Here is a 114,219-nt window from a genome sequence, read left to right as displayed (position 1 = left end):
GTGTAGGCGTTGGCATGGGCGCCGCTGGCCTGCGCGACGACAGGCAGCATGGCCAGCGCGAGCAGCAGATTGAACAGCCCGCACACGTAGGCGGAAGGTCTGGTGTATGCCGCGCGCATCACGCCGGCCCTGGCACGCGCGAACGTGCCTGACATCGCATCCATCGATTTCCCCGAGGTTCCCGAAAACCCGTTCGTTGCCGCCATCGCCCGGACGTCGCCAGACGAATCCCCATGACGCATCTCCGCTGCGGCTCCCCGAAGGGAATTCGCGACTACCCGAAGCGGATGTTTCCCCTGCTGAAGCAGTGCAGCTTCCCCGCTGCACGTCCTCGACCTTCTCCCGTTCCTTATCGGCTGGCCGACCCGAAACTGAAATCTGGATTTCTCAATTTCTGTGAAGCGCGTACCCCCGTGCAACTCCCGTGCCAGAACAGCAACGAAGCGCTGCTGCGACGGTTGCAAGCAACGCCGTGGGTGAGCGGGAACAACGGAGGGCAGGGATTTCCGTACGACAGCACCGCGCGGATCGGGCGGGTCTTCATGCGCTCGGCAGACACAGGACCGGAACGCGGACACGGCCTCCGTTGCGGAAGCCAAAAAAACGACGCGCTCACCGACAGGATGCCGACGGCACGCGAGAGCAGCGCGCGACGGACGCATGCAAGCGCGATCTGCCGCAATGGGGCAACAAGTGACGCAAAGAAAAACGGGCCGAAGCCCGTCTTTCCATCACGTGTTGCAATGTCGTGCGGCTTACTCGGCCGCAAAGAAAAAGCGGGCCGAAGCCCGCTTTTCCATCACGCGTTGCGATGTCGTGCGGCTTACTCGGCCGACACGCCCTCGCCTTCTTCCACGGCCTTGATCGACAGGCGGATACGGCCCTGCTTGTCGACTTCCAGCACCTTGACCTTGACCACGTCGCCTTCCTTCAGCGCGTCGCTGACCTTCTCGACGCGATCGTTGGAGATCTGCGACACGTGCACCAGGCCGTCCTTGCCCGGCAGGATGGTGACGAACGCACCGAAGTCCATGATCTTGGCGACCTTGCCTTCGTAGATGCGGCCCGGCTCGACGTCGGACGTGATCTGCTCGATGCGGGCCTTGGCGGCCTGGCCGGCAGCGCCGTTCACCGAAGCGATGGTGATGGTGCCGTCGTCCTGGATGTCGATCTGCGTGCCGGTTTCCTTGGTGATCGCCTGGATCACCGAACCGCCCTTGCCGATCACTTCGCGGATCTTGTCGGGGTGGATCTTGATGGTGATCAGGCGCGGCGCGAACTCGCTCAGTTCCTGGCGCGGTGCGGTCATCGCATGGGCCATCTCGCCCAGGATGTGCAGTCGGCCGGCCTTCGCCTGCGTCAGCGCCTGCTTCATGATCTCTTCGGTGATGCCTTCGATCTTGATGTCCATCTGCAGCGCGGACACGCCGTTGGCGGTACCGGCCACCTTGAAGTCCATGTCACCCAGGTGGTCTTCGTCACCCAGGATGTCGCTCAGCACGACGAAGTCGTTACCTTCCTTCACCAGGCCCATCGCGATGCCCGCGACCGGTGCGGTGATCGGCACGCCGGCATCCATCAGCGCCAGCGAGCTGCCGCAGACCGAAGCCATCGACGAGGAACCGTTCGACTCGGTGATTTCCGAGACCACGCGGATCGTGTACGGGAAGGATTCCATCGTCGGCATGACGGCGAGCACGCCGCGCTTGGCGAGGCGGCCGTGGCCGATTTCGCGACGCTTCGGACCCATCATGCGGCCGGCTTCGCCCACCGAGAACGGGGGGAAGTTGTAGTGGAACAGGAAGTGGTCCTTCCACTCGCCGCCGACGGCGTCGATCACCTGGCCATCGCGCGCGGTGCCGAGGGTGACGGCGACGATCGCCTGCGTTTCACCGCGGGTGAACAGCGAGGAGCCGTGCACGCGGGGCAGCACGCTGACCTTGGAGGAGATCGGGCGGACGGTGTCCAGCGCACGGCCGTCGATGCGGACCTTGGTGGCCAGCACGGAGCCGCGCATGGTCTGGTATTCCAGCTCGCCGAATTCCTTCGACAGCGCGCCAGCGGCCCAGCCTTCCGATTCCGCACGGCCGGCCAGCTGCGCCAGCACGTCCTTCTTGATCGCCGAGATGGCGTCGCGGCGCTGCAGCTTGTCGCGCACCTGGAAGGCGCCGTCGAGCTGCGTGCCCACGGCTTCCTTCAGCGCGGAGATCAACACTTCGTTCTTGGCCGGGGCGGACCAGTCCCAGTTCTTGGTACCGGCTTCCACCACCAGTTCGTTGATGATGTGGATGACCTTCTGCATTTCGCGGTGGCCGAACATCACGGCGCCCAGCATCACGTCTTCCGACAGCTCGGCGGCTTCGGATTCGACCATCAGCACGGCATTCGAGGTACCGGCGACGACGAGCTCCAGCTTGGAGTCCTTCAGTTCGCTGACGGTCGGGTTGAGCACGTACTCGCCGTTGATGTAGCCGACCTTGGCCGCACCGATCGGGCCGTTGAACGGCGCGCCGGTCAGGGCGACGGCGGCGGAGGCACCGATCAGCGCCGGGATGTCACCGTCGATTTCCGGGTTCAGCGACATCACCGTGGCGATGACCTGCACTTCGTTGCGGAATTCTTCCGGGAACAGCGGACGCAGCGGGCGATCGATCAGGCGGGAGATCAGCGTCTCCTTCTCGGTCGCGCGACCTTCACGCTTGAAGAAGCCACCGGGGATGCGGCCGCCGGCGTAGAACTTCTCCTGGTAGTCGACCGTCAGCGGGAAGAAGTCCTGGCCTTCGCGGGCCGACTTCGCCGCCACGGCGGTGACCAGCAGCACGGTGTCGTCGAACTTGACGATGACGGCGCCGCCGGCCTGACGGGCGATTTCGCCGGTTTCCAGAGTGACCTGGTGCTTGCCGTACTGGAAGGTTTTGGTGATTTTTGCCACGGGGGTTTCCTTGGGATGCCTTGTGCGGGTTGGACCTCACGCGACCCTTGTCGCGTGTGGCTGGCCGGATGCGTCCGGCCGGTTGTGCTGAGGGAGGCGGGCCCGGTGCGGCCAGCGGATGCAGCGCATTCCGTTCCCTGAAATGCAAACCGCGGCGCATCTCTGCGCCGCGGTCGGGGGTATATCAGCGACGCAGACCGAGCTTTTCGATCAGGGTCTTGTAGCGCTCGTTGTCTTTCTTCTTGAGGTAATCAAGCAGGCTGCGGCGGCGGTTGACCAGCTGCAGCAGACCACGACGGCTGTGGTGATCCTTCTTGTGGGTCTTGAAGTGGCCGCTCAGGTGCTCGATGCGGGCGGTCAGCAGGGCGACCTGCACTTCCGGGGAGCCGGTGTCGTTGGCGCCACGGGCGTTATCGGCAATCACTTTCTGGGTATCGACGGACATGGTTTCTCTCTGTTGGATGCGTGGCCTGCAGGAACGCGGGCTGTCCTCCGCGCGCACCGCCTGGCTCGCCGTTGATGAAGCTGGGGAATGTAAACCACCGGTGAAAACCGGCGGCGTAGTGTAGCCCCGGGGGCCTTGTGAAACAAGGTTTTATTGATCGTGCCCGGCCTTGGTGGCGGTGCCCGCGACCGCCCACGCGAACAATCGCTGGGGCAAAAGCGTGCCGTCTGCGTCCACCGTACCGAGCCCCAGGACCCGCGCTTCCGGACCATGGATCGCCACCGGACCCTCGCTGGGCGGGTAGCCGCGCAGCCGCTGGCCCTGGGCGAGCCGACGTCCTCCGGCGGCGTCGACGTCGACCCTCGGGAACCCGCTCAGGCCGGCGTCGACCGGCAACAGGCAGGCTTCCAGCGCGGCTTCTCCACCCTGTTCAGCCAGGGTCTGCAGCGCCTCCAGCGTGTACATGCGTGGCTGCATGAACGGATCGACCCAGAGGCGCCGCAGGGCCCCGACATGAGCGCCGCAGCCGAGCGCCTCGCCGAGGTCGCGGACCAGGCTGCGCACGTAGGTGCCGGAGCCGCATGCCACCCGCAGCGACAGGCGGTCGGGGGCGATCTCGAGAATCTCGATCCCGTGGACCTCGACATCGCGCTCGGGGGCCTCGATGACGTCTCCCCGGCGCGCCTTGGTATAGAGCGGCTCCCCGCCCTGTTTCAGCGCGGAGTAGATCGGGGCGCGCTGGCGGATCCTGCCGGTCAGGGGCGCCAGCGCGGCTTCGATCGTGGCGATGTCCAGCGTCGGCACCGGACGCTCCCGCAGCGGCGCGCCGTCCGCGTCGTCGGTATCGGTAGTGCTGCCCAGCACGGCGATGGTGTCGTAGGCCTTGCGCGAGCCCAGCAACAGCCCGGCGATCTTGGTCGCCTCGCCGAAGCACAGCGGCAGCAGGCCGGTCGCGAGCGGGTCGAGGCTGCCGGTGTGTCCACCCTTCTCCGCGCGGAACAGGCGCCGCGCGACCTGCAGGGCGCCGTTCGAACTCATGCCCTGCGGCTTGTCGAGCAGCAGCAGGCCGTCCAGCGGGCGGAATTGGGTGCGTCCTGCCATACAGTCCAGGTTAGGTGGTTTGGCGGGGAGTCGCCGCATCGTAGCGTCGAGCTTGCGTGACGTCTTCACGCGGCCCGCGTCCGGACTTCAGCGGAGCAAGCTCCGCTCTACAGCCTGACGTATCAGGTCTCGTCGTCGGACTCGGGGACCGGCGGGTTGTAGCGCAGCAGGGTCTCGATGCGCTCGCCACGATCGACGGAGTCGTCGTAGTGGAAATGCAGTTCCGGCACGTGGCGCATCTTCACGCGACGCGCCAGTTCCATGCGGAGACCCCAGGCGAGTTCCTTCAAGCCCTTCACCGCCTCAGCGGAACGTTCCTGCATCAGCGCAGTGACGAACACCTTGGCATGCGCCATGTCGCGGGTGACCTCGACGTCGGACACGCTGACCGACGGCAGGCCGTGCTCACGCACGGCCTCGTGCACCAGCGTGCCCAGCTCGCGACGGAGCTGGGCGGAAACGCGGTCGGTGCGATGGAACGACTTGGTCGGCATGATCAGAGCGTGCGCTGGACTTCGATGCGCTCGAAGCACTCGATCTGGTCGCCCGGCTGCACGTCGTTGTACGCCTTCACGCCGATGCCGCACTCGGTGCCGTTACGCACTTCGTCGACGTTCTCCTTGAAGCGGCGCAGCGATTCCAGTTCGCCCTCGAACACCACGGTGCTGGCACGCAGCACGCGGATCGGCTTGTTCCGCTTGACCGTGCCTTCGACCACCATGCAGCCCGCGACCGCGCCGAACTTGGAGCTGCGGAACACGTCGCGCACTTCGGCGATACCGATGATCTCTTCGCGGATCTCCACGCCCAGCAGGCCGGACGCCACCTGCTTCACCTGGTCGATCACGTCATAGATGATCGAGAAGTAGCGCAGGTCCACGCCGTTGGCTTCGATGATGCGACGCGCGGAGGCGTCGGCACGGACGTTGAAGCCGATGACGGTGGCCTTGGAGGTGACCGCGGAGTTGGCGTCGGACTCGGTGATGCCGCCCACGCCGGAGTTGATGATGTTGATGCGGATCGATTCGTTGGACAGCGCGGTCAGCGAATGACGCAGCGCTTCCACGGAACCCTGCACGTCGGCCTTGACGATCAGGTTGAGGCTGAGCTGGCCTTCGCCCTTGCCCAGCTGCGCCATGATGTCTTCCATGCGGCTGCCGGCGGACTGCACCAGACGCGACTCGCGGCGCTTGGCGTCGCGCTGCTGCGCCACGTCCTTGGCCAGGCGTTCGTCGGCGACCACCACGAAGTCGTCGCCCGCTTCCGGCACGCCGGACAGGCCCAGGACCTGCACCGGGATGGACGGACCGGCCGACGGCGGCTGGCTGCCGGTTTCGTCGAACAGGGCACGCACGCGGCCGTACTGGATGCCGCAGACCAGGTAGTCGCCCTTCTTCAGCGTGCCCTGCTGCACCAGCACCGTCGCGACCGGGCCACGGCCCTTGTCCAGCGAGGATTCGATGACCACGCCGCTGGCGCGACCGTCTTCCACGGCCTTCAGTTCCAGCAGTTCGGCCTGGATGGAGATGGCGTCCAGCAGGTTGTCCACGCCTTGGCCCGTCTTGGCCGAGATTTCGACCATCTGGGTGTCGCCACCGAAATCTTCTGCGACGACTTCCTCGGCCAGCAGTTCGTTCTTCACGCGCAGCGGGTCGGCGTCGGACTTGTCGATCTTGTTGACCGCCACGATCAGCGGCACCTTCGCCGCCTTGGCGTGCTGGATGGCTTCGCGGGTCTGCGGCATCACGCCGTCATCGGCAGCGACGACCAGCACCACGATGTCGGTCAGCTTGGCGCCGCGGGCGCGCATCGCGGTGAACGCGGCGTGGCCCGGGGTGTCGAGGAAGCTGATGACGCCCTTCGGCGTTTCCACGTGGTAGGCGCCGATGTGCTGGGTGATGCCGCCGGCTTCGCCGCTGGCGATCTTGGTGCGACGGATGTAGTCCAGCAGCGAGGTCTTGCCGTGGTCGACGTGACCCATGATGGTGACCACCGGCGGACGCGCGACCTTGTCGCCCTGCTGCTCTTCCGAGTGCGCCAGCAGTTCGTTCTCGACGTCGTTGGCGTCGGCACGCACGGCCTTGTGGCCCAGCTCTTCGGTGATCAGTGCGGCGGTGTCGTGGTCGATGGTCTGGGTGATGGTGGCCATCACGCCCATCTTGAACAGCGCCTTCACCACGTCGCCGCCCTTCAGCGCGAGCTTCTGCGCCAGGTCGGCCACGGTGATCGTCTCGCCGATCGCCACTTCACGCACGATCGGTGCGGTCGGACGCTCGAAGCCATGCGCACCACCGCCACCGCGGCTCTGCTCATGGCGACGCGGCGGCTTGGGCTTGCCGCGCGAAGCGCCGCGACGGGCGCGGTCGGCAGCGGACAAGTGCAGCTGGCCGGCGAAACGGCTGGTGTTGTCGTCGTCTTCGACGCCGGCGACCATCGCGTGCGAACCGCGGGTCTTGTGCTTGGCAGCGGCCGCATTGTTGCGGTCGTCGGTGCGCGGCGGATCCTTGCGCACGACCAGCTTGGGCACGTGGTGGCCCTGCGTGGCCGGCTTGGCCGGGCGCGCGGTCTCGTCACCATCCACGGCGACGGCACCGGCGGCCAGCGCAGCGGCTTCGGCATCGGCCTGCGCACGCGCGGCTTCGGCTTCGGCACGCACCGCGGCCTCTTCCTGGCGACGGCGCTCCAGTTCCTCGGCGCGCTTGGCGTCTTCCTGCGCCAGGCGCTGCTGCTCATCGAGGTTGCGCTGGCGGGATTCCTCCAGCTTGCGCAGGATCTCGGCGCGTTCCGGATCGGCTTCGTTCTGCCAGTTGGTGCTGACGGACTCGGCGTCGGTCGGCTTCGTATAGGTGCGCTTCTGGCGCACTTCCACGTTGACCGTGGTCTTGCTGCGGCCGGCGGCAACGGTAACTTCCTGCACCTTGCGACGGTTCAGCGTGATCTTCTTCGGCGCAGCCTCATCCGTTGCGGCATCGCTCTTGCCGTGCGAGCGCTTGAGGAAGCCGAGCAGCTTCACTTTTTCCATGCTGGTCACGACCTGGTCGGGACCACTGAAGCTCATGCCGGCCTCGGCCAGCTGCTCCAGGAGTTTCTCGACCGGCGTATTGACCAGTTCAGCGAGCTTGCGGATGGTGGTTTGCTGCGACATTCGGATCCTAGGTTGGGTGTTGCGCCCCCCCTGTGGTGGAGGGGCAACCCTGTTGGAAAGGGGGAATTCTAAGCCCTGCGGACACCAGGGCGGTGTTCATGGGTGGCTCATGCGCCGCGTTCCAGACGAGCGATCTCTTCGGCACGGGCGGCCAGGATCAGCGCCGCGGCGCGGCCCTCGTCCAGGCCCTCGATGCCGAACTCGACCACTTCGTCGGCGGCCAGGTCGGACAGGTCCTCGCTGGTGCGGACGCCGTGCGAGGCCAGCGCGAACGCGGTCTCCTCGTCCATGCCTTCCAGCGCCAGCAGGTCCTCCGCCGGGTGGTCCTCTTCCAGGCCTTCTTCCTCGGCCAGCGCCTCGTTCAGCAGGGCGTCGCGGGCGCGCGAACGCAGTTCTTCGACGATGTCCTCGTCGAAGCCCTCGACGGCCAGCAGTTCGCCGACCGGCACGTAGGCGATTTCCTCGACCGTGCTGAAACCCTCGGCGACCAGGATGGCGGCGATTTCCTCGTCCACTTCCAGCTTGTCCATGAACAGCTGGCGGGCGACGGCCTGCTCGGCCTCGCTCTTGGCCTGCACCTGGTCGGCGGTCATGACGTTGAGCTGCCAGCCGGTCAGACGGCTGGCCAGACGCACGTTCTGGCCGCCCTTGCCGATCGCCTGCGCCAGGCGGTCTTCCGCCACGGCCAGGTCCATCGAGTGCTTCTCTTCATCGACGATGATCGACTGCACTTCCGCCGGCGCCATCGCGTTGATGACGAAGGTGGCCGGATTGTCGTTCCACAGCACGATGTCCACGCGCTCGCCGTTGAGCTCGTTGCTCACGGCCTGCACGCGCGAACCGCGCATGCCGATGCAGGCGCCGATCGGATCGGTGCGGGTGTCGTGCGCGAGCACGGCGATCTTGGCGCGATCGCCCGGATCGCGTGCGCAGGCCTTGATCTCGACCAGGCCCTGGCCCACTTCCGGCACTTCGAGCTTGAACAGCTCGATCATGAATTCGGGTGCAGCGCGGCTGATGAACAGCTGCGGGCCGCGCGGTTCGTAGCGCACGTCGAACAGGTAACCGCGGACGCGGTCGCCGGCGCGCAGCACGTCGCGCGGAATGCCCTTGTCCTTCGGGATAAAGGCCTCGGCGTTGCCGCCCAGGTCCACGTAGATGTTGCCGCGCTCGGCACGCTTGACCACGCCGGTGACCAGTTCGCCGACACGGTCCTTCCAGGCGTCGACCACCTGCGCGCGCTCCGCTTCGCGGACGCGCTGCACGATGACCTGCTTGGCGGCCTGCGCCGCGATGCGGCCGAAATCCGGGTTCTCGATCTTCTCTTCGATCCAGTCGCCCACTTCGGCGCCTTCGGCTTCGTCCTCGGCGTCCATCAGGCGGATCTGGCGATCGGGTGATTCCATCACCACGTCGTCGGCCACCACTTCCCAGCGACGGAACGTTTCGTAGCTGCCGTCCTTGTGGTCGATGGTGACGCGCACCTGCACGTCCTGGTCCAGGTAGCGCTTCTTGGCGGCGGACGCCAGGGCGGCTTCGATGGCGTCGAAGATGACTTCGCGCGGCACGCCCTTCTCGTTGGCCACCGCATCCACGACCAGCAACAGTTCCTTACTCATTGATCACTCCGCGCGCGGCTTGCGGGCCGCCGGTTGGTTGGGTTTTTTCTTGGCTTGTTTGGCGGGCGCACGCTTGGCATCGCCGGCCTTCTTGGCACCGGCCTTGCGGCCGCCACCGGGTTTCTCGGGCGCCAGGCCCAGCGCAGCCCAGTCCGGGACCAGCCGCGCCTTGTCGATGTTATCGAACGCCACGGTCATGTCCGCGTCGTCCACGGTGAACACGATGCTGTCGCCCTCGATGCGGCTGATCACGCCCTGCAGGCGCCGGCGGCGATCCTGCGGCAGCTTCAATACGACTTTCGCCGACTCGCCGACGAAGCGCGCGTAGTGCTCCAGTCGGAACAGCGGACGATCCACGCCGGGCGAGGAGACCTCCAGCGTGTAGTTGCCGGAGATCGGATCCTCGACGTCGAGCTGCGCGGATACTTCGCGGCTCACCGCTTCGCAGTCTTCGATATTGACGTGGCGCGTGGCGCGTTCGGCTTCCTGCACGTCGATGTACAGGCGCACGGTGGCGCCGCCGGGTGCCGGCAGGTATTCGATGCCCAGCAGTTCAACGCCCAGTGCCTGGACGGTGGGTGCCAGCAGGTTGGCGATGTCGTTGGCCTTGTCGCTCACGGATTCGCTGCCGATGGTTCGTGGTTCTGCATATCGCTGAAACAAACAAGGGGCCCGATGGGCCCCTTGTCCGATACGCTGGATGTCGGTGCAACGACGGGAACATGCGTCGTTGCGTGCCCAGGCTTTTCGTCGGTCGCCGCTGTCGGCGACCTCGGATAAACATGGTAGCGGGGGCAGGATTTGAACCTGCGACCTTCGGGTTATGAGCCCGACGAGCTGCCAGACTGCTCCACCCCGCAGCAGAAGCGAAATTATGATGAATACGCCGGTGCATTGCAAGCCTTGTCATGCACCAACTTGAAACATCGCGTTCATCGCGCGAGCCGGCAGCACCCTGCCGGCAGGAAAAACGGAGGGTTTTACGCCTCAGCCGGCGAAGGCCAGCTTGCACCACGCCATGATCGGGTTCCAGGCGATGCCCAATGCCAGCAGGGCCAGCGCGTTGACGCCGAACACCATCGGCACCACGCGGTCGGTGCGCGGCGGCGGAACCTCGCCTACCGGCTCGTCGAAGTACATCACCTTGATCACGCGCAGGTAGTAGAACGCGCCGATCACGGCGCACAGCACGCCGACGATGGCCAGCCACAGGAAGCCGCCATTGACGGCCGCGCCCAGCACCACGAGCTTGGCCCAGAAGCCCAGGAACGGCGGCACGCCGGCCAGCGAGGCCATCACGCACAGCACCAGTCCTGCCTGCCACGGGTTGCGGGCGTTGAGGCCCTTGAAGTCGTCGATCCTGTCGGCTTCGAACCCCTGGCGCGACAGCACGATGATCGCGCCGAACGCCGCCGCCGACATGATGGAGTAGCTGATCGCATAGAACAGCGCGGCCGAATAGCCGACTTCGCCACCGCCGGCGAAGCCGACCAGCAGGAAGCCAACGTGCGACACCGTGGAATACGCGAGCATGCGCTTGAGGTTGGTCTGCGCGATGGCGATGACGTTGCCGATCACCAGCGACGCGGCCGCCAGGCCGGCGAGCAGCCACTGCCACTGCGCCGCGGCCGGGCCGAGGCCGTCCTGCAGCAGGCGGAACGCCATGCCGAACGCGGCCAGCTTCGGCGCCGCGCTGATGAACAGGGTCACCGGTGTCGGGGCGCCGTGATAGACGTCGGGCAGCCACATGTGGAACGGCGCTGCGCCCAGCTTGAACGCCACGCCCGCCACCATGAACACCACGCCCGTGAGCAGGAGCATGCGCGCATCGCTGCTGCCCCCCAGTGCGGCACCCGTGGCGTCGAAGATGGCCGGCAGGTGCAGCGAGCCGGTCGCACCGTACACGAGCGACATGCCATAGAGCAGCAGGCCCGAGGCCAGCGAACCGAGCACGATGTACTTCATCGCCGCTTCCGTCGACAGACCGTCGTCGCGGTTCAGCGCGACCAGCGCGTAGGAACACAGGGCCAGCAGTTCCAGACCCAGATAGACCATCACCAGGCTACCGGCGGACACCATCATCATCATGCCGGCCGTGGCGAACATCACCAGCACCGGCGCTTCGCCCGGATACAGGTTGCGCTCGCGCAGGTAGGGCCAGCCGTACACCAGCGACAGCGCGCTGACCGCGACGATCACCACCTTGCTCACGTCGGCCAGCGTGTCGCGCACGAACATGCCGCTGAACACGGTGCCCTGCCCGCCCACGCCCGTGGCCAGCATCCACACCACGACGGCCATGACGACGAGCGCAATGGCATGAGTGATGATGCGGCGGGAATTGTCCAGGAACAGGTCCAGCATCAGCAGCGCGAACGCACCGCCGATCAGGGTCAGTTCGGGCAGCAGCGGCTGCAGGTCGGCGGCGGAGATGGGCATCGGCGTCGTCATGATTCTTCCTTACAGCTTGCTGTTGGCGAGCTGCATCGCCAGTTGCGCGATCGACGGCTCCATCAGGTCCGTCAGCGGCTTGGGATAGACGCCCAGCGCGAGGACGCAGACCGCGAAACCACCCAGCACCGCCGCCTCGCGCAGGGAGACGTCCTTCAGTTCGGCCACGTGCGCGTTGGCTACATCGCCGAGGATCACGCGCTTGACCAGCCACAGCGTGTAGGCCGCACCGATCACCAGCGTGGTGGCCGCGAAGAACGCGATCAGCGGGTGCTGCTGGAAGCTGGCCAGGATGACCATGAACTCGCCGACGAAACCGCTGGTGCCCGGCAGGCCGGAGTTGGCCATGCCGAACAGGATGAAGAAGGCACCGAACCACGGCATCGTGTTGATGACGCCACCGTAGTCCTTGATCATGCGGGTGTGCATGCGGTCGTAGAGCACGCCGACGCAGGTGAACATCGCGCCGGAAATGAAACCGTGACTGATCATCTGCACCATCGCGCCCTGCAGGCCGAGGCGTGCACCATCGAGGTTGCCGTAGTCGCGCACCAGGCTGAAGGCGATGAAGATGCCGAGGGTGACGAAGCCCATGTGCGAGACCGACGAATAGGCGATCAGCTTCTTCATGTCGTCCTGCACCAGTGCCACCAGGCCCACGTAGACCACCGCGATCAGCGACAGCACGATGATGAACATCGCCCACTCGTGGCCGGCGTCGGGCACGATCGGCAGGCTGAAGCGCAGCAGGCCGTAGCCGCCGATCTTCAGCGCGATCGCCGCCAGGATCACCGAACCGGCGGTCGGCGCTTCGACGTGCGCGTCCGGCAGCCAGGTGTGCACCGGGAACATCGGGATCTTGACCGCGAACGCGATCAGGAAAGCGAAGAACAGCCAGGTCTGTTCCTTCGCATTGAGCGGCATCGCGTACAGATCAGCCAGCTGGAAGCTGCCACCCTTGATGTACAGGTATACCAGGCCGACCAGCATCAGCACCGAGCCGAGGAAGGTGTACAGGAAGAACTTCAGCGATGCGTAGATGCGGCGCGGACCGCCCCATACACCGATGATCAGGAACATCGGGATCAGCATCGCCTCGAAGAACACGTAGAACAGCACCGCATCGCTGGCCGCGAAGATGCCGTTGGTCAGGCCTTCCAGGATCAGGAACGCAGCCACGTACTGGGCCACGCGCTTGTTCACCGAACCCCACGCACCCGCCAGTGTCAGCACGGTAATCAACGTATTGAGCAGCAGCAACGCGACCGCGATGCCGTCGGCACCCAGGTTGTAGTGGATGTCGAAGCTGGGGATCCAGGCGCGGGTCTCGATGAATTGCAGGCCCGGGTTCGCGTAATCGAATCCGGTCAGCAGTCCGATACTGAAGACGAAGGTCAGCACCGCGACCGCCAGGCCCAGCCAGCGGGCCGCATCGGCGCGGGCGTTGCCTACGGCGAGCACCAGCGCGCCACCCAGGATGGGCAGCCAGATCAGAACACTAAGCAGGGGCCAGTTCGACACGTTGTGTTATCCGTTGAGTTCTTCGCCAGGACGCTCCGCTCGGGGCGGCGCCAGGTCGTTACTGCCAAAACTTGATGACGACGCCCAACAGCAGGATCAGGCCGACGATCATCGCGAACGCGTAGTGGTACAGGTAGCCGGACTGGGTCTTGCGCAGCAGCTGCGAGCCTAGGTCGACCAGCTTCGCCGTGCCGTTCACCGCGGCGCCATCGATCACGTGGCTGTCGAAGGCGCGGGACGCCTTGCCCAGCTTCACGCCACCGCCGGCGAACCCGTTGATCCACAGGTGGTCGGCCCAGTACTTCTTGTCCAGGATGTTGGTCAGGAAGGCGCCGACCTTGCTGTGGCGCATCTTGCCGGGCAGTTCGGGCTTGAACAGGTACAGGAACGTCGCCAGCAGGAAGCCGCCCAGCGCCAGCCAGAACGGCGGCATCTTCATGCCATGGATCGCGTAATCGATCGGGCCGTGCCAGAACTCTTCCTTCAGCGACATCACCGTGTCGCGCGCCGAGATCGCGGTGTTCGGATCCAGGCGCAGGAAGTCGATCGCGCCCAGGAAGAACGGCGTGGCCTCGTGGTGGCCGCTCCAGTCGGTACCGAACAGCATCGGACCGATAGTGAAGAAGCCGACGAAGATCGACGGGATCGCCAGCAGCACCAGCGGCACCGTCACCACCCAGGGGGATTCGTGCGGCTCGTGGGCACCGTGGTGACCATGGTCGTCATGACCGTGATCGTCGTGCGCGGCATCGTGGTGCGCGTCGTGACCGTGCCCATGATCGGCGTGCGCATCACGGAAGCGCTCCTTGCCGTGGAAGGTCAGGTACAGCAGGCGGAAGCTGTAGAAACTGGTGACGAACACGCCCAGCATGACCGCCCAATAGCCATAGGTCGCGATCCACTCGCTCGGCCCCTGGTAGCCCTGTGCGGCCATCACACCCATCTCGGTCATTTCCTTGCCGACCTCGTGCGCCACATGCTGGTGGTGCTTGGCGGCCTCGATGATGGTGTCCTTCGAGTAGAAGCCCGAGAAGAACGGCGTACCGACCAGCGCCAGCGTGCCGATCAGGCTGGTGATCCAGGTGACGGGCATGTACTTGCGCAGGCCACCCATCTTCCGCATGTCCTGCTCGTGGTGCATGCCGATGATCACGCTGCCGGCAGCCAGGAACAGCAGCGCCTTGAAGAACGCGTGCGTCATCAGGTGGAACACGGCGGCCGAATACGCCGACACGCCCAGCGCGACGGTCATGTAGCCGAGCTGCGACAACGTGGAATAGGCCACCACGCGCTTGATGTCGTTCTGCACGATGCCGATGAGGCCCGTGAACAGCGCTGTGGTCGCACCGATGAACAGCACGAAGTCCAGCGCCGTCTGCGACAGTTCGAACAGCGGCGACATGCGCGCCACCATGAAGATGCCCGCGGTCACCATGGTCGCCGCGTGGATCAGCGCAGAGATCGGGGTCGGGCCTTCCATCGAATCCGGCAGCCACACGTGCAGCGGCACCTGCGCCGACTTGCCCATGGCACCGATGAACAGGCAGATGCAGGTCAGCGTGGCCATCGACCAGATCACCGGCTGGTCCAGCAGCTGCGTCGTGTGACCGAAGAAGGTGATCGCGCCCGACCACACCGGCACGGCCTTGCCCACCAGCAGCGACGCGTTGGCGAACACGGTAGCGTAGTCCAGCGTGCCGAACATCAGCAGGACGCAGCCGATACCGAGCAGGAAGCCGAAGTCACCCACGCGGTTGACCAGGAACGCCTTCATGTTGGCGAAGATCGCCGTCGGGCGCTTGAACCAGAAACCGATCAGCAGGTAAGAGACCAGGCCCACGGCTTCCCAGCCGAAGAACAGCTGCAGGAAGTTGTTGCTCATCACCAGCATCAGCATGCTGAAGGTGAAAAGCGAGATGTAGCTGAAGAAGCGCTGGTAGCCCGGATCCTCGGCCATGTAGCCGATCGTGTACAGGTGCACGAGCAGCGATACGAAGGTCACCACGACCATCATCATCGCGGTCAGCTTGTCGATCATGAAGCCGACGTGGCCGCTGATGTTGCCCACCTCAAAGAAGGTGTACAGGTTCTCGTTGAACGGCGACGCGCCCTGCGCGACCAACTGGTAGAGCACCCAGCACGACAGCGCGCAGCTGGTGGCCACGCCGAGGATGGTCGCCGTGTGGGCACCCGCCCGACCGACGATGCGTCCGAACAGGCCGGCGATGATGCTGCCCAGCAGCGGCGCCAGCACGATGGCCAGCAGCACGTTCTTGGAGAGGAGGACTTCCATACCGGTCATCGGTGCATCAGCCTTTGAGCGTATCGACTTCGGCCACGTTGATCGTGCGCCGGGTGCGGAACAGGGTGACCAGGATCGCCAGGCCGATGGCGGCCTCGGCTGCGGCCACGGTCAGGATGAAGAAGACGAAGATCTGGCCGGCCGCGTCACCCAGTTCGCGCGAGAACGCGACGAAGTTGATGTTCACCGACAGCAGCATCAGTTCGATCGACATCAGCAGCACGATGACGTTCTTCCGGTTGAGGAAGATGCCCGCAAGGCTGATGCAGAACAACACGGCGCCGAGCGCCAGCAGATGGCCTACGGAAATCATGCCTTGCCCTCCCCTTCCACCGGCGCGCTGGCCGGCGTTTCGCGCACCGGCTTCTCGGCCGGCATCGACACGATGCGGATGCGGTCGCGCGCCTTGACCCGCGACTGCTCTCCCGGATCCTGCGTCTTGATGCCGGTGCGCTTGCGCAGCGTCAGCATCACGGCGGCCACGACGGCCACGGTCAGGATGACGGCGGCGAACTCGAACGGCAGCAGGAATTCGGTGAACAGCGTCCGCGCCAGCCAGGCCGTGTTGGACACGTCCGCCGCGGCGGACGCGGCATTGTCCTGGAACGGCACCGCCATCTTCGCCTTGATGCCGATCAGCACCAGCATCTGCGCCAGCATGACGATGGCCACCAGCAGGCCGACCGGCAGGAACCTGACCCAGCCTTCGCGCATGGCGGTGACGTCGATGTCGAGCATCATCACCACGAACAGGAACAGCACCATCACCGCGCCCACGTAGACGAGGATCAGGGCCACGCCCAGGAACTCCGCACCGACCAGCAGCCAGATGCAGGCCACCGAGAAGAACGTCAGGATGAGGCACAGCACGGCATGCACCGGGTTGCGCACGCTGATCACCGCGCCGGCGGCGATGACCGCGACGGTGGCGAAAGTGTAGAAGCTGATCAGGACCCAATCCATTCTTCGGACCTCAACGGAAGGCGGCGTCGGCGGCGCGGCGCTCGGCGATCTCGGCTTCCAGCCGGTCTCCGATCGCCAGCAGCTGCGGCTTGGTGACGATGTTCTGCCCGCGCTTGTCGAAGTGGTACTCCAGCACGTGCGTTTCCACGATCGAGTCCACCGGGCAGCTTTCCTCGCAGAAGCCGCAGTAGATGCACTTGAACAGGTCGATGTCGTAGCGCGTGGTGCGGCGGGTGCCGTCCTCTCGCGGGGCCGAATCGATGGTGATCGCCAGCGCCGGGCAGACCGCCTCGCACAGCTTGCAGGCGATGCAGCGCTCTTCGCCGTTCGGATAGCGGCGCAGCGCGTGCAGGCCGCGGAAGCGCGGCGACTGCGGGAACTTCTCCATCGGGTACATCAGCGTGTACTTCGGCTTGAAGGTGTACTTCAGCGTCAGCCACAGGCCTTGCAGCAGTTCCAGCAGCATCAGGCTCTTGAAGTAGTGCACAACCTTGCTCATGTCTTACACACCCTTCTCGAACACGCCGAAGAACACCAGCAGCGCCGTCACCGCGATCCACACGATGGTCAGCGGAATGAACACCTTCCAGCCCAGCCGCATGATCTGGTCGTAGCGGTAGCGCGGGAAGCTGGCACGGAACCAGATGTAGGCGCTGGCGAAGAACAGGACCTTCAGAAGCAGCCACGGCCAGCCGCCGGTCCAGATCCAGTTGATCCAGGGCGACACGTCGGCGGTGATCCAGCCCTGCAGCGGGCTCAGCCAGCCGCCCAGGAAGAACAGCGACACCAGGAAGCTGACCAGGATCATGTTGGCGTATTCGGCCAGGAAGAACAGCGCGAACGCCGCACCCGAATACTCGACCATGTGGCCGGCCACGATTTCCGATTCGCCTTCCACCACGTCGAACGGCGAGCGGTTGGTTTCGGCGACGCCGGACACCCAGTACACGATGAAGAGCGGGAACAGCGGCAGCCAGAACCACTCGAAGAAGCCGGAATCACCCGCCTGCGCCATCACGATGTCGGTCAGGTTGAGGCTGCCAGCCGCGATCAGCACGCCGACCAGCGCAAAGCCCATGGCGATTTCGTAGCTGACGACCTGCGCGGCGGATCGCATCGCACCGAGGAAGGCGTACTTCGAGTTCGACGCCCAGCCGGCAATGATGATGCCGTACACGCCCAGCGAGGTCATCGCCAGCAGGTACAGCAGGCCGGCATTGGCGTTCGACAGCACCAGCTGGTAGTCGAACGGCACCACCGCCCACGCGGCGAAGGCCGGCGCCAGCGTGATCAGCGGCGCCAGGATATACATCGTCTTCTGCGCGCTGCTGGGCTGGATGATTTCCTTGAACAGCAGCTTGAAGACGTCGGCGAAGGCCTGGAAGATGCCCATGCCCACGTACATCGGCCCGTGGCGCACGTGCATCCAGCCGATCAGCTTGCGCTCCCACACCACGTAGAACGCCACCGAGATGATCACCGGCATGGTGATCACCAGGATCTTCAGCACGATCCACAGGATCATGCCGATGTCGCCCAGCCCGAAGAACCACTCGCGCAGGGGGCCGACCGCGTTGATCAACATCTCGTTCATGCGCTCACCACCGTGACGCGTCCGGCACCCAGCGGTGCCGTGGCGCCGTAGCCACTCTCGATCCAGGCGGCGCCTGCGGCGACGCGGGCGTCCACCACCACCGGCAGTGCGGCGGTGCCGATGCCATTGCCCACCTTGGCCACCTGGCCTTCGGCGACACCGGCGGCCTGTGCATCCGCAGGGTTCAGCACGATCCGGTCGCCCACGTTCAGCGGATGCGCCTGCAGCGCCTCGGCGCGGCGGACGGTGCCGTCGGTGCGGTAGATCGCAGCCGTCACGGCCAGCTCGAGACCCTCGCCGGCGACGGCGGGTGCCGCGGACTTGGCGATGGCGACGGTCTTGGCGGTGCCGATGGCGTCACGCATGCCGGCGGCGTCTGCGAATTCGAAGCCGGCCAACTGCAGTTCGCCACCCATTGCGCGCAGCACCTTCCAGCCTTCGCGCGCCTCGCCCGGCAGCTTGCCGGCGGCCTGCGTGCGCTGGTCCTTGCCATCGAGATTGGTCAGCGTCGCATCGATTTCCGGCAGCAGACCGATCGGCAGGATCACGTCCGCCACATCGCGCGTCGACTTGCAGGCGAAGTGGCTGAACGCCACGACCTTGGCCGAGGCGAGTGCACGGCTGGCACCCGGGGTATCAGCGAAATCCAGGCCCGGCTCGATGCCGTAGATGACATAGGCGCTGCGCGGCTCGGCGAACATGCCGGCCACGTCGCGACCGCTCGGCAGCACGCCCTGGCGTGCCAGGCCCACGGCATTCGCGCCTTGCGGGATGCGGCACAGCGAAGCACCCGTCGCGGACGCGTAGTCCGTCGCAGCGGCACGCAGCGAAGCGGCCTGCGGATGGTTCTCGACGATGCCGCCGACGATCACGACTGCACGGTTGGCGGCCTTGCCAGCGTCACGCAGCGCCGCGTCGTTCAGCGCGCTGCCCAGCTTCGACGGCGCCACGATGTGCTTGCCGGCGATGCCGAAGGCGAAATCGAAATCGACCGGATTGACCACGTGCACCTTGGCGCCCTTGCGGACCGCCTTGCGCAGGCGCTGGTGCAGCAGCGGCAATTCGTGGCGCAGGTTGGTGCCGTACAGCACGATGACGTCGGCCTGCTCGATCTCCGCCAGCGGCAGCGCGAACGGTTCGGCCACAGCGCCATCGGAGAAGTCGCGGTTGTTGATGCGGTGGTCCAGGTTGCCGGTACCGAGGCCGTCGGCGAGCTTGGCCAGCAGGCCGCCCTCCTCGTTCGACACCGCCGGATGCACCAGCACGCCCAGGCTGTCGCCACGGTTCGCGCGCAGAATCTCAGCAGCGGCGGCCAGACCTTCGGCCCAAGACACTTCGCGCCACTCGCCATTGACCTTCTGCAGCGGCTTCACCGCACGGTCGTCGGCGTACAGCCCTTGGTGCGAGTAGCGGTCGCGATCCGACAGCCAGCACTCGTTGACCGCTTCGTTCTCGCGCGGGACGGTGCGCAGCACCTGTCCACGGCGCGAGTGGTAGAACACGTTGGAACCCATCGCATCGTGGAAGCCGACGGATTCGCGTGCGATCAATTCCCACGGACGGGCGCGGAACTGGAACACCTTGTTGGTCAGCGCGCCCACCGGGCAGACGTCGATGACGTTGCCGGAAATCTCGGTGGTCAGCGGCTTGCCGTCATAGGTGCCGATCTGCAGGTTCTCGCCGCGGTACATGCCTCCCAGCTCGTAGGTGCCGGCGACGTCCGCGGTGAAGCGGACGCAACGCGTGCACTGGATGCAGCGGGTCATCTCGGTGGCGACCAGCGGACCGATGTCCTCGTCCGGCACCACGCGCTTGCGTTCCTGGAAACGGCTGACCGAACGGCCGTAACCCAGCGACAGATCCTGCAGTTCGCATTCGCCGCCCTGGTCGCAGATCGGGCAGTCCAGCGGATGGTTGATCAGCAGGAATTCCATCACGTTGCGCTGCGACTTCAACGCCTTGTCGCTGCGCGTGGCGATCTTCATGCCGTCCATCACCGGCGTGGCGCAAGCCGGCGCCGGCTTCGGCATCTTCTCGACTTCGACCAGGCACATGCGGCAGTTGGCCGCGATCGGCAGCTTCTCGTGGTAGCAGAAGCGCGGGATCGGAATGCCGGCCTTGTCGGCGGCCTGGATGATCATCGAACCCTTCGGTGCGGCCATCTCCACGCCATCGATGAAGACGGTGACATGGTCCGGCGGCAGGTTCGGATTCACGGGCTGCGCACTCACGCGGCCACCTCCAGGTTGGAACGGACCACCGTGCCGTCGCGCTCGTCATCGACGAGGAAACGCTTGTTGACGATCGCGTATTCGAATTCGTGCCAGAAGTGGCGCAGCATGCCCTGCACCGGCCACGCCGCGGCTTCGCCGAACGCGCAGATGGTGTGGCCTTCGATCTGTCCCGCCGCCGCGCGCAGCGTCTGCAGGTCTTCGATCGTCGCCTTGTGCTCGGCCACGCGGGTCAGCATGCGGTACATCCAGCCGGTGCCTTCGCGGCACGGCGTGCATTGGCCGCAGCTTTCCTTGTAGTAGAAGCGCGCGATGCGCTGGCACGCACGCACCATGCAGGTGGTGTCGTCCATCACCACGACGGCACCGGAACCCAGGCCGGAGCCGGCCTTCTGGATGCTGTCGTAATCCATCGTCAGGCCCATCATCACCTCGCCCGGCAGCACCGGCATCGAGGAGCCGCCCGGGATCACCGCCTTGAGCTTGCGGCCCTCGCGCATGCCGCCGCAGAGTTCCAGCAGGTCGGCGAACGAGGTGCCCAGGCGGATCTCGTGGTTGCCCGGCTTCGCGACGTGGCCGGAGACCGAGAAGATCTTGCAGCCGCCGTTGTTGGGCTTGCCCAGGTTCATGAACCACTCGGCGCCATTGCGCACGATGGCGGGCACCGAGGCGTAGGTCTCGGTGTTGTTGATCGTGGTCGGCTTGCCGTACAGACCGAAGTTGGCCGGGAACGGCGGCTTGAAACGCGGCTGGCCCTTCTTGCCTTCCAGCGACTCCATCAGCGCGGTTTCTTCGCCGCAGATGTAGGCGCCCGCGCCAAGCGCGTTGTACAGGTCGATGTCGACGCCGGAGCCGAGGATGTTCTTGCCCAGCCAGCCGTGCTTGTAGGCCTCGGCGGTGGCTTCTTCCAGGTGCTCGAACGGCTCGTGGTGGAACTCGCCGCGCAGGTAGTTGTAGCCCACGGTGGAACCGGTGGCGTAGCAGGCGATCGCCATGCCCTCGATCACCGCGTGCGGGTTGTAGCGCAGGATGTCGCGATCCTTTGCGGTACCCGGCTCGGATTCGTCCGAGTTGCAGAGGATGTACTTCTGCATGTCGCCCTTGGGCATGAAGCTCCACTTCAGGCCGGTCGGGAAACCCGCGCCGCCGCGGCCACGCAGGCCGGACTGCTTGACCATCTCGACGACGTCGGCCGGCGGGATCTTCTCTTCGATGATCTTGCGCAGCGCGGCGTAACCGCCGGTCTTCAGGTAGTTCTCGTACGACCAGGGCTTGTCGAAGTGCAGCGTGGTGTAGACGGCCTGGTGCTCCTTGGGAGCCGGGCCGACGGGACCGTAGCCTTCAGAATAGTGGGAATGGCCTGCCATGCGCTTACTCCAGCCCGTCCAGCAGCTCGTCGACCTTCGCCGGCGTGAGGTTCTCGTGGTAGTGGCCGTTGATCACGACCACCGGCGCGCCGCAGCACGCGGCCACGCACTCTTCTTCGCGCTTCAGGAACACGCGGCCATCGGCGGTGGATTCGCCCAGCTTGCAGCCCAGCTTTTTCTCCGCGTGCGCGACCAGATCCTGGGCACCGTTGAGCCAGCAGCTGATGTTGGTGCAGAACGCGACGTTGTTGCGGCCGACCTTCTCGGTCTCGAACATCGAGTAGAAGCTGGCGACTTCGTACGCCCAGACTGGAGGCAGGTCCAGGTACTTGGCGACCGCGGCGATCAGCTCGTCAGTCAGCCAGCCCTCGTTCTGTTCCTGCGCGGCATGCAGGCCCTGCAGCACCGCGGAACGCTTGCGGTCCGGCGGGAACTTGGTCAGCCAATGATCGATGTGCGCGCGCGTCTTGTCGCTCAACGCCACCAACGGATCGACGTTCTGCGCCGCCTCGAAATTACCCGTGGCCCTCATCGGTCCACCTCACCAAAGACAAGATCATAGGTACCGATCATCGCGACGACGTCGGGGAGCATGTGGCCGCGCACGATCTCGTCCATCGAGGACAGGTGCGCGAAGCCCGGCGCGCGCAACTTCACGCGGAAAGGCTTGTTGGCGCCGTCGGACACCAGGTAGCAACCGAACTCGCCCTTCGGCGCTTCGACCGCGGCGTAGGTCTCGCCGGCCGGCACGCAGTAGCCTTCGCTGAAGAGCTTGAAGTGGTGGATCAGCGCTTCCATGTCGTCCTTCATCTCCTCGCGGGAGGGCGGCGCGACCTTGAAGTTCTGCACCATGACCGGGCCGGGGTTGGCCTTCAGCCACTTCACGCACTGCTGGATGATGCGGTTGGACTGGCGCATCTCGGCGACGCGGACCAGGTAGCGGTCGTAGCAGTCGCCGTTGACGCCGACCGGGATATCGAAATCAACCACGTCGTACTTGGCGTACGGCTGCTTCTTGCGCAAATCCCACGCAATGCCCGAACCGCGCAGCATCGCGCCGGTCATGCCCCACGCGCGCGCCTGCTCCGGCGCGACCACGCCGATGCCGACGGTGCGCTGCTTCCAGATACGATTGTCGGTCAGCAGCGTCTCGTATTCGTCGACGCGCTTGGGGAATTCGTTGGTGAAGTCTTCCAGGAAGTCGAGCAGCGAACCTTCGCGCGCCTGGTTGAACTGCTTCAGCGCCTTGCCCTTGCGCCAGGGCGATTCCTTGTACTTCGGCATGTGGTCCGGCAGGTCGCGGTACACGCCGCCCGGACGGTAGTACGCCGCGTGCATGCGCGCGCCGCTGACCGCTTCGTAGCAGTCCATCAGCTCTTCGCGCTCGCGGAAGGCATACAGCATGACCGCCATCGCGCCGAGGTCGAGCGCGTTGGAGCCGATCCACATCAGGTGGTTCAGGATGCGGGTGATTTCGTCGTACATCGTGCGGATGTACTGCGCGCGCTCCGGCGCCTCGATCCCCATCAGGGTCTCGATGGCGCGCACGTAGGCGTGCTCGTTGCACATCATCGACACGTAGTCGAGGCGGTCCATGTAACCGATCGACTGGTTGAACGGCTTCGACTCGGCCAGCTTCTCGGTGCCCCGGTGCAGCAGGCCGACGTGCGGATCGGCACGCACGATGGTCTCGCCGTCCATCTCCAGGATCAGGCGCAACACGCCGTGCGCGGCCGGATGCTGGGGACCGAAGTTCAACGTGTAGTTGCGGATTTCCTGCTTGGCTTCGGCAGGACTGCTGGCGAACGCGACGCCGGATTGCGGATTGCTCATGCCTTGCCCTCGCGCGCGGCGGCTTCGCCGGCGGCGGTCTGGTAACGCGCGTCATCGCGGATCACGCGCGGCACACCGACGCGCGGCTCCACCGAGGTGACCGGCTCGTACACCACGCGCTTCTTCTCTTCGTCGTAGCGGACTTCGACGTTGCCGATCAGCGGGAAGTCCTTGCGGAACGGATGGCCGACGAAACCGTAGTCGGTGAGGATGCGGCGCAGGTCCGGATGGCCTTCGAAGATGATGCCGTACAGGTCGAACGCTTCGCGCTCGAACCAGTTCATGCCCGGCCACACGTCGCAAACCGAGGCCACCACCGGCAGGCCATCGTCGGGCGCGAAGCAGCGCACGCGCAGGCGACGGTTGTGCTGGTACGACAGCAGGTGCAGGACCACGGCGAAACGGTTCGGGCGGGCGGCGTCGCGCGGACGCTGCTCCCAGCTGAAACGACCGGGGCCGAAGCCCTCGACGCCACGGCTGAAGCCTTCGGACGACACGTCGGCGGTATCCCACTCGGCGTCGCCGTAGCCCAGGTAGTCGACGCCGCTGACGTCGACCGCCTGTTCGAAACCGAACTCGTCGCGCAGCGCCAGGGCGACCGCATGCCACGAGGCCGACGGCACTTCCAGGGTGATTTCGCCGCGCGGCTCGGCCACGCTGACCGTGCCGTCCGCAAAACGGGCGCGCAGCTGGTCGGTGAAGTTTGCAGCTTGCTCAGCCATGGGGCGTGGCGTGCTCTAGAAAGGATTCGGGGGAGGAAAGAGGATCAGCGCGCGATGGTCTGCGTGCGCCAGATCTTCTTCTGCAACTGCAGGATGCCGTACACCAGCGCCTCGGCCGTCGGCGGGCAACCCGGCACGTACACGTCCACCGGCACCACGCGGTCGCAACCGCGCACCACCGAGTACGAGTAGTGGTAGTAGCCGCCGCCATTGGCGCAGCTGCCCATCGAGATGACCCACTTCGGCTCCGGCATCTGGTCGTAGACCTTGCGCAGCGCGGGGGCCATCTTGTTGACCAGCGTGCCGGCGACGATCATCACGTCCGACTGGCGCGGCGACGGGCGGAACACCACGCCGTAGCGGTCCAGGTCCAGGCGCGACGTGCCGGCGTGCATCATCTCCACGGCGCAGCAGGCCAGGCCGAAGGTCATCGGCCACATCGAGCCGGTGCGTGCCCAGTTCATCAGCGCATCGACGCTGGTGGTGACGTAGCCCTTTTCCAGCAGCGGGTTGTCGCCCTCGGGGCGCAGGATGTCGTCCACCCGCCCTTCCGGGATCGGGTTGTTCATCAGACGGTCGACGGTCTGGATCACTCCCATTCGAGCGCTCCCTTCTTCCAAACGTAAATGAAGCCGAGGAACAGCATGCCCACGAACAGGCCCATCGTGACCAACGCACGCGGACCCAGCTCCTGGAACACCAGCGTCCACGGAACAATGAAGATGATTTCCAGATCGAAGACGATGAACTGGATGGCGATCAGGTAGTAGCGCACGTCGAACTTCATGCGCGCGTCTTCGAAGGCCTCGAAGCCGCATTCGTACGGGGACAGCTTCTGGGCGTCGGGGCGACGCGGGCCGAGGAAGCGACCGGCCACCATCAGCGCGATGCCGATGCCGGTGGCGACGATCAGGAACAACAGGGTGGGCAGGTAATTGGCCAGCACTCGCTTGTCTCTTCTTGTCCTATCCGCCGGCGCGCACGACGCGGCACGGCATGAATGGGGCTTGCATCGCCCGCCCACGGCCTGCGCCGTGAACGACTCGTGGCGCAACCACCGGGCCCATCTTCGGCGGGAGCCCTTCCGCAACACGTACCGGGCACCCGATGAATCGGCGGGATTGTAACGGTTTGTGAACTTGCTAGTAAACGATTACCGGCCTTTATCGCCGCACTTGGCAAAAGAAAAAACCCGCCAGAAGGCGGGTTTTTCCGTTGCGGGATCAACGTTGCCGTCGACCCGCCGTATTGGTGCCCAAGAGGGGACTCGAACCCCTACGACTTTCGCCGCTACCACCTCAAGGTAGTGCGTCTACCAATTCCGCCACCTGGGCTTTGAAACCTGCGCGACGCTTTCAGCGCGCCCCGCCATTGTAGCCGTGATCAGCCGCCCTGCGGCGGCGTCACCGGCGGCGTCTCGGTCGCCGGCGCCGCTTCCTGCGGTGCGGCGGGCACGCTGTCGGCCGGGGCCGCCGGTGCCTGCTGGATTGGCGTGCTCGGAACCGTCGACGGCTTCGGCAGTTCGCCCACCGGCGCGGCGGGAGCCGCCGGCAGTTCGGACATCACGCCAAGGTTCTGCTGCGTGGTCGGACGCGCGCTATGCGTCGCGTACCAGGCCATGAAGAGGCTGATGCCGAAGAACGCGATGGCCAGCCACTTGGTGCTCTTGGACAGGAAGTTCGATGCGCCGCGGGCACCGAACACCGTGCCGGACGCGCCACCACCAAAGCCCGAGCCGGCCTGCGCGCCGGAACCACGCTGCATCAGCACCAACGCGATGATGGCGATGGCCACCAGCACGTACACCACATTCAGGATCAACATCCACATTTGGAATCAGTCTCAACCGGTTGAGTCGCCCGGCCCCGATGGGCCGGTCGTGCCGGGGTCACCCCCGACCGGCCGCCGCCTGCGCGATGGCCAGGAAATCCCGGGCGACCAGGGAAGCGCCGCCCACCAGCCCTCCATCGACATCGGGCTGCGAGAACAGTTCCGCGGCGTTGTCGGGCTTGACGCTGCCACCGTACAGGACGGGCAACGAGCCGGCGATTCTAGCATCGCGCGCGGCGACTTCGCCACGGATGAACGCGTGCACCGCCTGCGCCTGGGCCGGCGTGGCGGTCAGGCCGGTACCGATGGCCCAGACCGGCTCGTAGGCCACCACGGCCCCGTCGAAGGCCTGCGGACCGGCCAGGTCGAACACGGCCTGCAGCTGCTTCTGGATGCGGAACTCGGTCTGCCCGTCCTTGCGCTGCTGTTCGGTCTCGCCCACGCAAAGGACCGGAATGAGGCCGGCATTCTTGGCCGCGACGAACTTTTTCGCGACGAATTCGCTGCTTTCGTTGTGGTACTGGCGACGCTCCGAGTGGCCGACCAAGCCGTAGCGCGCGCCCACGTCCACCAGCATGGCCGCGCACACTTCACCCGTGTAGGCGCCCTTCTCGTTGCTGCTGACATCCTGCGCGCCGAAGGCCACGCCGCGGTCACCGTAGTCCTCGATCAACTCGCCCAGGTAGGGCAGCGGGGGCAGGATCAGCAGATCCACGCCGTCCAGCGGCAGACCCGCGACCAGTTCGTCCATCAGCGCCGTCGCAAAACCGCGAGAGCCATGGAGCTTCCAGTTGCCGGCCACGAGCTTGCGACGCATAAGACCAATTCCTGTCCAGTTCGGGTCGCGCAGTCTAGCCGATGTTGTCCGGCGGACCTACCCGGCGCGCTATCGTGCGCTGCGACACGCCATCCAGCCAGGACCCACCATGCCAGACGACCGCCCCACCTCTCCCGCCGGCTACGCCCTGGTCACCGGCGCTTCCAGCGGCATCGGCGAGCAGATCGCGCGGGAGTACGCGAAGCGCGGGGTTCCGCTGGTGCTGACGGCGCGCCGTGCGGAGCGCCTGCAGGCGCTGGCGACGGAACTGCAGGCACAGGTGCCGGTGGAGATCGTGGCGGCGGACCTCGCCGATCCGGCGGCGCCCGCGGCGTTGGTGGCCGAACTTGAGCGGCGCGGCGTGGCGATCCGCATCCTGGTCAACAACGCCGGCTATGGCGTGCCCGGACGCTACCGCAGCAGCGCGTGGGAGGACCATGCCGCCTTTCTGCAGGTGATGGTGACGGCGGTCTGCGAACTGACCTGGCGATTGCTCCCCTCCATCCGCAAGTCGGGCCAGGGCCGCATCCTCAACGTCGCCTCGTTTGCCGCCCTGATGCCGGCCGCCGATGGACAGACCCTGTATGCCCCAGCCAAGAGCTTCCTGCTGAAGTTCAGCGAAGCGCTGGCCCTGGAGAATGCGGACCGCGGCGTGCACGCCACCGCGCTGTGCCCGGGCTTCACCTATTCCGAGTTCCATGACGTCACCGGCACGCGCGCGCGCATGCGGGTGTCGCCGACGATGTGGCTGCAGGCGACCGACGTGGCGCGCGCCGGCATCGAGGGCAACGAGCGCGGCGACGTGCTGGTGGTCCCCGGCTGGCGCTACCGGCTGATGCACGCCATCGTGAAACTGCTGCCGCACCGCCTGGCGCTGGGCATGATGGCGCGCAACTCGCGCAAGGTGCGGCCACTGGACTGATGTATCCGGAAACGCAAGACGCCGGGAGATCCCGGCGTCGTGGGGCGTCGCGATGGCGAACCTGGACCCGCCCTACTTCAGCTTGATCTCGCGCAGGCGCTCTTCCAGATAGCCCTGTGCCGTGATCGGCTCGGGGTAACGCTTCGGATTGTCGGACGTAATCGTGGACGGCAGCACGTCGATCAGGAAGTCCGGGTTCGGATGCAGGAAGAACGGCACCGAATAGCGCGGCTGGCGCGCCTGTTCGCCCGGCGGGTTGGTCACGCGATGCGTGGTCGACGGATACACGTGGTTGGTCAGGCGTTGCAGCATGTCGCCGATGTTGACCACGATGGTGTCGGCGTCCGACGTGAAAGGCACCCACTCGCCCTGCTTCGAGCGCACTTCCAGGCCGGCGGCACTGGCGCCGACCAGCAACGTGATCAGATTGATGTCTTCATGCGCACCGGCACGCACGTTCGGGATGTCGTCGGCGGTGATTGGCGGGTAGTGGATCGGGCGCAGGATCGAATTGCCGGAATCGGTCTTGTCGGCGAAGTAGGTCTCCGGCAGGCCGATGTGCAGGGCCAGCGCCGACAGCACGCGCGAACCGAGCTGGTCCAGCGCCTGATACAGGCCATAGCCGTGTTCGCGGAAGCCGGGCACTTCATCCGGCCACAGGTTCGGCGGCATCACCTCGCGGTACTTCGAATCGTCCGGGATCTCACGGCCGATATGCCAGAACTCCTTCAGGTCGAAATGCTTGGAGTCCTTCGCGGTTTCCACGCCGAAGGCCGTATAGCCGCGCGCACCGCCACTGCCGGGCACGTGGTAGCGCTTCTTGGCATCGTCGGGCAGCGCGAAGAAACGCTTGAACACGTCGTAGGCCGCGTCGATCTGCGCCTGCGGGATGCCGTGGTTGCGGATGCCGGCGAAACCCCATTCGCGATACGCCGCGCCCAGCTCGGCGACGAAGGCCTCGCGGTCGGTATCGAAACGGGTGATGTCCAGCGTGGGGATTCGGGCACTCATTCAATCTGCTCCAACAGGGGAAAGGCGCGGACGGCCATGCGGAGGTCGTCGCGCCGGGGCATTCTGATCCGGCTCAGGCCGTGGCGGCGGCGCGCACGGCCTCGGCCAGCGTTTCCAGCGTGCTCTTCACCAGCGCGTCGTCGTCGGCTTCCACCGTGACGCGTACCACCGGCTCGGTGCCGGACGGACGCAGGAACGCCCGGCCGCGCCCGGACACCGCGGCCTGCGCCTGGACCAGCGCTGCCTGCACGCTGGCCGCTTCGGTCGGTCTGGCACCGTTCGCCAGCTTCACGTTGATGGTCTTCTGCGGCAGCATCGTCAGGCCGTCCAGCGCGTCGCGCAGCGTCACCTTGCGGCGCTTGAGCGCCTCCAGCACCTGCAGCGCAGCGATGATGGCGTCACCGGTCGTGGTGCGGTCCAGGCACAGCAGGTGTCCGGACGCTTCGCCACCGAGCACCGCGTTGCCTTCGACCAGCGCCTGATGCACGTAACGGTCGCCGACCTTGGTGCGGACGAACGGAATCTCGAGCTTGCCCAACGCGCGTTCCAGGCCGTAGTTGGTCATCAGCGTGCCGACGACCGGGCCGCGCAGGCGCCCGATGGTCTGCCAGTCGCGGGCCAGCAGGTAGATCAGCTGGTCGCCATCCACCGGCGTGCCCTGCCCATCCGCCATCAGCACGCGGTCGCCGTCGCCGTCGAACGCGATGCCAAGCTGCGCACCTGTCTCGCGGACCTTCGCGGCCAGGTTGTCGATGTGCATGGAGCCCACGCCATCGTTGATGTTGATGCCGTCCGGCTCGTCGCCGATGGTGACTACGTCGGCACCCAGCTCTCGGAACAGCAGCGGGGCGATGTGGTAGGTCGCGCCATGCGCGCAATCCAGCACCAGCTTCATGCCCTTCAGGTCGAAGCGGCGCGGCACGCTGGCCTTGCAGAACTCGATGTAGCGGCCGACCGCGTCGCGCGTGCGGATCGCCTTGCCCAGCTTTTCCGATTCGACGGTGACGAACTCACCGTCCAGCGCGGCCTCGATCGCGGCTTCGGTCGCGTCGTCGAGCTTCTCGCCTTCGGCCGAGAAGAACTTGATGCCGTTGTCGTAGTGCGGGTTGTGCGACGCACTGATCACGATGCCGGCATCGGCGCCCAGCGTACGGGTGAGGAAGGCGACGGCCGGCGTCGGCATCGGGCCCATCAGCTGCACGTCGGCGCCGGCGGCGACCAGGCCCGCTTCCAGGGCGGCCTCGAACATGTAGCCGGAGATGCGCGTGTCCTTGCCGATCACCACCACCGGTCGCGCGCCGTTGCTGTTCTGGCACAGCACGCGGCCCAATGCGTTGCCCAGCCGCAGCACGAAGTCTGCCGAAATGGTCGCGCTGCCCACGCGCCCGCGGATGCCATCGGTCCCGAAATACTTGCGTGTCATTCCTTTACCTGTCGAATGTCGTGGGACCGCGCGATCCATTGCTGCGTCGCGCGGCCCGGAGAAGGGCGGATGCTCAGCCGACCACGTCCAGCGCGTCTTCTGGCTTGGGCTGTCGCATCATCAACGCCAGCAGGTCGGCCAGGCGGTCACGCATCTCGCGGCGATCGCAGATCTGGTCGACGGCACCATGCGCCAGCAGGAACTCGGAACGCTGGAAGCCTTCCGGCAACGTCTCGCGCACGGTCTGCTCGATCACGCGCGGGCCGGCGAAGCCGATCAGCGCTTCCGGCTCGGCCAAGTTGATGTCGCCCAGCATGGCGAAGCTGGCCGACACACCGCCGGTGGTGGGGTGCGTCATCACCGAGATGTACGGCAGTCCCGCCTCGCGCAATTTGCCCAGTGCGGCGGAGGTCTTGGCCATCTGCATCAGCGAGAACAGGCTCTCCTGCATGCGCGCGCCGCCGCTGGCGGAGAAGCACACGAACGGTGAACCGATCTCCAGCGCCTTCTCCGCGCCCAGCGAGAAACGCTCACCGACGACCGAGCCCATCGAGCCGCCCATGTAAGCGAAGTCGAAGCAGCTGGCGACCAGGTCGCGACCCTTCAGCTGGCCCTGCAGCGTGATCAGCGCATCGCGTTCGCCGGTGCTCTTCTGCGCGGCCTTGATGCGGTCGGCGTACTTCTTCTGATCCTTGAACTTCAGCACGTCGGTCGGGCCGAGGGCCGCACCGATCTCGCGGGTGCTGCCCGGGTCGAACAGCGCCGCCATGCGGGCACGGGCGCGGATCGGCATGTGGAAGCTGCACTTCGGGCAGACCTCCAGGTTCTCTTCCAGTTCCGGCCGGTACAGCACCGCGCCGCAACGGTCGCATTTTTCCCACAGGCCCTCGGGGACGCTGCGTTTGCTCTTGCCTGCGTTGCCTTCGGTGCGGATGCCCGACGGCATCAGTTTGCTGAGCCAGCTCATGCGTGGTCTTGCTGCCTGCCCCGGAGGGGGCCTCATGGATTAGCGCGGCAGTTTAGCTCAGTCGTCCATGCACAGCCGTACGGTGCCTCAGCCGTCCAGCGCCGCCCGCAATGGCGCCAGGAACGCCGAGGCCCGTGCCGCGGCGTCGCCACCGGCTTCGGCAAGTGCTGCCACCAGCGCGCTGCCGACCACCACGCCTTCCGCATCCGTCGCCATCGCGCGGGCGCTGGCGGCGTCCTTGATGCCGAATCCCGCCACCACCGGCGCGCGCGAAGCGGCCCGCAGCAGCTTCAGTCGCTCGCCCGCCGCGGCCGTGTCCAAGCGGTCGGACGCACCGGTCACCCCGGCGAAACTGACGTAATAAAGGTAGCCCTGCGCGGTGTCGCACAGCATCCGCAGGCGTTCGGGCGAGGTCGTCGGCGATGCCAGCGCAATCAGCGCCAACCCCTCCCGGTTGAACACCGCGCGCGTTTCCGCGGCTTCCTCCGGCGGCAGGTCGACCAGCAGCACGCCGTCCACGCCGGCCGCCACGGCTTCACGGGCGAATCGCTCGGCCCCGTGGATCTCCACCGGGTTCAGGTAACCCATCAGCACGATCGGGGTGCCGTCGTCCTGCTGGCGGAACACCTCCACCGCCTCCAGCACGTAGCGAAGGCCGGCGCCGCGGGCCAGCGCGCGCTCGGAGCTGCGCTGGATGACCGGACCGTCGGCCATCGGGTCGGAGAAAGGCACGCCGAGTTCGATGACGTCCGCGCCAGCCGCGACCAGCGCGTGCATCACCGGCACGGTCGATTCCAGCGACGGGTCGCCGGCGGTGATGAACGGCACCAGGGCCTTGCGGCCGGCGGCCTTCAGTTCGGCAAACTTCGATTCGAAACGGCTCACAGGCTGATCCCCTCGCGCGCGGCGATCGTATGGACATCCTTGTCGCCGCGGCCGGACAGGTTGCACAGCACCAGCTGGTCCTTCGGCAACTCACGCGCCAGCTTGATCGCCTGGGCGACGGCGTGGCTGGATTCCAGCGCCGGCAGGATGCCCTCGGTGCGCGTCAGGCGATGGAAGGCGGCCAGCGCCTCCTCGTCGGTGACGCCGACATATTCGGCGCGCCCGCTGTCCTTCAGGAAGGCGTGCTCCGGACCGACGCCCGGATAGTCCAGGCCGGCGGAGATCGAATGCGTTTCGATGATCTGTCCATCGTCGTCGCAGATCACGTAGGTGCGGTTGCCATGCAATACGCCCACGCGGCCTGCCGACAGCGACGAGGCATGGCGTCCGGTCTCGATGCCGTCGCCGGCGGCTTCGGCGCCGACGATCCGCACGCCGGGATCGTTGAGGAAGGCATGGAACAGGCCGATCGCATTGCTGCCGCCGCCGACGCAGGCGGTGATCGCATCGGGCAGGCGCCCGTAGTCGGCCAGCATCTGCGCCCTCGCCTCGCGACCGACGACGGCGTTGAAGTCGCGCACCATGCGCGGATACGGGTCGGGACCGGCGACCGTGCCGATGATGTAGAAGGTGTCGTGCACGTTGGTCACCCAGTCGCGCATCGCTTCGTTCAGCGCGTCCTTCAGCGTGGCCGAACCGCTGGTCACCGGCACCACGGTCGCGCCGAGCAGCTTCATCCTGTAGACGTTGATCTTCTGGCGCTCAATGTCGGTGGCGCCCATGTAGACCACGCATTCCAGGCCCAGCCGGGTGGCGACGGTGGCGCTGGCGACGCCGTGCTGGCCGGCACCGGTCTCGGCGATGATCCGCTTCTTGCCCATCCGGCTGGCCAGCAGAGCCTGCCCGATGGTGTTGTTGATCTTGTGCGCGCCGGTGTGGTTCAGGTCCTCGCGCTTGAGCAGGATCTGCGCGCCGCCAACTTCGCGGCTCAGGCGCTCGGCGTGGTAGATCGGGCTGGGCCGGCCAACGTAGTGCTTCAGGTCCTTGTCGAAGGCCGCGATGAAGGCCGGGTCCACGCGCGCGGTGTCATAGGCGGCCGACAGCTCCTGCAGCGGTCCGATCAGGGTTTCGGCGACGAAACGGCCGCCATGGCGGCCGAAGTGGCCGGCGGCATCGGGATAGGCGTGGTAGTCGGCGGGTGCGGCCATGGCGGGTCGGGTTTCAACGGGTGAGCCGTCACTCTAGCGCACAGGTTCAAGCCAGAACATCGATGAAATATCACCAACTTGTGACTTAAACTCACGCCATGTCGCGCCCGCTGCCTCCGCTCAATGCCCTGCGTGCCTTCGAGGCGGCCGCCCGTCTGGGCAGTGTCAGCCGGGCCGCCGCCGAACTGCACGTCACCCACGGCGCCATCAGCCGACATATCCGCACGCTGGAAGATGCGCTGGGCAGGGCGCTGTTCGTCCGGGAGGGCCGCGGCCTGGCCCTGACCGCCGACGGCATGCGCCTGCGGGACCTGGCCGGCGATGCGTTTTCCACGCTGCAGGCCGGCTGGGCCGCGATGCAGCGTGACAGGCGACCGGCAGCCTTCGTGCTGGGTTGCCCCGGCAGTCTGCTGGCGCGCTGGGTGATCCCACGGCTGGAACGGCTGGCCCACGACCTGCCCGAGCTGACCCTGCACCTGTCCGCGCAGGAGAGCGGCTTCGACGACGCGCTCACCGGACTCGATGCCGCCCTGCTGGTCGGCGAGGCGCCCTGGCCGCCTGGCTGGGAGGTACACGCACTGGCACCGGAACGGATCGGACCCGTCGTCAGCCCGCGCCATACCGGCTTCGCGCGACTGGAGCAGGCGCCGGCCGAAGCCTTGGCCGGCGAAGCCGTGCTGCATACCGTCTCCCGTCCGCAAGCCTGGCCTCGCTGGTTCCAGACCCAGGGCGTCGACGCGGCCAGTCTGCGCCTGGGCGCCGGCTTCGATCACCTGACCTATCTGCTGGAAGCCGCCGTCGCCGGCCTGGGCGTGGCCATTGCCCCGCAGGAACTGGTGCAGGCCGACCTGGACAGCGGTCGCCTGGTTGCGCCCTGGGGCTTCGTGGACACCGGCGGCGAATGGGCGCTGTGCGCCCGCCGAGGCAACGCGGATCTGCGGATCCCGGCGCTGGCTGCGTGGCTGCGCGCCGCACTCGCCTGACTCAGGCGCGGGCGTCGGCCTCGCGCACGGCCTCGACGAAGCGGCGCATCTTCTCCGCATCCTTCACGCCCGGCGCGGTCTCGATACCGCTGGACACGTCCACGCCGGTCGGCCGCGCCGTCCGCACCGCCAGTGCCACGTTCTCCGGCGTCAGGCCGCCTGCCAGCAGAAAGGGTTTGTCGGTCGCGCGCGGCATCTGCCGCCAGTCGAAGCGCTGGCCGCTGCCGCCCTGCTCGCCCGCCGCATGGCCGTCGAACAGGAAGCCGCTGGCGCTCGGATAGTCCGCCAGGCTGGTGAAGGCGCTGTCCTGCTGGCCCCCCATCGCGATCGCCTTCCAGAACGGCTTGCCGAACGAGCCGGCGACGGCATCGTCCTCCGCGCCATGGAACTGCAACAGGTCCGGCTGCAGCGATTCGACGATGTGCTCGATGTCGCTGCGCGTGTTGTCCATCACCAGCGCCACCACTGCGATCTCTTCCGGCACCAGTTCGCGCAGCATGCGCGCCTGGCCCAGCAGCAGCCGGCGCGGACTGCGCGGCGCGAACACCAGGCCCACGTAATCGACGCCCAGCTCCACCGCCAGGCGGACGTCCTCGCCACGGGTCAGCCCGCAGAACTTGATGCGCGTATGCATGCCCGAAGGGTAACCCGCCCGCTCAGCCGATGGCGGCAGGCAGAGTGACTTCCGACGGCAGGCCCCATTCCGCCGGGTACAGCGGACTGACGAAGACCAGGCCGTCCGGCGGCGCGGTCGGTCCCGCCACGGTGCGGTCGCGCCCGGCCAGCAGGTCGGCGATCCACGCTTCCGGCTGCTCGCCGCGCCCGACCACCAGCAGCGAACCGACGATGTTGCGCACCATGTGGTGGAGGAAGGCATTGGCCTGCACCTCGACGATCACCTTCTCGCCCTGCCGCGTGACCGAAATCGCGTGCAGGTTGCGCATGGCATGCGGCGACTGGCAGTGCACCGTGCGGAACGCGCTGAAGTCGTTCTCACCCAGCAGCACCTGCGCCGCGCGATGCATGGCATCCGCATCCAGCGGCATCCGCTCCCAACTCAGGTACTGCCGCTCCAGCGCGGGTCGCGCGAGCCGGTTGACCAGGGAATAACGGTAGCGGCGCGCCCGCGCGGAGAAACGCGCGTGGAAATCGTCGGCCACCGGCTGGCACCAGCGCACGCAGACCGCAGGTGGCAGCCGCGCCGTGGCGCCCAGCAACCAGCCGCGCGGCGTGCGCGCGGCGTGGCTGTCGAAGTGCACCACCTGGCACTGCGCATGCACGCCGGCGTCGGTGCGACCGGCACAGATCGTATCGACCCGGGCATTGGCGACCGACGACAGCGCACCTTCCAGCGCCGCCTGCACGGTGGTGTCGTCCGGCGTGCCGGACTTGCTCAGCCGCTGCCACCCCAGGAATTCACTGCCGTCGTACTCGACGCCCAGCACGTAGCGCGTCACGACATCACTCCGCGTCCGTCATCCGATATCGCGCAGCAACTGCAGGGCCTCGTCGCGCGCCGTCGCGTCGTTGCCGGCGGCGACCTCGTTCAACAGGTCGCGTGCGGTGGCGACATCGCCCAGGTCGAGATAGGCCACGGCCAGTTCCAGGCGATCGCGACCCGCCGGGGCTGGCGACGGCGCGGCCGGCGCTGCGCTGCCACCCGCATGCCAGGTGGGGCCCGGCGCCGGTGCCGGTGCAGCCTTCGGCGCGGGCTTGGGCACCACGACGGCCGGCTCCAGCACGGGGCTGGGCGCGGGTGCAGGCTCGGGCTCCGGCGTCGTTTGCGGCATGGCGGCGGCGAGTTCCGCGGCGCGACTGTCGGCCGGTGCCTTGCCGAATACCGGGTTGCGCGGCACCGGCGTGGGCGCCACGCGCTGCCGACGCTGAGCGAAGCCCCACGCCAAGGCCCCGACAAACAGCAGGCCGAAGCCCGCCCATGCCCAGACCGGCACGCCACCGTCGCTGCCATTGCTCTGCGCCAGACGCTGCTGCGCGGCGGCCAGGTCGCTGTCCTTCATGGCCAGCAACTTCTCCTGTTGCGCCTTGAGCTTTTCCAGTTCGGTGACCTGCGAGCGCAGTTCCTGCACTTCGGCTTCGCGCGCGGCCAGGTCTTCTTTCGACTGCTGCAATTGTTCGTTCGCCAACATCTCGCCCTCACCGCCGGCACTGACGCCGGACTGCGTTCCAGAACCCGACGTGCCCGTGGCCGCAGGTGCGATTTCCAAGCGCGCATCCGCCACGGCCGGCGTGGGCGCCGGCGTGATGGACGCCGTGCGCGGCGCCGGCTCGACGACCGCGGCCGGCTGCGGAATCGGCGCGCGCGCGCGACGCCATTCGGCGATCTGGCTGCGCACCAGCGCCGCGGCCTCGCTCTCGAGAAGCGTCTGCGCCTCTGCAGCCTCCGGCACGCGCAGCACCGCGCCCTGCTTGAGCAGGTTCAGGTTGCCGTTGATGAAGGCCTCTGGATTGGCGCGCAACAGCGCGACCATCGCCTGGTCCAGCGTGTAACCCTGCTCGCGCGCCAATGGCGCGGCGATCTGCGACAGCGACTGCCCACGGCGCACCGGCGCGAGCGTGCCGCCGGGCGCGATCTGGGGAGCCGGAGCCGCCGCGACTGTCGGCGCGGGCGCGGGTTGCGCAGGCGCCTGTGGCGTTGTCTGCGGCGCGGGTTCCGGTTCTGCGGGTGCGGTAACGATCGGCTCCGCCGGCCGCGTGATGATGTCCGTCGGCGCGGCGGCCGGCGCATCGATCACCGGCTGCTCGGCGGCCGCCAGTGTGCCCGGGGCGCTGACCAGCGCCGAGTACTCGCGCACCAGCCGACCCTGGCCCCAGTCCACTTCAATGAGGAAGTTCACCGCCGGCACGTCCACCGGCGTGCGGCTGGTGACGCGCACGACCGGGCGTCCGGCATCGTCCAGCGCGACCGCGAAATCCAGTTCGTTGACCAGGCCCTGCGGGCGCGGCAGGCCGACGCGCTCGAACGTCACCGGCGAGGCGAGGCGCGCGCGCAGCTGCTCCAGTTCGCCCGGCTCGCTGGAAATGATCGGAATCTCGGCCAGCAGCGGCTGGCCGGGTTGCGATCTGACCCTGATCTCCCCCAGGCCAAGCGCCAGGGCGACGTTGCTCAGCAACGCCAGCCCCAGCCCGATCATGCTGGCCAGGCGGAGTCTCGCCGTCCGAGGTCTGTGCTTCGGTTTCACGGCCCTTCCCCAAGTTTTCCCGGCCACGACTATAGCGGCTCAGCCGTTTTTCGCCACCAGCTCGGCCACCTGCACGGCGTTCAGGGCGGCGCCCTTGCGGATGTTGTCGGAGACGATCCACAGGTTGAGGCCGCGCGGATGCGAGATGTCCTCGCGGATGCGGCCGACGTAGACCGGGTCGGTGCCGGACGCATGCGTCACCGGCGTCGGATAGCCGCCGGGTGCACGGTCGTCGACGACTTCGACGCCCGGTGCGGCTTCCAGTAGCGCGCGCGCCTCGGCCGCGGTGACCTTTTCGCGCGTCTCGATGGCGACCGCTTCGGAGTGGCCGTAGAACACCGGCACGCGCACCGCGGTGGGATTCACCTGGATGCTGTCGTCGCCCAGGATCTTTCGGGTCTCCCACACCAGCTTCATTTCTTCCTTGGTGAAACCGTTGTCGAGGAAGTCATCGATCTGCGGGATCAGGTTGAAGGCGATCTGCACCGGGAAGCGCTGCGGATCCGGATCCTGGAAGTTCAGCAGCGCGCCGGTCTGGCGGCCGAGTTCCTCCAGCGCGGAGCGACCGGCGCCCGAGACGGATTGGTAGGTCGCGACGTTGATGCGCTCGATGCCGTACTTGCGATGCAGCGGCGCCAGCGCGACCAGCATCTGCATGGTCGAGCAGTTCGGGTTGGCGATGATGCCGCGCGGGCGGTTCTGCACCTGCTCCGGATTGACTTCGCTGACCACCAACGGGATGTCGGCGTCGTAACGGAAGGCCGAGGAGTTGTCGATGACCACGGCGCCGGCCGCGGCGAACTTCGGCGCGAACTCCTTGGAAATGCTGCCGCCGGCGGAGAACAGGGCGATGTCGATGCCGGACGGATCGAACGTGGCGAGATCCTGCACGGTGATCTTCTCGCCCTTGAACTCGACGCTGGTGCCGGCGGAACGCTCGGATGCCAGTGCGACGAGCTTTCCGATCGGGAAGTCGCGCTCAGCGAGGATGGACAGCATGGTTTCGCCGACGGCGCCGGTGGCGCCCACGACAGCGACGTTGAAGCTACGGTTCTGGTTGCTCATGGATGGGTTTCGCGAATAAATGAGTGAAGACAGCAGACAGGAGAAGGCTGTGTTCGGGGAACCTGCGGACGCGCCTCAGGCTCCCTGTCGTTTGGCGGTGATGGTTTTGATGGTGGTGGCCGTGGCCAGCACGTCCGGATTCACCGGCGTCGGCGGATTGCCCGCATCCGGGCCTTCGCCCAGCACGGCGATCAGGTTGTCCACCGCCAGCGACACCATCGCGCGGCGCGTGGCCAGGCTGGCGCTGGCGATATGCGGCGTCAGCACCACGTTGCGCAGCGCCAGCAGCTCCGGCCGTACGGCGGGTTCGCCTTCGTAGACGTCCAGACCGGCCGCGGCCAGGCGGCCGTTCGCCAGCGCATCGGCCAGCGCGATCTCGTCGACAATGCCGCCGCGCGCGATGTTCACCAGCGTGGCGGTCGGCTTCATCTTCGCCAGCGCAGCGGCGTCGACCAGGTGATGTACCTGCGGCGAGTACGGCAGCACCAGCACCACGTGGTCGGCCAGCGCGAACACGTCGTCAAAGCTGGCGTAGTGCGCGCCACACTCCAGTTCCACGGCCTCCGGCAACCGGCTGCGGTTGTGGTACAGCACGCGCATGTCGAAGCCGTGCGCGCGGCGCGCGATGCCCTGCCCGATCCGGCCCATGCCGACGATGCCCAACGTACTGCCATGCAGGTCGGCGCCCAGCAACGTGCTGAACGACCACTGCTGCCACTGGCCCTCGCGCAGCCAGCGCTCGGCCTCGGTCACGCGGCGGGCCGTGGCCATCAGCAGCGCGAAACCGAAGTCCGCGGTCGTTTCGGTCAGTACGTCCGGCGTGTTGGTGGCGACGATGCCGGCCTGCGTCAGCGCGGCGACATCGAGATTGTTGTAACCCACGCCGACGTTGGCGATGGCACGCAGCGAAGCAGCTTCGGCAATCTGCTGCGCACCGATGCGCTCGTTGAGCGTAATGAGCGCGCCCGCACTGTCGCGCAACGCATCGGCAATCGCCTGCGGCGCGTGTTCGGTGACCTCGTCGGTCGCGCGCACGTCGAAATGCGCCGCCAGCCGTCCGACGATGTCGTCGAACAGCGGCTGCGACACCCACACGCGCGGCCGCGACTCAGCCATCGACACTGCCGGGAACATGGGGCGGCACCTGGCCGACATCGCCGCACTGCGCGCGGTGGCGCAGCGCCTGGTCCATCAGCACCAGCGCCATCATCGCCTCGGCGATCGGCGTGGCACGGATGCCGACGCAGGGGTCGTGGCGGCCGGTGGTGATGACGTCGACCGTATTGCCGTCCACATCCACCGTCGCGCCGGGCAGGCGCAGGCTGGAGGTCGGCTTCAGCACGATGGACGCGGTGACCTGCTGCCCGGTGGAAATGCCGCCGAGGATGCCGCCGGCATGGTTGGACAGGAAGCCGTCCGGCGTCATCAGGTCGCGGTGCTCGGTGCCCTTCTGGGTGACCGCCGCGAAACCGTCGCCGATCTCCACGCCCTTCACCGCATTGATGCTCATCAGCGCGGCGGCGAGATCACCGTCGAGCTTGCCGTAGATCGGTTCGCCCCAGCCCGCGGGCACACCGTCGGCGACGACATTGACGCGTGCGCCGATGGAATCGCCCGACTTGCGCAGCGCGTCCATGTAGGTTTCCAGCGCCGGCACCTGTTCGGCGTGCGGCCAGAAGAACGGGTTATCTTCCACCGCGCTCCAGTCGAAGCCGTCCGGCGTGATCGGCCCGAGCTGCGACAGGTAGCCGCGCACACTCACGCCATACCGCTGCTGCAGCCACTTCTTCGCGATCACGCCAGCGGCGACGCGCATCGTGGTCTCGCGCGCGGACGAACGTCCGCCGCCACGCGGATCGCGGATGCCGTACTTCTGCCAGTAGGTGTAATCGGCATGGCCGGGGCGGAACTGCCGCGCGATGTCGGCGTAGTCCTTGCTGCGCTGGTCGGTGTTGCGGATCAGCAGCGCGATCGGCGTGCCGGTGGTGCGGCCTTCGTATACGCCGCTGAGGATCTCGACCTCGTCTGCCTCGCGGCGCGCGGATGTGTGCCGCGACTTGCCTGTGGCGCGGCGCTCCAGGTCGTGGCGGAACTCCTCGGGCGCGATCTCCAGGCCCGGTGGGCAGCCGTCGATCACGCAGCCGATGGCCGGCCCGTGCGATTCGCCGAACGTGGTGACCGTGAGGAGTTTTCCGAAACTGTTGCTGCTCAAGCGCCGCTCCGCGGATGGAACTACCGGTGCCGGGCCTCGAAGGATCGCATACCGGCCGCCCTATTGTGCAGCGCGCCATCGCTGTTCGCGACGGTTGCAGGCGCAACCGCTGCCGACAGCGCACGACGCGTGGTGCCTTATTTTCGGGCGGCAGCGAGTTCGGTGATGTGCGCGTTGTGGCGGATCAGTTCGGCGCACTCGACCGCGAAGATGCCCATCTGCCCGACCTTGAACTCGATCCAGGCGAATTCGACGTCCGGCAGCAACTTCACCAGCGCGCGCTCGGACTCGCCCACCTCGCAGATCAGCAGGCCGTCCTGGCTCAGGTGCAGCGGCGCATCGCGCAGGATCTTCAGCACCAGGTCCAGGCCGTCGTCGCCGGCACGCAGGCCGAGTTCGGGTTCGAAGGAGTACTCCTTCGGCAGCGCATCGGTCTCGTCGTTGGTGACGTACGGCGGGTTGGTGACGATCAGGTCGTAATGGCGACCGGTCAGGCCGGCGAACAGGTCCGACTTGATGAACTGCACGTTGTCGGCCAGCAGGCGCGCCTTGTTCTCGGCCGACAGCGCCAGCGCGTCGTCGCTGATGTCGACGCCGTCGACCTGCCAGTCCGGGTTGTAGTGGCCCATCGCGATGGCGATGCAGCCGGAGCCGGTGCACAGGTCCAGCGCATGGTTGACGTCGCGGCCGCCCAGCCACGGCTCGAAGCCGGCTTCGATCAGCTCGGCGATGGGCGAGCGCGGCACCAGTGCACGCGAGTCGCTCTTGAAGCTCAGGCCGGCGAACCAGGCTTCACCGGTCAGGTAGGCGACCGGGACGCGTTCGTTGACACGGCGCTCGAACAGCGCCAGCACCTGCGCCTTCTCCGCACCCGTGACGCGCGCCTGGCCGTAGGCCGGGCCCAGGTCCGGCGGCAGGTGCAGCGTGTGCAGCACCAGGTGCGAGGCCTCGTCCAGCGCGTTGTCGTAGCTGTGGCCGAAGGTCAGGCCCGCCCCGTTGAAGCGGCTGGCGCCGTAGCGGATCAGGTCGATGATGGTGTGCAGCTCGGCGGCGACGTCGGCGGTCATGGCAAGGCTTGTGAAGACGCCGGAACGGCGAGGGCCGCCGATTATAGGGGCTGCCCCGGTATCATGGCGGCCTTCCCGCCGCGCCCATGCGGCCCCGGCCCGCTCGCCGTGCCCTCCTTTTCGTGGGAATTCCAGCGCATGTTCAACAAGAAGATCGGCCTCATCCTCGTCCTGGCGCTGGCCGCCGGGCTGGGTCTGCTGGCCGCGCAGAAGTTCTTCGGTCCGGTCACGCCCGCCACGCAATGGCCGGCCACCCAGACCGTCACCCTGTTCCCGCAGGCGCGTCCGCTGCCGCCGTTCTCGCTGCGCCAGTCCGACGGCACCCAGTTGGCCGACGGTGAACTGAAAGGCCACTGGACGCTGGTGTTCCTCGGCTTCACCTTCTGCCCCGACGTCTGCCCGACCACGCTGGCCGAACTGGCGCAGGCGCAGAACCAGTGGAAGGACCTGCCCGACTCCACCCGCCCGCGCGTGCTGTTCGTCTCGGTGGATCCGGAACGCGACACGCCCACCCGCATCGGCGAGTACGCCCACGCATTCCACCCCGACACGATGGCGGCCACGGCCGACGTCCCGACGCTGGAGAATTTCGCCAAGTCGCTGGGCTTCGTCTTCATGAAGGTGCCGGGCGACGGTTTCGAGCAGAACCCGAACGACTACAGCATGGACCACTCCTCCGCGATCGGCGTGCTGGACCCGCAGGGCCGGCTGGCCGGCCTGATCCGTCCGCCCTTCCAGCCGAAGGCGATCGCCGCCGACATGCGCGCGCTGACCGAGGCGTCGACGAAATGAGCCTGCTGACCTCGCTGACCTACGTCCTGCCGCACCGCTTCCTGTCGTCGCTGGCGCGCCGGCTGGCGTATTCCACCTCGCCCGGCACCAAGCAGTGGCTGATCGATACGGTGACGAAGAAGTTCAACGTCGACCTGGGCGAAGCCGCCGAGCCCGATCCGAAGGCCTATCCCAGCTTCAATGCCTTCTTCACCCGCGCGCTGAAGCCCGGCGCGCGCGTCGCCGACGCCGATCCGCGCGCGCTGCTGATGCCGGCCGACGGCCACATCAGCCAGTGCGGTCCCATCGAGGACGGCCGCATCTTCCAGGCCAAGGGGCAGTCGTTCACCGCCGCCGAACTGCTGGGCGATGCCGAGGCCGCGAAGCCGTTCCACAACGGCCTGTTCGCGACGGTGTATCTGTCGCCGCGCGACTACCACCGCGTGCACATGCCGTGGACCGGTACGCTGCGCGAGACCGTGCACGTACCCGGCCGCCTCTTCAGCGTGGGCACCGATGCGGTGGCGAACGTGCCGCGCCTGTTCGCGCGCAACGAGCGGCTGGTCTGCCACTTCGACACCGACTTCGGCCCGATGGTTTCGGTGATGGTCGGCGCGCTGCTGGTCTCCGGCGTGGAGACGGTGTGGAGCGGCGAAGAGATTCCCGCCTACGGCACCGCGATCACCCGCAAGGACTACCGCGGCAAGGGCATCACGCTCGAACGCTTCGCGGAGATGGCGCGCTTCAACTACGGCTCGACCGTGATCGTGCTGCTGCCGCCGGGCGTCGCGGCGTTGTCGCCGGAGCTGCAGTCGGAATCGCCGGTGCGGCTGGGTCAGCGGCTGGCGACGCTGGGCTGATTTGCCGACCCGGTGAAATCCGGAGTCAGCGAGCGACGGCGTACTCGACGTCGTACAGGCGCACCGTGGCGAGCGCCTTTCCAGTGCACTGGAAACCGAACTCCACCTTGAGCTTGGCCTTGGCCGGTACCGTGAACTCGTCGACAGCCTGCACAGTGCTGCAGGCATAGCCTTCGCTATCCAGTCCGGTGACGTGGTTGCCCTGCGACAGCTCGGTAACGCGCACCGGCGCATCGCCGTCGTTGGCGAAGCCCAGCGTCACCCGCGCAGATTCATCCTTGTCCGCCGACAGCACCGTGCCGGTGAGCGCGGCCTTCAGTTCGTCGCCACTGCTGACGATCACCGCGCCGTCGATGCTGGTGCTGGCCTTGCGACCTTCCTCGACACCTTTGCTGGCGCCGGTGGCAGCCCCCTTGGCGAGCTCCACCGCTTTGGACACGGCGCCAGACGCTGCCTTCTCCGCGTTGTCGCCGGAGCACGCAACCAACAGGTACGCGATGGAGAAAAGAGCAAGGGAGCGGATCGACTGCATGGCATGACCTTCGTTCGAGGAAATGCCGCGCAGTCTAGGTCACGCCATGGCGCCCAGGATCACTGGCATGCTTAATGTTAGTTTTGTAACAAAGACGTACGAAGACCGGCTTGTGCGATTCGCATGCCTTCGCTGACTGCATCCTGCAGTTATGCAGCTCGAGCTCCCGCCCCTGCACCGCTTCGGACGATGCCTCCTCAAGGTCGTCGTTCGCCGCTCCGCACCGAGCATGCAATGCACCACTGCGCGACCCAGTAAGTCGTCAGCACCCAAACACTCGCCATCGGGATCGACGCACTGAAGCGATCCAGCGCGAGCAGCGCATCGGATGCGACGAAGAACGCGCCACCGATGGCCGCGACGCGTGTCGCACGACCCGGATGTTCCCGCCACACGCTGGCCGCCTGCGCCGCCATGCCGGCCAGCGCGATGACGTAGACGATCACCGGCAGCTTCAAGTCGCCCGGCAGCCCGGGCCACAGCTGCGTCAACACGAGTGACGCGACCACCGCATAGGCGAACAACGGCCAACGTACGCGCCACCATCCACCCCGCTTCCGCAATGCGACCAGGTAGGCGATGTGCGCCAGCAGGAAACTGCCCAGCCCGAAGACGAAGCCATCGAACGGCAGCATCAGGAAGACGTCGCCCAGTGTGGACAACAGCAGGCCGACCACGATCAGACGCCGGTAGCCTGCCGACCCGGCGGGCGACAATCGAAACGCCATCGCCAGGATCAGCAGCGTCGTCAGCGGCTTGAAGGCGTAATGCAGCCCGCGCAGGGCGGCGATCTCCGCGCCGACGATCGCCAGCACGGCGCTGGCGACGATCGCGGAGGTCCAGAGGTATCGGCTGCCGTCCCTGGCCATCGTTCGCCCTACTTCCTGCAGCTTTCCAGCTTGAGCTCCTGGCCCGGACGCACCGCGTACGCCGGCGCCTTCAGCCGGTTGGCCTGTGCCAGCTTCTTCAGGTCGCACTGGAAGCGCTGCGAGATACGGCCCAGCGTATCGCCCTTGGCGACGCGGTATTCGCGCGCCTGCTTGGCCTTCGGTTCGGCAAGCTGCGGTTCGCCGGAGGCGACCGTGGTCGGCACGCCCGCGACCGGGGTCACGTCGCCCACGGCCACGCTGCCCGACCGCGACGCGCGGCGGATCGCGGCGGCGGGATCCGCGCTCACCAGCGTGCGTGCCAGTTCCGCACGCGGCCCGTTCACGCAGTAGCGCGTGTAGAGGCCTGCGATGCGCGCATTGGCCTTGAGCGTGGTGCCGGCGGGAATCCAGGCTTCCGGCTGGTAGCGCGGATTGAGGTTGCGCAGCGTGCGCATGTAGCCCTCGCGCGTGCCGCCGTTGCCCAGGCAGATCGTCAGTTCGTAGATCGATGCATCGCGCGCCAGCTTCAGCGACGCCGGCTGCGCGGTGACCTTCGGGAACTCCAGCCCGTACTGGCGCGGGTGCAGGAACAGCCACGCGGCCGCAATCACCATCGGCACGTAGTCGCGCGTCTCGCCGGGGAACTGGCTGTAGACCACGTCGTCCCAGAAGCCCAGGCCGCTGTTCTCGCGATACACGCGGGCCGCACGCCCTTCGCCACCGTTGTAGGCCGCCAGCGCCAGTTCGATGTTGTTGTTGAGGCCGCGCATGCGCTCGTTCATGTATTCGGCGCTGGCCTGGCCGGAGGCGTACGGGTCGTAGCGCGTGTCGAAGCCGCTCGCGTCGCGGCCCAGACCGAAGCGCGCACCGGTGTGGAACATGAACTGCATCGGCCCCGCCGCGCCCGCGCGCGAAGTGGAATGCACGCGCCCGTTCGACTCCTTTGCCATGATGCCGAACAGCAGCGCTTCCGGCAGGCCGCTGCGCTCCCACGCCGGATACAGCTCGGCGCGCATGTTCTGGTAGTTCTCGTAGCTGTCGATCAGCGCCGGGCGCATGTCGGTCAGCCAGCGGCGGATGCCGGCCTGGATCGCCGGGTTGTACTCCACCATGCGGTCGAAGGCGTGGCGCTGGTCGTTCAGCAGTGCCGCCGTACGGGCCGTTTCGGGAATCGCAGCGGCGCCGGGGACCGAGTGGTCGGAGCCATCATCGAGCGCGTCGATGGTCTCGCCCTCGGCCGCATCGTCTTCGCCCTGTGCGTCGGCATTGCCCTTCAGCAGGCGCTTGTAGGTCGCCAGCAAGGTGGGCACCTGGCAGCCGCGCTGCTGCACGCACGCTGCCAGCACGTCCTCCATGTCCTCGAGCGCGGCGTCACTCTCGGTCGCACCGCGCGGATCGCTGTTCGTCACCAGCACCAGGCCATCGCGGTAGCGCTTCTCGGCGGCGGCCATGCGCTGTTCCAGTGCTTCGGCAGCGGCGCGGTCTTTCGCGGAAACACGCTGGGCCAGCGATACCGGCGACACCAGCAACAGGGACAGAGCGACCGCAACGGGCCAGAGACGCAGACAGGCAGGAACCGCAAACGACATCAGGTGGGCATCCAGAGTGTGAGCCGGGAGGGTAGCCCTGCCCGCGCGGCCGGGGCAAGGTCGCACGTCGCGGTCCTTTATCCCGGAGGCGGTTTCCAGCCGCTAGAATCCCGGCATCACCACGCGAGGTTGCACATGGATCCGATCCTGCTGGGCAAGGGCGTCACGGACGATGTTCCGGTCACGCTGCAGCCGAAGTTCGGCAACCGCCATGGCCTGGTGGCCGGGGCCACCGGCACCGGCAAAACCGTGACGCTGATGACGCTGGCCGAGGGCTTCTCGCGCATGGGCGTCCCCGTGTTCATGGCCGACGTGAAGGGCGACGTCGCCGGCCTGGCCGCTGCCGGAGACGGCAGCGAGAAGGTGCTGCAGCGGGCGAAGGACATCGGCATCGCCGACTACGCCCCCATCGCCAGTCCGGTGATCTTCTGGGACCTGTACGGCAAGCTCGGCCATCCGGTCCGCACCACCGTCAGCGAGATGGGCCCCACCCTGCTGGCGCGCATCCTCGAATTGAACGACACCCAGAGCGGCGTGCTGGACATCGTGTTCAAGCTCGCCGACGACCGCGGCCTGCTGCTGCTCGATCTGGAAGACCTGCGCGCGCTGCTGGGCCTGGTCGCAGCCGAGCGCAAGGACATCTCCACCAGCTACGGCCTGGTCAGCACGCAGTCGGTGGGCGCCATCCAGCGCGCGCTGCTGCGGCTGGAACAGGAAGGCGGCGAGATGTTCTTCGGCGAGCCCGCGCTGGAACTGGCCGACCTGATGCGCACGAACACGGATGGCCGCGGCGTCATCGGCATCCTTGCCGCCGACCAGTTGATTCTGAAACCGCGCCTCTACTCCAGCTTCCTGCTGTGGCTGCTGTCGGAACTGTTCGAGACGCTGCCGGAAGTCGGCGATCTGGACAAACCCAAGCTGGTGTTCGTGTTCGACGAAGCGCACCTGCTGTTCGACGACGCACCGCCGGCGCTCCAGCAGCGCATCGAGCAGGTCGTGCGCCTGATCCGTTCCAAGGGCGTGGGCGTGTACTTCTGCTCGCAGTTCCCCGACGACGTGCCGGACAACATCCTGGGTCAGCTCGGCAACCGCGTGCAGCACGCGCTGCGTGCCTTCACCCCGCGCGACCAGAAGGCGGTCAAGACCGCGGCGCAGACCTTCGTACCGAATCCGAAGCTGGACGTGGCCCAGGCCATCTCCACGCTCGGCACCGGCGAGGCGCTGGTGTCCACGCTGCAGGACAAGGGCATTCCGTCGCCGGTGCAGCAGACCTTGGTCTCGCCGCCGCGCTGCCGGATGGGCGCGATCAACGAGGCCGAACGCCAGCAGGTGCGCAACGGCAGTCCGGTTGGCGGCAAGTACGACACGGCCGTGAACCGTGAATCGGCGGCGGAAATGCTGGCCAAGCGCGCTGAGACCGCGACGCAGGCTGCCAACGCACCGGCGGCGAAGACGGAGAAGGACGATCCGGATGCCGGCGGTTTCGGCCAGACGGTGAAGGATGCGGTGTTCGGCACCAAGCGCCGCCAGGGCATGATCGAAACGATGGCCAAGCAGACCACGCGCACCATCGGCACCAAGCTGGGCAACCAGATCGTGCGCGGCATCCTGGGCAGCATCTTCGGCGGCAAGCGTTGAGCTTGCGCAACAATGCCGTTCGATCAGCGCTGCTGCTTGCAGCAGTGCTGATCGCACCAAACGCATCTGCCGACGTCGCCTCGGACGCAGGGGCGACCAGCAAGGCGTTGGCGGGTCGCTACTTCGGCACCCTGCCCTCCGATACTCCCGGAACCTGCTCCTCGCTGGATGCGCTGCTCACCCTGAATGTCGATGGGAGTTACGTCCTGCAGTTCTACTGCCAGGATGAACTGGTGTCCTGGACGGTCCGCCGCACCTGGACGGTGACCTGGAACGGCACCTGCGTCGACCTCGATCCGCAGGACCACGCACAGCCGCGACGCGAGTTCGCCATCCACGATGACGGCCTGCTCGTGCTGACCACCGGCAGTTGCATGGAACCGGTCGAGGACCCACGCGGCCGCACCCTGCGCCGTGACGCGGAAGACGGAAGGAAAGACTGAGATGTCCCGCTGGCGCCCGCCGGGCGAGAAGAGCACGGCGCTGATCACGCGCGAAGGCCACGACCGTCTGAAGGCGGAGCTGGACGATCTGTGGCGCGTGCGCCGTCCCGAGGTGGTGAAGGCGCTGGCGGCCGCTGCGGCCGAAGGGGACCGCTCGGAAAATGCCGAGTACACCTATCGCAAGAAGCAGCTCGGCGAGATCGACCGGCGCGTGCGCTACCTGAGCAAGCGCCTGGAGGCACTGCGCGTGGTCGACACCGCGCCCAGCGATCCGGAGGCGGTGTTCTTCGGCGCAACGGTCGAACTGGAGAACATCGCCAGCGGCGAGATGTCGCGCTACCGCATCGTCGGCCCGGATGAAACGGATGCCCAGCGCGGCTGGATCAGCATCGATTCGCCGCTGGCGCGTGCGCTGCTGAAGAAGCGCATCGATGACGAGTTCAGCGTGGAGCTCCCCGGCGGCATCACCCAGTTCGCACTGGTGGACGTCAGCTACGCGAGCTGATGCTCACTGCGGTCGCGGGTACACGCGCCCCTCGCGCAGCGGCCGGAAGTAGTCCGCCTGCCTGTAGAAGGCCGCATCCTGCCCTGCATGCCACCCCGGGATGCCCGCCAGTGGCAGCGGGCGCAACTCGGCCGACGCGGCAAGGCACATACCCGCGGAAATCGATTCGGTCACCGTCGCGATAGCGTCACTGGCATCGCCGAGTACCACCAGGCACTTGCCGACCAGCAGGCGACCCGGCACAAGCGCCTGCTCCATCAACGCATGGCCGACCACCGCTGCAACCGCGATGTCACCGTTCCGCCAGCGATCTGCGCTCGCAAGAAACAGTGCCGTCCAGTCGTGCCGATCCCACACCTCCAGCAGCGTGGCGTCGCGCACCTGCACGATGACCCCGCTTTCATCGAACTGGGTCAGCGCTTGCTGTGCCGGATTGCGTTCGCGAGCGCCGATCCGGTCGATATGCCGGCACTGCTGCCGGTTGAGGGCGTGCTTGAGCGCCGGGTGACGCAGCCACACCATGGCGTTGAACAGGTCATGCCAGTTCTCGGTCCGCGTGGCGATGTGTCCCTGCGCGATGCGGGCTTCAAAGTGCAATCCGTCGGCCAGCAGGTCCGCGTCCTGCCTGACGAAGCGAGGCGCCGACGCCGGCATGCGCGCGTTGAGCGTTTCGATGTCCGGCCAGCGTGCCGCCGTCGCCAGATCCAGATGCTCGGCGTAGCCGTCGAACAGCGGATGCCGGAAACACATGGCATCCACCTGTCCGCGCAAGGGCGCGATGAAACGACGCCGTCCAGGGCCGACATGGGTTTCCGTCGCGGGTGCGGTCACAGCACCTTGACGTCGAGCGGCCTGGCTGCCGGCACGATGGCATCGCCGAACAGGTCGTGCTCGTCGCTCTCGGTGATCTCGACATCGACGAACTGGCCGACGCGCAGACCCAGCTCACCGCCGTTCTGGATGTGCACCAGACCATCGATCTCCGGCGCGTCCGACTTGGAACGCGCGACGGCGATGTCGTCCTCGATCAGGTCGACCAGGCACTGCTGCACCGTACCGATCTTCGCCTCGAGTCGTGCGGCGGAAATCTCGGCCTGCTTCTGCATGAAGCGCGCCAGACGCTCCTGCTTGACCTCTTCCGGCACCGGATCCGGCAGCAGGTTGGCGGCGGCACCTTCGACCGGCGAGTAGGCGAACGCGCCCACGCGATCCAGCTGCGCTTCGTCCAGGAACTGCAGCAGGTCCTCGAACTCCTGGTCCGTCTCGCCGGGGAAGCCGACGATGAAGGTCGAACGCAGGGTGATGTCGGGGCAGATCGAACGCCAGCGCTTCACGCGCTCCAGCGTCTTGTCGACGGCGCCGGGACGCTTCATCAGCTTGAGGATGCGCGGGCTGGCGTGCTGGAACGGGATGTCGAGGTACGGCAGCACCTTGCCCTCGGCCATCAGCGGCACGACGTCGTCGACGTGCGGATACGGATACACGTAGTGCAGGCGCACCCAGGCATCCAGTTCGCCCAGGCCTTCGCACAACGCCTTCATCCGCGTCTGATAGGCCTTGCCGCGCCACTCGCGCTCGGCGTACTTCACGTCCACGCCGTAGGCGGAGGTGTCCTGCGAGACGACCAGCAATTCCTTCACGCCGCCGCGTACCAGACGCTCGGCTTCACGCAGCACGTCGTCGACCGGGCGCGACACCAGGTCGCCACGCATCGACGGGATGATGCAGAAGCTGCAACGGTGGTTGCAGCCCTCGGAAATCTTCAGGTAGGCGAAGTGCCGCGGCGTCAGTTTGACGCCGTAGTCCGGCACCAGGTCGATGAAGGGATCGTGCTTCGGCGGCAGCGCCGCATGCAGCGCTTCCATCACGCTCTGGTAGTCCTGCGGACCGCTGATCGACAGCACGTCGGGATACTGCTCGCGGATCTGCTCCGGACGCTTGCCCAGGCAGCCGGTGACGATGACCTTGCCGTTCTCGTTCATCGCTTCGCCGATGGCGTCCAGCGACTCGGCCACAGCGGAATCGATGAAGCCGCAGGTGTTCACCACCACCACGTCCGCCGCGTCGTAGGTCGGCACGATGTCGTATCCCTCCACGCGGAGCTGGGTGAGGATGCGCTCGGAATCGACCAGGGCCTTCGGGCAGCCGAGGCTGACGAAGCCGACTTTGGGGTTCTGCAGGGACATGGGGCTGTACGGCGGCGGCGTGTACGGGGCGCGGATTATAGCCTCCCGGCCGTCCGGACCCGGCCCGGCCATTCGGCCCGCGGGGCCACCTGCGCATACACTGGACGCCGTTTCGCCGGAATCCCGCCGATGGGCCACTGGATACAGATCGACACGCCACGGGGCCGCATCGGTGCCTGGCGCGCGGACCCCGCCGACACGCCGCGCGGCGCACTGGTGGTCGTGCAGGAGATCTTCGGCGTGAACGCGCACATCCGCAGCGTGGCCGAGGGCTTCGCCATCGACGGCTATGTCGCCCTCGCACCGGCCTACTTCGATGTCATCGAGCCGCGCGTGGAACTGGACTACAACGACACCGGCTTCGCACGCGGGCGCGAGCTGATCACGCGACTTGGGCTCGATGCAGCCGTGGACATCACCGCCAGCGCGGCCGATGCCATCGCCGGGGCCGGCAAGGTCGGTTGCGTGGGCTACTGCTGGGGCGGCACCGTGGCGCTGCTGGCGGCAACGCGGCTGGGCCTGCCGTCGGTCAGCTACTACGGCGCGCGCAATGCGCCGTTCCTGACCGAGACGCCGCTCGCGCCGGTGATGTTCCACTTCGGCGACCGCGATGCATCCATTCCGCCGAAGATGGTGCAGCAGCATCGCGACCTGCTGCCGCAGATGGACGTCTTCACCTATCCGGCTGAGCACGGCTTCAACAACGATCTGCGCGCGGACTACGAACCTTCCAGCGCACGGCTGGCACGCGACCGCACGCTCGACTTCTTCACCCGGAATCTCGCATGACCGACTTCCTGCTCGACCCACGCCTGGCCGCCGACAGCGCCTTCATCGCCGACGGCCCGCTGTCGCAGGTCCGGCTGATGGATGACACGCGGTACCCGTGGCTGGTGCTGGTGCCGCGCGTCAACGACGTCAGCGAATGGCTGGAGCTGGACGGCGGACAGCAGCGCCTGTTGCTGGCCGAAATCAACCAGGCCGGGCAGCTGATCCGTTCGGCGCCCGGCGTCGAAAAGCTCAACATCGGCGCCCTGGGCAACATCGTGCGCCAGTTGCACGTCCATCTGGTGGGACGTCACGAGGGCGATGCCGCGTGGCCCGGACCCGTCTGGGGTCACGGCCACGCCGTGCGCCATTCGCCCGACCAGTTGGGTATGGAAATCGAACGCTGGCGTCAGCGTCTGGCATGAGCGCGCCGCGTTTCGAGCCACTCGGCGACGATGCCGTGCTCGTGCATCTTGGCGAAGGCGTTGATCCGGCAATCAACGCGCGCGTCCATGCCCTGACGGCCGCCCTGCGAAACCTTGACCTGCCCTGGCTGCGCGACCTGGTGCCGGCATACGCCAGCCTCGCGGTGTTCTTCGATGCGGCACAGCTGGACGATCCGGCGCGGACCGTCAGCGACCTGGTCCATCGTCTGCTCGCCGGCATGACGACCACGAAGGAGAGCCCGGGTGCGCTGCTTGAGGTTCCCGTCTGCTACGGCGGTACACATGGCGAGGATCTCGCGGATGCGGCCAGCACACTGGGCGTGGACGAGGCGACGTTGATCGCGCGCCACAGCGCGGCGATCTACACCGTGGCGATGATCGGTTTCGCTCCGGGGTTTCCGTATCTGCTGGGACTGGATCCAGGATTGACCCTGCCCCGCCTGGCCACGCCGCGGACGCGCGTGCCGGCCGGTTCCGTCGCCATCGCCGGTGCGCAGGCTGGCATCTATCCCCGCGAGAGTCCGGGCGGCTGGCGGCTGCTGGGGCGCACGCCGCTCATGCTGTTCGATCCGGCTCGCGCCCGGCCCTCGCTGCTGCAACCGGGTGATCGCGTGCGGTTCGTCCCCATCGGTGCAGATGACTTCACGCGCCTGGAGCGCACGCCATGACGGCGTGGCAGGTCCTCGCCGCCGGTGCCCAGACCACCGTGCAAGACCAGGGGCGCCATGGCTGGCGTCATCTCGGCGTCGGTCGCGCAGGCGCACTGGATACCTCCGCACTGGCAGTGGCGAACCTGCTGGTCGGCAACGATGAAACGGCGGCAGGACTGGAAATGGCCCTGCAGGGTCCGCGCCTGCGGCTGCCACGCGCGTGTCGCATCGCGCTCACCGGCGCCGCGGTGCCGGCATGGTGGAACGATGTACCGCTCCCTGCCGGACGCCCGCTCGACCTGCCTGCCGGCGAACTCCGCTTCGGCACGCTGCGCGACGGGCTGCGTGCATGGCTGGCGATCGCAGGCGGTATCGCCGCGCCGTCAGTGTTGGGCAGCCGCAGTACCGATCTGCGCGGCGGCTTCGGCGGTCTTGAAGGACGGGCGTTGGTGACCGGCGATCGTCTGCCGCTGGGCGACGGCACCACGACGCCGTCCGTGCGCCGCCCGACGTTTCCGTCATGGTGGGTCGACATGGACGACGCCTGGACATTCGATCGCCACGTGCTGCGCTATCTCCCCTCCTCCCATGCCGCGGCGGAAAGCCTTGCGGCGCATGCGTGGCACGCGCATGCGAACAGCAACCGGCAGGGCCTGCGGCTGACGGGCGCTTCCCTGCCCGCAGGCGAGGCCAACGGCGTGTCCGAGCCGGTCGCCATCGGCACCCTGCAACTGCCGCCGGACGGACAACCGATCCTGCTGCTGGCCGACGCCCAGACCGTGGGCGGCTATCCGCGGCTCGGCCACGTGCTCGCCTGCGATCTCGGACGCGCCGCGCAACTTCGTCCAGGCGAGCCGGTGCACTTCGAGCCCGTCACCGCGCAGAAGGCCCAAACGCTGGTGCGCGACCACGCCCATCGTTACGCGCGCGTGCGCCTGGCCATCGCGCAGCGGCGGTGAGGCGCGGTAGGCTCACCACCATGCGCACCATCGACTTCAACTGCGACCTGGGCGAAGACTGTGGCGACGATGCCGCGATCCTCCCCTATATCAGCTCGGCCAGCATCGCCTGCGGATTCCATGCCGGTTCGCCGGACACCATGCGGCGCACGGTGGCCCTGTGCCTGGCGCATGGCGTCGCGATCGGCGCGCACCCGTCGCATGCGGATCGCGAGAACTTCGGCCGCGTCGCGCACGCGCTCACGCCCGACGAGGCGTACGCGCTGACGCTGTACCAGGTGGCGGCGCTGGACGGCTTCGTGCGTGCCGCCGGCGGACGCCTGCACCATGTGAAGCCGCATGGTGCCCTGTACAACCAGGCGGCACGCGATGCCGTGCTGGCCGACGCGCTGGCACGCGCGGTCCGTGACCACGACGCGGGGCTGGTGCTGTACGGCCTGTCCGGCAGTGCACTGACGGCGGCAGGCGAGCGGCTCGGCCTGAGCGTCGCGCACGAAGCCTTCGCCGAGCGTCGCTACGAGATCGACGGCGCGCTTACACCGCGTACGCATGCGGATGCCAGCATCGATGACCTGCCGACCGCCGCGCGGCAGGTGACCCGCCTGCTGGATGAAGGCCTCGTCGTGGCACGCACGGGAGAACGGATTCCCCTGCAGGCGGACAGCATCTGCCTGCACGGCGATCGTCCCGACGCCGTCGCGTTCGCCCGCGGACTCCGCGAGACGATCGAAGCCTCGGGATTCGCCATTCGCCCCCTGGAGCGTTGCGCATGAGTTACTGGCCCCTGCTGGGCATCGCCGTGGTGGTGGCGGGCTTCGTCCTGCGTTTCAATCCGGTCATCGTGGTCGTCTGCGCCGGCCTGGTCAGCGGACTGGCGGCCGGCAAATCGATCCCGGACCTGCTCGCCCTGCTGGGCGAAAGCTTCGTCTCCAACCGTGCGCTGCTGATGTTCGCGCTGACGCTGCCGACGATCGGCCTGCTGGAACGCGCCGGCCTGCGCGAGCACGCCCTGCGCTGGATCGAGCGGCTGCGTGGATTGACACTCTCCCGCCTGCTCGCCGGTTACCTGCTGGTGCGACAGGGATTGAGCATGGTGGGCCTGATCGACATCGCCGGTCATGCGCAGACCGTCCGCCCACTGCTGGCGCCGATGGCCGAGTCCGCCGCGGGGAAAACACGTGCGCCGCTGGCGCGGGACGAAGCGCAGCGCGTGCATGCGATGGCGGCAGCCACCGACAACATCGGGCGCTTCTTCGGCGAGGACGTGTTCCTCGCGTTCGGCGCCGTGCTGCTGATCCAGGGCTTCTACGCGCAGCACGGCATCCATCTGGAACCGTTGCAGATCGCGCTGTGGGCGCTGCCGACGGCGATCGCCGCCTTCATCATCCACGCGGTGCGCATCGTGCTGCTCCAGCGCCGGCTGGATCGCGCAGCGCCGGCCTCGGAGGCGCGTCCCGATGCTGTCGATTGAGCACTTCTACTGGGTACTGGCTGCGTTCCTCGCCTATGCCGGCTGGCGCAACCTGCGCCAGCGGCGCTACGCGAACGCGGCGTTCTGGGGCCTGATCGCAGCCTTGTTCGCCGGTGGCGACGCCGTATTGCGCGCCAGCAAGGCCGGCGACCCGCTGCCGGCACAGCTCGCCGGTGGCGCGGTGCTTGTGCTCGCGCTGCTGGCCACGCGCATGCGTCGTGAGCCGCTGGAGGAAGCGCCCGAAGCGGAGCGGCTGGCGTCCGCGCTGCGGCTGGGTCACCGACTTTTCCTGCCGGCCCTGCTGATTCCGGCGCTGACCATCACGGTCGTGCTCGCAGGTCCCCATCTGGCATTCGGCGACACGCCCGTATTCGGCCAGAGCGGACTGACGCTGACCGGGCTGGCGCTGGCCTGCGTGATCTCGGCGATGGCGGCGATCGTGGTGACGCGCCAGCCTCCGCTGCGGGCAGCCGATGAAGGCAGGCGTCTACTCGATACGATGGGCTGGGCCGCGTTGCTGCCGCTGGTGCTCGCCACGCTGGGTGGCGTGTTTGCGGCCAGCGGCGTGGGCGAATCGATCGCCTCGCTGGTATCGATGGTGATCCCCGCCGACAACCGCATGGCCTGCCTGCTCGCCTTTGCGGCAGGCATGGTGGTGTTCACCATCATCATGGGCAATGCGTTCGCCGCGTTCCCGGTGATGATGGCCGGCATCGGCCTGCCGCTGCTGGTGCAGCGCCATGGCGCGGATCCGGCCAGCCTCGGCGCCATCGGCATGCTGACCGGCTACTGCGGCACCCTGCTCACGCCGATGGCGGCCAACTTCAACATCGTGCCGGCGGTGCTGCTGGAATTGGACGACCAGTACGGCGTGATCCGCGCGCAGGCCGCGACCGGCCTGTGGCTGATGGGCACCAACGTGCTGCTGATGGCGTGGCTGTGCTTCCGTTGACGCTGCTCCGGGATATCCGATGACCGCAAGACGCACCGTGCTTCTCACCGGCTTCCAGCCCTTCGGGGGCGAGCAGGTCAATCCCAGTTGGCAGGCGGTTTCGGCCCTGCAGGGCGCTCGCATCGCGGGACATCGTGTAGTGGCACGCGAACTGCCAGTCGCCTTCGGCACGTCGTTGAAGGCGCTGCGTGCTGCATTGAAGGAGATGCAGCCCGCGCTCGTGATCTGCGTCGGACAGGCGGGCGGTCGCGCGCAGCTTTCGCTGGAACGCGTGGCGATCAATGTCGATGACGCCCGCATTCCCGACAACCGTGATCAGCAACCGGTCGACATGCCCGTGATCGGGGATGGACCCGCGGCCTACTTCACCACCCTGCCCATCAAGGCCATGCGCGAAGCGCTGCACACGGCGGGCTTCCCCGCCGAGATATCACAGACGGCGGGTACCTATGTCTGCAATCACGTGTTCTACGGCCTGATGCATGCATTACGGCGTCAGCGTGCCGTGCGGGCGGGCTTCATCCATATCCCTTACTCGCCCGCGCAGGCCAGCGCGCATCCGGGGGCGCCCAGCCTGGCGGTGGAAACGGTGACCCAGGCCCTGCGTGAAGTGGTGCGCGTGGCGCTCGCCACCCGCGATGACGCCCGCATCGCCGCAGGCGCGGAACACTGACGGTTCGCGACGAGCTAGTCCGCCCTGACCACTCGCGTGCCTGCGATCAGGTCATGCACGCACCGCTGGTCCTGGCGGAAGATCATCAGCGAATCGACGAGCACGTACAGCAGACCCACGCACGGAAGATTGGCGATGGCATGCGTCGGCAGGTAGCGCTTGACCAGCAGATCCACCAGCGAGGGCTTGTTGCCCTGCAGGTCGACAATCCTGATGGACAACAGCTTCTTGCCCCAGGTCTGGCCCGTCGCGTTCAACGGATAAGCCTGGACAAGCGCGAACACGACAAAACCGATCACGGCCCATAGCAGGGTCGTGCCAAGTGGCATCAACCCCAGGCCACCGGACCGTCCCGCTTCGAACGCTGCCTGCCAGTAGCCCCCGACAAACATCAGCGGCACGATCAACACCATCGCGATGCAGCCATCGATCAGCGCCGCCGCAAGACGGAGCCAGCGGAGATCGGGGGCCGGCGCCACCGGACCCTGCGTGCCGGCCAGGTCCGCATCGGGACTGCGATAGGGATCCTGCGGCATCGGCGGCGGTGTCTGCATCGTGATTCCCTTCAATGCGGCGGGTGGAGACTCAGGTACGCGGCAGCGTCACGCCCGTCTGGCCCTGGTACTTGCCACCGCGATCCTTGTAGCTGGTCTCGCAGACGTCGTCGGCATCAGACTGGAAGAACAGCATCTGCGCCACGCCCTCGTTGGCATAGATGCGCGCCGGCAGCGGTGTGGTGTTGCTGAATTCCAGCGTCACGTGGCCTTCCCATTCCGGTTCCAGCGGCGTGACGTTGACGATGATGCCGCAGCGCGCATACGTGCTCTTGCCCAGGCAGACCACCAGCGTGTCGCGCGGGATACGGAAGAACTCCACGGTGCGTGCCAGCGCGAAGCTGTTCGGCGGGATGATGCATTCGTCGGCTTCGATGTCCACGAAGCTCTTCGGGTCGAAGTGCTTCGGATCGACGATCGTGGAGTTGATGTTGGTGAACACCTTGAACTCGCGCGAGCAGCGCACGTCGTAGCCGTAGCTGGAGGTGCCGTAGCTGACGATGCGCTGGCCATTGGCCTGCTTGACCTGTCCCGGCTCGAACGGCTCGATCATGCCCTGCTGCTCGGCCATGCGGCGGATCCAACGGTCGCTCTTGATGCTCATGCAAATCCTGGTCTGGTGGGGCGAAGGCCGCGCGGGCTGGCGCGCGGCGGACGGGGAATTGTAGGGCGGGCCCCGGCCCGCCGTCTGCGCCGGCCGGTCAGACCAGCGACGAGAGAATGGACATGGAAGCCCGCGGCCGTTGCGCCAGCGTGGCCGCCAGCACACGGGCGGTCTGCCGGTAAGCCTGCGCCACCGGCGAATCCGGCGCCGCGACCACGACAGGCTGGCCAGCGTCACCCTGCTCGCGGATGGTGATGTCCAGCGGCAGCGAGCCAAGCAGCGGCACGCCGTACTGGGCCGCCATCCGCTCGCCGCCGCCCTGGCCGAACAGATGCTCGACGTGGCCGCAGTTGGAGCAGGTGTGGACGGCCATGTTCTCCACGATGCCCAGCACCGGCACCTCGACCTTCTCGAACATCTTCAACGCCTTCTTGGCATCCAGCGTGGCGATGTCCTGCGGCGTGGTGACGATGACCGCCCCGGCCACCGGGATCTTCTGCGCCAGGGTCAGCTGGATGTCGCCGGTTCCCGGCGGCAGATCGATCAGCAGGTAATCCAGGTCACCCCACAGGGTGTCGGTGAACAGTTGCATCAGCGCCGAGGTGGCCATCGGGCCACGCCAGATCATCGGCGTGTCCTGGTCCACCAGCAACCCGATCGACATCGCCTCCACCCCGAACGCCCGCATCGGCTCGATGGACTTGTTGTCCGGGCTGTCCGGCCGCCCCGACAGGCCCAGCATGGCGGGCACGCTGGGACCATAGACGTCGGCGTCGAGCACGCCGACTCGGGCGCCCTCGGCCGCCAGCGCCAGCGCCAGATTCACCGAGGTGGTCGACTTCCCCACCCCGCCCTTGCCGGAACCGACGGCAATGACGTTGCGGACGCGGGGGTGCGGGCGGAGGTTGCCCTGCACAGCATGGGAAATGATAGCTGCCATCAAAAACTCATCTTCTTCGGGCGATCGCAAGCACGCTTTCGAAGGCTATCAAGCCTCGATCAGGCCTGCTTCCTTCAGCCGCCTGACCAACGGAGCCAATCCGTCGGCGTGTTTGCGTGAACTGTTGACCGAACGGGTATGGACGGGCTCGCGCACCTGTGCCGCACTTGCGGTGGCGAATACTGCCTTGCTGTCCGGCACGCTGAGCGCATCCGGTGTCCATTCCAGCCCGCACCAGTCATAGATGCGCTTGGCCTGGGCTTCCGTATCGGTCACCAGATCCTCGTAGCGCACATCCAGGATCACTCCCGGCATGACGTCGTGCCAGTGCTGCATCATGCGGCGATAGGCGATGTAGTAATCCGCCAGTTCGTCCAGATCGTAGGAAAAATCGTAGGCGTTGAAGAACAGCGTCTTGAAGATCGCATAACAGCTATCCAGTGGATCGCGTACCAGATGGATGATCTTCGCGTTGGGCAGCGCCTTGTGGATCATGCCGCAGTACAGATAGTTGGCGGGCAGCTTGTCGATGAAGAGCTTGCTTCCCGACGCCATCTGCCGGGCGCCCCGCATGTAGTTGCTGCCAATCGCAGCGAAATCGACCTTCATGGTCGCGTCAATGGGGGAAACGTCGGGCATGACCTTACGGACACGTTGTGTCGCGCCGGAAAGATGGAAACCGAAGTCCATCAGTTCGCCGGCGTCCTTCACCTTTCCAGACTGCAGCAGGATTCGTTCCGCCAACGTGGTGCCCGTGCGGGGCAGTCCAAGGATGAAGATCGCCCCCTCTTCATCGTGACCGGTGACAGGTGCTGCCATCGCGGAAGCGCTCTGGGCAGCACGGATCTCTTCCGTCATCTTGCTGAAGGCAGCGGCGTCGTACTGGATGGCGCTGCGCTTTTTCTTTGCACCGGCCAACAGCGAGGCAAAGGCCCGCTCATGCTCGCCGAGGTCCTCCAGCTCCTTGGCCAAGGCATACAGGGCGCCAGCCTCGTCTTCCGCCGTGCGGAAGGGCGATTTCAGCCGCGACTCGATGTCCGCCACATGGTTTCGGTCCTGACGCTGGCGGCGCAGGGTGGAACGCAGGTAGATGACCGCTCCCGCCTGGGGAGACGCCTGCAGCACGCTATTGAGGTCCTTTTCCGCATCGTCGGCATCACCGGCATAGAAGCGTGCGATGGCCAAATCGTACCGCCAGCTGGGGTTGTCGGGTCCGGTGGCGAGCGCTTTTTCGTACTGGCCGATCGCTTCCCTGAGGAAGTTATGGTGGTAGTAAAGCTTGCCCAGTTGCCAGCGCAGCATCCGGTCGTCGCCTGCCTGCGCGGCAATCTGCTCGGCCAGCGACTGAATTTCGTCACGTCGGAGCTGTCGCGACAGGAGCCACGCCTTCTTGATCTTAAGCTGCGGGTCAGGGCTGGCCTGGACCGCACGCTCAATCCAGCCGATAGCGCTGTCAAGGTCTCCCTTGACACGGTTGGCCTCTGCCAGAAAGGCGAGGACGCGGGCTTCGTCGGGGTAGGTCTGGGCGAGCGATTCTCCCAGTGCGATTGCCCCATCTGCCTTGCCCTGCCTCAGCAGAGCGTTTCCCTCGGTGATGTGCTGCATGACGGCCGTCGCGGCCGCGGAACTGCTGGATCGATTACTCATGTGAACGAGTCTATACGGCGCGCACCGCCCCCTCCAGCCCGGCATGCCCGCGCCGCACGAGACGTCTGTCACATTTGAGAGCGTTCACAGGTAGGCAAAATATTGTTAACAGATCATGGTGTTCAGCGTGAATTTAGTGTTACAGTCGGTCACCAGCGCTCGAGCGATGAGCCTGAAAGTCCATTAACTCGCTGATTTCAATGGAGATTCCGATGTCCACGAGCAGCCGCCTCAAGAACCGGCCCCATAAGAACCCTCTCTCTTTGGCACTTGCCACCGCGCTGCTGCTGCCCGTAGGCGCCGCATACGCGCAAAACGCTACGGACAGCGCCGACCAGACTGAAGAAAAGAAGGAAGAGACCTCTTCCAAGACCACCACGCTGCAGAACGTGACGGTCACTGGTTCGCGCATCGCCAAGGACACGTTCAACTCCGTGTCGCCGGTGCAGTTCATCAGCCGTGAAGAGACCACCCTGGCCGGCTTCAACTCCACGGCTGCGGTCCTGCAGAGCAACACCGTCACCGGTGGCTCCGAGCAGATCAACAACGCATTCGGCGGCTACGTCACCGATGGCGGCCCCGGCGCCAACACGCTTTCGCTGCGCGGCCTGGGCCCGACCCGCACACTGCTGCTGCTGAACGGACGCCGCGTGGCGCCGGCCGGTTCGCGCGGTTCGGTCGGCTCGGCCGATTTGAACGTGCTGCCGAACATCATGATTGACCGCATCGAGATCCTGAAGGACGGCGCTTCGTCCATCTACGGTTCCGACGCCGTGGCCGGCGTGGTCAACGTCATCACCAAGACGAAGGTCGATGGCGCCAGCGTCGAGTTCCAGCACAACGCGACCCAGAACGGCGGCGGTGACGAAACCCGCTGGTCGATCATGATGGGCAAGACCGGTGACAACTGGCGCGTGTCCGGTTCGTTCGAAATCTACGATCGGAGCGAACTGATCGTCGGTGACCGCGGCTGGGCCAGCAACTGCCCCCTTCCGCTCGTCGGGCGCGGCGCGGATGGTCGGTACGGTGCGGACGATTACATCGACCCGGTGACGGGCGAACCGAAGTGCTGGGGTCTGGATGCCGGCGGCGTCACCATTAACACGCTGGGCACTGCCTATTTGCTGGGGCGCCCCGGCCTGGGCAACTTGGGCTACTACGGTACCTACGCCCCCGAGATGCTTGAGTTCCTGCCTCCTGGCTTCGACTACTTCAATCGCTGGCGCCCGAATGCGTCCATTACCGACGGCGACCTGCCCGGCTTCGAAGGCGTCGACTACTTTGGTCGCGACAGCTACGACCCACGCATGAAGAAGGAGTCGCTGATCTCGCCGACGACCAATTACACCGGCTTCCTGCAAGGTGGCGTCGATCTGAATGCGATGGGCGATGCGGAGCTTTATTTCGAGTTGCTGGCCACCCGTCGCGAATCGCGTCAGACCGGCTACCTGCAGCACACCATCGACTATGCCGCCAACAGTCCGCTGCTCGGCGCATACTCCTTCCTTCCCGCGTACATGGCCGCTCCGGCAGATGGCTCTACTAATGGCCAGAACGTCGCAGCCCGTGCGTTCGTCGGATGGGGGCTGTACAACAACTGGCAGGAGGTCGATTTCTACCGTGCGACCGCCGGTCTGCGTGGCAATCTGAGCTCTGAATGGAGCTATGACACCTACTTCAGCCATGCGCGTTCCGAAGCGGATTACTTCACCGAGAATCGCCTGACCGACCGCTACGCCAAGTCGCTCGATGTGGTGTCTGATGGCGCAGGTGGCTTCCGCTGCCGTGACACTTCCGATGGCTGCGTCGCAGCGCCCATGCTGACCGCCGATGTGCTTGCGGGCAACCTGCCGCAGGCATACAAGGACTACATCATGCAGGTGACGCACGGCAACACCGTGTACACCGAATCGACGTTCAATTTCGGCGTCAATGGCCCGCTGTTCGACCTGCCGTACGGCACCGTGAGTTCGGCACTGGGTGTTGAGTATCGCCGTGCGGAGATCGACGACACTCCGGATCCGAATTCGGCTGCCAACAACCTGTATGGTTTCACAGCGTCGGCGCCGACCCGCGGCAAGGACTCGGTGTCCGAGGCTTTCGCGGAAGTCGAGATTCCGGTGCTGTCCGGCTTGCCGGGTGCGGAAGAGCTGACCTTCAACGTCTCCGCCCGCTATACCGACTACGATTCCTACGGTGACGACACCACGTGGAAGCTCGGCATGCTGTATACGCCGGTCAGCTGGCTGTCGTTGCGCGCATCGCGTGGCACCTCCTTCCGTGCACCTGCGCTGTTCGAGCAGTTCTTGGGCGCCACCTCCGGCTTCATTCAGAGCAGCAACGATCCGTGCATCAACTGGGCATCCAAGACCGGCAACGTACGCACCAACTGCGGCACGCTGGGATTGCCGAACAACTTCAACCAGACGCAGAGCGTCACGGTTATCACCAAGGGTGGCGCCGACGCGAATCTGGCTGCAGAAACGTCCAACGCTTTGACTGCCGGCATCATCCTGCAGCCCGAGTTCCCGGAATGGTTCGGTGATCTGTCCTTCGCGGCAGACTATTACGACGTCGAAGTGAAGAATGGCGTTTCCCGACTGACCGGCGGCCAAGTGCTGAACCTGTGCTATGGCAGTGAACCGGCCGACTTCAATGCCGGCACGGGCTATTGCAACTTCGTCACGCGCAATGCGAACAACTCGCTCAGCGTCATCACGCAGTACGTCAACGTATCGACGGACAAGGTTCGCGGCTGGGACTTCACCGCTCGCTACGTCCGTGATATCGGTCAGGGCGAGTTCCGTGCCACGGCGCAGGTGTCGCATTACCTCGAGCAGTCGGGCCGTGTGTTCCCGAACGATCCGGTGCGCGACTACGCAGGCACGCTCAACGCTCCGGAATTTACCGGCGTGCTCGACCTGTCCTACAAGCTGCGCAACTGGCGCATGCGCTATGGCCTGGACTGGGTGGACGGGATCAACGGCTATGAGTACTACGAAAAGTACTTCAACACCGACTATCGCGACACCTACCAGATGAAGACGGACGATTACTTCCTGCACAGCGCATCGCTGCAGTACACCGGGGACGATTGGGCCATCACCGGTGGCGTCCGCAATATCGCCGACAAGGAACCGCCGCGGATCTCCGTCAGCGGCGCGGTCAATATGATCGGCAATGCGCCTCTGTACAGCGGCGTTGATTACCTGGGCCGTACGTTCTTCGTGAACTTCACCAAGGACTTCTGATCCAGCGCTAGGCAAGCAGTGGAACCGCCGCTCTCAGGAGCGGCGGTTTTTTTTGTCCGTCGTTCACGCATGCACGTTTCCAACCGACGTCATCCTGCAGAAGGTCCGTGGAAGCCGGCGCTCTCACATCAAGAATGTCCGCCGTGAACAGCGCACACCCTTCAATTTCCGTTTAATCTAGCCAGCACCATCCATGGGGATACATTCGCTATGAGAGCAGTCGTTATTGCCCTTGCAGCAGGCGCAGCCGCCCTGTTCGCGAGCCCGGCGCACGCGGCACCACCTGCTGTGCCCACCATCGATCAACTGGCCGCCTTTCCTGCGCTCACCAGTCTCACGGTTTCTCCCGACGGTTCGCGCATCGCAGGCCTCGAAGCCAATGGCGAGAACCGCGTGATCGTCGTCTATCGGACTGACGCGCTCGACAAGCCGCCGACCCGGATCGGCAGCGATCGGATGAAGTTCTCCTCGGTGTCATTCATCAAGGACGGACTGCTGGCGGTCTCGCTGTGGCAGCCGTACGACCTCCGCGTGGATCGCGTCACGAAGACCTTCGTCAACAAGTTCTTCATCACCGATATCGAGGGCAAGCAATGGAAGGAGCCACTCCCGCAGGAGCGCGCTACTAGCCGCTCCGAAGAACTCTGGCAGGCGCTCTCGAACGCCAGCGTCCTCGATACCCTGCCCAATGATCCGGACCATATCCTGGTGATCAGCGGCTCGGGCAACAACTCGGGCGACGTGTACAAGGTCAATGTGCGCAACTTCACGTCGCGCCGCATCCAGAAAACCGAAGAGCGCGTGGCCGGCTACATCACCGATCTCAACGGCGAGCTGCGCGCCCGCCTGCGCAACGACATCGATGGCACAGGCGCCTACATTTCCACCGAATTCCGCAATCTCGCGACGAATGCCTGGGAAGAGCACTTCCGTTCCCACGTCAAGGACCGCGACATCAACCAGGTCATCGGCTTTGCCGACGACGCGAACGTCGCGTTCCTGTTGAGTAACACGGGCCGTGACAAGGCCGTGGTCTACGAGTACGACATCGCGGCGCGGAAGCGGAAGGAGATCCTGTTCGAAAACAAGATGTTCGACGCCAGCAACGTATTGATCAATCGTCACCGCGGCGTCGAAGGCCTGGGCTACGGCGAGATCATGGGTCTCAGCTATGCAGGTCCGCGCGGCGACGACATCATCTGGACGTCGGGTTACATGAAGGCGCTGGACCAGGGGTTGCGCCAGGCGCTCAAGATCACGCCGGCTCCACTGCGCGTGGTCGACACGGCAACCGGTGAATCCGCCAACATCGCCTACGACAGCGAAGCCAACTATCGCCTGGTCAGCCGCAGCCGCGACATGAAGACGTTGCTGATCGCCGTGACGGGCCCTGCCCGCCCGCCGGAATACTACCTGGCACGGAACGGCCAGCTCTCGCTGCTGGCCAAGGCCTATCCCCAGCTGGACCCTCGCGCGCTCGGCACCGGCAAGATGGTGTATTACAAGGCACGTGACGGTTTGGACATTCCCGGCATCCTGACCACGCCGAACACCGAGCTGTGCGGCGCGGGCCCCTGGAAGACGGTCATCCACCCGCATGGCGGTCCGTGGGGACGCGACAACCTGGATTTCGACGGTTCCATGTGGGTGCCGTTGATGGTGTCGCGCTGCATGGCGGTGCTGCAACCGCAGTTCCGCGGCTCCGCTGACTGGGGTCGCAAGCTCTGGATGGCTGGCGACGCTGAGTGGGGCCAGAAGATGCAGGACGACAAGGACGACGGCGCGAAGTGGCTGATCGAGCAGAAGATCGCGCAGCCGGGGCACATTGCCATGTTCGGTTTTTCCTACGGTGGCTACTCGAGCTTCGCGGCGGCCGTGCGCCCCAACGGCATCTACAAGTGCTCCATCGCAGGTGCGGGCGTATCCGACATCAAGCGCATCTGGGCCCGTTACTACACCAACCCGTTCTTCCGTCAGGCTCAGGCACCCACCGTCGAAGGCCTCAGCCCGCTGGACAAGGCCGACCAGATCCAGATCCCACTGATGGTCTACCACGGCGATCGCGACCAGATCGTCCCGATCGAACAATCGGAGTGGTTTGTGCGGAAGGCAAAGGCCGCGGGCAAGCCGGTGGTCTACCACGAGATCAAGGACTACGCGCACGGCCCGGCATGGACGCGCGCGATCATGGGTGACCAGTTGCGGGTCATTGACGATTACCTGACCAAGGACTGTGGCGGCGGCGGACTCTGATCCGGTTTCGACCTGCTGTGTGAACGAAACCCGGCCATGCGCCGGGTTTCTTTTTGGGCATCTTCCATACGCCAGCGGATGCGGTATAACAGGCGTCATCCCGCCGGTCGTTGCCGGCGGGCCTGACCTACATCCCTGGGAGGGGAACATGCGCAAGACCCTGATGGCCGTGATGCTGGCCGCTCCGCTGATGGCCCTGTCGCTGGTGGCGTCGGCCGCCGACCCGGTGGTGGGCCGCTGGAAGACCATCGACAGCGAGACCGGCAAGCCGAAGTCCTTTGTCGAGATCACCCAGGCCGCCAATGGCACGATCACCGGCCGGATCGTCGAGCTGATCAACCCGAGCAAGCCGAACCCGGCCTGCGACAAGTGCAAGGACGACCGCAAGAACAAGCCGATCACCGGCATGGAGATCATCCGCGGCATGAAGGCCGAGGGCGGCGGACAATACGCCGGCGGCACCATCCTCAAGCCCGACGAGGGCAAGATCTACAAGTCGAAGATGGAACTGATCGAAGGCGGCAAGAAGCTGGAGGTTTCCGGCTGCATCGCGTTCATCTGCAAATCGCAGACTTGGATCCGTCAGTAATTTCCAGCGGCTTCGGTTGTCAGACAGGCCCGGCATTGCCGGGCCTGTTGCATTTCAAGGACGGGGAAAGGCCCTCCGGCGGTCCATGCGATACTTGCATTCCCCTGTCGCGAAGCCCGTCATGAGCCGTACTGCCCTCGTCACCAACGCCCTGCCCTACGCCAACGGCCCGCTGCACCTGGGTCACCTGGTGGGCTACATCCAAGGCGACATCTGGGTGCGGGCGCGGCGCATGCGCGGCGACACGGTGCACTTCGTCTGCGCCGACGACACCCACGGCACGCCGATCATGCTGGCGGCGGAAAAGGCCGGCGTCACGCCTGAAGCCTTCATCGCCGGCATCCAGGCCAGCCACGAGCGCGACTTCGCCGCCTTTGGCGTGGCGTTCGACCGTTACGACTCGACCAACTCCGCCGCGAACCGCGAACTGACCGAGCAGTTCTACCAGCGCCTGGAGGCGGGTGGCCACATCAGCCGCCGCACCGTGGCGCAGTTTTACGATCCGGCCAAGGGCATGTTCCTGCCCGACCGCTATATCAAGGGCATCTGCCCCAACTGCGGTTCGGCCGACCAGTACGGCGACAACTGCGAGGTCTGTGGCGCCACCTACGCACCGACGGACCTCAAGGAACCGAAGTCCATCCTGTCCGGCAGCACGCCGGAAATCCGCGATTCGGAGCACTACTTCTTCGAAGTCGGCCGCTTCGATTCCTTCCTGCGTGAGTGGTTGGCGGGCGATGTCGCCATTTCGGGCGTCAAGGCCAAGCTGCGTGAGTGGCTGGACGCCGAGGGCGGCCTGCGCGCTTGGGACATCTCGCGTGACGCGCCCTACTTCGGCTTCGAGATCCCCGGCGCCCCGGGCAAGTACTTTTATGTCTGGCTGGATGCGCCGATCGGCTACCTGAGCAGCTTCCAGAATCTGTGCGCCGAACGTGGGATCGCCTTCGAACCGCACCTCGAGGCCGGTACCGACGTCGAGCTGCACCACTTCATCGGCAAGGACATCGTCAATTTCCATGGCTTGTTCTGGCCGGCCGTGCTGCATGGCACCGGCCATCGCGCGCCGACGCGCCTGCACGTCAACGGCTACCTGACCGTGGACGGCGCGAAGATGTCGAAGTCGCGCGGCACCTTCATCATGGCGCGCACCTATCTGGATGTCGGCCTGGAGCCCGAGGCGCTGCGCTATTACTACGCGGCCAAGTCGTCCGGCGGTGTCGACGACCTGGATCTCAACCTTGGCGACTTCGTCGCGCGCGTCAATGCGGACCTGGTTGGCAAGTTCGTCAACCTGGCCAGCCGCTGCGCGGGCTTCATCGACAAGCGCTTCGGCGGCAGGCTCGCCGACACATTGCCGGATGCGGCGATGTACCAGCGCTTCGTCGATGCACTCGGTCCGATTACCGACGCCTACGAACGCAACGAGCCCGCCACCGCACTGCGCCTGACGATGGCACTGGCCGACGAGGCCAACAAGTACATCGACGAGACCAAGCCCTGGGTGATCGCCAAGCAGGAAGGCGCCGACGCCGAGCTGCAGTCGGTCTGCACGCAGGGGCTGAACCTGTTCCGCATCCTCGCCACCGCGCTGAAGCCGGTACTGCCGCGCACGGCGGCGGAGGCGGAGGCCTTCCTCGGCGCGCCGGTCGAAACCTGGGCCGATGTCGCCGCGCCGCTGCAGGCGCACACCATCCAGCCGTACGCACCCCTCTTCACCCGTATCGACCCGAAACTGATCGACGCCATGACCGACGCTTCCAAGGACACCCTCGCCGCAACGGCGCCCACCGCCGCTCCCGTGAAAAAGGTCGAAGCGAAGTCCGCGACGCCCGCGGAAACCAAGGACACCGACGGCACCATCGGCATCGAGGATTTCGCCAAGCTCGACCTGCGCATCGGCAAGGTGCTGGAGTGCGGGTTCGTGGACGGTTCGGACAAGCTGCTGCGCTTCCTGCTGGACGCCGGCGACTTGGGCCAGCGGCAGATCTTCTCCGGCATCCGCGCCAGCTACGGCGAGCCGGAAAAGCTGGTGGGTCGCAGCGTGGTGTTCATCGCCAACCTGGCGCCGCGCAAGATGCGCTTCGGCCTGAGCGAGGGCATGATCTTGTCGGCCGGGTTCGACGGCGGCGCGCTGGCGCTGCTGGACGCCGATGCCGGCGCCCAGCCCGGCATGCCGGTCCGCTGACACGGCCACCCGCGCCGCGGCGATGAACGCCGATCTCGTCGAACGCCTCGACCGCCTGCTGCCGCAGACCCAATGCGGTCAGTGTGGCTTTGCCGGCTGCCTGCCTTACGCGCAGGCGATGGCACGCGGTGACGCCGGCGTGGACCATTGCCCGCCGGGCGGTGATGAAGGTGCACGTTCCCTCGCCCGCGTGCTGCAGGTACCGCCGCTGCCCTACGACCGCACGCGCGGGACGTACAAACCGGCGATCGTCGCGGTGGTGGTGGAAGCCGACTGCATCGGCTGTACGAAATGCATCCAGGCGTGCCCGGTGGACGCCATCATCGGCGGCGCCAAGCACATGCATGTGGTGATCGATCCGCTCTGCACGGGCTGCGAACTGTGCGTGCCCGCCTGCCCGGTGGATTGCATCGTGATGGAGCCGGCCTGACGCCGCTATCGGCGAGCAGCCCGCGAGAAGACGTCAGCGACTGCCCGCCGCGCAAGCCGAACACACGCGTTCGACGGTGTAACCGTGCGCGCGCAGCTTCTCCACCACGCCATCCTTGCCGAGCAGATGCAGCGCGCCGACGACGACCAGTGTATCGTCGTCGCCAGACTGGTCGAGTAGCTGCCGGATCTTTGGCACCCATGCATCGTTACGATCCACGTTGATGCGCTGGTACAGGCGGGGGTACTGCTTGCGCATGTCCGACGCCATGCTCTTCCACAGGCCCTGCGCATCACCGCGACGCCAGGCATCATGCAGGCGCTGGGTTTCCGCCGCGCCTTTCTCCGCTTCTTCCAGTGCCTCGACGATGAATTGGCGCTGCTCGACCTGATCCATGCCGTCCAGCACCGCGATCTGCTCCTGCGCGCGCTCCAGTCCGTCGGTCGGCTTGCCGGCCGCCAGCGCCTTGTCCATGAAGTGATTGTCGAGGCCGAGTTTGGGATCCAATCCCTGCTTGGTCATCTCGACGATGCTGATCGTAAGGCCGACGAACCACGGCTCGAAACTGCTGAACGATGTCAGCGGAACGCCGTTCTTGCCTGCCCACGCGTTCAGCCGCGTCCAGGTGGCGGCGTCCAGGTCCTGCTGCAGCGACTTGCCATCGGTGCGCATGGCCGCCTGCATCATCAACTGCGGCATGGCGGGTGAGCGCATCTCATCGGGCGACAGTTCGAACATCACGCGCTCGGCATCCGCAAAGGCGGCATCGACGTCGCCCGACAGCGGGTAGTCGCTCGGCCGCAGCAGATGGAACGAGCCGAGCAGGTAGACAGCGTTGTCCTTGTCGGACACCTTCCACAGCAACGGCACCGGGGCATCCGTCGCCTTCGGCGCATCGGCCGCGAGGACGGTGGCGCTCCCCAGCAGCGCGGCGACGACCAGGACTTTCAGCGAGCGGCGCAACGGCATGGTGTCCCTTCCTTCAGAGCACTTTGATGGGTTTCGCGTAGGCCTTCTCGCCCGCGTCGACCAGCAGGTCCAGGCGGTTTTCCGCTGGCGGCAACGGACAGGTCGCGTAAGGCGTGAAGGCGCACGGCGGGTTGTAGGCGCGATTGAAGTCCAGCACCACCTTCCCCGCCTGGGGTGCGTCGGCATCCAGGAAACGACCGGCCGGATAGCTGCCATGGCCGCTGGTGCGGTCGGCCAGCACGAAGAACAACGGTCCGCCCGCCTGGCCCAACGCTTCCAGTTGGAAGGTCTTGCCATCCCGCTGGAATTCGACCACGCCAGGGTTGGGCGATTCGTTCGCCACGCCGATCACGTCGATGATGGTCAGCGTCTTGCCCGGGGGATGTGGAATGAAACGCCCTTCGATGCGCCAGTCCTCCTGCGTGGGCCAATAGTCCAGCCCGATGAACTGCGTACGCGACTCGGCGTCCGCGTGCTTCACCCGCAGCGCGTGCCGACCACCGCGCTCGATCACCGTCAGCAGGCCCTTGCCTTCGTCGAAGCCGATCGTCGAGGGATGGGCATCGCGGTCGCTTTCCAGTTCCACGCGCCCCTTCAACGGTTCCCCGTTGTACGTCAGTTCGGCGCCGCGTTCGGGCGTCAGGAACACGCGCGCATCCTGCTGCGTGATCATGCCCATCTTCGCCGGGCCGACAGCAAGCTTGATGCCACTGCCCGGGCCGCTGCCGATGAAGTGCGACTTCAGTTCGATCCAGTGCAGGCCGACCAGGCTGGTCCAGCCATCGGGTGCGATCAGTTCGTTCTTGCGTTGCTCGCGCCAGGCCGCGTTGTCGGCCAGGAAACGAGCGTCGGCCACCTTGCCAGTGGAGGCGGCCTTGTCGTCACCTCCACACGCTGCCAGCAGCCCCAACAGCATGGCCATCCCCAGCCATCCCCTGTTCTTCCCCATGTCAACGTCCTCGCAGGAACCAGCGGTCGATCTCGTTCAAGGAAAAGCGCGCCCAGGTCGGGCGGCCGTGGTTGCATTGCCCGGAGCGCTCGGTGGCTTCCATCTCGCGCAGCAGGGCGTTCATTTCGGGCAGGGTCAGCCGCCGGTTTGCGCGCACGGCGCCGTGGCAGGCCATCGTCGCCAGCAGTTCGTCGCGTGCCGCGGCGACGCGCCGGCTCTCGCCGTGCTCGCGCAGGTCGGCCAGCACGTCGCGCAGCAGGGCTTCGGGTTCGGCGTTCGACAACAACGCGGGAATGCTGCGCACGTTCAACGACTGCGGGCCACTGCGGGTGATGTCGAAACCGAGCGTCGCCAGCGTCGCGGCTTCGCGTTCGGCCACGTCCGCCTCGCGTTCGGCCACTGCCAGCGCCATCGGAACCAGCAACGGCTGCGCGCGCAGGCCGATACTGTCGTGCGCGCCCTTGAGCTTCTCGTAGCCGATACGTTCGTGGGCCGCATGCATGTCCACCACGATCAGGCCGTCGGCGTTCTCCGCCAGGATGTAGATGCCGTGCAACTGCGCAATCGCGAACCCCAGCGGCGGAATGCCATCGGTATCGGCGGCCGGCATCGCCTGTGCGGAAGACGGCAACGGCATCGCGCTGGTCTGCAGCGTGCCTGAGGGTGCGGTGGCATACAGCGCGGCGTACGCAGCCGGCGCCTCCGCTACGTTGAGTCCCAGCGGGGACTGCTGCGTGGGCATCCAGGCCGACGGCACGGATGTCGCAGGCCGCACGCTGTAGGGCGACGGCGCGATGTCCTGCGGCAACGCGCCGGCGCGGGTTTCCGCAAGGGCTTCGTGCAGAGTGCGGTAGACGAAGTCGTGGATCAGTCGCGTATCGCGGAACCGTACTTCGTGCTTGGCCGGATGGACGTTGACGTCGACGCGGGTCGGATCCAGCTCGAGGAACAGCACATACGCAGGCTGGCGACCATGGAACAGCACATCCTGGTACGCCATCTTCACCGCGTGCGCGATGTTGCGGTCGCGCACCGAGCGCCCATTGACGTAGACATACTGCTGGTCGGCACTCGCGCGCGAGTAACTCGGCTGCGCAATCCAGCCGTGCAGGCGCAGACCGGCCGCCGCGTGGTCCACGCGCAACGCGCTGCGCGCGAAGTCTTCGCCGAGTGTTTCGCTCAGGCGGGCGAGTGACTCCAGTTCGTCCGCCTTGTAGCGGCGCGACGGACGACCGTTGTGCGACACCCGCAGTTCGATGTCCGGCCGTGCCAGCGCCAGCGAGCGCAGCCATTCCTCGATATGGCCCATCTCGGTGCGCTCGGCACGCAGGAACTTGCGGCGCGCCGGCACGTTGTAGAACAGTTCGCGGACTTCCACCGTGGTGCCAACCGCATGCGGCTTGGGCGCGACGTCGCCGACCTTGCCACCTTCGACCTGCAGCGTGGCGCCGTGCTCGTCCTGCGCACGCCGCGAGGTCAGCGCGAATCGGCTGACCGAGGCGATCGACGGCAGCGCTTCGCCACGGAAACCCAGCGTCGCAACCGCTTCCAGGTCGTCCAGCGATGCGATCTTGCTGGTGGCATGGCGCGACACCGCCAACGGCAGTTCCTCGGGCGCAATGCCACCACCGTCATCGCGGATGCGGATCAGGCGGACGCCGCCCTCTTCCAGATCGATGTCGACGCGCCGCGCGCCGGCGTCCAGGGCGTTTTCGACCAGTTCCTTGACGACAGAAGCCGGGCGTTCGACGACTTCGCCGGCAGCGATCTGGTTGATGAGGGTGTCGGGAAGCTGGCGGATCGGCACGTGCTGGCGGCGCCGTGGCACCGTCTCGGAGAATTCAGCCGTGATGATAGCCGAGCAGGTGCGCCATCAGGGCGCGCCAGCGGCTCCGCCGGCCGCAACGGTGCGTGCGTCGGCCTCGGCCTGCGCACGTGCGGCGAAGAGCGTGCCCGGCGGGGGCTGCCGGGTGAAATAGGACTGGATGCCTTCAAGCACCGCGCCCGCCACCTTGCGCTGGTGGGCAGGATCGAACAGGCGCTTTTCTTCGTCCGCATTGGAGATGAAGCCCGTCTCCACCAGCATCGCCGGCATGTCGGAGTTGCGCAGCACTTCGAAATTGGCGAACTCGATCTGCGGCTTGTGGGTCTTGCCCAGCCCCTTCAGTGAGGTCAGCACGTGGCCGGCGGCATCCTGCGACGCCTTCATGTGGCCGCTCTGGGCGAGATCGAGCAATACGTTGGACAGCGTGTCCTTGCTGAGGCGAACGCCACCGACCAGATCGGAGGCGTTTTCCTTGTCGGCCAGCCAACGGGCATGCTGCGACGACGCGCCACGCAGCGACAGCACGTAGACGGATGAACCCCAGGCACTGCGGTTTTCCGCGGCATCGGCGTGGATCGAGACGAACATGTCGGCCTTCGCCGTGCGCGCCTTGCGGGCGCGCTGCGGGCGCTCGACATACACGTCGGTGTCGCGGACCAGATAGGCCTTCATACCGGGCGTGGCGTTGATCTGGCGCGCCAGTTCCTTGGAGATCGCCAGGACCGCGTGCTTCTCGTAACGACCGCTGGGTCCGATGGCGCCCGGATCCTGGCCGCCGTGGCCGGGATCGATGGCGATGACCAGTGGCCGCGTGCCGGCGGCGACAGCGGCTGGCGGCTTCGGTGCTTCCGCGGCGGGCGCCGTATCTGTTGCCGTGGCGGCGGACGCGCCCGGCATCGGCGTCGGCTGGCCAGTGGCGATGGTGTAGGTCGGACGGTCGGCGGCAGCGGTCTGCGCCGGCACCGTAGCGAGTGTCGCCTGGCCATTGAGGATGGCTTGCGGCGAAGGCGACGTCTGGGTGGGAGCGGCGGCGGCAGGGACCGACCCGGCCTGCACCACCTGCGCCGTCAGCAGTGCGGTAGCGCGTGCCGCATCCGCCTGCGGCGAGGTCGAGGGAGTGGCCGCTGCGGCCGGCGGAGGCGAAGCAGTGGTAGCAGCAGCGGATGCCGCGGGGCCGACGGCACCGTCGCCGGGCCACTCGATCACCAGCCGTGAGGCTGCGCCTTCCTGCTCCATGCGCGGCTTGAGCGCGGCGACCGGCGATGCCAGGTCGAAGACGATACGCAACGTGTTCGGATCAGGCTGGCCGGTACGCACGGCGCGCACGATGCCCACAGCCGTCGGCAAGCGCAGTCCGGCCTTCGCCTTCGAGGCGGGCAGATCGACGACCAGCCGGTCCGGACCTTTCAGGGTGAGGGTCTTGTACTGGCCGGCACCCGCGAGCTGGATTTCCGCCCGGGTACCGGTACTGCCCTGGGCGACGGTGACGCTGGTGACCTCACCGGCCATCACCGTACACGGCGCCAGCGCCATCACGCCTGCAAGGGCGAGGCGCAGCGTGGCGATGGTGGGCTTCCCCAGGTTCATGCCGCGGATTCAAGCACCATCCGCCAACGAATGCAAGGCGTTTTCCCTTAATAATCCGCAACCTGGCAGATGTTCCTAACCGAGCTGGAGAGAAGACGCCTGCAACTGACCCTCCATGGCCAGCCGGGCAAGCCACGCCTCGCCGACGGGGGATACCCCCGTAAGGTCGGCGAAGCGACCCCGCCCATCAACCGCCAGCACCACATGCAGGTCTGCCGGTGGCAGCGCGGCGGCGCCCCGCTCAGGCCATTCCACCAGCCAGAGCACCGCAGCGCCCTCGTCCAGTCCGAGGAACTCCAACTCGCCTGCATTGCCGATGCGGTACAGATCCAGGTGCCAGGCCTCTCCTCCTGCCACCGGATAGCGCTCCACCAACGTGTAGGTGGGACTGCGGATAGCGCCCGCCACGCCCAGCGTTCGCAGCAGCGCACGCGCCAGCGTGGATTTGCCGGCCCCCAGATCGCCCTGCAAGTGCACGACGGCGGAGGCAGGACGCGTGCGTGCAAGCGCCTGGCCCAGCGCACCCGTGGCTTCGTCGTCGGGAAGGAACATGTGCATACCGCGATTCTAAGTGCTTGCGCGGGGCATGCCACGCGGTGCCGACACGCTTACGGATTGGCTAACCGTCGCAGGTGTGCGAACAGGTCCGAAGGCAGCAGGCCACGCTGGCCGTCCCAGGCCGCGGCGTCGCCCGCAAGCGAATGCAGCAGCGCACCTGCGCTGGCGGCATCGAAGGCGGAAAGTCCTTGCGCCCGCAACGCGGCAATGACGCCGGTCAGCACGTCGCCCATGCCGCCGACGGCCATGCCGGGATTCCCGGCATCGAGCACACGCGCCACCTCTCCGGGCGCCGCCACGACGGTGCCTGCCCCCTTCAGAACCACCGCGCAGGCGTAGCGTTGCGCGATCGCCCTCGCTGCGGAGAAACGATCCTGCTGCACGTCGGCCGTCGTGCAATCGAGCAGGCGCGCGGCCTCGCCCGGATGCGGCGTGAGGATCGCGTCCTCGAGCGCCTGCGGCGACATTGCCAGCAAATTAAGCGCGTCGGCATCCAGCACCTTCGGTTTTCCGCTGCGCATCGCACAACGAAATAGTGCACTCCCCCACTCGCCCTGCCCCATGCCGGGACCCAGCGCAACCACGCGTGCGCGCTCCAGCAGCGGTGTCAGTTCGTCCGTCGATTCCACCGCCCGCACCATCGCTTCGGGCCTGCGCGCCAGCAACGCCGGGACGTGGGATGGCCGCGTGGCCACGCTCACCAGCCCGGCGCCAGCGCGCAACGCTGCCTCGGCGCACAGCGCGATCGCGCCGCCACCGCCTTCGTCTCCGCCGATGCAGAGCACGTGCCCGGACTCACCCTTGTGCGTGTTGCGGCGGCGTGGGAGCAGCCATCGTGCCAGCGCGTCGTGATCCAGCAACACGCCGCTCGTCACTGCGCCGTCGAAGGCATCGGCCGGAACATCCAGATATTCCATCGCAAGCACGCCGGTGTACTCCAGCGCATCACCGGTATACAGCCCCGCATGACGCGCGATGAACTGCAGCGTCCGCGTCGCCAGTACCGCGACGCCCGGCGCACAACCGCGGTCCGCGTCCACGCCACTGGGCACATCGAGCGAAAACACCGGCGCGGCCTGTGCATTGATCGCGTCGATCAACGCGCGCACGTCCGTCTCCGGCGCCCTCGACAGTCCGATGCCGAACAGCGCATCCACCACGATGTCCGCCCTGGGCAGCACGTCGCCGAACAGCGTGACCTGTCCTCCGCCCGCGACGTACTCGGTGCAGGCGCGCTGCGCGACAGGATTACCCGGCACGTGCACCGGCAGGTGGACCACCTCGACGTGGCGCCCCGCGCGATGCGCGTGCCGTGCCAGTACGTAGCCATCGCCGCCGTTGCTGCCAGGTCCGCACACCACGACGATGCGGTGCGCCTCGGGCCAATGCAGCAGCACCTGCTGCCAGGCCGACAGGCCAGCGCGCTGCATCAGTACGTAGGGGTCGCCGCCGAGGGCCTGCGTGGCGCGCGCATCCAGTGCGCGAGCGGCATGCGTGGAATACAGGGGCCAGGTGCCTGACATGCGCGGATTCTAGGTCCCGCCCAGGTTGCGGGGAAGTGAATCCGGGGCGTCCTCCTATAATCCCCGCATGTCCGTCCTCGTCCCTGCCGCGCCCCTGCCCGACCCCGCCGCGCTTGCCCGGCGCGTGCGGACACTGGCGCGCGAGTTCGGCTTCCAACGCTGCGGCATCGCCGGCGTCGAGCTGGATGATGACGAACGGCACCTGCGCGAGTGGCTGGCTGAAGGCCTTTACGGTTCGATGGCCTGGATGGCGCAACACGGTGACAAGCGCTCGCGCCCGCAGGAGCTGATCCCCGGCACGCTGCGCGTCATTTCGGTAGGACTCGACTACGGGCGCAACGACAGCGATGACGCCTGGGACACGCTGCACGACGGACAACGCGCGTACGTCGCGCGCTACGCATTGGGCCGCGACTACCACAAGCTGATGCGCAACCGCCTGCAGAAGCTGGCCGAGCGCCTGCAGCAGGAAGTCGGCGCGTTCGGCCATCGCGTGTTCGTGGATTCCGCACCGGTCCTGGAGCGCGCATTGGCACGTAATGCGGGACTGGGCTGGATCGGCAAGCACACCTGCCTGATCGACAAGGACGGCGGTTCCTGGTTCTTCCTCGGCGAGATCTACGTGGACCTGCCGCTGCCGATCGATGCGCCGGCCAGCGCGCACTGCGGCACCTGCACCCGCTGCATCGACGTCTGCCCAACGCAGGCGATCACGGCGCCGTACCGGCTGGATGCGCGCCGCTGCATCTCCTACCTGACCATCGAGCACGAAGGTGCGATCCCGGAAGACCTGCGACCCGCGATTGGCAACCGGATTTTCGGCTGCGACGATTGCCAACTGGTCTGCCCCTGGAACAAGTTCGCCAAGCGCACCGATGAGCCGGATTTCCGCGCGCGCAACGAACTTGATGTCGCCACACTGCCCCAGCTGTTCGCGTGGGACGAAGCAGAGTTCCTGCGGCGTACGGAAGGCTCGGCGATCCGCCGCAGCGGGCATGAGCGCTGGCTGCGCAATATCGCGGTCGCGCTGGGCAATGCGCCGTCGACGCCCGACGTGCTCACCGCACTGGCGAGCCGACGCGAGGATCCCTCACCGCTCGTACGCGAGCACGTTGCCTGGGCATTGGACAGGCACATGTCGTTGTAGGAGCGACGTAAGTCGCGACCGGACGAACCGAAACAATGCAGATCCCGCATCATGCGGATGACAGGAAACATCTCGCGCGAACCGCTGGTGCAGCAGCTCGCGCGATGCCTGACCGATGACGCTTGGCTTTTCCGGTCGCGACTTACGTCGCTCCTACAGGAAAAGCAGGTCGACGCGCGGACCTCAGCCGCGCGCCTTCAGCTCTGCCAGCAGCGCGCGCGTCACCGGATCCTGCGCCTCGCCCTGACCCTTCAACGCCGGCAACAGTCCATTGGCGAGCTGTTTGCCGAGCTCGACGCCGAACTGGTCGAACGCGTTGATGCCCCACAGCACCGACTGCGCGTAGACGCTGTGTTCGTACATCGCGATCAGCCCACCGAGCGACTGCGGGGTTAGCGCGTCGAGCAGGATCATCGTGCTCGGACGACCGCCGGCATAGCTGCGGTGTGGATCGTCGCTGGCCTGGCCATTGGCGAGGGCTTCGCTCTGCGCCAGCAGGTTGGACATCAGCGCGAGGTGATTCTCGGCATAGGGATCGTCGTTGCGCACGGTACCGACGAAGTCCAACGGCACGATCTGTGTGCCCTGGTGCAGCGCCTGGAAGAAGCTGTGCTGCACATCGGTGCCCGCGCCGCCCCACCACACCGGCACCGTGTCGACATCGACCGGGCTGCCATCCAGCTTCACCGACTTGCCCAGGCTTTCCATCACCAGCTGCTGCAGATAGGCCGGCAGCAGCGCCAGACGCTGGTCGTAGGTCATCACGCCATGCGCGGCATGGCCGAGGACGTTGCGGTTCCACACTGCCGTCAACGCATGGCGGACGGCGATGTTGTCCGCCAGTGGCGTACCGATGACATGCGCGTCGAACGCGGACGCGCCTTCCAGCAGCTGCTCGAAACGGTCGAAGCCGATCGCCAGCGCGATTGGCAGGCCAACGGCGGACCACAGCGAATAGCGGCCACCCACCCAGTCCCACATCGGCAGCACGCGCTCGGGCGCGATGGCGAACGCCGCGGCGGCACGCTCGGGATTCGCGCTGACCGCGTACAGCCGTTCGCTGCCGCCCAGCCAGTCACGCAGGATGCCGCCATTGAGCAGCGTCTCCTGGGTGCCGAACGTCTTGGAGATCAGCACCGCCGCCGTGCGCGCCGGATCCAACGGCGCCAGCGTGCGCTGCGCGGCTGCGCCATCGACGTTGGACAGGAAGTGCACACGGAACCGACCCGGCAGCGGACCGCGCAGCGCATCGGCCACCAGCCGCGGCCCGAGGTCCGAGCCACCGATGCCAACGCTGACGATGTCGGTGACGTCGCTCGCTTCCAACTGCGCGATCAACGCCGCCATGCGCTGGCGAACGTCGGCCGCGGTGGCGAAGGCCTCACGGGCAACGACGGCATCGGAGTTCTGCCCGCGCAGCGCGGTGTGGAGCGCCGCGCGGCCTTCGGTGACATTGACCTTCTCGCCATTGAACAGGCAACGGAATGCGCCCGCCAGGTCGACAGCTTCACCCTGCGCCAGCAGGGCCAGCCATGCCGGTGCATCGTAAGACTGGCGTGCGAAGTTGAAGTACAGCGGGCCGCTGCGTAACGTCTGGGCGGCGATGCGATCGGGTTCGCGCGCCAGCAGTGCGCTCAGCGAATCCGTGCGCAGGCGCGCGGCGTGGGATTGCAATGCGTCGAAACCCTGGCTCATGTCAGGCCGCCTGCTTGGGGATGCTGCGGTTGGTGTGCGTGATGCGATTCTGGCCATCGACGTAGACGAGCGTGGGCTGGAACGCATCGGCTTCCTGCTCGCTCATCGAGGCGAAGGCGGCGATGATGATCAGGTCGCCGACCTGCACGTGGCGCGCGGCGCCGCCATTGAGCGACACGACGCCGCTGCCTTCATCGGCGCGGATCGCGTACGTGGAGAAGCGGGCACCGTTGGTGACGTCCCAGATGTGCACCTGTTCGAACTCACGGATGCCCGTGGCATCCAGCAGCAAGCCGTCAATGGCGATCGAGCCTTCGTAGTTCAGCTCGGAATGGGTGACGGTCGCGCGGTGGATCTTGGTCTTGAGCAGGCTGAGGTGCATGTCGGCGGGGTCGTGAGCGGGGACGCGAAGTGTAGCCCCTCATGCCCGCCGCGGTGCGCACGGCCGTACGGCGCCGCGATCAGAATTCCAGGTTGTCGATCAGCCGCGTGCGGCCCAGGCGGGCGGCGATCAGCGCCACCTTGGCCACCTGCTCGCCGTCTTCCGGCGTGGACAGGTCCGGTCGGCGCACGACGGTGTAGTCGACGTCATATCCCGCGGCAGTGAGTTGCTGCGCGGCCGCAGCTTCGACCTGTGCGAGCGGATGCCCGGCCAGGACGCCGTCGCGCATGGCGAGCAGCGTCTTGCGGATCTCCGCGGCGCGCGGCCGCTCGTCCGCCGAGAGGTACTGGTTGCGCGAACTCATTGCCAGGCCGTCGCCTTCTCGCACAATGCTGCCTGCGAGGATCTGTACGGGAAACGCCAGGTCCGTGACCAGTTGGCGGATCACCGCGAGCTGCTGGTAGTCCTTCTTGCCGAAGGCGGCGACGTCGGGCTGCACCTGGTTGAACAGGCGGCTGACCACCGTGCAGACACCATCGAAATGCCCGGGACGATGGGCCCCCTCAAGCACGCCGCTGACGCCGGGGACGTGCACGTTTGCGGCCAGTTCGACACCGAACGGGTACATGGACTCCACGGTGGGCAACCACAGGACATCGCAGCCCGCACCTTCGAGACCGCTCATGTCCGCTTCCGGAGTACGCGGGTAACGGGTGAAGTCTTCGTTGGGACCGAACTGGGTCGGATTGACGAACACACTGGACACCACGCGGTCCGCGTACTGCCGCGCCAGCATCACCAGCGAGTAATGACCGGCATGCAGGTTGCCCATCGTAGGCACAAACCCGACACGCAGACCCTGCTGCTTCCACTCCCTGACGCGCGCGCGCAGCGCCTCCAGTTCGGTGATGGTCTCGATCATCGTGGCCCCTGTGGCGTGTCGTTGCGCGCGGCGCGGTCAGTAGGAATGGGCGCTGTCGGGGAATGCCCCGCTGCGCACCGCGTCGGCGTAAGCGCGCACCGCGCCCGCCACGGAGCCGCCGTCGGCAAGGAAATCCTTGACGAACTTCGGCCGCCGGTGGCCCGTATCGAGGCCAAGGAAATCATGCAGCACCAGCACCTGTCCGTCGCAGCCGGGGCCAGCGCCGATGCCGATGGTGGGAATGGCGAGGTCGGCGGTGATCGTGGCCGCCAGCGACGACGGCACGCACTCCAGCACCAGCAGCTGCGCGCCCGCTGCTGCCACGGCGCGCGCATCCTCGCGCAGGCGTGCGGCGGCCGCTTCGTCGCGGCCCTGCACGCGGTAACCGCCGAACTTCAGCACGGACTGCGGCGTCAGGCCGAGGTGCGCGCACACCGGAATGTCGCGTTCGACCAGGAAGCGGATGACATCGAGCTTGTGTCCAGCCCCCTCCAGCTTGACCATCTCGGCACCGGCCTGCAGCAGCGCGATCGCCGCGTCCAGCGCACGCTCGGGCGTGGCATCGGACTGGAACGGCAGGTCGGACACCAGCAGCGCACGGTCAAGGCCGCGGGACACCACGCGCGTGTGGTAGACGATGTCGTCCACCGTCACCGGCAGCGTGGAGTCATGCCCTTGCACCACCATGCCCAACGAGTCGCCGATCAACACCAGATCCACGCCATTGGCGTCCAGCACGCGGGCGAAACTGTTGTCGTACGCCGTCAGCATCACCAGCTTGCGACCGTCGCGCTTGGCGTCGGCGAGGGCGGGAACGGTCCAGGGTTTGCTGTCGGCATGCGTGCTCATAGCGCCGTATTATCCACTCATAACGGATGGATGTTGGACATTTCCAGCGCAGACACAGCGTCCTGCGCAGCGCCGTAACCCGGGATTCGGGCCGCCGGCAGCACGTCGAGCAGCGGAACCAGTGCAAAAGCGCGTTCATGGAGGTGCGGATGCGGCACGCGCAGGCCGGGCTCGTCGATCACCGCGTCCCCGTACAGCAACAGGTCCAGATCCAGCGTGCGCGGCCCCCAGCGCTCGCCCTCCACGCGATGCCGGCCGAACTCGGCTTCCACCGTCAGCAACAGGTCCAGCAGCGCGCGGGGCGCCAGCGACGTGTCCAGCAACGCGACGGCATTGATGAAGTCGGGCTGGTCTTCCCTGCCCCAGGCCGGCGTCCGGTAGAAGCGCGACACGGCACGAACGGCGGTGTGTTCGCGGCGCTCAAGCGCATCGAGCGCTTTACGCAGCGTGTCGGCGGCATCGCCCAGATTGGCTCCCAGGCCAACGCAGGCCTGGACGACCGGCGTCATTCCGACGACGGACCGCCCGTACGGCGGCGACGGCGACGGCGGCGCTTCGAAGGAGGCGCGTCCTCGTCGCTGAAGGCATCCGCCGGTGCGACGCCGAGCGTGGCTGCCAGTTCTTCACCGGACTGGGTCTGCGCCTCGCGCCAGAACGCGACGTCCTCCGCATGCTCGGGCGATGCCGCGAGCCGCAGGACCAGGAAATCGAAGGCAGCACGGAAGCGCGGATGGGTCAGCAGGCGCGTCACCCGCTTGCGCTGGCGGTTGCCGAAGCGCGTCTGCAGCAACCAGATCTCCTGCATCGGCAGCGAGAAACGGCGCGGCAGCGCGACCGTGTTCAACTGGTGCAGCGTGACGCGGTCGGCGGCACGACGCTGCGCTTCTTCGGCATGCACGCCCTGCGCCTGCAAGCCCATCAGTGCACGGCAATACGCCGGCCACAGCAGCAGGGCGAACAGGAACGCCGGCGAGACCGGCTCGTCATTGGCGACGCGCTGATCGGTGCCCGTCAGACCCGCCAGCACCATCCGGCGCAACGCGCCGCTACGGTTGGACGCGAGGGCGGCCGCGCTTTCGGGGAACAGCACCTTCAACAGGCCGAAACGCTCCAGCCCTTCGAAGCTGGCGACGCTATGGCCGGAGAGGAACAGCTTCAGGATCTCTTCGAACAGGCGGGCCGGTGCGGCTTCGGCCAGCAGCGGCGCCAGTGGCGCGATCGGCGCGGCGGTATCCGCTTCGATCTCGAAACCCAGCTTGGCCGCCAGGCGCACGGCGCGCAGCATGCGCACGGGGTCTTCGCGGTAGCGCTGTTCGGGATCGCCGATCAGCTTCAGGCGCCGCGCCATGACGTCCTCGAAGCCGCCGACGTAATCGCGGACCGAGAAATCATCGATCGCGTAATACAGCGCGTTGGCGGTGAAGTCGCGACGTACTGCGTCGTCCTCCACGGTGCCGTAGACGTTGTCGCGGACCAGCCGGCCGTTGTCCATTTCGCGGTCGCCGCTGCCGTCGTCGCTGTTGGCGCGGAACGTGGCGACTTCGATGATCTCGCGGCCGAACACCACATGCGCCAGCCGGAAGCGGCGACCGATCAGCCGGCAATTGCGGAACTGCTGGCGGACCTGTTCCGGGGTGGCGTCGGTGGCGACGTCGAAATCCTTGGGATGGCCACCGACCAGCAGGTCGCGCACCGCGCCACCGACCAGATAGGCCTGGAAGCCGGCATCCCGCAGGCGGTAGAGCACGCGCAGCGCGTTCGGGCTGATGTCCTTGCGCGAAATGGTGTGCTGGTCGCGCGGGATGGTTCGCAGAGCGGTGACGGGCGTAATAGCGGCAGTTCCATGCAGGAGGGTCACGCGGCCGGCGGGGTGGATTGCCCTCTGCCTGACCGCCGCCTATACTAATCCGCTACGCCGGTTTCACCAAAAACGCTCCCTTCGTCTAGTGGTTAGGACGTGGCCCTCTCAAGGCTAAAACAGGGGTTCGAGTCCCCTAGGGAGCGCCATCCGGTCGAGATTGCGGGTTGAGATCCGCAATTCGGTGGAACGACCAAGACCCCGCTCCGGCGGGGTTTTGCGTTTGCTGGCCTGGCCGGAAATGCATTAAAACCGCTTTAATCGCTTCCCCCTAGCATGGTGGTCCCGCCACCCCGAGGGTCGCCCGTGTCGCGCCTGCTCCTGGTTGAAGACGATCGCATGCTCGGTGACGCGCTGGCTGCCGCGCTGGCGCAGGATGGCTGGTCGATCGACCGCGCCGAGGACGTTGCGTCCGCGCGCCTGGCCCTGGTCGACCACGGCTACACCGCCATCCTGCTCGACCTGGGCCTGCCGCGCGGCTCCGGACTGGACGTGTTGGCCGCGCTGCGCCAGCGCTACGACACCACGCCGGTGCTGATCATCACCGCCCGCGACCAGCTGAGCGACCGCGTGCGCGGCCTGGATGCCGGCGCCGACGACTACATCGTCAAACCGTTCGAAGCCGGCGAACTGGGCGCACGCCTGCGCGCTGTGGTCCGCCGCACGCAGGGACGCGTGGCACCCGTACTTCGCCACGGCGACATCGTGCTGGACCCCGCCGATCGCTCGGTACGCCTAGGTGATCGCCCCGTTCGCCTGGGCGTACACGAGTACCGCACCCTGCTCGCCCTGATGGAACGTCCCGGCCGCGTGATCGCACGCGACACCCTGGAATCGCTGGTCTATGGCGGCGACGGCGCGATCGAGAGCAACACCATCGCGGTCTATATCCACCAGTTGCGCAAAAAGCTTGGAGACGGCGTGATCACCACCGTGCACGGTTTCGGCTACCGCTTGGGAGAAGGCGAATGAGCCACTCGCTGAAATCGAAGCTGTTGATCGCGGTGATGACACCACTCGCCCTCGGCTGGACCTGCTGGCTGGGTGGCCAGCACTTCCAGATGACGCGACAGCAGAAAGGCCATGACGACCTGTTCCTGCAGGAGGTCAGCGAACAGATCCTGCTGTCGATGCCCGGCACTCTCGATGCGCTGGACGAAGGCCCGCGCCTGCGCCTGCCGACGCAGCCCAGCCGGGCGGGCAAGAAATTCGAGACCCTGCGCTACCAGGTGTGGATCCTCGGTCGCCGCACGCCCGTGGTGGCGTCGAATGGCGCTCCCATGCAGCCGTTGCGCGCGGACTTCAAACCGGGCTTCGTGGTCAGCGAGGTCGCCGGCGAACCTTGGCGCGTCTACGCGGTCACCGATGCGACCGGCCGCATCCAGGTGCAGGCCGGCATGTCGCAGTCCGCGATGAAGGCCGAACTCGCGCACTGGGTGAAGATCAGTCTGTGGAGCGGCGTCGGCATCCTGCTGGTGCTGGGAGCCTCGGTCGGATTCGCGATCCACTGGAGCCTGCGGCCGATGAATCGCCTGCGCCAGGATATGGCGCTTCGCGATCCCCACGATCTTGCGCCGTTGCCGGCGTCCGGCCTGCCGCGTGAAATCCGGCCGCTGGTGGATTCGTTCAACCTGCTGCTTGGACGTCTGTCCGAGGCGATGCGCGGCGAGCGCCAGTTCCTCGCCGATGCCGCGCACGAGTTGCGCACACCCTTGGCTGCCCTGCTCACCCAGACCCAGGTGGCCATGCGTGCGGGCAGCCAGGCGGATGCGCAGGCCGCGCTGACACAGCTGGCGCAAGGCATCCAGCGTACGTCGCGTCTGGCGCAGCAGTTATTGGATTCCGCGCGGGTCGATGCGTCCCCGCTGCGCGAGGACCGACCGGTCGTCGCGCTGCCGGATGTGGTGACGATGGTGGCGCGCGAATTCGAATCGATGGCGACCCGCCGGCAGCAGGTGCTCGCGATCCATGCCGAGCCGGCGAGCGTCCGCGGCGATCTGGACGACCTCGGGATTCTCGTCCGCAACCTGCTGGACAACGCGGTCCGCTACAGCGGTGAGCAGGCGCGCATCGAGATCGCCTGCGGTGGCGACGAACAGACCGCGTGGCTGGTCGTGCGCGACAGCGGCCCCGGCGTGCCCGTGGAAGAGCGCGAACGTATCTTCGAACGTTTCTTCCGGGGCAGCCAGGGCAATGGCGAGCGTGGCAGCGGTATCGGCCTGTCGCTGGTCGACCGCATCGCCCGCGCACACGACGCACGCATCACGGTGGAAGAAGGCATCGCCGGACGCGGCTTCGGTTGCCGCGTCGAGTTCGTCGCGGCGCCTGACGTTTGATCCCGAACGCGGCGATTATTCGCCGCGCCACCAGGGCTGTGTGCCGTCGGGCCGGGTGATCGCCAGCGGCGTGCCGATCACCGGCGTGGCGATATCGACGCCCGCCTGTTGCGACAACGTGTAAAGCGTTTCCATCGGCTCGCTCCAGCCATGGAATGCCAGGTCGAAGGTGCTGTTGTGGATCGGCACCATCCACTTGCCACCCAGGTCGCGGTGCGCCTGCAGCGTCTGCGACGGCAGCATGTGCACGTCCTGCCAGCGACGGTCGTAGGCACCGCATTCGAGCAGGGTCAGATCGAACGGCCCCAGGCGCTCGCCAATGGTGCGGAAACCATCGAAGTAACCGGTGTCGCCACTGAAGAACACCTTCAGGTCGTCGGTCCGGATCACCCACGACGCCCACAGCGTGGCGTTGCGATCGAACAGACCACGGCCCGAGAAGTGCTGTGACGGTGTCGCGGTGAAATGGACGCCTTGCACCTGTACGTCCTCCCACCAGTCGAGCTGGCGCACCTTGTCGCGCGGCACGCCCCAGCGGATGAGCCGATCGCCCACGCCTAGCGGGGTCAGGAAGATCTCCGTCTTCTCGGCCAGCGCGCGCACCGTGTCGCGATCCAGATGGTCGTAGTGGTCGTGCGACAGCACCACCGCGGACAGCACCGGCAGGTCGTCGATGGCGATGGGCGGCGTATGGAAACGCTTTGGCCCGGCCCACTGCACCGGCGAGGCGCGCTCGGAGAACACCGGATCGGTGAGCCAGTAGCGGCCTTCCAGTTTCAACAGCACGGTGGAGTGGCCGAGGCGGTACAACGTGCCGTCCGGCGCCTCGTCGAGCTGTGCGCGCGTCAATGCCTGCACGGGAATGGCGGTACTCGGGACGGTACCCGCCGGCTTGCCGCCGACCAGGAAGTCCCACCAGAGTTTGCTGGTCTCGCGCCAGCCCAACGGACGCGGCTTGCGTTCGTTCTGGAAGCCGTCTTCGCCGAACTGCGGCGACTGCGGGTACGACAGCGTGCTGCAACCGGAGGTGCCGGCGTAGGCGACGGCGCCCGCCGATACGCATGCGGCGGCCGCAAGACGCTTCAGCCGCTTCCTCCGTGGCGAGGGTGCTTTCGGCATCTCAGTCATCCTGGTCGCTCCGCAGCGTGGGGAACACGTACTGGATCATCGTCGCCGCACCGGTCTGGCCCGGCATCGCCATCAGCGCACCGCTCTGCCCCACCGGCACCTGCCAGCGCAGGTCCACGCAGCCCAGGTCCGACGCCATGCGGCGCGCTTCGGCGAACAGGCGCGCGGCGATGTCGGAAGGCCGCGCACTGGCTGGCACGAACAGCGTCTCGAGATTGAAGTAGTACGCACGCTCGATCATCGAGAACCCCACCGTGGCGAACGCATAACCGGCCGGTTCGCCACGACGCTCGGCGATCCACGCCCAAGCACGCAGCGGAGGCTCGAACAGCGCCTCCATCAACTCCAGCACGCCGGTGCCCGGGCGCGTGCCCGATGTTTCCGGCAGCTCCGCCATCTGCCGATCGCACAACTGCATCAGCGCAGCGGCGTGCGCTCGGGTAACGCGGCGGACATCGACCTCGTCACGGACCAACATCTCCGCCCAGGCCGGATCATCCGCTGCGGGCAGATATGCCCCGGGCAACGGCAGGGTCACCTTCTCGGCGCGCAAGAGTCGTGCAGTCATGGGCAACTCCAGGAAGAGGAAAAGAGGGCAAGCGCGTCAGAAGCCGCGGGAGATACCGACGAACAGGGAGGTGCTGTTGTCCTTGTCGACGTCGACAAGGGGACTGTCCTTCAGTGCATCCGGCAACGCCCGGTACTCGAGGTTGCCCAGCAGCGCCCAACGCTTGGCGAAGGGGTGGATCAGGCTCAGGCCTACGCGCGGCACCGTGGCGGCGCCGGGTCGGTAGGCTGCCACGCCCCGCGCGACTTCTTCGTCGAGGATGCCGTAGTAGTAGTCCGCCATGTCGACGGACAGGCGCACCGCCCCCACGGAGGGCACCAGCGTCGTACGGCCCAGCGTCAGCGGATAGCTGTAGTCCAGTGAAGCGGCGTAGCCCTCGCTGGCGCCACTGACATCGAAACGCACGTCGAGATCGAGTTTGCCGGCACTACCCTTCCAGCTGGCGCCGACGCCAAGATCGACGCTGTCGTCGCGATCGGACAAGAGGCTGCGGTCCACGCCACGCCGTGCCAGGGCCGCCGCGCCGAAGTCATCGGCATCCATGCCATCCAGGCGACCGGCAACGAACGTACGCAGCTCGAAGCGTTCATCCTTGTAGGCGCGGTACCCGAGCGCGGCGCCGCGCAGGTAGAAGCGGTCGCCGTCGTAGGCGATGTTGGGATACAGGCGCGTGCGCGTGCCCTCCCCTGCGTATTCACTGTCGCGATGCACGACCGCGAGACCGGCGCTCCAGCGGCTCGGCAACTGGTCCTGCGCTTTCGCGTCGGTGCGCTCGACGACCTGGGCGGCAACGGAGAACGGCAACAGCAACAACAGGGGCGTACAGGCACGCAGCGCTAGCATGGAGACCTCGGCATGGGGGTGGGGGATGTCCGACCCCGTCATGCTCGCGCCTGCTCTTTAAGAACTCCTTAAGCACGGCGACGGTCGGCGCGGCTCGCGTCGACCGCCCTTTGCCAGCCAGCAGGACTACTGCATCCGCGGCAGGTCGAACACCAGCACTTCCGCGCCGATGCCGCGCTCGATGCTGACCAGCGGCTCGGCGTCGTACAGCAGCGCATCGCCCGCCTTGAGCGGCTTGCCGTTGACGGTGGCTTCGCCACGCGCGACGTGCACGTAGCCGAGCCGGCCTTCGGCCAAGCCCAGCTCCGCCTTCTCGCTGCCGTCGAACAGGCCCACGTACATGCGCGCATCCTGGTGGATGCTGACCGAACCGTCGGCACCGTCCGGGCTTACCACCAGGCGCAGGCGACCCTGCTTCTCCGTCGCGGGGAAGGTCTTTTCTTCATACGACGGCTTCACGCCCTGGCGATCGGGGATGATCCAGATCTGCAGGAAATGCGTGGTGCCGGATTCGCTGTAGTTGAACTCGGAGTGCTGTACGCCGGTGCCGGCGCTCATGCGCTGCACGTCGCCCGGCACGATGCTCGAGCTGTTGCCCATCGAATCCTTGTGCCCCAGCGCACCTTCCAGCACGTAGCTGATGATCTCCATGTCGCGATGGCCGTGCTCGCCGAACCCGCGGCCAGCCGCCACGCGATCCTCATTGATCACGCGCAGGGGACCCCAGTGGACGTGCTTGTCGTCGAAGTAATTGGCGAAGGAGAAGCTGTGCCAGGAGTCGAGCCAGCCATGGTTGGCGTGGCCGCGGGCCTGGGCAGGACGAAGGGTGATCATGGCGAAGCTCCTGGCTGTGGTGAGGCGCGCAGCATGATCCCGTACAAAAATAGAATAAAGCAGGCATCGACTAACTGATTGTTCTATTTACGACAGTAGATCGGGCGCCTCACTCCCTTGCGACATGCGCCTGGAACGATGCGCCGCCCGGCACACGGCCGCCCCACCCTTGAGGACTCGCCGCCCCGTTCCGTCATCGCGCACGCGAGGTGATCACCCGCCACCGCCAACGGACAAGAAAGATTCCCAACTCGACTGACGCGGTGATTTAAACTTGCGCGGTTCTTTCCGCTGCACACAGAGCCTCATGCCCTTCGTCGTTACCGAAAACTGCATCAAGTGCAAGTACACCGACTGCGTGGAAGTCTGTCCCGTGGACTGTTTCCACGAAGGCCCGAACTTCCTGGTGATCGATCCGGACGAATGCATCGACTGCACCCTGTGCGAACCGGAGTGCCCCATCAACGCCATCTACCCCGAGGACGACGTACCCGCCGGACAGGAAGGCTATGTGGCGCTCAACGCGGAACTGTCGCGCGCCTGGCCGGTGATCACCACGCGCAAGGACCCGCTGCCGGACGCTAAGGAATGGGAAGGCAAACCGGACAAGCTGCCGCTGCTGGAGCGTTGACCTCAACGGCCACCGCTGTCCACCCATGAAAAAGGGCGCCGCAAGGCGCCCTTTTTCTTTACCCGGGTGTGGCGGATCAGCCGCCCAGCTTGGCCTTCAGCGCGGCCAGCAACTTCACGGCGGCCGGCGACGTGGCCGGCAGGCCGCGCGGATCGACGGCCGCCACATAGGCGCCCGCCTCGACGGCCGACACGCGCACCAGGAAGCTCGTGCCTTCGTAGCTCACGTCATAGGTGCCCAGCAGCTGCGCACGGCTGGCGACGGTCACGCCGTCGACACCCGCGAGCGCCTCGCCGACGCGCGTGAACGCTTCATCGCGCGAACCCGCGACGTTGAAACCACCCGCCGCCGGCGCGGCCGTCGGACCCACCTGACCGGCCGAGGGAACCTGCATGGCGCCGCTGGTGTTGGGCAGGTTGAGGTCCGGCGGGACTTCCAGCGGGCGCGCTTCCGGCGCCAGCGCGTAGTCGCCCTTCGCGCCCTTCTTGAACCACGAGCAGCCGGCGACGGACACGACCAGCAGCACGAGGGCAAGCGGACGCACGAGGGAAGACGAAAGACGCATGAGGTTCTCCTGGGTTCAGGCCGCGAGGCTGTCGCGGCTGGATTGTGCTTCCAGCGCCTGCGCCACGGTGGCGAGGCGGTCGGCGGTGTCGGTATGGGCGTCGGACAGCGAGAGCAGCGGCAGGCGCAGGCCGTGGCCGAACCCTGCGCGCTGCAGCAGCGCCTTCACCGGAATGGGATTGGATTCCACGCCGAGGAAGCCGTAGATCTCCTGCAGTTGCGCATCCAGCGCAGCAGCAGCGACGGCATCACCGGATCGGGACAGGTCGCACAGGCGGCGGAACGTACGCGGCAACGCATTCGAACCAACCGAAATGAGCCCATCCGCGCCAGCCAGCATCGCGCGCGAGGCGGTCGGATCGTCGCCGCTGAGGATGGCGAAGCTGTCCGTGCGCAGCGCGAGCAGCGCAGCCATTCGCTCGGGCTCGGCACGCGCTTCCTTGATGCCGACGATATTCGGATGGTCGACCAGCTCTGCCACCGTCTCCGGCAGCAGATCGCAGCCGGTGCGGCCGGGCACGTTGTACAGCACGACCGGCAACCCGCCTTGATCCGCGACGGCGCGGTAGTGCGCTACCAGGCCGGCCTGCGTCGGACGCACGTAAGGCGGCGTGACCACCAGCGCGAGCTGCGCACCACCGGCCGCGGCGCGGCGCGTGGCGGCGATGGTCTTGGCGGTGTTCATCTGGCCGGTGCCGGCCAGCACGGGAACGCGTCCGCGTACCTCCTCCACGGCGATCCGCAGCACAGTGTCGTACTCGTCGTCGGACAGCGCCGCCGCTTCACCGGTGGAGCCCGCCACCACCACGCCCTGGGTGCCGCCGTCGAGCTGCTGTTTGAGCAGCGCGCGCCAGGCTTCCAGATCGAGTTCGCCCGACGCCAGGAACGGCGTGGCCAGTGCGGTGATGCTGCCGGAAAGGTGCAAGGTGGAGGCTCTCGGTGGGGATCCGGCGGCCGGGAGCGCCCGTAAGCGCAGTTATCCCGGTCCGCCTGCAATGTCGGCCGCATGTTACTTGCGGGCTCAAAGGGCGGGCAAGTATGCTGCCAACGTCGTCGGGCCGCAGCCCGGCCGCCATTCAGCCAGACCGCAACGCCGGAAGCTCTCTTGACCGATTCCACGCCCCGGCCTTCGCCGACCGAAAACCACCTCCTGATCACCGCCTATACGACGCATCCGGAATCGCCGCTCCTGTCGGTGACGCGCCGGATCGCGGACAGCGGCTGCAATCTGGTGGACGCGCGGCTGTCCACGGTGGGGCGTGACGTATCGGTGACGGCACTCGCGACCGGTTCGTGGGACGCGGTGGCGAAGCTCGAGGCCATGCTGTCGCGGCTGGAACGCGACGACGGCCTGAAGCTGGTGTTCTACCGCACCGGCCCGAAGGTCGTGCAGTCGAACCTGCTGCCCTACATCGTGGAAGTGGTGGCCGCCGACAAGCCGGGCATCCTGTTCCAGCTAGCCGACTTCTTCGACCGCCAGGGCATCACCATCGAGAACCTGCAGAGCACGCGCTACCGCGCGATGCAGACCGGTGCGGAAATGTTCTCCGCCCAAGTGACGATCGGCGTTCCCGCGAACATGCACATCGCCGCGCTGCGCGACGATTTCCTCGAATTCTGCGACCATCTGAACCTGGACGCGATCATGGATCCGATGAAGTTCTGACGATGACGGCGAAAAGCGCGAAAGCCCTGCCCAAGTCGACATTGAAACTGCCGCTGGCGCTGTCCGGCGGCGAACATTCCCCATCTGCCGCAGGCGCTGCCACCCTCGCCGATTACGCCGGCACCTGGCTGGTTCTCTACTTCTATCCGAAAGACAGCACGCCCGGCTGCACCACCGAAGGCCTGGATTTCAACGCCCTGCTGCCGAAGTTCAAGAAATTGAATGCGACGGTGCTGGGCGTTTCGCGCGACTCGGTGAAATCGCACGACAACTTCTGCGCCAAGCAGGGATTCAAGTTCCCGCTGGTCAGCGATGCCGACGAAGCGCTCTGCAAGGCCTTCGACGTGATCCACGAAAAGAACATGTACGGCCGCAAGGTGCTGGGCGTGGTGCGCAGCACCTTCCTGATCTCGCCCGACAGCCGTATCGCGCAGGAATGGCGCGGCGTGAAGGTTCCCGGCCATGCCGATGCCGTGCTGGACGCGCTGAAGGCCCACCAGTCCCAGTGACGGAATCCTCTTCCACTCCACCCACCATCCCGCGCCGCGGCGGGTCATGGTGGTTCGCTGCTGTCCGCGGAAAAGTCGCCCGTGTTCACACATCTTCCTCGATGAGGTTGCCCGAATGACCCGTAGCAAGCGTATCTATGTGTTGGACACCAACGTGCTGATGCACGACCCCACTGCGTTGTTCAAGTTCGAGGAGCACGACGTCTACCTGCCGATGCAGGTGATCGAGGAACTCGACAACGGCAAGAAGGGCACCTCGGAAGCGAGTCGCAATGCGCGGCAGGTCAGCCGCTTCCTCAACGAACTGGTCGAAGCCTCCGGCCTGGACAACCTGGCGGCCGGCATCCCGCTGATCCAGCCCAACAGCCTGCAGTTGCGCGGCTCGCAGAGCGCCGGCCTGCTGCGCTTCCAGACCAGCCATTTCGAAGCCGGCAAGAGCTTCGGCGCGGTCATCCCGGACAACGCGATCCTCGGCGCGATCCTCGCGCTGAAGGAGCAGGAGCCGGAAATCCCGGTGGTGTTCGTCTCCAAGGACATCAACCTGCGCATCAAGGCGGCGATCGCAGGCATCGTGTCGGAGGACTACGAGAACGATCGCGCGCTCGACGACTTCAGCCTGCTGTACACCGGCGCCGATCCGCTGCCGGAGGACTTCTGGCAGCGTCATGGCAAGGACCTGCGCTCCTGGACCGACAAGGGCCGCACCTACTACGAAGTCCTCATGGCCAAGGACGCCGGCTGGTATCCCAACCAGTTCCTCTACCTGCCGGGCGACGATGAATCGGAGTTCCGCGTCAGCAAGGTGGAGGGCGACAAGGCGACGCTGCAGATCGTCGATGATTTCCGTCACAGCCAGCACGCGGTGTGGGGCATCAATGCGCGCAACCGCGAACAGAACTTCGCACTCAATGCGCTGATGGATCCGGACATCGACTTCGTCACCCTGCTCGGCACCGCCGGCACGGGCAAGACGCTGCTTGCACTCGCCGCCGGCCTGGCACAGACGATGGACCAGCAGCGTTACCGCGAGATCATCATGACCCGCGCCACTGTCAGCGTCGGCGAGGACATCGGCTTCCTGCCCGGTACCGAAGAGGAAAAGATGACGCCGTGGATGGGCGCGCTGACCGACAACTTGGAAGTGCTGACGCACAACCAGGAAGGCGGCGCATGGGGACGCGCGGCGACCAACGATCTGCTCGCGTCGCGCATCAAGATCCGGTCGATGAACTTCATGCGTGGCCGCACGTTCCTGTCGCGCTACCTGATTCTCGACGAGGCGCAGAACCTGACGCCGAAGCAGATGAAGACGCTGATCACCCGCGCCGGCCCGGGCACCAAGATCGTCTGCCTCGGCAACGTGGAGCAGATCGATACGCCCTATCTGACGGAAACGACGTCCGGCCTGACCTACGCGGTGGACCGTTTCAAGAACTGGGCGCACAGCGCGCACATCACGCTGCGCCGTGGCGAGCGTTCGCGTCTGGCGGATTACGCGTCGGAAGTGCTGTAGCGGTACGCCATTGCGGGGCAGGCCACTCCGGCCTGCCCTGCGGCGTGAGCACCGAAGGCTGGAATGCACGATCCCTACACCCCGACACGCTACGCTTCCGATGCCGTACGGACGGAGGATGTCGTGTCGGCGGCCGTTGGCATGCAGTGGTGGCGGATCTTCATCGGCGGACTCGTGCTGTTCGTAGTGCTGACGACCTGGCATACCGTTGCCGCCTTTCTGACATCAATGCTGGCGATCGAAGCTGTGCTGGATCGTGGTGAGTTCGGCAGCGCCACCATCGTCAGGATGATCGCCGATTTCTTGTTTGCCACGTTCGCGTATTGGGCGTTCTCGGCGAGCATCCGCCGGTGGCGCCTGCTACATGTGCTACTGGCCTGTGGCTGGGCACAGGCGATGGGTGGCGCCCTTTTGTGGATTCTGGTGGATCGGTCTCTCGATTACCGGGGCTGGAATTACTGGGTGCCCGTAGTGATGCCGGTCCTGGCGGGCTGGGCGCTGACACGCTGGTGGCCCGGGCGCAGTAATCCCCCTCTGCGTTTCCGCCGGTAACCTCATCATGGGCCTCCACCTTCCCCGTTGGGTCTGGATCGGCGCGGTGACGCTGGCCTGCGTGGCGGGCATGGTCAACGTCATCGGCTACCTGGGGTTCGAGCACCAGGCGGTCAGCCACCTCACCGGCACCACCAGTCTGCTGGGAGCGGCGATCGCGCACGGCGATCTGCGCGCCGTGATGCACCTGTGGGGCGTGCTGATCGCGTTCTGCTTCGGCGCCATGCTCAGCGGCCTGATCATCCAGGACCAGACCTTGCAGCTGGGCCGCCGCTACGGCGTGGTGCTGGCGCTGGAAGCCGCCCTGCTGCTGGCGGCGATCCCGCTGTTCAAACAGGAACAGATCTGGGGCGCTTTGTTGGCCGCCGTGGCTTGCGGCCTGCAGAACGCCATGGTCACCACCTACAGCGGCGCCGCCGTGCGCACGACACACCTGAGCGGCATGTTCACCGACCTCGGCATCGGGCTGGGTCACCTGTTGCGCGGCATGCCACTGCAGGTGCGCCGCCTGACGCTGAGCGGCCTCATCATCAGCGGCTTCCTCGGCGGCGGCGTGCTCGGCGCATGGCTGTACCGCCACTTCGCGTACGACGCGTTGCTGGCCCCTGCCCTGCTGACCGGCGGCACCGGCGTCGGCTACGTGCTGTTTCGCCAATGGCAACGTTCGAGGACGCCCGCCCCCTGAGCCGGCGGCGCCACACGCCCGCGTACGGATGGCACAATCCGCGCATGACAGCTCCCTCCGTGGTTTCCGCCCTGACCATCGCCGGTTCCGATTCCGGTGGTGGCGCCGGCATCCAGGCCGACCTCAAGACCTTCGCCGCGCATCGGGTGCACGGCCTCTCGGCCATCGCCGCACTCACCGCGCAGCACACCCGTGGCGTGACCGCGGTGAACGTGCCGTCGATGGACTTCCTGCGGGCACAACTGGATGCCTGTTTCGACGACTTCGATATCCACGCAGTGAAGCTGGGCATGCTGGCCACCGCCGAGGTGATCGGCGTCGTGGCGGACGCGTTGCGCGCCCATGCGCCGATGGCCATCGTGGTCGATCCCGTGATGGTCGCCACCAGCGGCGCCAAGCTGCTTGAAGACAGCGCATTGCACGCGTTGCGAACGCAAGTGTTGCCGCTCGCGGATGTAGTGACACCCAACCTGCCCGAGGCCGAACTGCTGCTGGGCCGCGCCATCACCGATGCGCCGGCGATGCGCACGGCCGCGAACGACCTGCTGGCGCTGGGCGCACGCGCGGTGTTCCTCAAAGGGGGCCACCTACCCGATGACGGTGACGTGGTGGACCTCTACGTCGATGCGGAGGGCCTGACGGAAACAGCGCACCCGCGCCTGTCGCTTGAAGCCCATGGCACGGGGTGCACGCTGGCCTCCGCCATCGCCGCGCGTCGTGCGCAGGGCATGTCGATGAAGGAGGCCTGCCTGGCTGCGTCCGACTATGTGCACGCCGCGCTGCGCGGCGGCTATCGGCCAGGACGCAGCGACATCGTCGTGCTGGACCACATCGGCGCGGCGCCCCTCGCATGAACGCCATCGATCAGCCCGTCCTCCACGAAGAGATTCCCCTGCAGTCGCAGGACGGTCACGCCTACACGCTGATCGCCCGCATTCCGGCCGACGCGTCGTCCGCCCTGCTCTGGGTTCCCGCCTTGGGCGTTGCCGCGCGCCATTACCTGCCGTTCGCGGACGCGCTCGCGTCAAGCGGCGTCGCGGTGTTCGTGCACGAATGGCGCGGTAACGGCAGCAGTTCACTGCGGGCCGGCCGACGCGCCGACTGGGGCTACCGCGACCTGGTGGGCACGGACCTGCCGCTCAGTCACCAGGCGCTGCGCAACCGGCTGCCCGGCGTGCCGCATCGCATCGGTGGACACAGCCTGGGCGGACAATTGGCGGCCTGCCATGCAGGCCAGGTGCCGGACGACTTCGCCGCGATCTGGCTTGTCGGCAGCGGCACGCCGTACTGGCGCACGTTTCCGGCACCGCAGGGTTACGCGTTGCCGTTCTTCTACCAGTTCGCGCCGTGGCTCGCGCGCGCCTGCGGCGCATTGCCCGGCCGGCGGCTGGGTTTCGGCGGCGATGAAGCACGTGGCCTAATCCGCGACTGGGCGCGGGTGGGACTCAGCGGACGTTACCGCGCCGCCGGCTGGCCGGTGGATCTGGAAGCCGGCATGCGTACGGTGCAAGCCCCTGTGCACGGCGTGCTGTTCGACGACGACTGGCTGGCGCCGGAAAGCTCGCTGCGTGCACTGATGGCGAAACTGCCGAACAGCCCCGCGCACGTCACGATGCTGCATCACGCCGCACTGGGAACGCGGGCCGACCATTTCGCGTGGATGAAACAGCCGCAGGCGGTGGTCGACGCCCTGCTCGCCTGAGTAGACGCGTCAGCAGCCCACCACGATGCAGTCACGACCCTGCGCCTTCGCCCGGTACAGGGCACTGTCGGCGCTGTTGATCCAGTCCGACACCGAGCCGATGCCCGCATGCGACTCGGCCAGGCCGATGCTGACCGTGCAGCGCAGGCCCCGCGCGGAGAACGCGCAGGCAGCGACCTGTCGCCGCAGGCGCTCCGCCGCGACGATGGCCTCCTCCCAGCGCGTATCCGGCATCACCACGCCGAACTCGTCGCCGCCGTAGCGCCCGCCGGTATCGACGTCGCGCAGGCAGGCTTTCAGCAGCCGCGCGAACTCCTCCACGACTTCATCGCCGACGGTATGACCATAGCCATCGTTGATGTCCTTGAAGCGGTCGATGTCGATCAGCACCAGCACGGCGGTGCGCCCGACGCGCTGGTAGCGCTTGAGTTCGTTCGTCGCCGCGTGCAACCACTGCTGGCGGTTCATCAGCCCCGTGGCGGCATCGAAGCGCGCCATCTTTTCCAGCAGGTCCTTCTGCTGCCGCGCCTTGCGTGCCAGCGAATGCGTGGCGACGCCGATCGCCATCGGATAGATCGCCAGGAACGGCAGGCAGGCCAGCACTACCGGATAGCTGGTGTAAGGCTCGAACGCGAACCCCCACGCGGCGCTCGCCGCGAGGCAGGTCAGCACCATCGCACCCAGCGTGCGCACGCCGAAGCGGCCACCGCCGATGATCACCTTGTCCATCGTCAGCATCACCGCCAGCAGCACGCTGGGCAGCGCGTCGAAGTGCATGGCCGCGATCCAGAAGCCACCCATGGCCGCGTCGAAGGTCAGGTTCTGGAACTCGGCCCGCAGCGGCTCGCTGCGCTGCGTCTTCACCCGCAGGTAGGCCAGGTGCGGCCACAGGAAGCCGTTGGCGACCAGCAGCGCCCACAAGGCGGGCGACGCCGTGTGTTCGTACAGCACGGCGCCCACGCACAGGAAGCCCAGCCCCAGCCCCAGCGCCCGCATCCGGTACATGCGCAGGCCGTAGCGTGAGCGGTTCTGTTCCGCCATGTCGCGCGCAGCGTCGGAAGGCAAGCGGATCCCGGCGAGGTGGAATCCGCCGATTTTCGGCCAATCGCTTCCGTGTCGCCAGCCTGCGACGCCCCGCCGCGCCGACGCTTATGCCAACCCGGTCACGTTCGCGATCACGCCGCGGGGTAGCCCTGCGGATTCTGCGACTGCCAGCGCCAGGCATCGCGGCACATGGCATCGACGCCCAGTTCGGCACGCCAGCCGAGTACCCGGTTGGCCAACGACGGGTCGGCGTAGACCTCGGCCACGTCGCCCGCGCGACGCGCGACGATCTGGTAGGGAATCTCGCGCTCGGCGGCACCGGCGAACGCCTTCACCAGTTGCAGCACGCTCACGCCCTGGCCGGTGCCCAGGTTCACCGTCAGGTTGCGCTTTTCGCGCACCAGGAAGTCCAGTGCGTCCGCGTGCGCGCGCGCCAGGTCCATCACGTGGATGTAATCGCGCACGCCGGTACCGTCGGCCGTGGGCCAGTCGCCCCCGAACACGCTGAGATGGTCGCGCCGCCCCACGGCCACCTGGCAGATGTACGGCATCAGGTTGTTGGGGATGCCGGTGGGATCCTCGCCGATCAGGCCGGACGCATGGGCGCCGACCGGATTGAAGTAGCGCAGGTTGGCGGCGTGGAATCCGGCATCGCTGCTGCAGAGGTCGCCGATCAGCTCCTCCATCACCAGCTTGGTCCGTCCGTAGGGATTGGTGACCTGCAGGCGTGCGTCCTCGCGCACCGGCACGCTGCTGGGATCGCCATAGACCGTTGCGGAGGAGCTGAACACCAGGCGCTTGACGCCCGCCGACTGCATGCCGTGCAGCAGGTTGAGCGTTCCGCTGATGTTGTTGTGGAAATAGTCCAGCGGACGTTCGCAGGATTCGCCCACCGCCTTCAGCGCCGCGAAATGCACCACGGCATCGAAGTGCTGCCGCGCGAAGAACCCGGTCACGGCCTCGCGATCGCGCAGGTCCAGCGGCTGGAACGGCACCGGGTGGCCGGTGATCTGCTGCAGGCGGGCAAGCACGCCCGGCGCGCTGTTGCTGAAATTGTCGGCCACCACCACATCGTGGCCACGCTCGACGAGCACAACATAGGTATGCGCGCCGATGTAGCCTGCGCCACCGCACAACAGGATCCGCATGTCGACTCCCCGGTCGCTGGTCGCCCGGCCCGCTGGCCGGCCGTCATGGATCTGGTACGCAGGCGGCGACGCAATCAGGCCATCCGCATGGCGTGTCCTCTGCGCGGGGCTTTGCACGTTGATCGACTCGATACCGGGCCGGCAGCGGTAACGCCTCGGCATGCCGCCCTATAGACTCTTCAACCAATAGCTGCACACAGGGGATCCCACATTGATGAACGCTCCTTTGCCCACCCTGGACCAGGCCAGGATCGCCGTGATCGGACTGGGCTACGTCGGGCTGCCGCTGGCCGCGTCTTTCGGCCGCAAGTACCCCACGCTCGGCTTCGACATCAATCGCAAGCGCGTGGCGGAGCTGCGCAACCACGAGGACCACACGCTGGAAGTCAGCGCCGACGAACTGCGCGACACCCCGTTGCTGACCTTCAGCGATGATCCGGCCGACCTTGCCGGCTGCAATGTGTTCATCATCACCGTCCCCACTCCGATCGACGACTACAAGCGTCCCGACCTGCATCCGCTGGAGTCAGCCAGCCGCACGGTCGGCCGTGCCATCGGCAAGGGCGCGGTCGCCATCTACGAATCCACCGTGTACCCGGGTGCGACCGAGGAAACCTGCGTTCCGATCATCGAACGCGAATCCGGCCTGCGCTTCAACCAGGACTTCTACGCCGGCTACAGCCCCGAGCGCATCAATCCCGGCGACAAGCAGCACCGCCTGGAAACCATCATGAAGGTCACCTCGGGCTCCACCCCCGAAGTCGCCGACTTCGTCGACGCGCTGTACGGCAGCATCATCACCGCCGGCACGCACAAGGCCAGCAGCATCCGCGTGGCCGAAGCCGCCAAGGTCATCGAGAACACCCAGCGCGACGTCAACATCGCGCTGATCAACGAACTGGCGCTGATCTTCCACCGACTGGGCATCGACACCCACGAGGTACTGGAAGCCGCAGGCACCAAGTGGAACTTCCTGCCGTTCCGTCCCGGTTTGGTCGGTGGCCACTGCATCGGCGTGGATCCCTACTACCTGACCCACAAGGCGCAGCAGATCGGTTACCACCCGGACGTCATCCTGGCCGGACGCCGCATCAACGACGGCATGGGCAGCCATGTCGCGCGCCGCGTGGCCAAGCTGATGGCCCGGCAGAACCTGCCCACCGCCGGCGCCAAGGTGCTGGTGCTGGGCCTGGCGTTCAAGGAGAACTGCCCGGACGTACGCAACACGCGCGTGGTGGACATCGTGTCCGAACTGCGCAGCTACAACGCGCAGGTTGACGTGCATGACCCATGGGTGAACGCGGACGAGGCACGCCACGAATACGGGCTGGAGTTGGTGGCAGAGCCACAGGCGGGACAGTACGATGCGGTGATCCTGGCGGTCGCGCACCGGGAATTCACCGAGCGCGGTGCCGATGGCGTTCGTGCCCTTGGCAAGCCCGGCGCCGTGGTCTTCGACGTGAAGCGGACCCTGCCCCGCCACGCCGTCGACGACTGCCTGTAATCCTTCCCCCTGCACGAGACTCCTGATGCGCGTTCTGGTCACCGGCGCCGCCGGCTTCATCGGCTCCCATCTCAGCCATCGCCTGCTCGACCGCGGCGATGAAGTGCTGGGCTACGACAACCTCAACGACTACTACGACCCCACGCTGAAGGAAGCGCGCCTGGCACGGCTGCTGCCGAAGGACGGGTTCCGCTTCGTGCGCGACTCGCTGGAGGACCGCGCCGCACTGGAGGCCGCGTTCGACGAGTTCAAGCCCCAGCGCGTGGTGAACCTGGCCGCGCAGGCTGGCGTGCGCTATTCGCTGGAGAATCCACACGCGTACATCGACAGCAACATCGTCGGCTTCACCAACATCCTGGAAGCCTGCCGTCATCGTGGCGTCGAGCACCTGGTCTATGCCTCGTCCAGCTCGGTCTACGGCGCGAACCGCAAACTGCCGTTCGCGGTGGAGGACAGCGTCGACCATCCGGTCAGCCTGTACGCCGCCACCAAGAAGGCCAATGAGCTGATGGCGCATACCTACAGCCATCTGTTCGGGCTGCCGACCACGGGGCTGCGCTTCTTCACCGTGTACGGCCCGTGGGGCCGTCCGGACATGGCGCTGTTCTTGTTCACCAAGAACATCCTCGAAGGCAAGCCCATCGACGTGTTCAACCACGGCCGCCACACGCGCGACTTCACCTTCGTCGACGACATCGTCGAGGGCGTGATCCGCACGCTGGACACCGTGCCCGGCCCCGACCCGACCTACGACCCGCTGCTGCCGAACCCCGGCTCGTCCAGCGCGCCGTGGCGCGTGTACAACATCGGCAACCACCAGCCAGTCGAACTGCTCCGCTACATCGAGGTGCTCGAGGAGTGCCTGGGCCGCAAGGCCGAGAAGCGCCTGCTGCCCATGCAGCCCGGCGACGTCCCGGATACCTGCGCCGACGTCGAGGCGCTCCGCCGCGATACCGGCTACCACCCGTCCACGTCGATCGAAACCGGCGTGCGCCGGTTCGTGGACTGGTACCGGGAGTTCTACCGGGTCTGATCGAAATCCCCTGTGCCCGGGTGGCCGGGCGCGGGCGTTGCCTGCGTTATAGAAGGCAATCCGCAACAACCCAGGGGATGATCGATGAACCGCACTTTCGCCGGCCTTCTGGCCGTCGTCCTGGCGCTCCTGCTCGCCGGCTGCGCCTCCGGCAACGCCGGCAGCAAGACCGCTCCGCCGCAACAGGCGAGCACCGCCGTCGAGAACTACCAGATCGGCGTGGACGACATCGTCCAGGTCTCGGTCTGGCGCAACCCGGAACTGGGCATCACCGTGCCGGTGCGCCCGGACGGCATGATCTCGGTCCCGCTGGTGGGCGACATCGCCGCCGCCGGCCGCAGCCCCGCCGAAGTGGCCCAGGACATCCAGGGCAAGCTGTCCGCCTTCGTGCGCGACCCGCAGGTGGCGGTGATCCTGACCGAACTGCGCAGCCACGAGTACCTGTCCCGCGTGCGCGTCACCGGTGCGGTCCGCCAGCCGGTCTCGATCCCCTACCGCCCGGGCATGACGGTGCTGGATGCCGTGCTCGCCGCCGGTGGCGTCACCGAGTTCGCCGCGCCGGACCGCTCCAACCTGTACCGCAAGACCCCCAACGCCACCCAGAGCTATGCGGTGCGGCTGGACCGCATCCTCAACCGGGGTGACCTGAGCACCAACTTCACGGTCGCCCCCGGCGACGTGATCACCGTACCGGAACGCGTCCTGTGAACCAGTCTGCTGCCTGGGGAGCGCCCGAAGAGGGGCGCTCCATGTTCGATGTCGTGCCCGTGGCCAGCAAGGAGTTCAAGCGCCGCGCCGTGCTGCTGGCGGGCCTGTTCGCCGGCATCGCCCTGCTCGGGCTGGTCCTCGGCATGATGCTGCCCAAGAAGTACACCTCCTCGACGATCATCCTGGTCGAGGACCGCAACATCATCGCGCCGCTGATGGAAGGCCGCGCCGTGGCCACCAGCGTGGTCGACCGCGCCAGCATCCTGCGCGAGGTCGCCTTCAGCCGCCGCGTCATGGAGGAGATCCTCAAGACCGGTGGCTGGATGGTGGACAACCCCACCCCGCTGGAGCAGGACAAGCTGATCGAGAAGATCATCGACCGCACCAGCATCAGCAATCCGCGCGCCAACCTGATCGAGATCGCCTACAGCGATTCCGATGCCGAACGCGCCTACGAGATCACCCGTCGCTTCGCCGAACTGGTCATCCAGGAAAGCCTGGCCACCAAGGAGCGCGAGAGCAGCGAGGCCTATGCGTTCATCGATTCGCAGGTGAACCAGTACCACGCCAAGCTGACCAGCGCGGAAACCGGTCTGGAAGACTTCCGCCAGAACACGCCCGACGCGCGGCCCGGCACCGACGTGGACGTCAACGCCCGCATCGGCGAACTGCGCCGCATCATCGAAGGCGCGCGCATGGAGCTGATCGACCTGCGTTCGCAGGAAGCCGCCCTGCAGTCGCAGCTGTCCGGCGAAAGCGAGATCACGCTGGTGCAGACCCGTGCCGGCCAGTTCCGTGCCCGCCTGGCCGAGCTGCAGTCCGAGCGCGACCGCCTGCTGCTGCAGTACACCGAGCAGCATCCGGACGTGGTCCGCGTGCAGCACCAGATTCGCGACGTGGAAGAGGACTTGCGCCGCGAGGAATCCGCGCCGCGCACCGCCGGTACCGCGCTGGACGGTCCGGCGGCCTTCAATCCGCTGTACGGCGAACTCCGCAGCAAGCTGGCCGAAGCGCGCCGCCGCAGTGGCGCCACCGCCGCACGCATCGCCACGGCCGAGCAGATGCTGGCCAGCGAGATGACGCGGAGCAACCGCATCGCCTCGTCCGAAAGCACGCTGGCCGAGCTGACCCGCGACTACGAGGTCAACCGCGACCTGTACCAGGACCTGCTGAAGCGCCGCGAGAACGCACGCGTGTCGATGAACCTCGACGCCGAGCAGCGCGGCCTGAGCTTCCGCATCCAGGAGCCGGCGCAGATGCCGCTGCGTCCCAGCGGCCTGCGTGTCATGCACGTGGCCGGTGCCGGCCTGGCGCTGGCGCTGCTGGTGCCGCTGGGCGTGCTGTTCGCGCTGATCAAGCTGGACCCGCGCGTGCGCTCGCCGCTGCAGATCGAACGCGAGGCCGGCCTGCCCGTCCTCGGCACGATGCCGGCCTACCTGACCGGCCGCCGCCGCCGCAAGGCGCTGCGCCGCTACAGCCTGGCCGCTTCGCTGTTCCTCGCCGTGCCACTGCTGTACGGCCTGACCTATACGCTGAAGGTGATGGAAGTCCTATGAGCAACTCGATCCGCCCGCTCAGCGACGAGCCCCAGGGCGACCATGACGGTCACGTGGCGAGCCGCTCCATCGCGCCGCGTACGCCCGCCACCGCGCTGAGCCCGCTGCAGCTGGAAGACCGCGCCACCATCTACCGCAGCGATGCCGCCCGTCGCGAGGTGGATGCCTTCCGCGAACTGCGCACGCAGCTGCTCTCGGTGGCCGAAGGCAACTTCATCACCCTGGTCACGCCCGTGAGTCCCGGCAGCGGCGGCAGCTTCGTCGCCCGCAACCTGGCCGTGGCGGTCGCGTTCGACGAGACGAAGAGCGCGCTGCTGATCGACTGCGACCTGCGCCAGCCCACCCAGGACCGCACCATGAAGCTGGCCGCGGAAGGCGGCGGGCTGGTCGACTACCTGGAAGACCAGGAACGCACCACCGAAAGCGTGCTGTACGACACCGGCGTGCCGCGCCTGCGGCTGCTGCCGGCCGGCCGTACGCGCGAAACCGGCGCGGAGTACTTCTCGTCGTTCCGCATGCGCCTGCTGCTGGACTCGCTGCGCAGCCGCTATCCGAACTGCCACCTGTTCCTCGACGCGCCGCCGGTACGCGGCGCGCCGGACGCCCGCATCCTGTCGGAGCTCGCCGACGTGGTGGTGCTGGTCGCCGGCTACGGGCGCGATACGCCGGCGGCCATCGCGCAGGCCGCGGCGAACTTCGATCCCAAGAAGTTCGCCGGCGTCGTGTTCAACGAAGGCGTCTGACACCACTGCGTACGGAGGAAACCATGGCCATGTCCCGCCACAGCACTCGCCGTTCCCTTTCCGCACGCAAGCGCGTCCTGTGCGCGGCGCTCGCGACCGCCCTGCCGGTGGGCGCGCAGGCCGCGCGCCTGGAATACGACATCAGCATGCGCTACATGCACAGCGACAACATCGTGCTGCAGGCGGCCAACGAGATCAGTGAGGACATCCTGTCGCCGCAGGTCCGGTTCGACCTGACCCACGACAGCTCCGTGCTCACCACGCGCCTGCGCGGCAACGTGCAGTACCTGGACTACATGGACGACGTCTACGAGGACGACACCCGTGGCGAGTTCGCCGGCGAACTGGAGTGGACCGTCCTGCCCGAACGCCTGATGTTCTACGCACGCGACTCGCTGAGCGAGCAGTCGGTGGATTCGCTGGCCGCGTTCACCCCGGGCAACCAGCAGAAGATCAACGTCTTCGAAGGTGGCCCCACGCTGATGGCCCGCTTCGGCGAGAACATGCGCGGCCAGATCGACCTGCGCTACACCAACAGCTGGGCGGAAGAGACCGAGACCTTCAACAGCGACCGTTTTTCGGCCGCGGCGCGGCTGGCACGCGCACTCGGCGCGACCGATGCGCTGGTGTTCAACCTGGAAGCCAGCCAGACCGAATACGACACCATCGCCGAGTTCTACAACTACAAGCGCTACGACGCCTACGCCACCTACATGAGCGAGCTGTCCAAGCTCAGCCTGGACATCAGCGCCGGTTACTCGCGCCTGAAACCGGAAGGCGCCGACGGCACCTCCAGCGCGCTCTTCCGCGGTTACGCGGGCTGGCAGGTCGCGCCGCGCAGCCAGCTGAGTGCGCGCGCCAGCTACCAGTTCGGCGACGCCTCGCAGGACTTGATCCAGCGCGTCGGCGCCCCGGGCGAGCCGACCGATCCCGGCGATCCGGGCGGTCCCATCGTCGGCCAGCCCGGCGATCCCAACCTGCAGATCATCCCGGACACCTTCAAGCAGCGCCGCGTGAGCCTGGGCTACGAATTCACCGGCGAACGCCTGTCGGTGCTGGCGGAACCGTACTTCGAACAGTTGCGCTATATCCGCGACGACAGCTTCGATGCCGAGAATTCCGGCATCTCGATCAGCGCGCGCTACGGGCTGACGGCGCGCCTGAGCCTGACCGGCGTGGCGCAGCGCTACAAGCGCGAGTTCACCAACATCGCGCGCGACGACGCCGACACCATCCTCGGGGCGGGACTGGCCATGCGCTTCAGTCGCCACTGGGGTGCGCAGTTCGACTACCGCCACCGCAAGCGCGACAGCTCGATCGGCAGCCAGGACTATGTCGAGAACGTGGTGGTGCTGTCGGTCACGTACTACCGTTGACACGGCCGCGCGATGCCCTCTCCCACGCCTATCGCCGCAGAACCCGGCCCTGTCGTCGCGCTGATGTACCACGCGCTGCACACGGGCGCGACACCCGCCGGGCAGGATCCGCACTACACGCTCGCGGCGGACGACTTCGACCTGCAGATGCAGGAGATCGCCGCGTCCGGTGGCGGCAGCAGCGCCGCGACGCTGCTGCAGGGCACGTCGCGTGCGCGCATCGTGGTGACCTTCGATGACGGCCACGTCAGCAACCATGCCGTCGCGCTGCCGCTGCTGACCCGCCACGGCATCAGCGCCGACTTCTTCATCAATCCCGCCACCGTCGGCACCGCCGGCTTCCTGGACTGGAACCAGCTGCGCGAGATGAACGACGCCGGCATGTCGATCCAGTCGCACGGCTACGACCACGTCTACCTTACGCAGCTCGACGGACAGCGCCTGCGGCAGACGCTGAAGGCCGCGCGCGACGAGATCGAACAGCAGGTCGGCGCCGCCGTGACCCTGCTGGCACCGCCTGGTGGACGCATGCCCCGTGACCTGCTGTCCATTGCGCAGGAATGCGGGTACACGCATGTGCTGTCTTCCGAACCCGGCGTGCTGGCCGCGGCCGATGGCGCCAGCCGCCCGCTGCCACGCATGGCGATGACGGCGGCCACCGGGCACCTGACGTTCCAGCGCTGGATCCGCCGCGATCACGTCGCGATCGGTCACGAGCGCTTGCGCTACCGCGGACTCGCCTTCGCCAAGCGGATGCTGGGCGACACCGGGTACGAGCGCCTGCGCGCGGTGGCACTGAGTGCACTGGGGAGGGGCGCGTGACGATCGTGTTCTGGGCGTCGCTGGCGCTGGTCGCGTTCGCCTATGCCGGCTACCCGCTGCTGATGGCGCTGCTGGCCCGCCTCCGGCCACGTCCGGTGAAGGCCGGTGGCGCGCTGCCGATGATCGACGTGCTGCTGGTCGTGCACAACGGCATGCGCGAACTTCCCGCGAAGCTCGACAACCTGCTGGCGCTGGACTATCCGGCCGACCGCCTGCGCATCAACGTGGCCTGCGATGGCTGCACCGACGGCAGCGACCGCTTCGCCGCCGAGCGCGATCCCGCGCGGATCCGGGTCTTCGCGTTTTCGGAACGGCGCGGCAAGTCGGCGTGCCTCGGCAACGTGGTGCCGCTGCTCGATGCGGAGATCGTGCTGTTCAACGACGTGCGGCAGCGGATCGATGCCGGTGCCGCGCGCGCGCTGGTGGCGGTGCTGGCCGACCCGACGGTGGGCGCGGCCAGCGGCGAGCTGGTGCTGGAAGCCCGTGACGGCTATGGCCAAGGGGTCGATGCCTACTGGCGCTACGAAAAGGCGATCCGGCGACTGGAGAGCGCCAGCGGTTCGCTGGTCGGCGCCACCGGTGCCCTGTATGCCGCGCGACGCACGCTGATCCCGGCCGTCCCGCCCGGCATCGTGCTGGACGACATGTGGATTCCGCTGGGCATCGCGGCGTCGGGCCATCGCACGGTATTCGTGCCGACCGCGCTGGCCTTCGACCGCACCTCCGACAACCCGGCCGACGAAGAGCGGCGCAAGCGGCGCACGCTGGCCGGCAATTTCCAGCTGATGCACCTGCGCCCCGCGCTTGCCATTCCGGGTGCGCATCCGCTGGCTTGGCGCCTGTGGGGCCACAAGTGGCTGCGCCTGCTGGCGCCCTGGCTGCTCGCGCTCGCGCTGCTCGCGAACGTGTTCCTCGCCTTGCGCGGTGGCGTGCTGTACCCGCTGCTGCTCGCACTGCAGCTCGCCGGCTACGCGACCGCCCTGCTGGGGCGCGGCTGGCCCCGCCTGGCCACCCTGCTGCCGGTACGGCTGGCGGTGGCGTTCCTCAGCCTCAACACCAGTGCCATGCTCGCCCTCGCCGATTACCTGCGTGACCCCGAGGCGCACCTGTGGCAGACCACCCGATTGGAAGACGCTCGCCGATGACTGCGACACCTCCCCTGCAACGCGCCGTCTACGTGGTGTCGTTGTTTCCCTGCTGGTCGGAGACGTTCATCGTCCGCGAGATCACTGCGCTGATCGAGAACGGCGTGGACGTGCGGATCATCTCGCTCAAGAAGCCCTCCGAAACGCTGGTGCAGGCCGATGCGCAGGCGCTGATGGACCGGGTGCGGCATCCCGGCTCGCCGTTGCACGCGCTCTGGGGTGCGGCGAAGGCGTTCGTGCGCAACCCGGCCGCCGTGCTGTCCACCCTGGCGACCGTGGTCGCCGGCACGTGGCGCTCGCCGTCGGTGCTGGCCAAGTCGCTGGCGGCATGGCTGCGCGGACTGGAACACATCGACTGGCTGCGCGACTTCGATCCGCAGGTCCTGCACGCGCACTGGGCCACCTATCCGTCCACGGCGGCCTGGACGCTGTCGCGCGTGCTGCGACTGCCGTTCGGTTTCACCTGCCACGCCCACGACATCTTCATCGAACGGCAACTGATCGCGCGCAAGATCCAGGATGCCGCGGTCGCGGTGACCATCTCGCGCTTCAATGTGGACTGGCTCAGCCAACGCGAAACCGCGCAGGCGCGCGAAAAGCTGCAGGTCATCCACTGCGGCGTGGACCTGCGCGCCAATCCGTGGCAGCCGGACGGACGTGCGCCGCAGCAGATCCTCACCGTCGGCCGGCTGGACCCTATCAAGGGCTTCGCCACGCTGGTGGAGGCACTGGCCCTGCTGGCCCAGCGCGGCGTCGACTTCCAGTGCCGCCTGCTGGGGTCCGGCCCGCTGGATGCGTCGCTCCGTTCGCTCGCGCAGGCGCGCGGCGTGGCGGACCGGATCGAGTTCTGCGGCGCGCAGCCGCAGGACGTGGTGCGTCGCTGGATGGGCGAGGCGTCGCTGTTCGTGCTGCCGTCGGAAGTCGCGCCGGATGGCAACCGCGACGGCATCCCGGTGGCCCTGATGGAAGCCATGGCCACGGGCTGCCCGGTCGTCAGCACCCGCGTGTCGGGCATTCCCGAACTGGTGGAACACGAGACCAGCGGCCTGCTGGTCGATGAGAAGCAACCGGTCGCGCTGGCCGATGCGATGCAGCGTCTGCTCGAGGACGCCGCGCTGCGCCGGCAGGTCGTCGGCGGTGCGCGCGAGAAGGTCGAGCGCGAGTTCGACGCCCGCAAGGAAGCCCGTCGCCTGCAGGACCTGATGGAGGGCATCGCGCATGCAACCTAGGAAATTGCTCGTCGTGAGCGACGAAATGGAAGTGGGCGGCAGCCAGCGCCAGATCACCTACCTGCTCGGCGGCCTGGACCGGCGGCAGTGGCAGCCGGAACTGGTGTTCTTCCGCAAGGAATCGTTCCTGGTGCGCGATCTGCGCGCGCAGGGCATCGTGGTCCACCACGTCCCCAAGCGCGGCCGGCTGGACCTGCGCTTCGTGCTGGCCTACGCGGCGCTGCTGCGGCGCGAGCGTTACGACCTGGTGCATGCGTTCTCGCTCACCGCCGAACTGTGGACGATCGTGGCGGGCTGGCTGGCACGCCGTCGGTCGCCGCTGGTGGCGTCGATCCGCGGCCTGTACCTGGACGAGTCCGAGCGCTTCTGGCGCATCAAGCGCTTCATCCTGTCGCGCTCCGCGGCGGTGATCGCCAACGCGCGGGCCGGCGCGGTCGCCGCGGCGAAACGCGCGGGCGTGCCGGTGACCAACATCGACGTCGTGCCGAACGGACTGATCCCGCCGGACGCCCTGCCGCCCGGCCAGCGCGACCTCCTGCGCCAGGCCATCGGCGTGCCGGCGGAACGCCCGTTTGCGCTGTTCGTCGGTCGCCTGGTGAAGGAAAAGAACCTGGCCTGCCTGATGCGCGCGCTTGCCCGGATCCCCACGGACCAACGACCATGGGTGGCATTGGCCGGCAACGGTCCGCTGCGTGGCGACATCGATGCGATGCGCGAGGCGGCCGGTCTGGACGCCGATGTACGTTTCCTAGGCGAACGCAAGGACACTGCCGCACTGATGCAATCCGCCGATTTCCTGGTCCTCCCCTCCTCCTACGAAGGCATGTCGAACGTTCTCATGGAAGCCATGGCGGCCGGATGCCCGGTGGTCGCGTCCGATGTGGGCGGCAATCCCGAGCTGGTCGAGGATGGCGTCACCGGCCTGCTCTTCCCCAGCGACGACGCCGACGCGCTCGCGCGTTGCCTGCAGACGATGGGCAGCGACAAGGCGCTGCGCCTGCGCCTGTCGCAGCAGGCCGCACAGGTCGCCCGCCAACGCTATTCGGTGGAGCAGCTCGTGCGCTCGACGACCCGCGTCTACGAGCGTTGCCTGGATGCGCGCGCCCCGCGCGCCGGCGATGTGCCGCTGTCCACCCTCGGCTCCACCCGGGACGACGCATGAGCTCTGCCGGTTCCCTGTGCGAAGACTTCATCCTGGCGAGCGGACCGCAGGCCGAGGCGTGGCTGGCCGGCAAGGCGGGTCTGCAGACGCTGGCGCTGGGCGATGGCACGTTGCACGCCGCGGTCAGTGCGGGCGTCCGCCACGGACGCCACGCGAACGGCCGTCACTGGCTGGCGATCGCCGACCTGGTGACCGGCCAGCTGGACGACGCCGCCGGCGACAGTGCGTCGACCGCCCCGCAGCGCCACTGGCGTGGCCGCTTCGCGTTCGCCAGCTGGCAGCCCGGACAGGCTGGCGTCAGCGCGTTCATTGATCACTTCGGTTCGTTGCCGCTGTTCTGGTACCGCCGCGACGGCCACTTCGCCGTGGCCACCGATCTCCGCCTGCTGCTGGATGCCCCCGGCATCGGCAACGACGTGGACCTGACCGCGGTCTATCACTACCTCAACTTCACCTGCATCCCGGCGCCGCTGACGATCCACCGCGACATCCGCCGCGTCGAGCCGGGATCGGTGCTGACGCTCGACCATGCGGCCGAACGCAGCGAGCGCTACTACCTGCCGGAATACCCGGCCGACCTGCAGGGTAGCGACACACAGCTCGCGCACGATCTGCGCGACCGCATGATCGCGACCGTGCAGGACTTCCGTCCGCACACCGACGGCGACTGGGGCTGCTTCCTCAGCGGCGGCACCGACAGCAGCAGCATCGTCAGCATCCTGGCGCGCCAGGGCGGCTCGCAGGTGCACAGCTGCTCCATCGGCTTCCCCGAAGCCGGTTACGACGAACTGGATTTCGCGCGCCTGGCCAGCGAGGCCTGCGGTGCGCAGCCGCACCTGGCCAAGGTCGACCGCCACCGCGCGCTCGGCCTGCTGGATTCGGTGATCGACGCCTACGACCAGCCGTTCGGCAATGCCTCGGCGGTGCCGACGCTGGCCTGCGCGGAACTCGGCCAGAGCCAGGGCTTCGCCACCATGCTGGGCGGCGACGGCGGCGACGAAATCTTCGGCGGCAACCAGCGCTACGCGAAGGACAAGGTGATGGAGGCGTTCTACCGGCTTCCGTCGCCGCTGAAAGCCGCCGCGCGCGCCATCGGCGACACCGTCGGCGGCGGACACGTGCACGTGCTCAACCGCGTTCAGAACTTCACCCGTCGCGGCTCGCTGCCGAATCCGGACCGGTTCTACACGGACGATTCCTTCGCCTCGGATTTCTATGGCGACCTGCTGACGCCCACGTTCCGCGCACAGGTGCCGCAGGACGCGTCGCTGGATTTCATGCGCGGCGTGTATGCGACCGGTCCGCGCACCGAACCGCTGCACCAGATCATGCGCCTGGACCTGCTGATGGCCATCGCGCAGAACGATCTGGTCAAGGTCCATCGCGCCTGCCGCCACCATGGCGTGTCGGTGCGCTTCCCGTACCTGGACCCGGCTCTGGTCGACTACTGCGGCCGCCTGGCGGCGCACTACAAGGTGCGCGGCCTGAAGAAGCGCTACCTGTTCAAGCAGGCCGTCGCCGACATCCTGCCGACCGAGATCCTGCGCAAGCGCAAGCAGGGCTTCGGCCTGCCGATCGCCATCTGGATGAAGGAAGACCCCGCCCTGCAGGCGCGCGTCCGCGACGTGCTGCTGGATGAGCGCACGCGCGAGCGCGGCTGGGTCAACCCGGCCTTCATCGAACGCCTGGTCAACCTGCACATGGCCGGCGGCTGGGACCACTCCAACGCGCTCTGGCAACTGCTGGTACTGGAGTTGTGGATGCGGAGGTACATGGATGGCCGCTGAGGCGCTGCGCGTGCTGATGGTGATGGAAGCCGCGTATCCGGCGCACAAGGGCGGTGGCGCGGAAGCGCAGGTGCGTACGCTGTCGCGCGGCCTGCGCGCGCGCGGTCATCGCGTGACCATCCTCGTGCCGCGGTTGCCGTGGGCATCGCCGGCGAAGGTCGAACGCGTGGACGGTGCGGTCGTCTGCCGCCTGTCGTTCCCGCGCCTGCCGCTGCTGGCCAGTCCGTTGCTGTGGCTGCGCACGATCGCGTTCCTCTACGCCCGCCGCCATCGCTACGACGCCTGGCATGTCCACATCGCCCACCGCATGGCCGCGATCTGCGCCGTGATGGGACAGTGGCTGGACAAGCGCGTGCTGACCAAGGTGTCCGGCTGGTGGGAGCTCGAGAAGGGCACGCTGGCCCCGCGCACCGGGCTGGTCGACACACTGGCCCAGCATGCCCTGCGCCGCACCGAAAGCTGGCAGGCCATCAGCCGGCGCATCGCGCGCACGCTGGAAGCGCGTGGCATTCCGCCCGAACGCATCATCGCCCTGCCCAATGCGGTGGACACCCGCCGGTTCGCCGACATCCAGCGCGATGCCGCCCTGCCCGCGCGTTTCGTGTTCATCGGTCGCCTGGAAGCGGAGAAGGGATTGAACGTACTGCTGGACGCCTTTTCGGATATCGCCCACAGCCATCCCCAGGCCAGCCTGCTGCTGGTCGGCACGGGCCGGCTGGAATCGACGCTGAAGGAGCGCGTCAGCGCGCTCGGCCTTGAGGGCCGCGTCGACTTCGCCGGTCATCGCGACGACATCGAGCGGCCGCTGGCCGAAGGCAACATCGGCGTGCTGACCTCGCGCATCGAAGGCCTGTCCAACACCCTGCTGGAATCGATGGCCTCGGGCCTGCCGATGATCGCCAGCCGCATCAGCGGCAACGAGGACTTCGTGCGCCCGGGCGAGAACGGCTGGCTGTTCGAACCCGGCGATCGCGCCGGCCTGTCGGCCTGCCTCGACCAGGCCGCCGCGCTGGACGGCACCGCACGCAGCGCCATGGGCGAGGCCGCGCGCGCGACCGTGCGCAACACCGCGGGACTGGACCAGGTGCTCAACCGCCTGGTGCAGCTGTATCGCGGCGAGCGCCACGTCGCCCACGGTGCCCCCGCGCCCAACGGGAACGCCTGACATGTGCGGCATCGCAGGCCTCGTGGTCGCTCCCGGCCAGCCCGCGCCCGACCCGGCGCTGGGCCGGCGCATGAACACCGTCATCCATCATCGCGGCCCCGACGACGAAGGGCTGCACCACGACGAGCGCGCCCTGCTGGGCATGCGCCGCCTGTCGATCATCGATGTCGGCGGCGGCCACCAGCCCATGTACGGCGCCGATCGTCAGGTCTGCATCGTCTTCAACGGCGAGATCTACAACTACCGCGAACTGCGCGAAGGCCTGGAACGCGACGGCCATGGCTTCGCCAGCCAGAGCGACACCGAGGTGATCCTGCAGGGCTACCTGCGCGATGGCGTCGGCATTTTCGCCAAGCTGGACGGTATGTTCGGTGTCGCCATCTGGGACCGCCGCACGCAGGAGCTGGTGCTCGCCCGCGAC

Annotated in this window: 109 protein-coding genes and 3 tRNA genes (2 of these 112 only partly in view); 45 read left to right on the top strand and 67 right to left on the bottom strand. The window is 67.0% G+C overall.

Annotation, left to right across the window (positions count from 1 at the left end; all coding sequences use genetic code 11):
* From IB225_RS13500 to tpiA, 26 genes are all read right to left on the bottom strand, one after another.
* Nucleotides 1-164, bottom strand: the 5' end (the start) of a protein-coding gene (locus tag IB225_RS13500) for a DUF3617 family protein (protein WP_192311719.1). 472 nt of this gene lie to the left of the window's left edge; only the first 164 of its 636 coding nucleotides appear in the window; it begins with the start codon at nt 162-164; its stop codon lies beyond the left edge, outside the window.
* A gap of 659 nt (nt 165-823) precedes the next feature.
* Nucleotides 824-2,932, bottom strand: coding sequence for a polyribonucleotide nucleotidyltransferase (pnp, locus tag IB225_RS13495; RefSeq protein ID WP_192311718.1), 2,109 nt, complete (start codon nt 2,930-2,932; stop codon nt 824-826).
* Nucleotides 2,933-3,116: 184 nt separating this feature from the next.
* Complete coding sequence (gene rpsO / locus IB225_RS13490; protein ID WP_162336597.1) at nt 3,117-3,377, bottom strand: 30S ribosomal protein S15; 261 nt, start codon at nt 3,375-3,377, stop codon at nt 3,117-3,119.
* A gap of 150 nt (nt 3,378-3,527) precedes the next feature.
* A complete protein-coding gene (gene truB, locus IB225_RS13485; protein ID WP_192311717.1) occupies nt 3,528-4,478 on the bottom strand; it encodes a tRNA pseudouridine(55) synthase TruB in 951 nt (316 codons plus the stop codon).
* A gap of 122 nt (nt 4,479-4,600) precedes the next feature.
* A complete protein-coding gene (gene rbfA / locus IB225_RS13480) occupies nt 4,601-4,972 on the bottom strand; it encodes a 30S ribosome-binding factor RbfA (RefSeq protein ID WP_192311716.1) in 372 nt (123 codons plus the stop codon).
* A gap of 2 nt (nt 4,973-4,974) precedes the next feature.
* On the bottom strand, nt 4,975-7,623 hold the full coding sequence (infB, locus tag IB225_RS13475; RefSeq protein ID WP_192311715.1) for a translation initiation factor IF-2: 2,649 nt from the start codon (nt 7,621-7,623) through the stop codon (nt 4,975-4,977).
* A gap of 107 nt (nt 7,624-7,730) precedes the next feature.
* Nucleotides 7,731-9,242 carry a transcription termination factor NusA gene (nusA, locus tag IB225_RS13470; protein WP_192269006.1) on the bottom strand — a complete coding sequence of 504 codons (1,512 nt, stop codon included), beginning with the start codon at nt 9,240-9,242 and terminating at the stop codon, nt 7,731-7,733.
* 3 nt (nt 9,243-9,245) lie between these two features.
* The gene (gene rimP / locus IB225_RS13465; RefSeq protein ID WP_192311714.1) at nt 9,246-9,860 is read right to left on the bottom strand and encodes a ribosome maturation factor RimP; all 615 of its coding nucleotides are present in this window, start codon (nt 9,858-9,860) and stop codon (nt 9,246-9,248) included.
* A 165-nt stretch (nt 9,861-10,025) separates the two neighbouring features.
* Nucleotides 10,026-10,102 (bottom strand) — tRNA-Met (locus tag IB225_RS13460).
* Between the two features lie 127 nt (nt 10,103-10,229).
* Complete coding sequence (gene nuoN, locus IB225_RS13455) at nt 10,230-11,693, bottom strand: NADH-quinone oxidoreductase subunit NuoN (protein ID WP_192311713.1); 1,464 nt, start codon at nt 11,691-11,693, stop codon at nt 10,230-10,232.
* A gap of 9 nt (nt 11,694-11,702) precedes the next feature.
* Nucleotides 11,703-13,214, bottom strand: coding sequence for an NADH-quinone oxidoreductase subunit M (locus IB225_RS13450; RefSeq protein WP_192311712.1), 1,512 nt, complete (start codon nt 13,212-13,214; stop codon nt 11,703-11,705).
* A 58-nt stretch (nt 13,215-13,272) separates the two neighbouring features.
* Nucleotides 13,273-15,507: an NADH-quinone oxidoreductase subunit L gene (gene nuoL, locus IB225_RS13445; RefSeq protein ID WP_192311711.1), complete on the bottom strand. Its 2,235-nt coding sequence runs from the start codon at nt 15,505-15,507 to the stop codon at nt 13,273-13,275.
* 16 nt (nt 15,508-15,523) lie between these two features.
* Nucleotides 15,524-15,829, bottom strand: coding sequence for an NADH-quinone oxidoreductase subunit NuoK (nuoK, locus tag IB225_RS13440; protein ID WP_056881218.1), 306 nt, complete (start codon nt 15,827-15,829; stop codon nt 15,524-15,526).
* A complete protein-coding gene (locus tag IB225_RS13435) occupies nt 15,826-16,479 on the bottom strand; it encodes an NADH-quinone oxidoreductase subunit J (protein WP_192311710.1) in 654 nt (217 codons plus the stop codon). Before IB225_RS13435 ends, nuoK begins: the two co-directional genes overlap by 4 nt.
* Before the next feature lie 10 nt (nt 16,480-16,489).
* Complete coding sequence (gene nuoI / locus IB225_RS13430; protein WP_162108528.1) at nt 16,490-16,978, bottom strand: NADH-quinone oxidoreductase subunit NuoI; 489 nt, start codon at nt 16,976-16,978, stop codon at nt 16,490-16,492.
* A gap of 3 nt (nt 16,979-16,981) precedes the next feature.
* A complete protein-coding gene (gene nuoH / locus IB225_RS13425; protein WP_192311709.1) occupies nt 16,982-18,073 on the bottom strand; it encodes an NADH-quinone oxidoreductase subunit NuoH in 1,092 nt (363 codons plus the stop codon).
* On the bottom strand, nt 18,070-20,304 hold the full coding sequence (nuoG, locus tag IB225_RS13420) for an NADH-quinone oxidoreductase subunit NuoG (protein WP_192311708.1): 2,235 nt from the start codon (nt 20,302-20,304) through the stop codon (nt 18,070-18,072). The genes nuoH and nuoG overlap by 4 nt, the downstream gene beginning before the upstream one ends.
* Nucleotides 20,301-21,671, bottom strand: a complete 1,371-nt coding sequence (gene nuoF, locus IB225_RS13415; protein ID WP_192311707.1) for an NADH-quinone oxidoreductase subunit NuoF — start codon at nt 21,669-21,671, stop codon at nt 20,301-20,303. The genes nuoG and nuoF overlap by 4 nt, the downstream gene beginning before the upstream one ends.
* A 4-nt stretch (nt 21,672-21,675) precedes the next feature.
* Nucleotides 21,676-22,203, bottom strand: a complete 528-nt coding sequence (gene nuoE, locus IB225_RS13410) for an NADH-quinone oxidoreductase subunit NuoE (protein WP_192311706.1) — start codon at nt 22,201-22,203, stop codon at nt 21,676-21,678.
* The gene (locus IB225_RS13405; RefSeq protein ID WP_192311705.1) at nt 22,200-23,504 is read right to left on the bottom strand and encodes an NADH-quinone oxidoreductase subunit D; all 1,305 of its coding nucleotides are present in this window, start codon (nt 23,502-23,504) and stop codon (nt 22,200-22,202) included. Before IB225_RS13405 ends, nuoE begins: the two co-directional genes overlap by 4 nt.
* On the bottom strand, nt 23,501-24,226 hold the full coding sequence (locus tag IB225_RS13400) for an NADH-quinone oxidoreductase subunit C (protein WP_192311704.1): 726 nt from the start codon (nt 24,224-24,226) through the stop codon (nt 23,501-23,503). The genes IB225_RS13405 and IB225_RS13400 overlap by 4 nt, the downstream gene beginning before the upstream one ends.
* Nucleotides 24,227-24,270: 44 nt before the next feature.
* The gene (locus IB225_RS13395; RefSeq protein ID WP_055943825.1) at nt 24,271-24,825 is read right to left on the bottom strand and encodes an NADH-quinone oxidoreductase subunit B; all 555 of its coding nucleotides are present in this window, start codon (nt 24,823-24,825) and stop codon (nt 24,271-24,273) included.
* Nucleotides 24,816-25,172, bottom strand: a complete 357-nt coding sequence (locus IB225_RS13390; protein ID WP_055943822.1) for an NADH-quinone oxidoreductase subunit A — start codon at nt 25,170-25,172, stop codon at nt 24,816-24,818. The genes IB225_RS13395 and IB225_RS13390 overlap by 10 nt, the downstream gene beginning before the upstream one ends.
* 303 nt (nt 25,173-25,475) lie before the next feature.
* A tRNA-Leu gene (locus IB225_RS13385) sits at nt 25,476-25,560 on the bottom strand.
* Nucleotides 25,561-25,609: 49 nt separating this feature from the next.
* The gene (gene secG, locus IB225_RS13380) at nt 25,610-26,056 is read right to left on the bottom strand and encodes a preprotein translocase subunit SecG (RefSeq protein ID WP_192311703.1); all 447 of its coding nucleotides are present in this window, start codon (nt 26,054-26,056) and stop codon (nt 25,610-25,612) included.
* 58 nt (nt 26,057-26,114) lie between these two features.
* A complete protein-coding gene (gene tpiA, locus IB225_RS13375) occupies nt 26,115-26,873 on the bottom strand; it encodes a triose-phosphate isomerase (RefSeq protein WP_192311702.1) in 759 nt (252 codons plus the stop codon).
* A 109-nt stretch (nt 26,874-26,982) separates the two neighbouring features.
* Here tpiA and IB225_RS13370 point away from each other — a divergent pair, with 109 nt between their 5' ends.
* Nucleotides 26,983-27,795 carry an SDR family NAD(P)-dependent oxidoreductase gene (locus tag IB225_RS13370; protein ID WP_192311701.1) on the top strand — a complete coding sequence of 271 codons (813 nt, stop codon included), beginning with the start codon at nt 26,983-26,985 and terminating at the stop codon, nt 27,793-27,795.
* A 72-nt stretch (nt 27,796-27,867) separates the two neighbouring features.
* Here IB225_RS13370 and IB225_RS13365 read toward each other — a convergent pair whose 3' ends face one another.
* From IB225_RS13365 to trpB, 5 genes are all read right to left on the bottom strand, one after another.
* On the bottom strand, nt 27,868-28,806 hold the full coding sequence (locus IB225_RS13365; protein WP_192311700.1) for an isopenicillin N synthase family oxygenase: 939 nt from the start codon (nt 28,804-28,806) through the stop codon (nt 27,868-27,870).
* A 73-nt stretch (nt 28,807-28,879) separates the two neighbouring features.
* On the bottom strand, nt 28,880-30,229 hold the full coding sequence (gene glmM, locus IB225_RS13360; protein WP_192311699.1) for a phosphoglucosamine mutase: 1,350 nt from the start codon (nt 30,227-30,229) through the stop codon (nt 28,880-28,882).
* Nucleotides 30,230-30,302: 73 nt separating this feature from the next.
* Nucleotides 30,303-31,196 (bottom strand): acetyl-CoA carboxylase, carboxyltransferase subunit beta, encoded by an 894-nt coding sequence (gene accD, locus IB225_RS13355; protein WP_192311698.1) that lies wholly within the window; start codon nt 31,194-31,196, stop codon nt 30,303-30,305.
* A gap of 87 nt (nt 31,197-31,283) precedes the next feature.
* Nucleotides 31,284-32,081, bottom strand: coding sequence for a tryptophan synthase subunit alpha (gene trpA / locus IB225_RS13350; protein WP_192311697.1), 798 nt, complete (start codon nt 32,079-32,081; stop codon nt 31,284-31,286).
* Entirely contained in the window at nt 32,078-33,289 is a 1,212-nt protein-coding gene (trpB, locus tag IB225_RS13345; RefSeq protein WP_192311696.1) for a tryptophan synthase subunit beta, read from the bottom strand. Before trpB ends, trpA begins: the two co-directional genes overlap by 4 nt.
* A 98-nt stretch (nt 33,290-33,387) precedes the next feature.
* Here trpB and IB225_RS13340 point away from each other — a divergent pair, with 98 nt between their 5' ends.
* On the top strand, nt 33,388-34,272 hold the full coding sequence (locus IB225_RS13340; protein WP_192311695.1) for a LysR family transcriptional regulator: 885 nt from the start codon (nt 33,388-33,390) through the stop codon (nt 34,270-34,272).
* A gap of 1 nt (nt 34,273) precedes the next feature.
* On the opposite strand, the gene IB225_RS13335 is transcribed toward IB225_RS13340, so the two are convergent.
* From IB225_RS13335 to prmB, 7 genes are all read right to left on the bottom strand, one after another.
* Nucleotides 34,274-34,906 carry a phosphoribosylanthranilate isomerase gene (locus IB225_RS13335; RefSeq protein WP_192311694.1) on the bottom strand — a complete coding sequence of 211 codons (633 nt, stop codon included), beginning with the start codon at nt 34,904-34,906 and terminating at the stop codon, nt 34,274-34,276.
* Nucleotides 34,907-34,928: 22 nt separating this feature from the next.
* Complete coding sequence (gene truA / locus IB225_RS13330; protein WP_192311693.1) at nt 34,929-35,729, bottom strand: tRNA pseudouridine(38-40) synthase TruA; 801 nt, start codon at nt 35,727-35,729, stop codon at nt 34,929-34,931.
* Nucleotides 35,730-35,747: 18 nt separating this feature from the next.
* On the bottom strand, nt 35,748-37,424 hold the full coding sequence (locus IB225_RS13325; RefSeq protein ID WP_192311904.1) for a FimV/HubP family polar landmark protein: 1,677 nt from the start codon (nt 37,422-37,424) through the stop codon (nt 35,748-35,750).
* 87 nt (nt 37,425-37,511) lie between these two features.
* Nucleotides 37,512-38,537, bottom strand: a complete 1,026-nt coding sequence (locus tag IB225_RS13320; RefSeq protein WP_192311692.1) for an aspartate-semialdehyde dehydrogenase — start codon at nt 38,535-38,537, stop codon at nt 37,512-37,514.
* 75 nt (nt 38,538-38,612) lie between these two features.
* Complete coding sequence (locus IB225_RS13315; RefSeq protein ID WP_192311691.1) at nt 38,613-39,653, bottom strand: D-glycerate dehydrogenase; 1,041 nt, start codon at nt 39,651-39,653, stop codon at nt 38,613-38,615.
* Nucleotides 39,646-40,749, bottom strand: coding sequence for a chorismate synthase (aroC, locus tag IB225_RS13310; protein WP_192311690.1), 1,104 nt, complete (start codon nt 40,747-40,749; stop codon nt 39,646-39,648). Before aroC ends, IB225_RS13315 begins: the two co-directional genes overlap by 8 nt.
* Before the next feature lie 137 nt (nt 40,750-40,886).
* Nucleotides 40,887-41,816, bottom strand: coding sequence for a 50S ribosomal protein L3 N(5)-glutamine methyltransferase (gene prmB, locus IB225_RS13305; protein WP_192311689.1), 930 nt, complete (start codon nt 41,814-41,816; stop codon nt 40,887-40,889).
* A 138-nt stretch (nt 41,817-41,954) separates the two neighbouring features.
* Between prmB and IB225_RS13300 the strand changes: the two genes are divergently transcribed.
* A complete protein-coding gene (locus tag IB225_RS13300) occupies nt 41,955-42,608 on the top strand; it encodes an SCO family protein (RefSeq protein WP_192311688.1) in 654 nt (217 codons plus the stop codon).
* Complete coding sequence (gene asd, locus IB225_RS13295) at nt 42,605-43,447, top strand: archaetidylserine decarboxylase (RefSeq protein ID WP_192311687.1); 843 nt, start codon at nt 42,605-42,607, stop codon at nt 43,445-43,447. The genes IB225_RS13300 and asd overlap by 4 nt, the downstream gene beginning before the upstream one ends.
* Before the next feature lie 25 nt (nt 43,448-43,472).
* Here asd and IB225_RS13290 read toward each other — a convergent pair whose 3' ends face one another.
* From IB225_RS13290 to IB225_RS13280, 3 genes are all read right to left on the bottom strand, one after another.
* Nucleotides 43,473-43,979, bottom strand: a complete 507-nt coding sequence (locus tag IB225_RS13290; RefSeq protein ID WP_192311686.1) for a hypothetical protein — start codon at nt 43,977-43,979, stop codon at nt 43,473-43,475.
* 197 nt (nt 43,980-44,176) lie between these two features.
* A complete protein-coding gene (locus tag IB225_RS13285; RefSeq protein WP_192311685.1) occupies nt 44,177-44,848 on the bottom strand; it encodes a lysoplasmalogenase in 672 nt (223 codons plus the stop codon).
* Nucleotides 44,849-44,856: 8 nt separating this feature from the next.
* On the bottom strand, nt 44,857-46,437 hold the full coding sequence (locus IB225_RS13280; RefSeq protein WP_192311684.1) for a transglycosylase SLT domain-containing protein: 1,581 nt from the start codon (nt 46,435-46,437) through the stop codon (nt 44,857-44,859).
* 3 nt (nt 46,438-46,440) lie between these two features.
* Between IB225_RS13280 and IB225_RS13275 the strand changes: the two genes are divergently transcribed.
* From IB225_RS13275 to greB, 3 genes are read left to right on the top strand one after another with little or no spacing between them, the layout of a single operon-like run.
* On the top strand, nt 46,441-48,075 hold the full coding sequence (locus IB225_RS13275; RefSeq protein ID WP_345776617.1) for a helicase HerA-like domain-containing protein: 1,635 nt from the start codon (nt 46,441-46,443) through the stop codon (nt 48,073-48,075).
* The gene (locus IB225_RS13270) at nt 48,072-48,518 is read left to right on the top strand and encodes a hypothetical protein (RefSeq protein ID WP_192311682.1); all 447 of its coding nucleotides are present in this window, start codon (nt 48,072-48,074) and stop codon (nt 48,516-48,518) included. Before IB225_RS13275 ends, IB225_RS13270 begins: the two co-directional genes overlap by 4 nt.
* A 1-nt stretch (nt 48,519) precedes the next feature.
* Nucleotides 48,520-49,023 (top strand): transcription elongation factor GreB, encoded by a 504-nt coding sequence (gene greB, locus IB225_RS13265; RefSeq protein WP_192311681.1) that lies wholly within the window; start codon nt 48,520-48,522, stop codon nt 49,021-49,023.
* Between the two features lie 3 nt (nt 49,024-49,026).
* Here greB and IB225_RS13260 read toward each other — a convergent pair whose 3' ends face one another.
* Nucleotides 49,027-49,773 carry a DUF3025 domain-containing protein gene (locus tag IB225_RS13260; RefSeq protein WP_192311680.1) on the bottom strand — a complete coding sequence of 249 codons (747 nt, stop codon included), beginning with the start codon at nt 49,771-49,773 and terminating at the stop codon, nt 49,027-49,029.
* Between the two features lie 77 nt (nt 49,774-49,850).
* Complete coding sequence (gene rimO, locus IB225_RS13255; RefSeq protein WP_192311679.1) at nt 49,851-51,209, bottom strand: 30S ribosomal protein S12 methylthiotransferase RimO; 1,359 nt, start codon at nt 51,207-51,209, stop codon at nt 49,851-49,853.
* A gap of 129 nt (nt 51,210-51,338) precedes the next feature.
* Between rimO and IB225_RS13250 the strand changes: the two genes are divergently transcribed.
* From IB225_RS13250 to pcp, 8 genes are read left to right on the top strand one after another with little or no spacing between them, the layout of a single operon-like run.
* A complete protein-coding gene (locus IB225_RS13250) occupies nt 51,339-51,998 on the top strand; it encodes a dienelactone hydrolase family protein (RefSeq protein WP_192311678.1) in 660 nt (219 codons plus the stop codon).
* Entirely contained in the window at nt 51,995-52,402 is a 408-nt protein-coding gene (locus tag IB225_RS13245; RefSeq protein WP_192311677.1) for an HIT family protein, read from the top strand. The genes IB225_RS13250 and IB225_RS13245 overlap by 4 nt, the downstream gene beginning before the upstream one ends.
* Nucleotides 52,399-53,091, top strand: coding sequence for a 5-oxoprolinase subunit PxpB (pxpB, locus tag IB225_RS13240; RefSeq protein WP_192311676.1), 693 nt, complete (start codon nt 52,399-52,401; stop codon nt 53,089-53,091). The genes IB225_RS13245 and pxpB overlap by 4 nt, the downstream gene beginning before the upstream one ends.
* A complete protein-coding gene (locus IB225_RS13235) occupies nt 53,088-54,032 on the top strand; it encodes a biotin-dependent carboxyltransferase family protein (RefSeq protein ID WP_192311675.1) in 945 nt (314 codons plus the stop codon). Before pxpB ends, IB225_RS13235 begins: the two co-directional genes overlap by 4 nt.
* 20 nt (nt 54,033-54,052) lie before the next feature.
* The gene (locus tag IB225_RS13230; RefSeq protein ID WP_192311674.1) at nt 54,053-54,805 is read left to right on the top strand and encodes a 5-oxoprolinase subunit PxpA; all 753 of its coding nucleotides are present in this window, start codon (nt 54,053-54,055) and stop codon (nt 54,803-54,805) included.
* Nucleotides 54,802-55,503, top strand: coding sequence for a DUF969 domain-containing protein (locus IB225_RS13225; RefSeq protein WP_192311673.1), 702 nt, complete (start codon nt 54,802-54,804; stop codon nt 55,501-55,503). The genes IB225_RS13230 and IB225_RS13225 overlap by 4 nt, the downstream gene beginning before the upstream one ends.
* Complete coding sequence (locus IB225_RS13220; protein ID WP_192311672.1) at nt 55,490-56,455, top strand: DUF979 family protein; 966 nt, start codon at nt 55,490-55,492, stop codon at nt 56,453-56,455. Before IB225_RS13225 ends, IB225_RS13220 begins: the two co-directional genes overlap by 14 nt.
* A gap of 19 nt (nt 56,456-56,474) precedes the next feature.
* Nucleotides 56,475-57,128 carry a pyroglutamyl-peptidase I gene (gene pcp / locus IB225_RS13215; protein WP_192311671.1) on the top strand — a complete coding sequence of 218 codons (654 nt, stop codon included), beginning with the start codon at nt 56,475-56,477 and terminating at the stop codon, nt 57,126-57,128.
* Nucleotides 57,129-57,142: 14 nt separating this feature from the next.
* Here the strand turns inward: pcp and IB225_RS13210 are convergent, their stop codons facing one another.
* The 4 genes from IB225_RS13210 to IB225_RS13195 form a co-directional block, all read right to left on the bottom strand.
* Nucleotides 57,143-57,682, bottom strand: a complete 540-nt coding sequence (locus IB225_RS13210; protein ID WP_192311670.1) for an RDD family protein — start codon at nt 57,680-57,682, stop codon at nt 57,143-57,145.
* A gap of 31 nt (nt 57,683-57,713) precedes the next feature.
* Nucleotides 57,714-58,286: a dCTP deaminase gene (dcd, locus tag IB225_RS13205; RefSeq protein WP_187573005.1), complete on the bottom strand. Its 573-nt coding sequence runs from the start codon at nt 58,284-58,286 to the stop codon at nt 57,714-57,716.
* A gap of 97 nt (nt 58,287-58,383) precedes the next feature.
* Nucleotides 58,384-59,226, bottom strand: a complete 843-nt coding sequence (apbC, locus tag IB225_RS13200) for an iron-sulfur cluster carrier protein ApbC (RefSeq protein WP_192311669.1) — start codon at nt 59,224-59,226, stop codon at nt 58,384-58,386.
* Between the two features lie 48 nt (nt 59,227-59,274).
* A complete protein-coding gene (locus IB225_RS13195; protein WP_192311668.1) occupies nt 59,275-60,831 on the bottom strand; it encodes a sulfotransferase in 1,557 nt (518 codons plus the stop codon).
* 305 nt (nt 60,832-61,136) lie between these two features.
* On the opposite strand from IB225_RS13195, the gene IB225_RS13190 reads away from it, so the two are divergent.
* From IB225_RS13190 to rnfB, 5 genes are all read left to right on the top strand, one after another.
* Nucleotides 61,137-64,124, top strand: coding sequence for a TonB-dependent receptor (locus IB225_RS13190; RefSeq protein WP_225583740.1), 2,988 nt, complete (start codon nt 61,137-61,139; stop codon nt 64,122-64,124).
* Nucleotides 64,125-64,334: 210 nt separating this feature from the next.
* On the top strand, nt 64,335-66,377 hold the full coding sequence (locus IB225_RS13185; RefSeq protein WP_192311666.1) for a prolyl oligopeptidase family serine peptidase: 2,043 nt from the start codon (nt 64,335-64,337) through the stop codon (nt 66,375-66,377).
* Between the two features lie 148 nt (nt 66,378-66,525).
* Nucleotides 66,526-66,966: a DUF2147 domain-containing protein gene (locus IB225_RS13180; protein ID WP_192311665.1), complete on the top strand. Its 441-nt coding sequence runs from the start codon at nt 66,526-66,528 to the stop codon at nt 66,964-66,966.
* A 121-nt stretch (nt 66,967-67,087) separates the two neighbouring features.
* On the top strand, nt 67,088-69,151 hold the full coding sequence (metG, locus tag IB225_RS13175) for a methionine--tRNA ligase (protein ID WP_192311664.1): 2,064 nt from the start codon (nt 67,088-67,090) through the stop codon (nt 69,149-69,151).
* Nucleotides 69,117-69,581, top strand: coding sequence for an Rnf electron transport complex subunit RnfB (gene rnfB / locus IB225_RS13170; protein WP_192311663.1), 465 nt, complete (start codon nt 69,117-69,119; stop codon nt 69,579-69,581). Before metG ends, rnfB begins: the two co-directional genes overlap by 35 nt.
* Nucleotides 69,582-69,614: 33 nt before the next feature.
* On the opposite strand, the gene IB225_RS13165 is transcribed toward rnfB, so the two are convergent.
* From IB225_RS13165 to IB225_RS13140, 6 genes are all read right to left on the bottom strand, one after another.
* Nucleotides 69,615-70,550: a TraB/GumN family protein gene (locus tag IB225_RS13165; RefSeq protein WP_192311662.1), complete on the bottom strand. Its 936-nt coding sequence runs from the start codon at nt 70,548-70,550 to the stop codon at nt 69,615-69,617.
* 13 nt (nt 70,551-70,563) lie between these two features.
* A complete protein-coding gene (locus IB225_RS13160) occupies nt 70,564-71,499 on the bottom strand; it encodes a DUF1684 domain-containing protein (protein WP_192311661.1) in 936 nt (311 codons plus the stop codon).
* 1 nt (nt 71,500) lies between these two features.
* Complete coding sequence (gene mutL, locus IB225_RS13155; protein ID WP_192311903.1) at nt 71,501-73,306, bottom strand: DNA mismatch repair endonuclease MutL; 1,806 nt, start codon at nt 73,304-73,306, stop codon at nt 71,501-71,503.
* A 66-nt stretch (nt 73,307-73,372) separates the two neighbouring features.
* Nucleotides 73,373-74,857 (bottom strand): N-acetylmuramoyl-L-alanine amidase, encoded by a 1,485-nt coding sequence (locus IB225_RS13150; RefSeq protein WP_192311902.1) that lies wholly within the window; start codon nt 74,855-74,857, stop codon nt 73,373-73,375.
* 129 nt (nt 74,858-74,986) lie between these two features.
* Nucleotides 74,987-75,469, bottom strand: coding sequence for a tRNA (adenosine(37)-N6)-threonylcarbamoyltransferase complex ATPase subunit type 1 TsaE (tsaE, locus tag IB225_RS13145; RefSeq protein ID WP_192311660.1), 483 nt, complete (start codon nt 75,467-75,469; stop codon nt 74,987-74,989).
* 50 nt (nt 75,470-75,519) lie between these two features.
* On the bottom strand, nt 75,520-76,992 hold the full coding sequence (locus IB225_RS13140) for an NAD(P)H-hydrate dehydratase (protein WP_192311659.1): 1,473 nt from the start codon (nt 76,990-76,992) through the stop codon (nt 75,520-75,522).
* Between the two features lie 67 nt (nt 76,993-77,059).
* On the opposite strand from IB225_RS13140, the gene queG reads away from it, so the two are divergent.
* Nucleotides 77,060-78,139 carry a tRNA epoxyqueuosine(34) reductase QueG gene (gene queG, locus IB225_RS13135; RefSeq protein ID WP_192311658.1) on the top strand — a complete coding sequence of 360 codons (1,080 nt, stop codon included), beginning with the start codon at nt 77,060-77,062 and terminating at the stop codon, nt 78,137-78,139.
* Between the two features lie 183 nt (nt 78,140-78,322).
* Here the strand turns inward: queG and pgi are convergent, their stop codons facing one another.
* The 6 genes from pgi to pcnB form a co-directional block, all read right to left on the bottom strand.
* Nucleotides 78,323-79,834 (bottom strand): glucose-6-phosphate isomerase, encoded by a 1,512-nt coding sequence (pgi, locus tag IB225_RS13130; RefSeq protein WP_192311657.1) that lies wholly within the window; start codon nt 79,832-79,834, stop codon nt 78,323-78,325.
* A 1-nt stretch (nt 79,835) separates the two neighbouring features.
* Complete coding sequence (gene panD, locus IB225_RS13125; protein ID WP_192311656.1) at nt 79,836-80,216, bottom strand: aspartate 1-decarboxylase; 381 nt, start codon at nt 80,214-80,216, stop codon at nt 79,836-79,838.
* Nucleotides 80,217-80,295: 79 nt separating this feature from the next.
* A complete protein-coding gene (panC, locus tag IB225_RS13120; RefSeq protein ID WP_192311655.1) occupies nt 80,296-81,138 on the bottom strand; it encodes a pantoate--beta-alanine ligase in 843 nt (280 codons plus the stop codon).
* A gap of 36 nt (nt 81,139-81,174) precedes the next feature.
* Nucleotides 81,175-81,987 carry a 3-methyl-2-oxobutanoate hydroxymethyltransferase gene (panB, locus tag IB225_RS13115; RefSeq protein ID WP_192311654.1) on the bottom strand — a complete coding sequence of 271 codons (813 nt, stop codon included), beginning with the start codon at nt 81,985-81,987 and terminating at the stop codon, nt 81,175-81,177.
* Between the two features lie 17 nt (nt 81,988-82,004).
* Nucleotides 82,005-82,496: a 2-amino-4-hydroxy-6-hydroxymethyldihydropteridine diphosphokinase gene (gene folK / locus IB225_RS13110; RefSeq protein WP_192311653.1), complete on the bottom strand. Its 492-nt coding sequence runs from the start codon at nt 82,494-82,496 to the stop codon at nt 82,005-82,007.
* Nucleotides 82,493-83,845: a polynucleotide adenylyltransferase PcnB gene (pcnB, locus tag IB225_RS13105; protein WP_192311652.1), complete on the bottom strand. Its 1,353-nt coding sequence runs from the start codon at nt 83,843-83,845 to the stop codon at nt 82,493-82,495. Before pcnB ends, folK begins: the two co-directional genes overlap by 4 nt.
* A 74-nt stretch (nt 83,846-83,919) precedes the next feature.
* On the opposite strand from pcnB, the gene IB225_RS13100 reads away from it, so the two are divergent.
* The 3 genes from IB225_RS13100 to IB225_RS13090 all read left to right on the top strand — a co-directional run bounded on the left by IB225_RS13100 (nt 83,920) and on the right by IB225_RS13090 (nt 86,181).
* Nucleotides 83,920-83,994: transfer RNA gene (locus tag IB225_RS13100), tRNA-Glu, on the top strand.
* A gap of 157 nt (nt 83,995-84,151) precedes the next feature.
* A complete protein-coding gene (locus IB225_RS13095; RefSeq protein ID WP_345776616.1) occupies nt 84,152-84,817 on the top strand; it encodes a response regulator transcription factor in 666 nt (221 codons plus the stop codon).
* Entirely contained in the window at nt 84,814-86,181 is a 1,368-nt protein-coding gene (locus IB225_RS13090; RefSeq protein ID WP_192311650.1) for an ATP-binding protein, read from the top strand. The genes IB225_RS13095 and IB225_RS13090 overlap by 4 nt, the downstream gene beginning before the upstream one ends.
* A gap of 15 nt (nt 86,182-86,196) precedes the next feature.
* Here IB225_RS13090 and IB225_RS13085 read toward each other — a convergent pair whose 3' ends face one another.
* From IB225_RS13085 to IB225_RS13070, 4 genes are all read right to left on the bottom strand, one after another.
* Complete coding sequence (locus IB225_RS13085) at nt 86,197-87,300, bottom strand: MBL fold metallo-hydrolase (RefSeq protein ID WP_192311649.1); 1,104 nt, start codon at nt 87,298-87,300, stop codon at nt 86,197-86,199.
* A gap of 1 nt (nt 87,301) precedes the next feature.
* Complete coding sequence (locus IB225_RS13080) at nt 87,302-87,877, bottom strand: GNAT family N-acetyltransferase (protein WP_192311648.1); 576 nt, start codon at nt 87,875-87,877, stop codon at nt 87,302-87,304.
* A gap of 36 nt (nt 87,878-87,913) precedes the next feature.
* Complete coding sequence (locus tag IB225_RS13075; protein ID WP_192311647.1) at nt 87,914-88,720, bottom strand: MipA/OmpV family protein; 807 nt, start codon at nt 88,718-88,720, stop codon at nt 87,914-87,916.
* 126 nt (nt 88,721-88,846) lie between these two features.
* Nucleotides 88,847-89,554 carry a pirin family protein gene (locus IB225_RS13070; protein ID WP_192311646.1) on the bottom strand — a complete coding sequence of 236 codons (708 nt, stop codon included), beginning with the start codon at nt 89,552-89,554 and terminating at the stop codon, nt 88,847-88,849.
* A gap of 307 nt (nt 89,555-89,861) precedes the next feature.
* Between IB225_RS13070 and fdxA the strand changes: the two genes are divergently transcribed.
* Nucleotides 89,862-90,185, top strand: a complete 324-nt coding sequence (fdxA, locus tag IB225_RS13065; RefSeq protein WP_056881145.1) for a ferredoxin FdxA — start codon at nt 89,862-89,864, stop codon at nt 90,183-90,185.
* A gap of 76 nt (nt 90,186-90,261) precedes the next feature.
* On the opposite strand, the gene IB225_RS13060 is transcribed toward fdxA, so the two are convergent.
* A complete protein-coding gene (locus tag IB225_RS13060) occupies nt 90,262-90,750 on the bottom strand; it encodes a hypothetical protein (RefSeq protein WP_192311645.1) in 489 nt (162 codons plus the stop codon).
* Nucleotides 90,751-90,765: 15 nt separating this feature from the next.
* Nucleotides 90,766-91,674, bottom strand: coding sequence for a 4-hydroxy-tetrahydrodipicolinate synthase (dapA, locus tag IB225_RS13055; RefSeq protein ID WP_192311644.1), 909 nt, complete (start codon nt 91,672-91,674; stop codon nt 90,766-90,768).
* A gap of 180 nt (nt 91,675-91,854) precedes the next feature.
* Between dapA and IB225_RS13050 the strand changes: the two genes are divergently transcribed.
* The 7 genes from IB225_RS13050 (at nt 91,855) to IB225_RS13020 (ending at nt 97,376) form a co-directional block, all read left to right on the top strand.
* A complete protein-coding gene (locus tag IB225_RS13050; protein WP_162336523.1) occupies nt 91,855-92,415 on the top strand; it encodes a glycine cleavage system protein R in 561 nt (186 codons plus the stop codon).
* A 2-nt stretch (nt 92,416-92,417) separates the two neighbouring features.
* Nucleotides 92,418-92,924 carry a peroxiredoxin gene (locus tag IB225_RS13045; protein ID WP_192311643.1) on the top strand — a complete coding sequence of 169 codons (507 nt, stop codon included), beginning with the start codon at nt 92,418-92,420 and terminating at the stop codon, nt 92,922-92,924.
* Nucleotides 92,925-93,039: 115 nt separating this feature from the next.
* Nucleotides 93,040-94,437 carry a PhoH family protein gene (locus IB225_RS13040; protein ID WP_192311642.1) on the top strand — a complete coding sequence of 466 codons (1,398 nt, stop codon included), beginning with the start codon at nt 93,040-93,042 and terminating at the stop codon, nt 94,435-94,437.
* 63 nt (nt 94,438-94,500) lie between these two features.
* Entirely contained in the window at nt 94,501-94,989 is a 489-nt protein-coding gene (locus IB225_RS13035) for a hypothetical protein (protein WP_192311641.1), read from the top strand.
* A gap of 7 nt (nt 94,990-94,996) precedes the next feature.
* Nucleotides 94,997-95,674, top strand: a complete 678-nt coding sequence (locus IB225_RS13030) for a YoaK family protein (RefSeq protein ID WP_192269244.1) — start codon at nt 94,997-94,999, stop codon at nt 95,672-95,674.
* A gap of 44 nt (nt 95,675-95,718) precedes the next feature.
* A complete protein-coding gene (gene thiD, locus IB225_RS13025) occupies nt 95,719-96,528 on the top strand; it encodes a bifunctional hydroxymethylpyrimidine kinase/phosphomethylpyrimidine kinase (protein WP_192311640.1) in 810 nt (269 codons plus the stop codon).
* On the top strand, nt 96,525-97,376 hold the full coding sequence (locus IB225_RS13020) for an alpha/beta fold hydrolase (RefSeq protein WP_192311639.1): 852 nt from the start codon (nt 96,525-96,527) through the stop codon (nt 97,374-97,376). Before thiD ends, IB225_RS13020 begins: the two co-directional genes overlap by 4 nt.
* Nucleotides 97,377-97,385: 9 nt before the next feature.
* On the opposite strand, the gene IB225_RS13015 is transcribed toward IB225_RS13020, so the two are convergent.
* A complete protein-coding gene (locus tag IB225_RS13015) occupies nt 97,386-98,441 on the bottom strand; it encodes a diguanylate cyclase (RefSeq protein ID WP_192311638.1) in 1,056 nt (351 codons plus the stop codon).
* 110 nt (nt 98,442-98,551) lie between these two features.
* Nucleotides 98,552-99,568, bottom strand: a complete 1,017-nt coding sequence (gene galE / locus IB225_RS13010) for a UDP-glucose 4-epimerase GalE (protein ID WP_192311637.1) — start codon at nt 99,566-99,568, stop codon at nt 98,552-98,554.
* Between the two features lie 214 nt (nt 99,569-99,782).
* Here galE and IB225_RS13005 point away from each other — a divergent pair, with 214 nt between their 5' ends.
* The 13 genes from IB225_RS13005 to asnB form a co-directional block, all read left to right on the top strand.
* On the top strand, nt 99,783-101,072 hold the full coding sequence (locus tag IB225_RS13005) for a nucleotide sugar dehydrogenase (RefSeq protein ID WP_305076413.1): 1,290 nt from the start codon (nt 99,783-99,785) through the stop codon (nt 101,070-101,072).
* Nucleotides 101,073-101,097: 25 nt separating this feature from the next.
* On the top strand, nt 101,098-102,105 hold the full coding sequence (locus IB225_RS13000; protein ID WP_192311636.1) for an NAD-dependent epimerase: 1,008 nt from the start codon (nt 101,098-101,100) through the stop codon (nt 102,103-102,105).
* Nucleotides 102,106-102,189: 84 nt separating this feature from the next.
* Nucleotides 102,190-102,813, top strand: coding sequence for an XrtA/PEP-CTERM system exopolysaccharide export protein (locus IB225_RS12995; RefSeq protein ID WP_192311635.1), 624 nt, complete (start codon nt 102,190-102,192; stop codon nt 102,811-102,813).
* Nucleotides 102,814-102,854: 41 nt separating this feature from the next.
* Nucleotides 102,855-104,369, top strand: a complete 1,515-nt coding sequence (locus IB225_RS12990; protein ID WP_192311634.1) for an XrtA system polysaccharide chain length determinant — start codon at nt 102,855-102,857, stop codon at nt 104,367-104,369.
* Nucleotides 104,366-105,112 carry a polysaccharide biosynthesis protein gene (locus IB225_RS12985; RefSeq protein ID WP_192311633.1) on the top strand — a complete coding sequence of 249 codons (747 nt, stop codon included), beginning with the start codon at nt 104,366-104,368 and terminating at the stop codon, nt 105,110-105,112. The genes IB225_RS12990 and IB225_RS12985 overlap by 4 nt, the downstream gene beginning before the upstream one ends.
* Nucleotides 105,113-105,141: 29 nt before the next feature.
* Complete coding sequence (locus IB225_RS12980; protein WP_192311632.1) at nt 105,142-106,488, top strand: outer membrane beta-barrel protein; 1,347 nt, start codon at nt 105,142-105,144, stop codon at nt 106,486-106,488.
* A gap of 12 nt (nt 106,489-106,500) precedes the next feature.
* Nucleotides 106,501-107,310, top strand: a complete 810-nt coding sequence (locus IB225_RS12975) for a polysaccharide deacetylase family protein (protein ID WP_192311631.1) — start codon at nt 106,501-106,503, stop codon at nt 107,308-107,310.
* Nucleotides 107,307-108,455 carry a glycosyltransferase family 2 protein gene (locus IB225_RS12970; protein ID WP_192311630.1) on the top strand — a complete coding sequence of 383 codons (1,149 nt, stop codon included), beginning with the start codon at nt 107,307-107,309 and terminating at the stop codon, nt 108,453-108,455. The genes IB225_RS12975 and IB225_RS12970 overlap by 4 nt, the downstream gene beginning before the upstream one ends.
* Entirely contained in the window at nt 108,452-109,684 is a 1,233-nt protein-coding gene (locus IB225_RS12965; protein ID WP_192311629.1) for a glycosyltransferase, read from the top strand. Before IB225_RS12970 ends, IB225_RS12965 begins: the two co-directional genes overlap by 4 nt.
* A gap of 13 nt (nt 109,685-109,697) precedes the next feature.
* A complete protein-coding gene (locus IB225_RS12960) occupies nt 109,698-110,846 on the top strand; it encodes a glycosyltransferase (protein ID WP_192311628.1) in 1,149 nt (382 codons plus the stop codon).
* Entirely contained in the window at nt 110,843-112,633 is a 1,791-nt protein-coding gene (locus IB225_RS12955) for an asparagine synthase C-terminal domain-containing protein (RefSeq protein ID WP_192311627.1), read from the top strand. The genes IB225_RS12960 and IB225_RS12955 overlap by 4 nt, the downstream gene beginning before the upstream one ends.
* The gene (locus IB225_RS12950) at nt 112,623-113,798 is read left to right on the top strand and encodes a glycosyltransferase family 4 protein (RefSeq protein ID WP_192311626.1); all 1,176 of its coding nucleotides are present in this window, start codon (nt 112,623-112,625) and stop codon (nt 113,796-113,798) included. The genes IB225_RS12955 and IB225_RS12950 overlap by 11 nt, the downstream gene beginning before the upstream one ends.
* Nucleotide 113,799: 1 nt before the next feature.
* Nucleotides 113,800-114,219 carry the beginning of an asparagine synthase (glutamine-hydrolyzing) gene (gene asnB, locus IB225_RS12945; RefSeq protein ID WP_192311625.1) on the top strand. It continues 1,461 nt past the right edge of the window, so only the first 420 of its 1,881 coding nucleotides appear in the window; the start codon lies at nt 113,800-113,802; its stop codon lies off the right edge, out of view.

Origin of the sequence: Pseudoxanthomonas sp. PXM02, from assembly GCF_014851805.1 — a bacterium.
GTDB lineage: Bacteria > Pseudomonadota > Gammaproteobacteria > Xanthomonadales > Xanthomonadaceae > Pseudoxanthomonas_A.
Note: the sequence above shows the minus strand (reverse complement) of the source record. Positions and strands in the feature narration are given on the sequence as shown.

Bases quoted from the DNA above. Each gene is read 5' to 3' on its own strand.
- IB225_RS13290 (WP_192311686.1), bottom strand. From the start codon at position 43,979: ATGCAGTCGATCCGCTCCCTTGCTCTTTTCTCCATCGCGTACCTGTTG.
- IB225_RS13325 (WP_192311904.1), bottom strand. From the start codon at position 37,424: ATGATCGGGCTGGGGCTGGCGTTGCTGAGCAACGTCGCCCTGGCGCTT.
- tsaE (WP_192311660.1), bottom strand. From the start codon at position 75,469: ATGCACATGTTCCTTCCCGACGACGAAGCCACGGGTGCGCTGGGCCAG.
- IB225_RS13090 (WP_192311650.1), top strand. From the start codon at position 84,814: ATGAGCCACTCGCTGAAATCGAAGCTGTTGATCGCGGTGATGACACCA.
- tpiA (WP_192311702.1), bottom strand. From the start codon at position 26,873: ATGCGTCGCAAGCTCGTGGCCGGCAACTGGAAGCTCCATGGCTCTCGC.
- thiD (WP_192311640.1), top strand. From the start codon at position 95,719: ATGACAGCTCCCTCCGTGGTTTCCGCCCTGACCATCGCCGGTTCCGAT.
- IB225_RS13260 (WP_192311680.1), bottom strand. From the start codon at position 49,773: ATGTGTTTCCGGCATCCGCTGTTCGACGGCTACGCCGAGCATCTGGAT.
- IB225_RS12950 (WP_192311626.1), top strand. From the start codon at position 112,623: ATGGCCGCTGAGGCGCTGCGCGTGCTGATGGTGATGGAAGCCGCGTAT.
- nuoL (WP_192311711.1), bottom strand. From the start codon at position 15,507: ATGGAAGTCCTCCTCTCCAAGAACGTGCTGCTGGCCATCGTGCTGGCG.
- nuoI (WP_162108528.1), bottom strand. From the start codon at position 16,978: ATGAGCAAGGTTGTGCACTACTTCAAGAGCCTGATGCTGCTGGAACTG.
- IB225_RS13320 (WP_192311692.1), bottom strand. From the start codon at position 38,537: ATGAGCAACCAGAACCGTAGCTTCAACGTCGCTGTCGTGGGCGCCACC.
- glmM (WP_192311699.1), bottom strand. From the start codon at position 30,229: ATGACACGCAAGTATTTCGGGACCGATGGCATCCGCGGGCGCGTGGGC.
- IB225_RS13365 (WP_192311700.1), bottom strand. From the start codon at position 28,806: ATGAGTGCCCGAATCCCCACGCTGGACATCACCCGTTTCGATACCGAC.
- IB225_RS13370 (WP_192311701.1), top strand. From the start codon at position 26,983: ATGCCAGACGACCGCCCCACCTCTCCCGCCGGCTACGCCCTGGTCACC.
- IB225_RS12985 (WP_192311633.1), top strand. From the start codon at position 104,366: ATGAGCAACTCGATCCGCCCGCTCAGCGACGAGCCCCAGGGCGACCAT.
- IB225_RS13285 (WP_192311685.1), bottom strand. From the start codon at position 44,848: ATGGCCAGGGACGGCAGCCGATACCTCTGGACCTCCGCGATCGTCGCC.
- greB (WP_192311681.1), top strand. From the start codon at position 48,520: ATGTCCCGCTGGCGCCCGCCGGGCGAGAAGAGCACGGCGCTGATCACG.
- IB225_RS13225 (WP_192311673.1), top strand. From the start codon at position 54,802: ATGAGTTACTGGCCCCTGCTGGGCATCGCCGTGGTGGTGGCGGGCTTC.
- panC (WP_192311655.1), bottom strand. From the start codon at position 81,138: ATGATCGAGACCATCACCGAACTGGAGGCGCTGCGCGCGCGCGTCAGG.
- IB225_RS13070 (WP_192311646.1), bottom strand. From the start codon at position 89,554: ATGATCACCCTTCGTCCTGCCCAGGCCCGCGGCCACGCCAACCATGGC.
- rimO (WP_192311679.1), bottom strand. From the start codon at position 51,209: ATGTCCCTGCAGAACCCCAAAGTCGGCTTCGTCAGCCTCGGCTGCCCG.
- IB225_RS13185 (WP_192311666.1), top strand. From the start codon at position 64,335: ATGAGAGCAGTCGTTATTGCCCTTGCAGCAGGCGCAGCCGCCCTGTTC.
- IB225_RS12965 (WP_192311629.1), top strand. From the start codon at position 108,452: ATGACTGCGACACCTCCCCTGCAACGCGCCGTCTACGTGGTGTCGTTG.
- IB225_RS13080 (WP_192311648.1), bottom strand. From the start codon at position 87,877: ATGACTGCACGACTCTTGCGCGCCGAGAAGGTGACCCTGCCGTTGCCC.
- IB225_RS13160 (WP_192311661.1), bottom strand. From the start codon at position 71,499: ATGGGGAAGAACAGGGGATGGCTGGGGATGGCCATGCTGTTGGGGCTG.
- IB225_RS13035 (WP_192311641.1), top strand. From the start codon at position 94,501: ATGCACGATCCCTACACCCCGACACGCTACGCTTCCGATGCCGTACGG.
- truB (WP_192311717.1), bottom strand. From the start codon at position 4,478: ATGGCAGGACGCACCCAATTCCGCCCGCTGGACGGCCTGCTGCTGCTC.
- IB225_RS13165 (WP_192311662.1), bottom strand. From the start codon at position 70,550: ATGCCGTTGCGCCGCTCGCTGAAAGTCCTGGTCGTCGCCGCGCTGCTG.
- nuoK (WP_056881218.1), bottom strand. From the start codon at position 15,829: ATGATTTCCGTAGGCCATCTGCTGGCGCTCGGCGCCGTGTTGTTCTGC.
- prmB (WP_192311689.1), bottom strand. From the start codon at position 41,816: ATGACCGCCGACGTCGCCGCCGAGCTGCACACCATCATCGACCTGATC.
- IB225_RS13395 (WP_055943825.1), bottom strand. From the start codon at position 24,825: ATGGGAGTGATCCAGACCGTCGACCGTCTGATGAACAACCCGATCCCG.
- rbfA (WP_192311716.1), bottom strand. From the start codon at position 4,972: ATGCCGACCAAGTCGTTCCATCGCACCGACCGCGTTTCCGCCCAGCTC.
- metG (WP_192311664.1), top strand. From the start codon at position 67,088: ATGAGCCGTACTGCCCTCGTCACCAACGCCCTGCCCTACGCCAACGGC.
- accD (WP_192311698.1), bottom strand. From the start codon at position 31,196: ATGAGCTGGCTCAGCAAACTGATGCCGTCGGGCATCCGCACCGAAGGC.
- IB225_RS13195 (WP_192311668.1), bottom strand. From the start codon at position 60,831: ATGCAGCACATCACCGAGGGAAACGCTCTGCTGAGGCAGGGCAAGGCA.
- IB225_RS13400 (WP_192311704.1), bottom strand. From the start codon at position 24,226: ATGGCTGAGCAAGCTGCAAACTTCACCGACCAGCTGCGCGCCCGTTTT.
- IB225_RS13340 (WP_192311695.1), top strand. From the start codon at position 33,388: ATGTCGCGCCCGCTGCCTCCGCTCAATGCCCTGCGTGCCTTCGAGGCG.
- IB225_RS12980 (WP_192311632.1), top strand. From the start codon at position 105,142: ATGTCCCGCCACAGCACTCGCCGTTCCCTTTCCGCACGCAAGCGCGTC.
- IB225_RS13040 (WP_192311642.1), top strand. From the start codon at position 93,040: ATGACCCGTAGCAAGCGTATCTATGTGTTGGACACCAACGTGCTGATG.
- rnfB (WP_192311663.1), top strand. From the start codon at position 69,117: ATGCCGGCGCCCAGCCCGGCATGCCGGTCCGCTGACACGGCCACCCGC.
- queG (WP_192311658.1), top strand. From the start codon at position 77,060: ATGTCCGTCCTCGTCCCTGCCGCGCCCCTGCCCGACCCCGCCGCGCTT.
- pgi (WP_192311657.1), bottom strand. From the start codon at position 79,834: ATGAGCCAGGGTTTCGACGCATTGCAATCCCACGCCGCGCGCCTGCGC.
- asd (WP_192311687.1), top strand. From the start codon at position 42,605: ATGAGCCTGCTGACCTCGCTGACCTACGTCCTGCCGCACCGCTTCCTG.
- IB225_RS13085 (WP_192311649.1), bottom strand. From the start codon at position 87,300: ATGCCGAAAGCACCCTCGCCACGGAGGAAGCGGCTGAAGCGTCTTGCG.
- IB225_RS13250 (WP_192311678.1), top strand. From the start codon at position 51,339: ATGGGCCACTGGATACAGATCGACACGCCACGGGGCCGCATCGGTGCC.
- rpsO (WP_162336597.1), bottom strand. From the start codon at position 3,377: ATGTCCGTCGATACCCAGAAAGTGATTGCCGATAACGCCCGTGGCGCC.
- IB225_RS13060 (WP_192311645.1), bottom strand. From the start codon at position 90,750: ATGCGTCTTTCGTCTTCCCTCGTGCGTCCGCTTGCCCTCGTGCTGCTG.
- fdxA (WP_056881145.1), top strand. From the start codon at position 89,862: ATGCCCTTCGTCGTTACCGAAAACTGCATCAAGTGCAAGTACACCGAC.
- IB225_RS13335 (WP_192311694.1), bottom strand. From the start codon at position 34,906: ATGCATACGCGCATCAAGTTCTGCGGGCTGACCCGTGGCGAGGACGTC.
- IB225_RS13280 (WP_192311684.1), bottom strand. From the start codon at position 46,437: ATGTCGTTTGCGGTTCCTGCCTGTCTGCGTCTCTGGCCCGTTGCGGTC.
- IB225_RS13230 (WP_192311674.1), top strand. From the start codon at position 54,053: ATGCGCACCATCGACTTCAACTGCGACCTGGGCGAAGACTGTGGCGAC.
- IB225_RS13210 (WP_192311670.1), bottom strand. From the start codon at position 57,682: ATGCAGACACCGCCGCCGATGCCGCAGGATCCCTATCGCAGTCCCGAT.
- infB (WP_192311715.1), bottom strand. From the start codon at position 7,623: ATGTCGCAGCAAACCACCATCCGCAAGCTCGCTGAACTGGTCAATACG.
- IB225_RS13150 (WP_192311902.1), bottom strand. From the start codon at position 74,857: ATGGCGCTGGCGCCGTGTACGGTGATGGCCGGTGAGGTCACCAGCGTC.
- IB225_RS13315 (WP_192311691.1), bottom strand. From the start codon at position 39,653: ATGGCTGAGTCGCGGCCGCGCGTGTGGGTGTCGCAGCCGCTGTTCGAC.
- IB225_RS13245 (WP_192311677.1), top strand. From the start codon at position 51,995: ATGACCGACTTCCTGCTCGACCCACGCCTGGCCGCCGACAGCGCCTTC.
- apbC (WP_192311669.1), bottom strand. From the start codon at position 59,226: ATGGCAGCTATCATTTCCCATGCTGTGCAGGGCAACCTCCGCCCGCAC.
- IB225_RS13220 (WP_192311672.1), top strand. From the start codon at position 55,490: ATGCTGTCGATTGAGCACTTCTACTGGGTACTGGCTGCGTTCCTCGCC.
- IB225_RS13030 (WP_192269244.1), top strand. From the start codon at position 94,997: ATGGGCCTCCACCTTCCCCGTTGGGTCTGGATCGGCGCGGTGACGCTG.
- IB225_RS13140 (WP_192311659.1), bottom strand. From the start codon at position 76,992: ATGTCAGGCACCTGGCCCCTGTATTCCACGCATGCCGCTCGCGCACTG.
- IB225_RS13235 (WP_192311675.1), top strand. From the start codon at position 53,088: ATGACGGCGTGGCAGGTCCTCGCCGCCGGTGCCCAGACCACCGTGCAA.
- trpB (WP_192311696.1), bottom strand. From the start codon at position 33,289: ATGGCCGCACCCGCCGACTACCACGCCTATCCCGATGCCGCCGGCCAC.
- pxpB (WP_192311676.1), top strand. From the start codon at position 52,399: ATGAGCGCGCCGCGTTTCGAGCCACTCGGCGACGATGCCGTGCTCGTG.
- IB225_RS13000 (WP_192311636.1), top strand. From the start codon at position 101,098: ATGCGCGTTCTGGTCACCGGCGCCGCCGGCTTCATCGGCTCCCATCTC.
- panD (WP_192311656.1), bottom strand. From the start codon at position 80,216: ATGCACCTCAGCCTGCTCAAGACCAAGATCCACCGCGCGACCGTCACC.
- IB225_RS13045 (WP_192311643.1), top strand. From the start codon at position 92,418: ATGACGGCGAAAAGCGCGAAAGCCCTGCCCAAGTCGACATTGAAACTG.
- nuoF (WP_192311707.1), bottom strand. From the start codon at position 21,671: ATGGCAGGCCATTCCCACTATTCTGAAGGCTACGGTCCCGTCGGCCCG.
- panB (WP_192311654.1), bottom strand. From the start codon at position 81,987: ATGAGCACGCATGCCGACAGCAAACCCTGGACCGTTCCCGCCCTCGCC.
- IB225_RS13005 (WP_305076413.1), top strand. From the start codon at position 99,783: ATGAACGCTCCTTTGCCCACCCTGGACCAGGCCAGGATCGCCGTGATC.
- IB225_RS13435 (WP_192311710.1), bottom strand. From the start codon at position 16,479: ATGGATTGGGTCCTGATCAGCTTCTACACTTTCGCCACCGTCGCGGTC.
- nuoH (WP_192311709.1), bottom strand. From the start codon at position 18,073: ATGAACGAGATGTTGATCAACGCGGTCGGCCCCCTGCGCGAGTGGTTC.
- secG (WP_192311703.1), bottom strand. From the start codon at position 26,056: ATGTGGATGTTGATCCTGAATGTGGTGTACGTGCTGGTGGCCATCGCC.
- pcp (WP_192311671.1), top strand. From the start codon at position 56,475: ATGACCGCAAGACGCACCGTGCTTCTCACCGGCTTCCAGCCCTTCGGG.
- nuoE (WP_192311706.1), bottom strand. From the start codon at position 22,203: ATGAGGGCCACGGGTAATTTCGAGGCGGCGCAGAACGTCGATCCGTTG.
- folK (WP_192311653.1), bottom strand. From the start codon at position 82,496: ATGACGCCGGTCGTCCAGGCCTGCGTTGGCCTGGGAGCCAATCTGGGC.
- IB225_RS13300 (WP_192311688.1), top strand. From the start codon at position 41,955: ATGTTCAACAAGAAGATCGGCCTCATCCTCGTCCTGGCGCTGGCCGCC.
- dcd (WP_187573005.1), bottom strand. From the start codon at position 58,286: ATGAGCATCAAGAGCGACCGTTGGATCCGCCGCATGGCCGAGCAGCAG.
- nusA (WP_192269006.1), bottom strand. From the start codon at position 9,242: ATGAGTAAGGAACTGTTGCTGGTCGTGGATGCGGTGGCCAACGAGAAG.
- IB225_RS12990 (WP_192311634.1), top strand. From the start codon at position 102,855: ATGTTCGATGTCGTGCCCGTGGCCAGCAAGGAGTTCAAGCGCCGCGCC.
- IB225_RS13180 (WP_192311665.1), top strand. From the start codon at position 66,526: ATGCGCAAGACCCTGATGGCCGTGATGCTGGCCGCTCCGCTGATGGCC.
- nuoN (WP_192311713.1), bottom strand. From the start codon at position 11,693: ATGACGACGCCGATGCCCATCTCCGCCGCCGACCTGCAGCCGCTGCTG.
- IB225_RS13405 (WP_192311705.1), bottom strand. From the start codon at position 23,504: ATGAGCAATCCGCAATCCGGCGTCGCGTTCGCCAGCAGTCCTGCCGAA.
- IB225_RS13020 (WP_192311639.1), top strand. From the start codon at position 96,525: ATGAACGCCATCGATCAGCCCGTCCTCCACGAAGAGATTCCCCTGCAG.
- IB225_RS12955 (WP_192311627.1), top strand. From the start codon at position 110,843: ATGAGCTCTGCCGGTTCCCTGTGCGAAGACTTCATCCTGGCGAGCGGA.
- IB225_RS12975 (WP_192311631.1), top strand. From the start codon at position 106,501: ATGCCCTCTCCCACGCCTATCGCCGCAGAACCCGGCCCTGTCGTCGCG.
- IB225_RS13075 (WP_192311647.1), bottom strand. From the start codon at position 88,720: ATGCTAGCGCTGCGTGCCTGTACGCCCCTGTTGTTGCTGTTGCCGTTC.
- galE (WP_192311637.1), bottom strand. From the start codon at position 99,568: ATGCGGATCCTGTTGTGCGGTGGCGCAGGCTACATCGGCGCGCATACC.
- IB225_RS12995 (WP_192311635.1), top strand. From the start codon at position 102,190: ATGAACCGCACTTTCGCCGGCCTTCTGGCCGTCGTCCTGGCGCTCCTG.